We start from the raw sequence: 115,343 nt of genomic DNA, 5'->3' as shown, positions 1-115,343 counted from the left end.
AACCTTATTGACGTAGCCGAAAATGTAGCGGAATTTTGGAAACAAAATAAAACTTTCAATAAGAGTGTTGAGATTCGTGAGGGGAAACCTGAGTTTGTTTTTTATGAAGGTCCGCCTTCAGCAAACGGTATGCCCGGGATTCACCACGTTATGGCCAGAGCATTAAAGGATATTTTCTGTCGTTATCAGACTCAGAACGGGAAACAGGTTTTCCGTAAAGCGGGTTGGGATACACACGGACTTCCTGTGGAGCTGGGCGTAGAAAAAGAATTAGGAATCACTAAAGAAGATATTGGCAATAAAATTTCTATTGAAGATTACAACAAAGCTTGTCGTGAGGCGGTAATGCGTTATACGGATGTTTGGAACAACCTTACCGAGAAAATCGGGTATTGGGTAGACCTTGAAGATCCTTACATCACCTACAAGTCAAAATATATGGAGACGGTTTGGTGGCTGTTGAAACAATTGTACGATAAAGGATTATTGTACAAAGGTTACACAATTCAGCCTTACTCTCCGAAAGCAGGAACCGGACTTTCTTCACACGAAGTAAACCAGCCGGGAGCTTACCGCGATGTTTCGGACACAACGGTTGTTGCGCAATTCAAGACATTGCCGGAAACATTGCCTTCGTTCTTACAAGGTTTTGGAGACGTACATTTCTTAGCCTGGACAACAACTCCCTGGACGTTGCCTTCTAACACCGCTTTAACTGTAGGACCAAAAATCGATTATGTTTTAGTAAAAACTTTCAATCAGTATACTTTTGAACCAATCAATATTGTTTTGGCTAAAGCTTTGGTTGGAAAACAGTTTGCAAAAAAATTCAGTGAAGGGACAGACGAAGATTTTGTCAATTACAATTCAGAAAGCAAAATCATTCCTTTTAAAATTCTGGCAGAATTCAAAGGTGCTGATTTGGTTGGAATTAAATATGAGCAGTTATTAGATTATGCCACACCTTACCAAAATCCGGAAAACGCTTTCAGAGTAATTTCAGGAGATTTTGTTACCACAGAAGATGGAACAGGTATCGTTCACACCGCGCCGACTTTTGGTGCTGATGATGCGAAAGTGGCTAAAGAAGCTACCCCTGAAGTTCCGCCAATGTTGGTTTTAAATGAAAATGGAAACCCGGTTCCTTTGGTAGATTTACAAGGTAGATTTTTATCTGTAGTAAAAGATGAAGTCTATGGTTTTGCTAACGAATATGTAAAAGCGGAATATCTGAATGACGAAGAAAAAAGCACAGAATTCAACATTCAGAAAGAACAATTAAAATCAATCATCGCAGATTTGAAAAATTACCTTTCTGTTGACGAAAGAATTGCTTTAAAATTAAGAAAAGAGAACAAAGCTTTCAAAGTTGAAAAATACGTTCACAGTTACCCACACAGCTGGAGAACTGATGAGCCGCTTTTATATTATCCATTGGATTCCTGGTTTGTGAAAATGACCGCTGTAAAAGACAGATTGGTAGACTTAAACAAAGAAATCAACTGGAAGCCAAAGTCTACCGGAGAAGGACGTTTTGGCAACTGGCTTGAAAATGTAAACGACTGGAACCTTTCCCGTTCAAGATATTGGGGAATCCCGTTGCCAATCTGGAGAACTGAAGATTTGAAAGAAGAAATCATCATCGGTTCTGTAGAAGAACTGTACAACGAGATCGAAAAATCTATCGAAGCAGGATTCATGACAGAAAACCCGTTCAAAGGTTTTGAGATCGGAAATATGTCTGAAGAAAATTACTCTTTGGTTGATTTACATAAAAACATCGTTGACAAAGTAATTTTGGTCTCAGCTTCAGGAAGAGCAATGAATCGTGAGAGCGACCTGATCGACGTTTGGTTTGATTCAGGTTCGATGCCTTATGCGCAGCTGCATTACCCTTTTGAGAATAAAGAATTAATTGATAATCATAAAGCATTCCCTGCAGATTTCATTGCGGAAGGTGTTGACCAGACCCGTGGTTGGTTCTACACGCTTCATGCGATCGGAACGACAGTTTTTGATTCAGTTGCTTATAAAAATGTAATGAGCAACGGGCTTGTTTTGGATGCTTTTGGTCAGAAAATGTCAAAACGTTTAGGAAATACTGTTGATCCTTTTTACACAGTCAACAAATATGGTCCTGATGCAACCCGTTGGTACATGATTTCTAATGCCAATCCCTGGGAAAATTTAAAATTCTCATGGGTAAAACCAGACCAGGAAAAAGGAGAAGACTTTGCTGAATATTCTCCGGGAATTGAGGAAACTCAAAGAAAATTCTTCGGAACACTTTACAACACCTATTCATTCTTTGCATTATATGCGAATGTTGACGGATTCAATTATTCTGAAAAAGATATTGAAAACCGCCCGGAAATCGACAGATGGATTCTTTCTGAATTAAATTTATTAATTAAAGAAGTAAAAGCATTCTACGAAGATTATGAACCGACAAGAGTGGCAAGAGCCATCAACACTTTTGTGAATGACAACTTAAGTAACTGGTACGTAAGATTGTGCAGAAGACGTTTCTGGAAAGGAGATTACTCAGACGACAAGATCTCTGCTTACCAGACTTTATATACCTGTCTGGAAACTGTTGCCAAATTATCTGCGCCAATCGCTCCGTTCTTTATGGATCAGTTGTATCAGGATTTAAATAAAGTAACAGGAAAAGAAAGCAGTGAATCTATTCACCTGACAGATTTCCCTGTTGCGGACGAAAGTTTGATCGATCAGGATCTGATAGAAAAAACGCACTTGGCGCAAACCATAACAAGTTTAGTATTATCAATCAGACGTGCAGAAAGTTTAAAAGTAAGACAACCTCTTCAAAGGGTATTAATTCCTGTTTTGGATAAGAAAACGGAAGAACAAATCTCGGCAGTTGCAGAGTTAATAAAACAAGAAGTAAATGTTAAAGAATTACAGTTAATAAATGCCGAAGAAGCATCACATTTAATTGTAAAACAGATAAAACCTAACTTTAAAACTCTAGGTTCAAGGCTTGGAAAAGACATGAAAACAGTTGGAGGAGAGATTTCAAATCTTACAGCAGAACAAATTTCAGGTTTAGAAAAAGAAGGAAAAATTGATGTTCAGGGTTACGAAATTACCCTTGCTGATGTTGAAATTTCAACAAAAGATATTCCGGGATGGACGGTAACTTCCGACGGAAAAACAACTGTGGCATTAGATTTGACGTTAACAGACGAATTAAAATCTGAAGGGATCGCAAGAGAATTCATCAACAGAGTTCAGAACTTGAGAAAGGATAAGGATTTCGATTTGACGGACAGAATCAACATTTTCCTGGAAGAAAATTCTCCTTTCCTGAATGATATTAAGAAAAATGAAGAATATATTTCATCGGAGGTCTTGTCAAATAAAATAGAAATTGTATCTTCACTTTCAAATTTTAACGAAATCGAGATAGATGAGGTTAAATTTAAGATAAATGTTGAAAAAAATTAACATATAGTTATTGTTTTTTAAATTCCATTTCATAATTTTATTAAAAAAGAGAAAAGAACATGTCAGACGAAAGAGTAAGATATAATGATACTGATTTACAAGAATTTAAAGCTATCATTAAAGAAAAAATAGAAAAGGCGGAAAGAGATTTACAGCTGATCAGAGAAAGCTTCATCAACGACCAGAATAATGGGACCGATGATACTTCTCCTACATTCAAAGCTTTTGAAGAAGGAGCAGAGACTCTAAGTAAGGAGCAGAACTCCATTCTGGCCGGCCGTCAGGAGAAATTCGTGCGTGATCTTAAAAATGCTTTGATCAGAATCGAAAATAAAACCTACGGCGTATGCAGAGTGACAGGAAAGCTGATCCCTAAGGAAAGACTTTTAGCCGTTCCTCATGCTACACTAAGCATTGAAGCGAAAAATATGCAGAAATAAGCCGTTAAAGGTTTATAAAAATACTATTGGGTTTATATCGTATTCACGGATACTTTATAAACCTAATTTTTAATGCCTACCCATGAGCGGAGTATTGATTTTACTAATTATTATTGCTGCAGTTCTACTGTTTTTCAACAGGGCCCGGATAAGAGACAGATTCTTTCCTGACCGGCAGAAGAACTACACCATTGATGATCAGTTTAATTCTGATAAAAGGGAAAGAGAAAAAGAAATCGACAGACTTTTGAGTAAGATGGGCAAAAACGGGATCAATGATCTGTCTGCAAAAGACAGGAAAAGACTCGATGAGCTGTCCAAAATGTAAATTTAAAAACAGAAGAAAAAATGGAATCTATCATAGTACATCCTAAAAACCCTATGGAACTGAGTGCACTGAAAAGTGTTTTAAAGGAAATGAACATTAAATTTGAAAGAGCTCAAACCAAGAACACATTCCATACAGAAAAAGTGGCCAAGAAAATTTTCGATAAGAAAAACCCGGAGAAACCGTCTAAACCAAAAGGATTGTAATGAAAAAGATCTTAGCTATAACATTTCTGGTATTGTTAATTGATCAGGCTTCAAAAATTTACATTAAAACCCATTTCAATCTGGACGACAGTGTTAATGTTCTTCCTGGCTTCAAGCTTACTTTTGTGGAGAATCCGGGGATGGCTTACGGGCTTCACTTCGGAGGAATCATCGGAAAATATTTCCTGGTGATCCTGAGACTTTTCCTGATTGGCGGAATGGTTTATATGTTCAGGAAATGGCTGAAACAGGGAGCTTCCAATTATCTTCTGATCCCAATGGCTATTATTTTTGCCGGTGCTATCGGAAATATCATTGACGGAATGTTTTACGGACTTATCTTCGACAGCGGAACGGTTTATGACCCGAGCATCGACCGATGGATCGGATACGGGGGAATTTCAAAATTTGTTCCTTTCGGGCAGGGCTATTCTTCTTTTATGAAAGGCTGTGTGGTGGATATGCTTCATTTTCCTCTGGTAGACTGGTATGTTCCTGACAATGTCCCTTTGATCGGCGGTAAACACCTTGAATTCTTCAAGTATATTTTCAATGTGGCCGATTCTGCCATAACGGTAGGTGCCGCTTTACTGTTAATATTCAGAAAAAAAGCTTTCCCTAACGGACTCGAATTCTAAGAACCAGTATTCCGGATGAAAAAAGCAATCAAAAATATTTTTAAAATTTTCCTTCTGCTTCTTGCAGCGGGAATTATTTTTATAGCCTGGGCCAATTACAGCATCAGAAAAGAAAGCAGCCCGTTCGTTTCTTACAAGATCTCCGATGTTCCTGAAACTAAAGTGGCCCTGCTGCTGGGAACCGGAAAAACATTAAGCAACGGAATGCCGAATGCCTATTTCTACAACAGGATACAGGCTGCCATAGACCTGTATAAAAGCGGAAAGATAAAGTACATCATCGTAAGCGGAGACAACAGCACAAAAGATTATAATGAGCCGGAAGACATGCAGCTTACCCTGATGCAGTACGGCATTCCGAAGGACAGAATTGTAATGGACCATGCCGGGTTCAGAACACTGGACTCGGTGATCAGGGCTAAGGATATTTTCGGACAGAATAAGCTGGTGATCATCTCTCAGAAGTTCCACAATGAAAGGGCCGTCTTTCTTGCAAGGAAAAACGGAATGGAAGCATTTGGGTATAATGCGAATGATGTCAATAAATATGCGGGGTTAAAAACGAATCTCAGAGAGTACCTGGCAAAAGCAAAAGTGTACTGGGACCTGCTTTTCGGGGTGCAGCCGAAGTTCGGAGGAGAAAAGATTGAAATAAAATAATTGTATTACTTTAAAGTCATAAATTAGGCTATGCTAAAAATCTATTATACATTCCTCACATTCATTCTCTTATTTCTGCTTTCGTGCAAGAAAGAAGTTGTAAAAACTGATGAATACAATGACCAGCTGCTGGGAATTCCCCAGGCACAGATAGATTCTATCCGGAAGGCTGAAGATCAGAAGCAGATATTGCTGACCAGGGTTTCTTACGACATTGATTCTGCTGATACCATTGATTTAATGCTTCCTTTGAACAATTATGTGAAGGAATATTCATTTTCCAGTTCCAATGTCAACCTCACAGATCCTGAAAAGGCTGAAGCCGGCGATGAAACTCTAATCCATCAAGGAATCAGCATCAAAAATGATTTTTCGGACGGTGATTCCGGTGAGCTTCTTTTTGTAGGAAAATCTGATAATCCGGACCTATTTCCGGTTGCAGACATCAAAAAATACAATGAACCGGAAAAGATTATTTCCGAGGATAAAAACTCTCTACTGTATATAGATTCATTCGGCCGTAAAAAACTGTACTTCCGCCAATATGATCCTGCGGGCAAAACCTATTATCTGTATACCGCAGAGATTCCCAAATATAATGATGAGAAACTTCAGTATGCTTCGCTGTTTTCAATTTATAAGAAAGCAAAAAACATCCTTTCATTTGATAAGGAAATTCAGGCTGAAAATTTAACCTGGGAAAAGATAAAGCCCGGTGTTTCTGAAGCGGAATTAAGAAATTATAAGCTTTATTATACTTCTCTTGAAAAAGAACTTAAATATTTTCTGAAAAATAACGACAGCGTATATATCAAAAAGGATAATTTTGACCTTTATCTTTACCGTGATAATACGCATAGCCAAAGTGCACTGGATCAGACCGCCCTTATCGCTAACTCTAATTTCTCAGGAACCTTTGACGGAATTCCTTTTGAGAACCGCCTGAGATCCGGATATTTTATGGACAAATACAGCACGGATGATGAGTTTACATTCGTCAGACGGCTCAGCAGTAACAGCATCCTCGTAAGCGCAAAAGACGATAGCGGCTATGTAAAAGATACTACCGGATATTTCATCATCAGTTCCATAAAAACCCCAAAAGGGCAGTTTTACCTCATCAGCGGAACCAACAAAGAGGGTAATAATATGACTGCTTTAATGAATGATTACTTCAGTAAACATTTAAAAATCTAATTATGAAGCCATTATCTCTTATTATATTATCCTCCCTTTTTATTTTTTCCTGCAATCCTGTGGGTGAAAAAATAACGGAAGAAGCTCCCGTAGATATGCAGCTGGTTAACACCATTGATGGTCTTGAGCTGAAAAAAGGCGACATTATCGTGGTCTGGAGCAAGCTGGATGCCTCTTTTGTAAAGAACGGAGTGCTTCCATCCTTTGATTTCATCTACAACCTCAGTATGAATGGGAATACAGTAGAGAATTCTTCTGTCCCAATGTTCGCTGATAAAAAGCACATCATCAATTCTACCTACACAAAACAAAAGGAAGAAGAAGATGAAAAAGAGATTCCTGAACAACAGACCTCTGAATATAACAGCGATTCTGACAGTACAAAAGTGGAAGAAAAGAAGGAAGTAAACGCTTCATGGGAATTTGAAAAAAAAGTAACGGAAATTCCGATCAAAAAAGACGGCAAATACACCCTCGACTATAAAGTAAAAGCTAATGATGCTGACGGTAACAGCATGTTTAATAAAGCATCCATCATCCTCAGAAAGAAATAGTTCTTATTTTTTGGTATTCAAAGCCTGATAAGCGATATAGTAAACTCCATGAAAGACAATAACGGTAAGCACAAGCGCAATGGAGAAGGTGTGTTTAAGAAGATTTAAAACATATTCCTTAAAAACAAACTCCTGAGTATAGACTCCGTTGTAAAAAGGATAAACTTTGATCACTGTAACCACAACTCCCAGGACAACTGGGAAAAGCCACGTAAATTTCTTGATATAGGCCACCAACCAAAAAGCAGCGATGTAAATTACACAGAGTATAATATCGTCCATTTTCTTTTCCATAAGTCCGTTTCTGAACTGAAATATGACCAGAAGGGAAATAATGGCTAAATGTATTTTTTTGGCTTTCTCTATATTGGAAGGTGACAGAAATTTAATTTTATCATCAAACCTGATCATTAAAAGTGAAATAATATTGATCACCGGGAGCCATACCGAAGCACCGACTGCTCCGTAATATTTTTGCTTCAACATGCTTCTCTCCTTGACCAGCTGGCCTGTAAATCTTGTGCAGATCACGAAAAACACGACCTGAACGATCATATTCATCCAGCCCGAAAGGGTAAGGTCTTTTCCGAAAAAGTCCAGTTCCAGGGAGAATGCACTTTCCAGAAGACCTCCGAATGAAAACATGATGCAACTGATCACAATAAGCACAGTAGGACCAAAGTACCGGTTAGCCGTTTGCAGTGCGTCTTTTGAAAATGTATAAAAGCTTTCACGATTGGCCAGACAGGCTGTCAAAAATAAAAACGCTCCCAAATAAGCTACACTTTTTATACTGGAAAGGGTATAATAGATAAAATTAACAATAAATTCTGTAGACTTCGAATCATAGGAAGCTGATCCGATAAGCTTTTCTATCAGGCCGAGATCTGTATTATACAGAACAAAAATCCCCAGGTTCAGCAGGAACAGTTTAAGTAACGGCCGCTTGATATTGATTTCCTCTTCCACCAAATATCTTTTCGACACCACAAAAACGGTGGTAAACTGTATGATCAGGTAAGTGTATTTTCTCAGCGTAGCAGAATTGATGATTTCTTCAAACGGGATGTAATAATCCACCATATTCCGGATCCCTTTCATGAAAAAGAACAGAAGGATCATAAAAGGAAGGATGATCAGCACAGATTTCCAGCGTCTGTTGATCAGAAAATACCAGAGGAAAAACAGGCTGCTTAAGGTATAGGAAAGGTAATCCAAAACTTTGGACAGCGCATTATTCTTTTCGGGATAAAAATAATTGCCTGCAAAATCTAATACAATGAAGATCAGTAATAAGATCCATAAACTTTTAAGTGCATTAAACAGCTTTGGAGACAAAAAATTGCTATTTCCCATATGAAAGAGGTGTTTGTACAAATATAATTTAAAAACTGTTACTAAGCACCTTAAATTAAGCCTCATTAAAAAGGATTTGCCAGCCATCCCAATCTTTCTTATTTTTGTTCTTTATTTTAAACTTAATAATTTAAACAAATGTCAAGAATTCTTACCGGCATTCAAGCCACCGGCACTCCCCATCTTGGAAATCTCCTTGGGGCGATTATTCCTGCTATTGAACTTTCAAAGCAGGAAGGAAACGAATCATTTTTATTTATTGCGAATCTCCATTCTCTTACCCAGATCAAAGATGCGCAGGTTTTAAAACAGAATACCTACGAGATTGCTGCGGCTTGGCTTGCTTGTGGGCTGGATACGGAAAAAACATATTTTTACAGACAGAGCGACATCCCTGAAACCTGTGAACTTTCTTGGCATTTATCATGTTTTTTTCCTTATCAGAGATTAACCCTTGCCCATTCTTTTAAGGATAAGGCAGACAGACTTCAGGACGTTAACGCCGGACTGTTCACCTACCCTATTCTGATGGCTGCGGATATTTTACTGTGTAATGCAGAGATCGTTCCTGTGGGAAAAGACCAGCTTCAGCACCTGGAAATTGCCCGTGATGTAGCATCAAGATTCAATAGCCAGATGGGAGAAGTTTTTGTACTGCCTCAGGCTGAGCTTCAGGAAAACACAAAATATGTTCCGGGAACGGATGGCCAAAAGATGTCAAAATCCAGAGGAAACATCATCAACATCTTCCTTCCTGAAAAAGAACTGAAAAAACAGGTAATGAGCGTGGAAACCGATTCCAAATCTCTGGAAGAACCGAAAGATCCTGAAACAGATAAGGTTTTTGCGATTTATAAACTGATTGCTACTCCTGAACAGACAGAGGAATTAAGAGATAAATATCTGGCCGGGAACTTCGGTTACGGACATGCTAAACTGGAGCTGCTCAATCTGATTTTAACACGTTTTGCGAAAGAAAGAGAAATGTTCGCCTACTATATGAATAACCTGGACGAACTGGAAGCAAAACTTCAGGAAGGAGCTATAAAAACGAGAGTTATTGCTACGGAAACCATTAAAAGAGCCAGAGCAAGCTTAGGAGTTTAATTTCTCCTTTTCAAATAATAAGAAAGCCTTTCAGTTTTGAAAGGCTTTTGTTATTGATCATTTTCTATCTCATCACGGGTGTGTTCTGAAACACTTTTATTTTTTTCCTTTCTGATTAGTTTCGCTGGATTTTACAGTTATTTCCACCGGTTCACTGTAATTCTTAGGGGCATCATAAAACGGGAACAATACATTTTCGTCCGCAAAGCTACCATCCACATCTGTATAATGGGGAGATACTGCCAAAACCATATTCCACATTCCATCTACCCCAATATATTGCTGCAGATTTTCATAGCCTTCATGTTCCTCAAGAGCCGCCTGTACAAAATTGATAATATAATATCTTTCCGATGATTTTATTTTTTTAATGTCATCAATATCAACAATTATCAGAATTTTATCCCCATTAATCCTGGAAAAGTATTTAATATCTTTCTTTTTCAGCTCGTTTTCAAGTATATCATCCATATAATTTTTGATATAAAAAGATGTACTGTCAGTGGCCATCGTAGGATTTTCCGTCGCCTTTTTCATATCAGCTTTAAGGTAGGCCTCTCTTTTGTCTTTAGGTTTTTCAGGTTCATCTTTAGATTTAAACCAGCCTATAATTAAGAGCCCTATAAAACACACGATGCCAATAAGAATAATAAAACAGCCACAGCCGTGCCACACCGGCCTGGAGTTTGGATGTGCATTCTGCTGCAATTCAAAACTATGTTCCATTTCATCTGTAAACTGATGATAAGAAAACCTACCCTTACAATGATTACACACCGCAATATTATCCTTTGATGTAGGAAAAACCGGAATAAAAAAGAAATGGAAATATCTGGCTATTGTTCCTGCTACCATTGTGTCATTCTGATGACAGGCGGGGCATGTACAGCCTTGCAGCGGATATTGGTTTTTTAAAGTGGACTTTCCTGTCCCGAAGAGAAATAGCATCACATTTGGTTTTTCCAAAAATAACTTATTTATCAATATTTTACAGAAAAATTAATTTAATTATTTTTTTTATGTTCTGATGATCTTTATTTAAAGATTATTTTTAGAAAGAATAAAGCAATGCAATCCATTTTGGAACTCATAGACAATATTCCATCCGGGATATTGCTTTGTTATAGTCCTGATGATAGAAAGCCCTAAACCGGTAGAGCTGTGGTCTGAACCCTGTTTGTAAAAACGGTTAAAGATCTGCGTCTTATCTAATGGAATACTGTTACCGCTGTTCTGAAAGATCAGCCTGTTATCTTCTATGATGATATTGACAATTCCTTCCTGATTATTATACTTAACTGCATTTTTAAGCAGATTGGAAAGCAGAATATCTGCCAGATCAGGATTAAAATCTGCACCAAAGAATTCTTTTTCAATAACGCTTACACGGACTTTTTTAAATTCAATGAAGTCTTCATAGCTCTTAACAAGTTCAGAAATCATTTCATTAAAATCAACTTTCGTGGTTTTATTATACTGGCTGTTCTCTATTTTTGAAAGCATCAGTAACGATTTATTCAGCCCCGCCATTCTTCTGAGATCTGATTTTAATTCTGAAACAAAATTCAGGTTTTTCTTATCGAGGCCCTCATTCTGGATCACCAGGTCAATCTTATTGATCATAATGGCCAGCGGCGTCTGAAGTTCATGGGATGCATTTTCAATAAACTGCTTCTGCTGGCGGAAAACAAGCTCGTTACGCTCTATCATTTCCTCTATTTCTACGTTAAGCTCTTCAAATTCTTTGATGGAATAATTCTGAGGCTCCCGTGATAAAGAAGCTCCGAACTGGTATTTTTTAAGTTGATCCAAAATGGTATAAAAAGGACGCATCGCCTTATTCAACATATACCCGTTGACCGCCAAAATACTGATTACAAGCAGAATATACAGTACAATCAGAGCCGTGGTAAGGTCATACACCAGTTCATCCTGTTCTACAGTAGATGTCCGTATTTCAAGCCTCCGGCGTTTTCCGAACTGATCTATAAAATCCGTCTCAAGCACGCGGTAAGGCTGATCTTTGTCATCGTACTCCATATAAAACATCTTATTATAGAGCCGGTTCTTGTCTTTGTACTCAGATTCTGAAACAGGCTTGATCTTGAATTCATTAAAGCCGAAATCTTTACTGTCCAAAAGCTTAGGGTCGTGATACACCGCCTTAATGATCTGTATCTTCCTGTCTTTCAGCCCATCGTCTACATTATCATACACTTCATCCAGAATATAGGCATAAAAGAGAGCGGCCCAGACTGCAATGATGAGCAGCAGGATCACGATCATGTATTTTATAGTGTAGTATTTTAACGAAACTTTCATTCAGACCAATTTATAACCTATCCCGTAAACGGCCCGGAAATCGGCTTCTGCATTGAGGGTTTTCAGTTTTTTACGGAGATTTTTAATTTGTGAGTAGATAAAATCCAGGCTGTCGGCCTGATCTATATAATCTCCCCAGATCGCTTCGGCTAAAGTTGTTTTCTGCAGTGTTTTTTCAGGATGGATAACGAAATAATATAAGAGATCATATTCCTTACGGTTAAGAATCAGATCTTCATCTCCTACTTTAACCGTTCTGTTTTCCGGATCAATACTGATGTTTTTATAGATGATTTTATTTTCTCCGTCCTGATTCTTTCTTCTGATCACAGAACGTATTCTCGCCATAAGCTCTGCAAGATGGAAAGGCTTGGCCAGATAATCATCCGCTCCTATTTCCAGCCCGGCGACTTTATCATCCACGGAATCCTTTGCCGATAAAATGATCACAGGATCTTTTTTATGAAGCTTCTTGATTTCTCTCAGCAGTTCAAGACCGTTTCCGTCCGGAAGCATTATATCCAGAAGAATACAGTCATATTCATACGAAATGATCTTTTCCAGCCCTGCATTGTAGGTAAGTGCAAACTCTACAATAAAGTGTTCCGCTTCCAGAAAAGTCTGTACAGTGTCTTTCAGTTCCGGCTCATCTTCTACGATTAATATCTTCATCCTGCAATATTAGCTTATCAAATATATGAAATTATGGAGTGAATTGAGAGTGGAAGCCGAGGGATGAAAGCTTTAAGTTATTTCCGGACAATTCACTTCTTGCTCCCATATTTACAGTTTTGAACCAAATATCCTTCCAATGATATTGTGACTTAAAAACTTTCATCCTCCGGCTTCCTTTGCTATATTTTTGAATTAATCATCAATTTTTTTGAAGTTTCCCTTTCCGTCAAATTCAAGATCCAGTCCGTTGGAAAGTTCGGCTTTATAAGACCATCTCTTCTTTTCTATTTTAACGATATAGGTATTGGGAAAGTTTTTGGCCGCATAATTTCTGATTGATACCGGAATAAATCCGTAAGGCAGCTTCTGGTGTTTTCCGTCTATTTCTTTCCAGTTTCCGCTGCTGTCGAATTCCACCTTCATACCATTGGCCAGATATACCTGGTATTCATCAACACCATAGATTTCCCTGTCCTCAATAGCCGATCCTACAGCAATGCCTTTAAAATGGGATACAAGGAAATTCTTAGCTGTTTTAGGTAATTGATTTGGGTTTATTGCTTTGTCCTGTGCAAAAATAAATCCGCCTGCCAATAAGAAAATTAAAACGAATGCTCCTGTGATTTTTCTAAAATTTTTCATAATGTTAAATTTTTCTGTTCTTTATTATGGAGCAAAGTTCAGAATCAATTTAGGAAAGAATTAGGAAAAAAAATAAAATGAAAATAATCGAACCATTAAAAGCCTGTTTAAATTCTATTCAATAAAAATTTTGATACAGAAATAATTACTAAAGAAAATATTTCTCTCGCAGATTGAGCAAATCGGGCAGATTTATAATAATTATGCAAAGGGATCTGCTTGATCTGCTAAATCTGCGAGATTTTAAAAATTTAAATGGCCTAAGAAAATTAAGAAGACTGCTATATGGATGCAGCGCTTAAAAGTCATTTGATTTTATCTTAATTAAACTTAAAACTTTTAATTATCTTAATGGTTTAAAAAGTCCGGTTTTCCGCTGCCGGAAGCTGTATTTTATAAATATTCTTTGATCTGCAGAAGATGCGTAATGCTTTTTAAACCTTCTTCCTGTTTATTTTCTTTATAAACATCAAAGAAGATTACATCAATTCCATAATTTTGAGAGCCTACAACATCTGCAATCCAGTCGTCTCCTATCAGGATACTTTCTTCCCTATTGGCTCCCGCAAGGCCCAAAGAATATTCAAAGATCTTTGGATTGGGCTTTCTCACGCCCACAGAATCAGCACTGGTAATGGTATTGAAATATTTATCTATTCCCGAGAGTATACACTTTCTCTCCGTCACTTCCTTGAAACCGTTGGAAATAACGTGTATTGTGTAATGTCTGGATTTAAGGTATTCCAGAATGTATTCTGCTCCTTCTACCAGCTCATTATGGTTAAGGATCTTGTCGAGAAAATGTTCCTCAAAATATTGTGAAAGCTTTTCATCATCAACCCCGAAATGCATGAACGTATCATAGAACCTGTGCTTTCTCAGGTATTCCTTCCCGATAATGCCGTCTCTGATTTTCTCCCAAAGGCTTTCATTGATGTCGTGATAGACAGAATGGAAGCTTTCAAAATCAATATTATAATGTAAGGTGATTTCCTGCTTTTCAAAAAGTTCTTTAATGGTAAGGTAGGCGTTCTTACGGTGGTCCCAGAGCGTATTGTCCAGGTCAAAAAAAATGTGCTGAATTTTCATACAGCACAAAATTAATAATTTTAATTTTTAGAGATCGGGAAATTCTTGTTTTTGGCATATACCACTTCAAGACTTTTTGAGTAATTCAGCAAAAAATCAATTGTTTGTTTCTTAGGTTTCAAAGTTTTCACTTTTAAAGAATCATTTTTATTCATAGGCGAAAGTATGTTTTCCTTTAAACGTGAATTTTCCCAAATTATTATCAACGTGTCAATACAATGTTGTTTTCGTCCATGATTTTTCTCAGGTTGATGAGTGCATAGCGCACTCTACCCAACGTGGTATTGATACTCATATTGGTGTGATCTGCAATTTCCTTGAAACTCAGACCGTCAAAAAACCTTAATTTAATGACTTCCTGCTGATTCTGCGGCAGAAACTGAAGCATTCTCAACAGATCTTCCTGGATCTGAAGTGTTACAAGCTGATCTTCAATATTTTCTGAAGGCTCTTTGATCAGATCAAAAATGGAATACTCGTCTGTTTCAAAAGTAGTTTCCGAAACTTTAACGTTTTTCGCTTTCAGTCTGAAATGGTCAATGATAAGGTTGTGTGCGATTCTTTTTGCCCAAAGAATAAATTTACCTTCTTCGTTATACCGTCCTTCTTTCAACATCAGGATGATTTTCATAAATGTATCCTGAAAAACATCATTAGCCAGATCCTCATCATTAATTTTGTAAAAAATGAATGTAAACAGTTCTCTCTGATGACGATGAATAAGGGCTGATAGGGCGTCTTCGTCTCCTTTCTGGTAAAGGGAAATTAGTAGGCTGTCCGTTTTTGATTTCATAATTCTTCTCAATAATAAAAAATTTGCAGAGCAGCAATTCTCCAGATATTTTATCTGGCCCTAGCTGTAAATACAAAACAGTTCTTAAGAGTAAAGTAAAATCAATAGGCGGTACAATTATTATATGGTGTAAATATAATAATTTTTTAATAACTGTTAACCTATTATTAAATTTTTACGGGAAAATTTAAAAAAAATCACTTAAACATATCATGAATAAAGACAGTGGGAACATTTAGTGTTAAATTAACATTCAGACCTTTCATCTCTTTTCCGTTCAAACGGGCATCTCCTATCGGGAAAGCATATCCTCCCGTAAGGTCTAAAATCCCGAAAAGAGTAACGCCTATTTTCGGGGCAACATACTTATTGGTTCCTTCCGCACCTATCAAAAGATAATAGGAGTGGTAGAAATCTACATTTTTATCAAAATTAAGAAGCACATCTGCCTGCAGTTTCGGCATGATTGCAAATTTAGAACCTGCGGAACCCATCAGAGCAGATCCACCCAGCCGGTATATCACATCATCATTCTTAAGAAAGAGCAGCTTGCCTCCCAATTCCCCAAAGCTTTGATTCTGGTAGGTATATCCCACGCTGACCATTTTGTGCATGGTATACTGCGCCTTTGCCATTATGCTCAGGAAAAATATAAAAAGTACGGCAGCTGCTGATCTGAAATTCATCATCTCTAAATTATTTAAGGTGTAAAATTAAAAAAAACTGCCTTATCTGAAGATAAAGCAGCCTGTTTATTATTTCTGAAAAAAATTAAATACCAAAAGCGGCTTTAATTTCCTCTACTTTGTCAAGTTTTTCCCAGGTAAAGAATTCAAGACCTGTAAGGGTCAATTCATTTTTCTGCCCTTTATTGAATGTTTTGTCAGCGGTATAATGCTCTTTCCCCATATGCCCGTAAGAAGCCGTTTCCTGGTATATAGGATTTCTTAATTTCAGGTTTTGCTCAATAGCGTAAGGTCTTAAATCAAAGATAGAAGAAACTTTTTTAGCAATATCTCCATCGTGAAGATCTACTTTTGCAGTTCCGTAAGTATTGATGTATAAACCACAAGGCTCAGCAACACCTATCGCATAAGAAACCTGCACCAGAATCTCATCAGCCACACCTGCAGCCACTAAGTTTTTAGCAATGTGTCTTGTAGCGTAAGCAGCACTTCTGTCTACTTTTGAAGGGTCTTTTCCAGAGAAAGCACCACCACCGTGAGCTCCTTTTCCTCCGTATGTATCTACAATGATCTTTCTTCCCGTAAGACCTGTGTCTCCGTGAGGACCTCCGATTACAAACTTCCCTGTAGGGTTGATGTGATATTTGATCTGATCGTTGAATAACGCTTTGATTTCCTCAGTCTGCTGAGCTACCACTCTTGGAACGAGGATACTTTTGATATCTTCACGGATCTTGTTCAGCATTTCTTCTTCTGTTCCGAAGTCATCATGCTGTGTAGAAACCACGATAGAATCAATTCTTACCGGCTTATGGTCGTCAGAATACTCAATCGTTACCTGGCTTTTTGCGTCGGGACGCAGATAAGCGATTTCGCTTCCTTCTCTTCTCAATACAGAAAGTTCTTTAAGAATAGTGTGGGCAAGATCCAGGGCAAGAGGCATATAATTAGCCGTTTCGTTGGTTGCATAACCGAACATCATCCCCTGATCACCGGCACCCTGTGCATTGGCTTTAGCTTCAAAAGACTCGTCGATTACTGCTCTGTCAACTCCCTGATTGATATCCGGAGACTGTTCGTGGATCGCTGAAATCACTCCACACGAATCTCCATTGAACATATATTCTCCTTTAGTGTATCCTATTCCGTTAATAACATCTCTAGCAATAGTCTGAACATCAAGATACGCATCGGACTTCACTTCTCCGGCCAGTACCACCTGTCCTGTCGTTACAAGGGTTTCACATGCAACCTTGGAGTTTTTATCGTATGCTAAAAAGTGGTCGATTAATGCATCGGAGATCTGATCGGCAATTTTATCCGGATGTCCTTCTGAAACTGATTCAGATGTAAATAGATAAGACATATTCTTCTATGTTTTTTTAGATTAAAAAATATTTGAAGAAAAATAAGAATAAATTGCCTAGAAAAGAATACTGTTTTAGCATATTTTTAGAGAGGTTGCAATCAGGTCAAATTTTTCCTCGTTTATAAACGTCCGCAAATTTAAGTACTATTTTTTTAATACTAAAGGATTTTGTTTATTAATTATAAATTTCTTAAAATTAATGATTTATATCACTTCGCGGCCTTCTTAGTTCATTGCGGTTTGATGCTTACAAATTCCTTCGGATTGATGTGATAGTTAAGCTTAAGCTCCAGAGAATTTTTGATAAACAGTGACAATTCATCAATGATTTTCTGCTTAAAAGTAGGCTTATAATAAATAATGCTGATTTCTCTGTAAGGGAAAGGCTTTTTGAATCTGAAGACATTTTCTTTCTGCTCATCTGAAAGCTGGCTCAATGCCAATTCCGGCAGAATACTGATCCCTCCTACTTTATCCACCATATGAACCAAAGTCTGAATATTGGATGCCAGGAAATCTAAATTCTTAGGCTTCAAAGTATTTTCTTTTAAGTGGCAGATATTCTCAAACTGGTTTCTCAAACAGTTTCCTTCCTCCAGAAGCCATACTTTTTCCACATTCAGCTCTTCAGGAATGATGTAAGAATTTTTCTTATTGGCCTCCGTATTGGAACTGTAAATCATCAGCTCTTCATTGAAAAGGAAGTCCTGATAAAATTCATCGGCAGTATCGTATGGTGTAGAAATGATTCCTGCATCCAGCTCTCCGGCTTTTAAAGCCTTAATGATGTTATCTGTGGTCATTTCCTTTACATTCATCTGTATTTTCGGATTTTCTTCCAAAAACTTAAAGATTTCTGTAGGCAGAATGAAAGAAGAAACGGTAGGAATGATTCCTAAGTTGATTGTTCCTCCCAAAATATTGTTCAGAAGATTGGCTTTATTTTTCAGCTCATTGACAGATTCTATAATTACCTTCGCCTGATCAATGATTTGGAGACCTACATCCGTAGTACGGATAGGGTGAGTTGTTCTGTCGAATACCTTCACATCCAGTTCATCCTCAAATTTTTGTATCATCGCACTTAACGTAGGCTGCGTAATAAAGCATGCCTGAGCCGCCTTACCAAAATGTTTGTACTTATCTACAGCGATAAGATATTCCAATTGCTGAATATTCATCTGATTAATATTATCTATTACAAAGATAAAATGTTTTTGCTATTTGTAATCAAAAATTCAAGTAAATTTGATATTTCATACGTCTGCATAAGACGTTCACAAGCGAAATCAACCATACAAATCATAACTATATGGATTCTAAAAAATTAACGCTAAGCAATGGCGCACCTTATTTTGAACATCAGGACTCACAAACTGTAGGGCCGAGAGGTCCTGTTCTCCTGCAGGATTTTGTTCTTCAGGAAAACCTTGCACACTTTGTCAGGGAAAGAATCCCTGAGAGAATTGTTCATGCCAAAGGAAGCGGGGCTTACGGAACATTTACCGTAACACACGACATCAGCCAGTATACAAAAGCCAAATTATTTTCAAAAGTCGGAAACTCATGCAGAATGTTTGCCCGGTTTTCTACTGTAGGCGGAGAAAAAGGCAGTGCAGATACGGCAAGGGACCCTAGAGGTTTTGCTTTAAAATTTTATACGGAAGACGGAAACTGGGATCTTGTAGGAAACAATACACCTGTATTTTTCATTAAGGATGCCAAAAAATTCCCGGACTTTATCCATACCCAGAAAAGAGTCCCGAAAACCAATTTAAAAAGCGCCACGATGATGTGGGATTTCTGGAGCCATAATCCTGAATCACTTCACCAGGTCCTTATTTTAATGTCTGACAGGGGAACACCTTACGGGTACAGACACATGCACGGATTCGGATCTCATACTTTCGCGATGATCAATGATCAGAATGAAAGAGTATGGGTAAAATTCCATTTCAAAACAAAACAGGGAATCAAAAACTTCACCGATGGAGAAGCGGTGAAGATGGCCGGAGAAAACCCGGATTTTGCACAGGAAGACCTCTGCAATGCCATTGAAAACGGAGACTTTCCGAAATGGACCATGTATATCCAGGTGATGACGGAAGAACAGGCCAAAGACTTCAGATGGAATCCCTTTGATGTGACCAAAGTGTGGTTTCACGATGATTTCCCTATGATCGAAGTTGGCGAAATGGAGCTGAATGAAGTTCCGGCTAATTATTTTGCCCATGTAGAGCAATCTACATTTTCTCCAAGCAGCCTTGTTAACGGGATAAGTTTTTCTCCGGACAAAATGCTTCAGGGAAGACTCTTCTCCTATCCTGACGCTCACAGATACAGGGTTGGAGTCAACGCTCATCAGCTGGAGGTAAACCGGTGCCCTTTCGCAGTCAATAACTATCAGAGAGACGGTTTTATGGCAGATTCAAGCGAATATCAGGACAAACCTAATTATTATCCTAACAGCTTTGATGAAACCAAACCGGATCCTGCGTATAAAAATTACGAATATGAGCTGGACAGTGCGCACGTTGCCAATTACAACAGGAACGAAAATGATGATGATCATTATACCCAGCCGGGGTTGCTGTATACCAAATCCATGACTGCCGAAGACAGGGAGCATCTAATCAGCAATATAGTAGGAAGCATGAGAGGAATTACCGGGCCGAAAAGAGATGAGATTATCAACCGTCAGTTATGTCACTTTTTCAGGACTAATATTGAACTTGGCATGAAAGTGGCTTCCCAGCTTAATATCAATATTGATGCAAATATGATGAATCACTCAAAATAGTATTTTGAAGGATTCGTTAATTAAAAGGAAAAAAAACTAATATTTTTTCCTTTTTTTTGTAAAAAATTCATAATTTGCAAAAAATAATATTTTATAGTGGAAAAATGAGTTACGAAAATATATTATTAGAAAAGGAAAACAAATTAGCTGTTGTTACTATAAACAGACCTCAAAGCTTAAACGCTTTAAATGCAAAGACGATTCAGGAAATAAGCTCAGCGATGGATGAACTTAACGCCGATGAATCCTGTAGGGTAATTATCATTACAGGAAGTGGCGAAAAATCATTCGTAGCGGGAGCTGATATAAAAGAATTCAGTGATTTTGGACAGGAAAAAGCCGAAGAGCTGGCCAGAAACGGACATAACACCCTGTTCAACAAAATTGAAAATACATCTAAACCCGTTATTGCAGCCGTTAACGGCTTCGCATTGGGAGGAGGTTTAGAGCTTGCCATGGCGTGCCACATCAGATATGCATCAGAGAATGCCAGACTGGGGCTTCCGGAAGTGACGCTGGGATTAATTCCGGGTTACGGGGGAACTCAAAGGCTTCCTAAGCTTGTAGGAAAAGGCATCGCCAATGAAATGATCTTCTCAGCCAAAATGATTCCAGCCCTGAAAGCAAAGGAAATCGGACTGGTTAATGAAGTATACCCTATTGAAGAATTATTAACCAAAACAAAAGAACTGGCAAACACTATAGCCAATAACTCACCAATGGCTATATCAAAGGCAATACAAGCCGTAAATTTGTCTGATACGGAGAAAGGTTTTGAATCTGAAATCAAGTATTTCGGGGAACTTTTTGAAATGAATGACAAGAAAGAAGGGGTGGCCGCTTTTTTAGAAAAAAGAAAGCCTAACTTCTAAGATTTTTACTCCAAATTATAAATTATTTCGAAAAAAAACTAATGCTGCTGTATGAATAAGTTTGATAAAGCTTATCTAAAAATGGCCCAAGAGTGGGCAAATTTATCCTACTGTAAGAGAAAACAGGTAGGGGCTCTTATCGTAAAAGATAGGATGATTATTTCAGATGGTTACAACGGAACTCCTTCGGGGTTTGAAAACTGCTGTGAAGATGAAGAGGGGAAAACACACTGGTATGTACTTCATGCGGAAGCCAATGCGATATTAAAGCTGGCAGCTTCTTCTCAGTCTGCAAAAGGGGCAACGTTATATTTAACACTGTCGCCATGCAAGGAATGCAGTAAGCTGATCCTGCAGGCTGGAATTACAAGACTTGTGTATATCAATGAGTATTCAGACGATGACGGGATAACGTTCCTGAGAAACCATAATATTGAAATAGAAAAAATTTCTGACTATGAACTAAAAAAATAAGCACAAATGACCTGGAATGAAAAAATCAAAGATTTTGAAATATTTCTTCGCTTCGAAAGAAATTTTTCAGAAAACACTCTTGATGCCTATATCAGAGACATCAAGAAATTAAAAGACTATGCCGAAGTGGATCTGGAAAACATCGGTCCGGACTCTATCGGTTACGAAAACTTACAGGAGTATATCTTCAATCTTTCCAAACAAAAATTCAGTGAAAGATCTCAGGCAAGATGGATCTCTTCTATAAAAGCTTTCTTCAAGTTTCTACTTGAGGACGAGTTCAGAGAAGATAATCCTGCTTCATTGCTTGAGGGGCCCAAATTGGGATTGTACCTGCCTGACACCTTAAGCCTGCCTGACATCAACAAGATCATCGCTGCTATCGAGGGAAATTCTGACCTTGGAAAAAGAAACCATTGCATCATTGAAGTCCTTTACGGATGCGGTTTACGCGTCTCGGAACTTATTGAACTTAAAATTTCGAACATCAACTTCAAAGAACAGTATATTAAGGTAAACGGAAAGGGTAACAAAATACGCTTCGTTCCTTTAGCTGATTATACTGCTGAACTTCTGGAAACGTATATTAAAGGAGTGCGTTCTAAAAGCAAGGTTAATAAGAAGTATGAGGATACACTGTTTCTTAACAGCCGCGGGACCTCTATGTCCAGAGTGATCGTATTTCTGATCATTAAAGAACTTACAGATAAAGCGGGAGTAAGCAAAAAAATATCTCCCCATACTTTCAGACATTCTTTTGCAACACACCTTTTACAGAATGGAGCAGACCTCCGTTATATCCAGGAAATGCTTGGACATTCCAGCATTACCACCACAGAGATCTATACTCATCTGAAGACAGAGGAACTCCGGGATGTCATTTTGAATTATCACCCGAGAAATATTAATATTGCTCAATGAAACTATTGAAATACTGCCCAAGCTGCGGCAAAGAAACCCTGCATTGGGACGGCGAAAAAAAATGGAGCTGTCCTGAATGCGGATTCAATCTCTACAATAACATTGCCGCCGCAGTAGCCGTTGTTATCCGGTGTGGCGATGAAATCTATCTTACCAGAAGAAACCGTGATCCTAAAAAGGGAAAACTCGATCTGGCCGGAGGTTTCGTAGATCCGAAGGAAAGTGCCGAGGAAACGTGTAAAAGAGAGCTTTTTGAAGAGCTTCAGCTTGATGTGGATATTTCAAAGCTAAGGTATCTGGCCAGTCTTCCCAACATCTATCAGTACAAAGAAATTGATTATAATACAATTGATCTCTTTTATGAATATGATGTTCAGGAAAAATTTGAAGTGAATCTTGAGCTTTCTGAAATATCAGAGGCCATCTGGATTCCTTTGCATACACTGGATCTTGAGGATCTTGCTTTTGAATCTCAACAGAGGTTCTTTAAGGAATATCTGAAGAATAACCAGTAGCTAAGGCTATATTATAAAAATTTACTCCCGCAGGTTTATAATCTGCGGGAGTTATTTTATCCGGAATCAGTAAGATTTTGATTTCAGCATTTCTTCAAAATAATGAACCAGTAATGCTCTTTCTGCATCTGTGAGGTTGGCTTTTTTGTGATAAACAATGTAGCCAGGCATAGGCATTGCTTTGCTTTGAACGGTCTGGATAGATTTGCTGAGCATGCTTTCTTTCAGCTCCTTGTTATAATTGCCCCAGACAGAAAAATTGAGATGTTCCCTGCCTTCATTAACATGGCTTTTAATAGACCAGGAAACAGGTGCGATTTGGGCATATTTTGGGTATACAGTCTCATTGGAATGGCAGTCGTAACAGGCCCCTTTTATCAGGTTTCCAATCTTTTCAGGGGTCTTTTTCGCATCAACGAAGTTAACTGCCGGATTAACGGGCTGGTTTACTTTATCAACTGGAATAAACTGGATGAGGGCAAAAACCACCAACGCCCAAAACAATATTTTTTTTACCGTTTTCATACCTTATTTCACTGGTGTCAGTACAGCATTCCCGGAGTCTGACCTTACTTCCTTGTTCATTTCCTTCTGCACGGCTTCTTTTGGAATTTCTTCCGCAGGAAGATCTACAGGTTTGGGTATATTTCCTTTAGGATTACTCAGTGTTCTGGTGTCTTTCAGGTCCCAGTCTTCCTTGGTTTCCCATAACGGCCGGACAATAGCTTTTTTGTAGAAGATATAGGAATCTTCGGCAAAGGTTTCTTTTTCAAAATCGGCTTCGTCCCAGAATTTATTGCCATTGTTGTCCACCAGCATCCTTACAATATATTCATTGGGCTTCAGAATATCAAATTTCACATTGTTCCCTTTGGTATACATTGAATAAATGACGTTATCCGAAGCATCCAAAAGCTGGATCCAGTAATTGGTTTCCGGCGCATTCTGAATTGTAAACGCCAGGCTTCCGAACTGATCTACTTTTTCCACCTCAAAATCAAAACGCTTTGACTGTACATTTTTGGCGTAATAGGATGATACTGTTTCTTTTGGAACAGTAAGCTGGTATTTTTTGCCATTCACAAAATCTGAGTGAATCAGGATCTGGTAAGGATCTGTTTCGGAAATTTTTGCAGTGAATTCCTGGGTTGTTAAGCTGTCACTTTTCAGAACCCATTTTTCAGGGCTGATTTTATCAATGATATAGCCGGATCTTATCTTAAAATCAGAATTCGGGGCCAATAAAGGACCACCATTATCATTTTCAAGATCCATTGCATTCTTCTTATTATATTTATAGAATACGGAAACGGTATCCTGCTTACTTCCGTTATCGTAGCTGAATTTAAGGTTGTCGGTAACCGTCTGCCCCACATCACTTTTCACGGGATCAAACCAGATCTTTACAGTATCTGATTTCGGACGGTGGGTTACTTTAATGTCCTGAAGTTTTTCGTTTATTGAAGCTACTTTCACATTCTCCGGGTTTCCTTCAAATGTCATGATAGCTCCGCCCGGGCTTTCTTTCATTTCAAGATACTTCAAAGGCTTTTTGGAAGGATATATTTTTAAATTCAATCCTGAAACAGACTTTTCAACGTCTACAGGATCTTTTTGAAATCCAATTTTCTCTTTTCCGGGATCATAGACAGAATTGGCGTTTTCATCCTCAAAGGCGATGATTTTATATTTTCCAGGGGTAAGATAATTCAGCTCATAATATCCATCTTCATCCACTTTTGTGATGTAATAGGGTTTCTGCTTATAATTGATGGTATCTTTCACCTGATAAAGCCCTACAACAAGCTTGTTTTCTCCTTCTTTCTTTTTAATGGCTACCGCATCCGATATTTCACCACTGATGTAAAGATCATCCAGCTTATCTCCTGTAGAAAATGCAAAATTGAAATAACGAAGAATATTGGACTCATTGTTATCAGCAATTGAATTCCCAAAATTGAAGTTGTAGGTAGTATTGGCCTGAAGGGTATCTTCCCACTGGATCATCACGAACTTGTTGGCGATATTGGAAGGAAGAATCCGCTTTATATTTTTAATAGGCGGGGAAATGATCAGGTTTTTATTAATATCCTTTAGGGTAATATATTCGTCAAAATCCAGCCTGAGCTCGTGGATGTCTCTTTTTACATTAACTCTTGTGGTGTCAATATTTGAGCTTAAAAACTTTGGAGCCAGGGTATCTTTCGGACCTCCTACAGGAGAGCCTACTCTTGCACATGAATGTACAAGAAAACAGATAACGAATAATAGAAGAAGTCTTTTCATATATGTTTAAGCAAAATTAAACATTATTCTCCAAAAACTTCATGTCCGGCATTCAAAGTATCTTTATTGTCATTCATTACGCTGTGCAGTTTATCTTTCTGAGCCGGAAAATCCTCAAACAATCCTGATAAGGCAAGCGCTGTATACACTTTATTTGAATATCTGTTTCCAATCGCTACAATGGTCACTTTCGACTTCAGCAGATGGGCAAATACGGAATTGGTCCCGTGCCACCAGCCATTGTGATAGGTAAGCTTCTCCCCATTGTCGAAGATCTTCATCCTGAAACCAAGGCCGTAATTATTCATTCCTGCTTTTTCGTTACTGTATGGCGTGAAAACCATCTGCATCAGATCAGGCTTTAAAAAATCTTTTGAAAACAAGGCTTTGGAGAAGTTATAAAGGTCTCGTGGTGTGGTGTATACATTTTTGTCACCATAAATAAGATCAAGCCTGTCCAGAGGATACAGCCTGTTTCCTCCATAATAAAAGGACTGTGCGGCGGTAGGAATATCTTTCTCTTGGAAAATATAGGTATGCTCCATTTTCAAAGGTTTAAACACCATTTCATTCATAGCCTGCGGAAACGGGGTTTTTGTAATCTTCTCGATCAGTAAAGCCAGCATGGCAAAGTTGGTATTGCAATACATAAAACCGGTATCCGTATCTCTTGCCAGATCGGGTTTATATTTGATGATCATATTCAGAACATCCTGATTGGTAATGAAAGATTTTGAAAGTTCTGCCGGAGCCGGCTGTATTTTGGCAATAAAATATTCGTATTTCGGAAGACCGCTCCTCTGGTCCAGCAAAGTCTGTACGGTTACGTTAGGATAAGGAAATCCCGGAAAATACTGGGTAAGATGGTCGGTAAGTTTAATTTTTCCTGCTTCCACCAATTTCAACATGGCCATCGCCGTCAGCGTCTTTGAAACGGAAGCTACATGCAGCGGTGTATTTTTATCGATCGGCATCTGGTTTCCTTCTCTGCCGAAACCTCTGTAGTTTTCGAACAGGATTTCATTTCCTTTTGCTACGAGAATTCCCCCGCTCAGATCTCCTCCTTCCCAGATTTTTTTATAATACTGGTCAATATATCCTGTGAGTATCTCTTTATCTCCAAGCTGACTGTCTTCTTTGGTAAAAACAGTCCCCAGATCTACATTGCCATAGTTCGGAAGGTTGGTCGTACTATCATCTGAAGCCTGTTTGGAATCAGAATTTTTTTTACAGGAAATAAGGGATAAAAAAACAGCTACAATAAGTAAAAAATTACGCGTCGTCATGAGTATCAAAAATGAGGAGCAATTTAATAAAACTCAAAATAAATTCTCAATCCGGAGCGTACATTATGAATTATTTAACATAAAAAATGAAATTTGCGAAAGGAAAAAAGTAAAAGCAATAAATACTTTTGTCTTTTTGCGGTATATTTCCCTAGCAGCAGGAAGCTGTTATTTTATCTACGATTACCTGTGCAAGCTTCTCTTTGCTCTGATGTGTCCATCCGGCTATGTGCGGGGTTACAATTACCTTTTCGGATTCAAGAAGGTATTTAAGGTCCTCGTTTTCTGTTTCCAGTTTTTCAAATGATGCCTTTTCATATTCAAGGACGTCAAGACAGGCGCCTTTTACTTTTCCTGATTTCAAAGCCTCAACTAAATATTTAGTTTCTATATTTTTTCCTCTTGCCGTATTGACGAAATAGAAGTCTTTTTTCATTTCTGAAATAAACTTTTCATTGACAAGATAATGGGTTTCAGAAGTCAGCGGAATGTGTAGACTCAGGATATCCGCAGTCTGCTTTAATTCGTCTAAACTCACCTGCGTGGCGTATTCATCGGAAAGTCCGGGAAGGATATCATGAAAAATAACTTTACAGCCAAATCCTGAAAACCTTTTAGCTGTAGCTTTCCCCATATTGCCATATCCTATAAGCCCTACGGTTTTTCCGAGAAGCTCATCACCCCTGTTTTCTTCCCGAAGCCAGATTCCTTTTTTGACTTCTTGGGAAGCAATGAAAAGACGGTTCATAAGAATTAACAGCATTCCCACAACGTGTTCTGCTACCGAATCTCTGTTGCCTTCCGGAGAATTAATGAGTTGAATGCCCAGTTTTTCAGCAACAGGAATGTCAATATTCTCCATTCCGGCTCCTACTCTTGCAATGAATTTCAGGTTTATTCCTTTTTCCAGAAAGTTTTTATCCAGAGGAATTCTGCTTCTGATGATAACGCCGTCATAGTTTTCAATTTTATGGCAAACCTCATCATAGGAAGATGTAAAATCCTCTTCCAGCACAAAGTTTTTAGCTAAAAGCTGTTCTGTGATAAGAGGATGGTTTTTATCTAAAAGGAGAATTTTCATTTTTTTTTAAACACTAATGATTTAAACACTACATTGGTTTTTGCTTCTCTACCAATAGTTGATGCTTACTCAGTTCATAGAACATACATTCTTCATAAGCACTTTCCAGAAGTCCGGGACCTAAAGTTTTATGAACAAGATATCCTGCTTCATAAACCACTTTTGATATATCATTTTCTGAAATACCTGATGCTGTCATTTTTTTTCATTTTCCCTGTACCAATCATTTGTGAAGATTTGTGCAGACATTTGTGTTATTTGTGTTTATCGTTTTGCAAAGGCGCTAACGCTTAGCAAGAATCATTCGTTATTTCTTATCTTTCTTTGATTCTTTTGTTTCTTCAGGTTCCTGGAATAGTTTTTTAAGCTCTACAGATTCCAGAGGCTTCATTCTTCCGGAAAGGATCAGTGACAGCTCTTTTCTTCTGAAAGCAGCAGCATGTCTCTGTTTTTCCAATTCTGTTTCCGGGATCATATCCGGGATAGGAATAGGACGGTTGAATTCATCTACTGCAACGAAAGTATAAATTCCTTCATTGGTATGAATTTTTTTCTGATTGATAGGATCGTCCAGCCAAACATCCACATAAACCTCCATTGAAGTAGAGAAAGCTCTTGAAACCTTGGATTCCAGAACCACTACCCCGCCTTCAGGGATAGGATGGTTGAAAGAAACGTGGTTTACAGACGCTGTTACAACTCTTCTTTCGCAGTGCCTGGCTGCAGAAATGGAAGCACAACGGTCCATTTTTGCCAGAAGCTCACCCCCGAAAAGGTTTCTTAAAGAGTTGGTTTCATTCGGAAGAACAATATTGGTCATGATAGTCAGAGATTCTGACGCTTTTTTTACTTTTGCCATTGAGTCTTAGTGTTGTTTTGAGCTGCCGGGGCTGGTTTGACATCCTTGCCGGCAGGTTTTGATAATGAATCTTTTTTCAGGGAATCTGAAACAGCTGCTTCCGGAGTGTGCATCATAACTTTTATGGTGTCTTTTACAATTCTGTGTGTAGAGGTCTGTACGGAAACTTTGTCGAAAGATTTTTTTCCAAAAAGGAGCTCCTGCTGGGTAAATGCCAGATACAGAATTCCCAAAACAGGAACAGCAAGCAGGAAGATCCAAAGAATAGATTTTTTGAACTGATAGTCTTTTTCTCTGTTTTCTGAAACACTGATCTTTTCTCCATTATTGATATCTGAAAGCCTGATCTCTTCGAGTCCATAGAAATCCGGGTGTCCCGATTCTATCCTTTGCCCTTTAAAATGGGTCTTATCGTCTTCAATATGGATGGCACCGAGATTCTGAATTTCCAGGAACTGATCGGCCTGAAGCTTTTTCTTCCAAAAATCAGTCTGTATCTTCAAATCACTTTTGGAAGCGTCTAAAGACATCTGTTTTTCTCCGGCAATAAAAGCTGCCAGTTCATCAGACTGTATTTCATAATCCACAGCAAAAGCAATTTCGCTTGCAGGCGGAAGGATACTTCCGTTCTCGGAATTAATAATTGCTTTGGAGTTTTTAAGCGAAAATACACCGAAGCCCGGAACCGTCACAGTTCCAAATTGTTTCAGATATTCTAAAATGTAAGCTGAAATATTCATTTGGCAGCAAATTTATAATTTTTTCGTGACTTTCTGAAGAGATTTATCGGATATAAAGAAAGACTGCCGAAACAGTCTCTCTGATAAATATATATAAAAAAATGGTGTATTAAAACCTGACTGGCACGTTATCGCCGCTATTATTGAATTTTCCAGCTGATCCCGAACATAAAATTAGTTCCTGCCTGAGAAAAATAGTATGGATCCCCATCGTAGACCGCTCCGTTGTTTACATACTTTTTATTAAAGAGGTTATTCACCAGTAATTTTAAAGCGATATCATTATGGGCTATGGTAAACTGGTACTGTGCATTGAAATCTGTCAGGAAATAATCTTTCAGCTGAAGGTTTTTGTCTCCTGTATTATTCAGATACTGTTTTCCGACATACTGGTTCGTTAAAGCAAACAGGAAGCTCCTGGAAGGATTGAATTTCAGGCCAAGATTGGCAATGACATTTGGAGAGACTGAGATCTCAGTCTCACCCAAATTCTGAAGAGTTCCATTATTTTTGATCTTGAAATCAAGATTCCGGTTCTGGCTCAGGCTTACATTTCCAGTCACTTCCCACTGTTTTGAAAGTTTAGCCAGCGCACCAATCTCAATTCCTCTTCTGTAGCTCTTCCCTGAATTGGTCCTGATAAATGCCCCTACATTATTCAGCTGTCCGTTTAGTACTAACTGATTGACATAATACATGTAATATAAATTGGCGGTGATGGATAAGATCCCGAACTGTTTTTCAATACCTGCTTCAAAATCGTGAAGTTTTTCAGCCTTTACTTCATTATCACTCATCAGGTCATCCCTGTTCGGCTCACGGTGGGCATGCGCATAGGAAAGGAAAACTTTCCCGTTTCCGATTTTATAATTCACCCCGGCTTTTGGATTGAAGAAAAGCCAGTTTTTATCAAGATTTCCGCCTTCCCCGTCTCCGACAGTCAGGATCCTGGTATCATAGTCAATATTTCTGAGCTGAAGATCTCCGAAGAATTCAAAGTGATCTCCCGTTCTCCATAAAGCTTTTGCAAAACCTGCCAGTTCGGTTTTTACAGAACGGTTTCTGTAATATTCAAGCTCATTGATCTGAGGGAAATAAACTCCTGTAATATTGCCAAAGTGTCTTCCATAATACTGGTTCGCCACCACTCCGAAGTTAAGATCTACATGATCCAGCTTTCCGTAAAGCGTGGAAACTGCACCATAAAAATCATTATCCAGCCATTTTTTTCTGATAAAATCCGTTATTTCCACCGGAATCCCGTTTACTATCGGTACAGGCAAATTGTAATTGGAATAATGTGTGGCATCCCCATCCGTTTCATCAACTCTTTTATAATTCTCGTAATATCCTTTTCCTTTGGTATAATGAAGCGTCGTTTCCAGACTCCAGTTATCATTGAATTTCTGTTCCCATAAAAGCTGATAATGGTTCTGTCTGTAGTTATCCGTCTCATTATCATAGAACTTTTCTTCCCCGGTGAACAGATCCGTGTACTGTCCAGAATAATTGAATTTCGGGTTCGTTTCCCAGGTTGGCCGGTCAATTCCATTCCAGGCCTGGTAGGTTTTTTCTTTTCCTCCAAAAGCCATCAGACGAAGCCTTGTCTTCCCTTCTTCAAATAACGCGGTGAAATTGTAAGAATCCAGTTTTGAAGAAGCCCTGTCAATATATCCGTCGGAATGAATACGCGTATATCTTCCCATCACCGAAAGCCTGTTTTTCCAGAATTTTCCGGAACCTGCTTCCGCTGAATATTTATAGGTGCTAAACGAACCGTAACTATCATCGGTCTTAAAATACATTTTCTCATCCGGCTCTTTGGAGATCACATTAATGCTTGCCCCAAACGCAGAAACCCCATTATTTGAAGTCCCCACTCCTCTCTGGATCACGATCTGCGAGGCCGAGCTTGTAAGATCCGGAACATTGACGAAAAATGTCCCCTGACTTTCAGAATCGTTATACGGAACGCCGTTCATCATCACGTTGATGCCTCTCCCTTCTACTCCACGAATCCGGAATCCTGTATACCCGACCCCGTTTCCGGCATCAGAAGTAGAGATGATAGAAGTTTGATTTTTCAGGAGAATCGGAAGGTCCTGGCCCAGATTTCTGCTGTCTATATCTTTCTGTACGTTGATGATCTCCTTAGCAACGGGAAGTCTTTTGGTAAAACTGACAGCCTCAATTTCCCTGATCTTCACGGAATCTTTATTTTGCGCCTGGATAAAGGCTGCAGAGCCCACAGTAAGCCCTAAAAAAATTAATCCTTTCATTCTATAAATTTTAAAATTTAATGAATAAAAGGGGTGGATTATAATGAGTCATTAGTAATCGGTAATAAGTAATATTTTGAGAATTGCTCATTACCTATTGCTCATTTTAATTTCCCTAAACAGCATTATCTGTTCCAGGTTCATTGGGTATAATCTCAGCCTGTTAAAGCACCCCTTTATTTCAGTCGCGAAATTACAAAAAAAATATGAGATACAGGATGTTTGAGATTCCGTGTAGATAGAGATGTAGGATTTTGAATATGATAAGAATAAAGGCTAATTAGTAAGTCTTATTTCTGGCATCAATATAATAATAATTTTTGCCGTCTTTTGTCACTTCAAACATCTTACCCAGCTTCCAGCTGAAATTCCTTTTTATATTGGAGTATTCAAAAGGAATAATCACTTTATTATTCACATCAATTACACCAAACATATCATTGTGGGAAGCTACAATCATTGGATCTGCGGTATCATCACCTTCCATGATATAAAGGTATTCATATTGAGGGTAAATCTGGTACTGTCTGTAATCTGCTGCATTCACGAATTTAGCCTTTTCGATAACCCCGTAAAAACCATTTAAAACGTATGCCTGATAAAGTTGCTGCTTATAATCTTCAAACTTACATTTTCCAAGATCCGAATCCTTGAACTGGTAGACTCTTTTTCCTGCTTTATTCACCCGGTAAGAGATCATATCTTTTTCTACAGTAGCATATTCTTTAGTTCCGAATTGTCTTATTTTTGGGTTGGGAGAATTCAAAAGATTGCAATCTTCATAAAAAAAGACAGCAATATGATATTCAGGCTTGATAATAAATTTTCCTTTCTGATTAACGTAACCGAATTTCCCATCCTCCTTTTTCGGGATCAGGACCGGAAGATCCTGGTTGATGATCACAAGATCCGGGTTCGGCTTAACCTCTGCAGGCACCTTCTTTACTGTAGCTTTCGGTGCATTTTTAATCGGGAATTTCTTCACAGATTTCGCCTGTGAAAAAACGAAAAACGAAATAAATACGCACAAAAATTTCAGGATATTTTTCATATTCACCATTTGCCTGCAAAACTACGGCCAAAAATAGAAATTATCAAATTCATATTTATAAAGAATCTAAATAATTTCACTCCGATAAAATAGTAAAAATTCGTAATTTTGGGAACATTTTTTAAATTGTTTGATAAGTTTGAAACGTTTTGAGATATGATTTTTGACTGAGACGGTCAAAAAAAATAGCAAACGTCACCCAAAGAGTTTTGCAGCAAGACAGATCAAAGGTAAGCTGCTTACACTTCACAAAGTCCTCTATACTCTTTTGGGACAGAATATTATCTCACGTTTTAAAAAAGCGTAGATTATACAGACATAGTCTACCTTTAACATCGAAAGACTTCTATTATGAATATTTATAAGGATTACATCAAAGAGATTGAAGAAAGGAAAAACCAGGGGCTTCATCCAAAGCCGATTGACAGTGCTGAATTATTAAGCGAAATTATTGCACAAATTAAAGATTCAGGTAATGCAGACCGATCAGATTCTCTTAGATTTTTCATCTACAACACCTTGCCGGGAACAACAAGTGCAGCAAGTGCTAAAGCTAAGTTTTTAAAAGAGATCATCCTGGGCGAATCCATAGTAGAAGAAATATCACCGGCATTGGCCTTTGAGCTGTTATCTCACATGAAGGGAGGTCCTTCCATTGAAGTATTGCTTGATCTGGCTCTGGGTGATGACATTTCTATTGCCAGGGAAGCCGCAAACGTTCTTAAAACACAGGTTTTCCTTTACGACGCAGATACCAACCGTCTGAAGGAGGCATTCAACAGCGGTAATGAAATCGCAAAAGAAATCATTGAAAGCTATGCAAAAGCTGAATTCTTTACCCAACTTCCGGAAATAGCCGAAGAAATAAAAGTAGTGACATTTATCGCCGGCGAAGGTGATATCTCAACAGATTTACTTTCTCCCGGGAATCAGGCTCACTCCAGATCAGACCGTGAACTTCATGGTAAATGCATGATCACTCCTCAGGCACAGGAAGAAATAAAAGCTTTACAGGCACAACATCCTGATGCAAGTGTAATGCTGATCGCTGAAAAAGGTACGATGGGTGTAGGTTCATCAAGAATGTCCGGGGTAAATAACGTTGCTTTATGGACCGGTAAACAGGCAAGCCCATACATTCCATTCGTAAATATTGCACCAATCGTTGGAGGAACAAACGGTATTTCTCCAATTTTCCTTACTACAGTTGATGTAACAGGAGGTATCGGTATCGACCTTCAGAACTGGGTGAAAAAAGTAGACGAAAACGGAAATCCTGTTCGTAACGAGAATGGTGACATCGTTTTAGAAGAAGCTTATTCTGTAGCTACAGGAACGGTTTTAACGATCAATACTAAAGAAAAGAAATTATATAACGGAGATAAAGAATTGAAAGATATTTCAAAATCATTTACTCCTCAAAAATTAGAATTCATCAAAGCTGGTGGCTCTTATGCCATCGTATTTGGTAAAAAATTACAAACATTTGCTGCAAAACTTTTAGGAATTGAAACTCCCCTTGTTTTTGCTCCTTCCAAAGAAATTTCTATCGAAGGACAAGGCCTTACTGCAGTTGAAAAAATCTTCAACAGAAATGCCGTTGGTGTTACTGAAGGTAAATTATTACACGCCGGTTCTGACGTTCGTGTAGAAGTAAACATTGTTGGATCTCAGGATACGACAGGTTTGATGACGGCTCAGGAATTGGAATCTATGGCTGCGACTGTAATTTCACCGATCGTTGACGGTGCTTATCAGTCCGGATGTCACACTGCTTCTGTTTGGGATAAAAAAGCCAAGGCTAATATTCCAAAACTAATGAAATTCATGAACGAATTCGGCTTGATCACAGCCCGTGACCCGAAAGGTGAATACCACGCCATGACTGACGTAATTCACAAAGTTCTTAACGATATAACGATAGACGAGTGGGCGATCATCATTGGTGGTGACTCTCACACAAGAATGTCTAAAGGAGTTGCTTTCGGAGCAGACTCAGGAACTGTAGCACTGGCATTGGCTACGGGTGAAGCATCTATGCCAATCCCTGAATCTGTGAAGGTAACATTCAAAGGAGACATGAAAGAACACATGGATTTCCGTGATGTGGTTCATGCAACACAAGCTCAGATGCTGAAGCAGTTTGGCGGAGAAAACGTATTCCAGGGAAGAATCATTGAGGTTCATATCGGAACACTTCCTGCTGACCAGGCGTTTACATTTACAGACTGGACTGCAGAAATGAAAGCAAAAGCCTCGATCAATATTTCTGAGGACGAAACCCTGATTGAATCACTGGAAATTGCAAAAGGCAGAATCCAGATCATGATCGATAAAGGCATGGATAATCATAACCAGGTTCTTCAAGGATTGATAGATAAAGCAAATAAGAGAATTGAAGAGATCAGATCAGGTGAGAAACCTGCTTTAACTCCGGATGCGAATGCTAAATATTACGCTGAAGTTGTTGTTGACCTTGATATCATCGTAGAACCAATGATTGCAGATCCGGATGTAAACAATGATGATGTTTCTAAGCGATACACTCATGATACCATCAGAGCACTTTCTTTTTACGGAGGTGAGAAAAAGGTAGATCTTGGTTTTGTAGGATCATGTATGGTTCACAAGGGCGATCTTAAAATTGTTTCTCAAATGCTTAGAAATATCGAAAAACGACAAGGTAAGGTTGAATTTAATGCTCCTCTTGTAGTAGCAGCTCCAACGTACAATATCATTGATGAATTAAAAGCAGAAGGAGACTGGGAATTCCTGGAAAAATATTCTGGCTTCGAATTTGATGATAATGCTCCTAAAGGCGAAGCACGTGTTGAATACAAAAATATGATGTACCTTGAGCGTCCGGGATGTAACCTTTGTATGGGTAATCAGGAAAAGGCTGCTAAAGGAGACACAGTATTGGCAACTTCTACCCGCCTTTTCCAGGGAAGAGTGGTTGAAGATTCTGAACGTAAAAAAGGAGAATCTTTATTGGCTTCAACTCCGGTTGTTGTCCTTTCTGCCATCATTGGAAGAATTCCGAATATCGATGAATATAAAGCTGCAGTTGAAGGTATTGACCTGACAAAATTCGCTCCGCCAATTAAGGAGCTGGTTCAGGTTGGCCATTAATACCCAGTTATTATCGATAAATATAAATGTATAAACATTAATTTAACAGATATGACCTTTGATATTGATATGATTAAAAAGGTGTACGATCGTTACCCGGAAAGGATTGCTGCGGCAAGACAAATTGTGGGAAAACCTCTTACCCTTTCAGAAAAAATTCTTTATACCCACTTATGGGAAGGGAATGCGACGCAGGCACATGAGAGAGGAAACTCTTACGTAGATTTCGCCCCGGATAGAGTTGCCATGCAGGATGCAACTGCGCAGATGGCGCTTTTACAATTTATGCAGGCAGGAAAAGCCAAAGTGGCTGTTCCTTCAACAGCTCATGCCGATCACCTGATCCAGGCAAGAGTAGGTGCTGAATCAGATTTACAGGAAGGAATCAACAAAAACTCTGAGGTTTTCAACTTTCTGAGTTCTGTTTGTGATAAATATGGCATTGGTTTCTGGAAACCGGGAGCCGGGATCATTCACCAGGTTGTACTGGAGAATTATGCCTTCCCCGGAGGAATGATGATAGGAACAGACTCTCACACGGTAAATGCAGGAGGTTTAGGAATGGTGGCTATCGGTGTGGGTGGTGCTGATGCAGTAGATGTAATGGCAGGAATGGCATGGGAACTTAAAATGCCTAAACTTATCGGGGTAAAATTAACCGGTAAAATGAGCGGATGGACGTCTGCAAAAGACGTTATCCTGAAAGTAGCAGGAATCCTTACCGTAAAAGGCGGAACAGGATGCATCGTAGAATATTTCGGAGAAGGAGCAGAATCCCTTTCAGCAACAGGTAAAGGAACCATCTGTAACATGGGTGCTGAAATCGGAGCAACGACTTCAACTTTCGGATATGATGATTCTATGAGAAGATATCTGGCAGCAACAGGAAGACAGGATGTAGTAGATGCGGCCGACAAAATTGCAGAACACTTAACCGGTGATGCTGAAGTATATGCCAATCCGGAACAGTATTTCGATCAACTGATCGAAATCAACCTTTCTGAGCTTACGCCACACTTAAACGGACCTTTTACTCCGGACTTAGCTACACCTGTAGCCGAATTCAGAGCTAAAGCGGAAGCCAACGGATGGCCAATAGAAGTGGAATGGGCTCTTATCGGGTCTTGTACCAACTCTTCTTATGAAGACTTGTCAAGAGCGGCTTCCATCGTAGAAGATGCGGTAGCAAAAGGAGTTAAGCCAAAAGCAATCTTAGGGATCAACCCGGGTTCTGAGCAGGTGAAATTCACGGCAGAAAGAGACGGATTCTTAGATTCTTTCAGAAAATTTGAAAACGCAAGAATCTTTACCAACGCCTGTGGACCTTGTATCGGACAATGGGACAGAGAAGGGGCAGAAAAAGGAGAGAAAAACTCTATCATCCACTCTTTCAACAGAAACTTTGCCAAAAGAGCGGACGGTAACCCGAACACGCATGCATTCGTAGCATCTCCGGAAATGGTAGCTGCAGTAGCAATTTCAGGAAGATTGGACTTTAACCCGATTACAGATACTTTAACTGCCGAAAACGGTGAGCAGGTAAAACTGGATGAGCCTAAAGGTTCCGAATTACCGGCAAGAGGATTCGCAGTTGATGATAACGGATACCAGGCTCCATCTGAAGACGGATCTGCTGTTCAGGTAAATGTAAGCCCTACTTCGGACAGGCTTCAGTTATTGGAAGAGTTCCCGGCTTGGGACGGTAAAAACATTGAAGGAGCTAAAGTATTGATCAAAGCTTTCGGAAAATGTACTACCGACCACATTTCTATGGCGGGACCATGGTTGAAATACAGAGGTCACCTTGATAATATTTCAAACAATATGCTGATTGGAGCTGTCAATGCTTACAATATGGAAACCAACCGCGTTAAAAATGAATTAACGGGTGAATATGGTGAAGTTCCAGCTGTACAGAGAGCTTATAAGGCTGCAGGTGTTCCTACCATTGTTGTGGGAGATCAAAACTACGGTGAAGGATCTTCAAGAGAGCATGCAGCAATGGAGCCGAGACACCTTGGCGTAAAAGCCGTATTGGTAAAATCATTCGCGAGAATCCACGAAACCAATCTTAAAAAACAAGGAATGCTGGGAATCACTTTCGCTAATGAGGCTGATTATGACAAAATCCGGGAAGATGACACGGTTAACTTCGCAGATCTTGACCAATTCGCTCCAGGAAAGCAGTTGACTTTAGAATTCGTTCATGCTGACGGAACTAAAGATATCATTATGGCGAACCATACTTACAACGATCAGCAGATCGATTGGTTTAAGGCAGGTTCTGCCCTTAACCTGATTAAAAGACAGGAAAATTAATTGTTAGATTAATTTAATCATAGAAAGGCGGCTTCCAAGGAAGCCGCCTTTTATTTTATCTTATTCAGAAGACTGCTGCGGTAGCTTTCCCCAATCGGGATTTCCTGTTCTGAGAGTAAAACAATTCTTTTGATCCCTATATTTTTGGCTTTGTCCAGATTAACGATAAAGGATTTATGGACACGGACAAATCTTTCAGAAAGCTGATTTTCCAGGGATTTAAGCGTATCCAGGACAATATATTCCTCGTTCGCGGTTCTGATATTCACATAATCTTTGATACTTTCTATATAAAGAATATCGCCGAAGTTGATACGATGCTGCTGCCCGGATGATTTCACGAAAAAATAGGATTCCCCGCCATTTTCCGAAAAGGAAAAACGTTCCCGGGCCTTCACTGCGCTCTTATAAAACCGGTCAAAAGAAACGGGTTTCAGAAGATAATCTATAATATTGTGTTCGTATCCTTCCAGTGCATACTCGGAATAAGCTGTTGTCAGAATATATTTCTTCTTTTCACCGACGATCTTCATAAAATTAATTCCCGAGAGTTCAGGCATCTGGATATCCAGAAAAATCAGATCTGCCTCATGATTTTGAATATACTCCAGTGCCAGAATAGGATTTTCAGCTGAAAAAACCAGTTCTAAAAAAGGAATCTTACGGACATAATTTTCCAGCAGTGATATCGCCAGGGGTTCGTCGTCAACAATGATGCATTTAATCGTTCTCATAAGGGAAAATTATCCTCAAATCTACAATAAATTCAGATTCAAGGTCTTTTATATAAAGTTCATGTTTTTTAGGATACAAAATTTCCAGTCTCTTTTTCACATTCTCGATGCCGATTCCGGAAGCGGAATCCTTCATCTTGTGATTTTTAAAATTATGAAGATAAAAATGAAGAACCTTATTGTCATCCGACACTTTCAATACAAAACCTTTATCCCGGAAGTCGCCGTGTTTAAAAGCATTTTCTACAAATGGAACCAGCAGCATGGGTGAAATATTAATTTTAGGATGATTGATGTTTTTTTCAATAACCAACAGCTCCGGATTCTTGATTCTGAGTTTTTCAAGGCCAATCAGGCTTTCAATATACCCTATTTCCTTATCCAGGCTGATCACATCTTTTTCCAGATCCTTGGTACTGTATCTCAGCAGCTCGCTTAGTTTTTCAATGGCCGGAAGCGCCGCATCCGAATTCTGGTAGACCAGAGAATAGATATTATTTAAAGAATTAAAGATAAAATGGGGGTTAATCTGGGTTTTCAAGGCCTGAAGCTGGGCATACTTTCTTTCTTCGATCAGTACCGATTTTTCTTCTTCAACTTTCAGGTAATATTTAAAGAACCACAGGTTGGTACTCACGAAAACCGTTAAGCTCGAATAATAGATGTTGTCATAAAAATAGTACAGGAAAGTTGTTCCTTCCGCATAATTCCTAAAACCGGTCAGCGCAGGAAGCAATACTTCTTCTATCGAATATCTGAAAACCACGAATATAAATACTCCTACAAAGAAACCGATGATCATCAGGTAGAACCTATTAGGATTGAAAAAACGGGGTGCCACAAAAAAATAATTGACGTAAAAGCCCAGGAAATTAGCCAGGAAGATCGTGACATCTAAAATATCAAGACCACCTTTACTATAGATCATTCTTACAATGAGACCATTAAAAATGATCAGCAGCCAATAAAAAATATGCAGGAAGAGAACTTGTTTATGCTTCATGCCCAAATTTAAGGCTACAGAACATCAGATTCCTAAACATTTCCGACGAAACCCGTTTTTTTTCCGATGAAAATCTTTTGAACGGATTAATTCATTGTAAAATCTAAATGCCATTTCATAAAAACAAGTTTGAAGATACCTTTGGACCAAGATTTTAAACTATGAAACTGAAATATATTTTTATCGGCAGCTTATTATCAGCAGCGTTATCAGCACAAACTCAAAAAGACAGCATCCAGCATGTGGAGCAGATCAATATTCTGGTAAAGAAAAAACTTCTTGAAAGAAAAGCAGACCGTCTTATTTTTAATGTAGAAGCTTCGGTAGCTTCACAAGGTATGGACGCCACGGAAACCCTTGCCAATGTTCCTATGCTGAAAGTAGATGAAAATATGGGTGCTATTTCCATTACCGGAAAAAGTACGGTGAGCGTAATGATCAACGGCAGAATGCTGAATCTTTCAGGTAATGCCCTATTAAATTATCTGAAATCCATCCGTTCAGAAAATATTTCAAAAATAGAAGTGATCACTACACCACCGTCTAAATATGAAGCACAGGGAAACAGCGGTATCATCAATATTATTCTGAAGAAAAATCCGAATTTAGGTTTCAGCGGAAATATCAACTCCAGCCTGATCCAGCGGACGTATTCCGGAATCAGCTCAAGCGGTTCGCTTAATTATCAGACCGAAAAATTCAGCAGCAGCCTGAAACTGGCGTATTATGATTCAGCCAAGCGCACGGATGAAAACTATACCATCATCGGAGCTTCCCAAAACTACAGCAATTCGATAAGAAGAGATATGTGGAAAGAACTGACTCCAACTCTTAATCTTTCCTATAAAATCAGTAAAAACGCTGAAATTGGATTGGAATACATTTATGCCAATCAAAAATCCGGGATGAATATCGTCAATACAACAAAAAATATTGCTTCAGATCTTAAGGAAGAAAATCTTTTAACCAACACCTTTCACCGTGAAAAACTTCCTACGCATACTTTAAGCGCCTACTATGACCTGAAACTGGATACATTGGGAAAAAAACTGAGCATCGCAGCAAATTTCTATAAGAATAATTCTGATACCGAGGTTAATTTTTCGACGCTGAAATCTTCAGACAACTCTGTTCAGGACGTGAAAACCACTTCTTTAATTTCACCGCAGATCTTTTCCGTCCAGGCGGATCTGGAACTTCCATTCTCTTTCGGAACCATTGAAACCGGAATGAAATTCAATCAGTTTAAAAACAGTTCCGATATACAATATTTCAATCTGACTGCGGGGCAGTATGTTCCGGATCTTTTAAGAGCCAATATATTCCGGTACCAGGAAGAAAATTACGCAGGATACGTCAGTTTCGCCAAAACATTCGGGGAACACTGGGAAACCAAAGCAGGTATACGTTATGAAAACACCCACGCGCAAAGCTCTACCCCATCTTCCAATTCAGAAAATAAATATAATTACGGACAATGGTTTCCATCCGCTTATGTTTCATATAAGGAAGATAAGAATGTGTTCAGTTTATCCTATTCCAGAAGGATCAACCGCCCGAGCATGAGCAACCTCAATCCGTTCCGCTGGTATGAAAATCCGTATTCCTATTCTTCGGGGAATCCTTTATTAACACCGGCTTATATAAACAACCTGGAGCTAGGATATACGTTCAACAATAAATTCTCTGCCAGTGTTTATTATCTCAGAATGAAAAATGCATTCGGACAGATCTCTTATATTGATGGGCTTTCACAGACCAGCACATATCTTAATTATTACAACAATAATTCCTGGGGATTCAATGTCTCTTATACGGACACTTTTTTTAAATTCTGGGAAGCCAGCATCTCAGCGAATGCGTCCCTTCAGAATTCAACCGTATTTAATGTTGATGCCGAAACACAGAAAGGAAGTTCGTTCAGCTACTCTGTCAACAATACTTTTAGTTTAAATAAAAGCAAGACACTGGCCCTGTTCGTGAATTTCAGCCACAGCCTGCCTTACAGAAATGTGAATTCTTATTTCTATGCCTATCCGGAACTGACTTCAGGGTTAAAGCTTTCTCTTATGGAAAAGAAGCTTCAGATCAATGCAACGGTTATGAATATTTTTGCTCAGAGATACCGTGGCGACATGTATTTCACCGATAACGTACAGCATATGAATAACTACTGGGACGGCAGAAGTTTCCGTTTAAGCCTGAATTATACTTTTGGAAGCAGCAAAAAGAAAATCAGCAAGAAAAACATCAATTTCGAGGAAAAAGAAAGAGCGGAATAATCCGGTTGTAACAAAACTTATTTTTCTGCGTCTAACTGAGTAGTAGTAAAAAAGTATTATGAGAAAAACTATACTTACGTTATCTCTGTTAGGTTCTATTTTTACCTATTCACAGGAGAAGACCAGTAACAGTTCAGAGAAGGAAAAGCAGATTGAAGGCGTAGTTATCACCAAAACTAAAAAAGCCGTTGAACAGAAAGCAGACCGTACTATTTTTGATTTTTCTGAACAGCCACAGCTTAATAACGGGAATGTTCTGGAAGGAGTTAAAAAACTTCCGGGCCTTGTTTCTACGGATATCGCCGGAATGATGTACCAGGGCAAAATGCTTGAAGTATACCTTAACGGAAGACCTTTAAACATTACCACCAACGAACTGAATTCTTTCCTTGAAGGAATGCCCGCCAATTCTGTTGACAGAATCGAGGTAATCACTCAGCCGGGCGCAGAATTTCCCGCCACTTCAGGAGGTGCGATCATGAATATCATTACGAATAAGAATGCCAATAAATATTTAACAGCAACTTATTCGGGAAATTATTCTTTCACGAATTATGATCAATACAGAAGCAGAACTACCAACTCATTAAACTTAAATGCCAGAAATAAATATTTCGGATGGCAGCTGAATATAGGCCAAAACTATCGTGAAAGCATGCTGAATGGTCAGCAGGACGAATTATTATCTACCAATACAGACAGGATTGGACGTGGGTATTTTGCTAAATCGGGACTGACTTTTGATCTTGGGCAGGACAGATTATTGGCCAACTACGATATTTACCATAACAATAATGACAATTACACATGGAGTGACGGTCATGGAGATTTACCTTTTGAAAAAAATACGGAAGACTTACGAGAGGCTTTTTATAACTCTTCAGATGTTGCCCATACCAATAATTTGAGACAGGAAGCCGTTCTGACTTATCAAAAACGTTTTGCTGATAAATCTCAAAAGCTGGATTTTCAATTTGGATACACCAGATCAGACAGTAAATTTGCTCAGGACAACTTTTCCCAGAATGGTTATTTTGTATTTGACCCCACAAAAAAAATAAGCAGTAACGGGCAAAAAGATGTTTTAAATAACAAGTCTGTAATGAATGTCGCCAACTTCAAAATAGATTATTCCCAACCGATCAAACTTCTGGACGGCGGAAAAGTAAGTTTTGGAGGATTGTATGAAAAGCAGGATTACGATACCGAAAGTTTTGGAATCACAAACCTTGATTACCAAAGGCAGACTGCTTCGACTTATCTGGAATTTCAGGCTAAACTGAAGAAATTTGATTTCACTTTGGGCGCGCGGGCTGAAAATTATGATATTTCCGGTATTACACGGTTTTTTGATAAAAAAGGAGATCTGACTGAGGCTAACCTAATCCCTTTTAATAAGTTTAAATTATTTCCAAATGCAAGTGTGCAGTACAGCGTGATGAATCAGGTATATGTTGCTGCCAATTATAACAAAAAAATCAGCTTACCAAGTATTTCCGCTTTGAACCCTAATAACGTAACATTCTCGGGTCCAAGCACAGAAGTAACCGGAAACCCTAATCTACAGCCTACCATTTTCGACAATTATGAGATAAAAGTCTCTGCTTTTGATTATGCATTTATCGGCTACAGTGTAAGCTCGGCCAATAACCAGGTGGCTCAGATTATAAGAAAAGACGGAAGAAAGCTATTTAATGAACAGGTGAATATTTCAAACATGAAAATTCACAACTTTAATATCGGGCTTCCTATTCCGTTTATGATTTTCAGCAAGCCAATGAGCGAGATCATGAAGTTCAATTTCAATCCTGATAAAATCAACTTCATGTATTTGTACGCAGGGTATCAAAAACATGAAATTGACAATCTGAACAATAAAGGATTCTGGATTTTTAATATCATGACGCAATTGATATTACCAAAAGACATTAAATTAACCGCCAATTACAGTTATTTAACTCCAAAAGCAGGGTATTTCTATTTTACGGCAGAAAAACCTTTCAACAATTCATTCGATCTTACTTTGACGAAAAAATTCATGGATAATCGTTTGACTGTTTCTGTTTTTGCGAATGACATTTTCAACGGACAGGTGATGCAGGTAAGATCTAATCCGCCTGAAGGACAGGCTGTAATGATCAAAAGCAAATATGACACAAGAAACTTCGGAATTTCTCTAAACTACAAAATTCCGACAAGAAATAAACTGGCGAAGGAAGATCCAAATATCCTGAACCAGACTAAAAAAGAGGAGACGGGCGTAATGCAAACTCCTTAGTAATTTATCTGTATAAAATGAGGCCGTAAAGAAATTTTACGGCCTCATTTATTTAAAAAACAATATCATTTAAAAATCTATGGTCTGGAACCTCCAGTTCAGGGCATCAATGATGGTAAACTGATCAGTATGTACAGGAAGTCCGGTGATCATCTTTAAAACCTGCATCGCCATCATGCTTCCTGCAATGCCCGGCAGTGCACCCAGAACTCCGAGACTGTCGCAGTCGGGGACATCTTCATCAAAGGGTGGCTCAGGAAAGAGATCCCTGAGATTTTTACCGCCTTTATAATTGAAAACCGCAACCTGTCCTGAAAAGCCCAAAATGCTTCCGTAGACTAAAGGCTTGTTCAGTTTCACACAGGTGTCGTTGATGAGATATCTGGATGTAAAATTATCCGAGCCGTCCACAATGATATCATACTGTGAAAGGATTTTTTCTGCGTTCGATCCATCAACTTTAATTTCAATTCCAATAAATTTTACCTGATGATTAAGATTTTTCACAAACTCTTCTGCACTTTTGACCTTTGAAGCTCCGACCGTATTTTCGGTGTGAATGGTCTGGCGGTTCAGGTTGTGAAGTTCTACCTCATCAAAATCTGCCACGCCCAAAGTTCCGGTTCCGGCTGCTGCAAGGTACTGAATAACGGGACTTCCCAAACCTCCTGCCCCAACGACAAGCACTTTGGACAACATGATTTTTTTTTGTCCTTCCAAGCCTATTTCTTCTATAAATATCTGCCGGCTGTACCGTGCAAAAATATCTTTACTTTTCATGCATAATTGTTTTGAACCATTAAGATTTAAGGTGAGCTGAACTTTAAGATGTAAAAATCTATTTGATTTTTCTTAATTAAACTTAATTACTTCAATGCTCTTAATGGTTTAAAATTCTTTAAAATCCGCTGTATGCAGAATCCCAATCTTTCATAACCGGATCGTAGCCTGCTTTTCTGATGCTGTTTTTCACTTCTTCCATGCTGCGTTCGTCACTGGTTTCAAACTGTTCCAGGGATTCAACGTCTACAGCATAGCCACCCGGATTTGTTTTTGAAGCGGCACTCATTGCTGTAGCCCCGAGTGATATGATATTGTCCCTGAATCTTTCGCTTTCCCTGGTGGATATTGAGATTTCCAGATCTTCATTCCATATTCTGTAGGCGCAGATCAATTGGAGCAGGTGTTTATCTTCCATGATGAAATTGGGTTCAATGATGCCTTCTGCCGGCCTGAGCCTCGGAAACGAAACGGAAAAACGGCTTTTCCAATACTTTTTCTGAAGATAATCAATGTGGAGAGCATTAAAGAAACTGTCTACCCGCCAGTCTTCAAGCCCGAGCAATACACCGAGCCCCATTTTATGGATGCCTGCCCTTCCTATTCTGTCGGGGGTGTCCAGACGGAAATGGAAGTTTGATTTTTTTCCTTTGGGATGATACTCTTTATAAACCTCCTGATGATAGGTTTCCTGATAAACCAAAACGGAATGAACACCTTCGTGATGCAGCTGCAGGTATTCTTCTTCGGATAAGGGCTGTACTTCAATCGAGATATTAGCAAAATGAGGTTTCAGCAGGCGGACTGCATTCAGAAAATAAGAGATTCCCACTGCTTTATTGGCTTCACCACTCACCAAAAGTATATGACTGACTCCCATAGATTTCAGAACGGAGGCTTCTACCATCAGTTCCGTATCGGAAAGGGTTTTCCTCCTTACGTTATTATCATGACTGAAACCACAGTAGGTGCAGATATTCTGGCATTCATTGCTGAGGTACATGGGTGCATACAGCTGGATTGTTTTCCCGAAACGTTTCTGGGTAAGCTGGCGGGTCATTTTTGCCATTAGCTCCAATTCTTCAGCCGCAGCGGGAGAAAGCAGGTTCAGAAAGTCATCCGGGGTTTTATGCTTCTTCTGAAGGCTGTTCAGAACGTCGGAACGGGTAATTTTTTCAAGCCTGATTTTTACCTCATCCCAATGATAGCGTTCAAAAACATCTTTAAAGCTGTTCATTATTTTCTGCTTTATGATTCAAATAAAAAAGAGGTTAAGGGGCTTGATGCCTCGGCATGATCAGTGACTGTACCCAAACCTGATTCAAAGGCTCTTCTTCCGGAAATAACGCCTTCTTTAAAGGCCAAAGCCATATTGACGGGGTTTCTTGCCACAGCAATTGCGGTATTGACAAGAACGGCATCCGCTCCCATTTCCATTGCTTTTGCGGCATCAGAAGGTGCCCCGATTCCGGCATCTACAACCACCGGAACATTGCTCTGGCTGATGATGATCTCAAGAAAATCTACTGTTCTCAGCCCTTTATTCGTCCCAATAGGAGCACCCAAAGGCATTACTACCGCTGTTCCGGCGTCTTCCAGACGTTTGCACAGAACAGGATCTGCATGAATGTACGGCATTACGATAAAACCAAGCTTAGCAAGCTCTTCCGTGGCATACAGGGTTTCAATGGGATCAGGGAGGAGATATTTCGGGTCCGGATGGATCTCTAATTTCACCCAGTTGGTTTCCAGAGCTTCTCTTGCCAGCTGGGCTGCCAGTACGGCTTCTTTTGCCGTTCTGGCTCCTGAGGTATTGGGCAGAAGATGAACATTGGTTTCTTTTAATGAATCCAGCAATCCGTCTTCTGCGGCCCCGGAATCTATTCTTTTCAGTGCCATGGTGACCATGTCTGTACCTGAAGCGATTACAGATGCTGCCATTTCATGCAGATTTCCGAATTTTCCGGTTCCAAGAAACAGCCTTGAATTAAATATTCTGTCTGCTATTATTAATTTCTGATTATTCATATCATTGCTTTTTTAAATTCACTGATAATGGACGGACGGCTGGTGATCTGTCCTGACACTGCAACTCCATATATTCCGATCTGCTGCAATAGTCCTATATCCTCCAGCATAACGCCTCCGATCGCAAAAATCTTCGGAATGGTGGTTGATTTTTCTTTTAAATTATTGATGATGTTCCGGTAGCCTGCAAATCCTAAAACCGGGCTGAGTTTTTCTTTAGTGGCTGTAAATCTCAAAGGACCAAGACCAATATAATCACATTGCTCATCTATTCTTTTGATCACATCCGACAAGGTATTGGCCGTACCTCCAATCATTTTATTATTGCCTAAAATCTCTCTGGCACTATCAATTGACAGGTCATCCAAGCCGAGATGAACGCCATCAGAATCAATTTCTTTTGCGATCTGAACATGATCGTTGATGATACAAACCGCCTGATACTCTGAGCAGAGTTTTTTTGAAACTACACAGAGTTCATTTAATTCTTTCTGGGAAGCATTTTTCCAGCGAACCTGAACCCATTGTATACCATTGTCCAAGGCAGTACGGATATTCTGTTCCTGTTCCTGCCTCGTCTGTCCCTGTGATATGTATTGTAATTTTTCCATTATTAAACCTGAATGATGTATAATTTCGCTTTTTCTGTTTATATCTGAGACAAAAGGTATTTTTGCCGGCATTTTTTAAATGCAATTAACGGCTGATCATTCTCCCAAACAGCTCCCAGAAGTGCGGCTCCGTCTGCTCCGTTTTCAAATACCCTGTTGATATTGTTTTCATTAATTCCTCCCAGAGCAATCAATTTTACGTCCGGATTGTTTCTCTGTTTCATTTCCTCCATTACAGTTGACTCTTCACCATACCCTTTTTTGGAAATACTCGGAAAAACAGGACTTATAAATGTATATTCCCATTCTTTTCCCAATGCATTATAGGTTTCAATAGTATGAACGGACGTTGAAAGAACACCTTGTTCTGCATGAGATTTATAGATTCCGGTATTCCGGTCGTCTTCCCTGAAATGAAACCTGAAAATATCATGATCCTTCCCTAAATCATAATATCCGTGCAATACCAGTTGAGGATAAAAATTCTCATCAATACGGGACAGGAAAAGGGCTATCTCTTCCCGGTTTAACATAGGTTTTCTTATGTGAAGCAGATCCAGCCCTTCCTGAAACATCTGATTGATAATCTCCGTCTCATTACGAACTATTGTTTCAGGGGTGACAACAAGGATCATATATAAATTTCTTTTCCTTTTTCAATAAATTCCTGCGATTTATCCAACATCCCTTTTTCCGCAGAATCGCGGATCTCCTGGGTAATTTTCATGGAACAGAATTTTGGTCCGCACATGGAACAGAAATGCGCTATTTTAGCACCTTCTGCCGGCAGGGTTTCGTCATGGTAAGCTCTTGCTGTATCGGGATCTAATGAAAGGTTGAACTGATCTTCCCATCTGAATTCAAATCTGGCTTTGCTTAATGCATTGTCTCTGTATTGGGCACCCGGATGACCTTTTGCCAAATCTGCAGCATGGGCAGCTAATTTGTAAGTAATCACTCCAACTTTTACATCTTCTTTGTTTGGAAGACCCAAATGTTCTTTCGGGGTTACATAACACAGCATCGCACATCCGAACCAGCCGATCATAGCCGCTCCGATTCCTGAAGTAATATGGTCGTAGCCCGGTGCAATATCTGTAGTCAAAGGTCCTAAAGTATAAAACGGAGCTTCGTGGCATTCTTCCAGTTGCTTATCCATATTTTCTTTGATCATATGCATCGGTACATGGCCTGGCCCTTCGACCATCACCTGTACGTTGTGCTTCCATGCTATTTTAGTCAGCTCGCCTAAAGTTTCAAGTTCTGCAAACTGGGCATCATCATTGGCATCTGCAATAGACCCCGGACGAAGCCCGTCTCCCAGTGAGAAGGCCACATCGTATTTCTTCATGATCTCGCAGATCTCTTCAAAGTGGGTGTATAAAAAGTTTTCTTTATGGTGATAAAGACACCATTTTGCCATGATGGAACCTCCTCTTGAAACAATTCCTGTTACTCTTTTAGCGGTAAGATGAATGTATCTTAATAAAACTCCGGCATGTATAGTAAAGTAAGATACTCCCTGCTCTGCCTGCTCGATTAAAGTATCCTTAAAAACTTCCCAGGTAAGGTCTTCAGGAACTCCTTTTACTTTTTCCAGAGCCTGATAAATGGGAACCGTACCAATAGGAACCGGGCTGTTTCTGATGATCCACTCTCTTGTTTCATGGATGTTTTTACCTGTGGAAAGATCCATGATGGTATCTGCTCCCCAACGGCAAGCCCAGACTGCCTTTTCCACTTCTTCTTCAATGCTCGAAGAAACGGCACTGTTTCCTATATTGGCATTGATTTTAACCAGGAAATTACGCCCGATAATCATTGGTTCACTTTCCGGGTGATTGATATTATTCGGGATGATTGCTCTTCCTGCGGCAATTTCATCTCTTACAAACTCCGGGCTGATCTTACCTTTAGGAGTATTGGCCCCGAAGCTGTTTCCGGGATGCTGAAATGCCATTTCTTTCGGCACTGTTTCCAGCTGCCCGATCCGTTGATTTTCCCTGATCGCCACATATTCCATTTCAGGAGTAATGATTCCCTGTTTTGCATAATAAAGCTGGGTAAGTTCAAATCCTTCTTTGGCTACCTTAGGTTTGTGATCGTACGCGAAACGCAGCTCATTAAGACGTGGATCTGCAAGGCGGGCCTTTCCATATTCTGAAGTGATCCCGTTCAGGATATCCACATCTTTCCTGTCCAGTATCCACTGTTCCCTGATTCTTGGGAGCCCTTTCATGATATCAATGGATGCATTTTCGTCCGTATAAGGTCCCGAGGTATCATAAATAGTGACTGGAGGATTATCTTCCATAGTCCCGTTGCTAAGCTTTGTGGGGCTAAGGTAAATTTCACGCATTGCTACGCTGACAGGATGTATTTTTCCTTCAACATAAATTTTCCTGGCGTTCGGAAATGGCGAACAGGTGATTGAATGAGCCATAAGTTTGTGTATTATTAAATGAGAGTTATCCGCCCTGAGTGGCAGTAATGATTAACACTGAGTCTTTGTCTTTAAGGATTGTTTCTGCCCAAGCGGACAGCGGAATAATACGGTTATTGAGAGCTACGGCTATCCCTTTTTTCTTTCCGGGTATTTCCATAGCCATCAGCGCTTCCAGATTGTCGGGAAGTACTTCAAATGTTTTCGTTGTGTGGTTGATTGTAAGTTCCATTCCTAATTATTTAAAATATACTTTAGGAATGGCTGTTATTGTACAATAGAAATGTACAGCAAAAGTCATTTACTTTTCCCTACGCTGGTATAATCCAGATCAGGTTCAAAGGGTAAAGTCTCAGTCCGTATATCTACAGACACCCCTAAAGTTGTGACGAAGGTAGGTATTTTTTCAGAAGAGACAAAATTGATTTGTTTAAAATGAAAAGGCCATCTCAATATTGAAATGGCCTCATATTATTTTTAAAAGCTTCTGTATTTAAATTTCTGACCGAAAAATAAAGATTGAATCAAGTCATTTTACTCTTCACAAGCTCTCCAGATCGCATCATTCTGCGGTACGGTTGCTACAATTTCTATTTTTTCTTTGGTGACCGGATGAATGAACTCCAGTTTTCTTGCATGAAGATTAATTCCGCCGTCAGGATTCGAACGTGGTGCTCCATATTTCAGATCTCCTTTGATCGGAACTCCGGTTTTCCACAACTGGGCACGGATCTGGTGGTGTCTTCCGGTTTCCAGATCAATTTCAAGAAGTATGTAATTATCTAATGTCTTAATAACATGATAGGTCAAAATTGCTTCTTTTGCCCCTTCAGTTTCTTTTGGAAAGACAATCGCTTTATTGTTCTTTTCATTCTTTTTTAAGTAATGAACAAGCCTCTGGCTCTGCGGGATCATTTCTTTTCCCACAACTGCCCAATAGGTTTTTTTGACCTCCCTGTTTTTTACCATCTGGGTAAGACGGGAAAGTGCTTTGGAAGTTTTGGCATAAATGACCAGACCCGATGTTGGGCGGTCTATACGGTGGACCAGGCCGAGAAAGACATTTCCCGGCTTATTATCCCTTTTTTTTATAAAATTTTTAATGGACTCCAGTAAAGATTCATCACCGGTTTTATCGCCCTGAACAAGCTGTCCTACTTTTTTGTTAACGACCAAAAGATGGTTGTCTTCATATACAATCTGCTCTTCCATACATTACGAACGCCCTGGTCTGTTGGTAAAAGAAAGAATAATTCCTCCAAGAAGACCTATTGTTTTAAGCATTGAAAGTTTAGAGTCTGCCGGCATAAATGCTCCGATTACACAAATCGCCGCTGCTGCATACATCCCATACATAAAGTTTTTATTGGTAAGTGTAGGTGCCTGAACGAAGAAACTAGCTCCTATCAATACATAAAAAACTTTTCTGGACAGAAGCTCGTTGATCTCCGGAGAGAATAAGTTAAACCATCCTACCGCCATGCATATAATTGCTGCGATTGATAAGATTCCCTGAAGAGATTGTTGTTGGTTCATCATCAATTAGTAGCTTTCATTTTCATTAGGAAACTCAACACTTTTCACATCTTTCACGTACTGGGCAACTGCTCCGGTAATTTCCGTGTACAGATCAAGGTATCTTCTTAAAAACTTCGGGCTGAAACCTTTGTTCATTCCAACCATGTCGTGGTATACAAGAACCTGTCCGTCACAGTCTGCTCCGGCTCCAATTCCGATGGTCGGAATCGTAATACTTTCTGATACTTTTTTGGCTAAATCGGCAGGAATTTTTTCTAAAACGATTGAGAAACATCCCAATTCTTCTAAAAGCTGTGCATCACTGATCAGTTTTTCAGCTTCCGCCTCTTCTTTAGCTCTTACTTTATAGGTTCCGAATTTGTAGATAGACTGTGGCGTCAATCCCAGATGTCCCATTACAGGAATTCCGGCATTGATGATTTTTTTAATAGATTTTGATATTTCTTTTCCACCTTCTATTTTTACGGCATGAGCCCCTCCTTCCTTCATCATTCTTACTGCAGACTCCAATGCTTTTTCGGGATTACTCTGGTAGGTTCCGAATGGAAGATCGGCTACCACAAGAGCTCTGTCAACTCCACGAACAACACTTTGCGCATGATAAATCATCTGATCCAGGGTGATCGGCAAGGTCGTTTCAAAACCAGCCATCACGTTGGCTGCCGAATCTCCTATCAAAATAGCATCCACACCTCCGGCATCCACCATTTTTGCAGTGGTAAAATCGTAGGCAGTCAGCATTGTTATTTTTTCCTTGTCGAATTTCATTTTCCGCAAGGTTTCAGTCGTAACTTTTTTAATTTCAGAGTGAACAGACATAATGTATCTATTTTTTAAAAGTTAAAAAGTCGGCTTTCGCCGACTTAAGTTTTTGTATGATTGTTATAAAACTACGTGACCTAGTTTCATCAGTTTGTCGTGGTTCAGAATTTTGATGTTTCTTCCGTCTACTTCTATGAGACTGTCCTGTTTGAATTCAGAAATCAAACGGATGGCGCTTTCTGTGGCAGTCCCGATAATGTTGGCAATTTCTTCTCTGGTGAGCGAAATTTTAATGAACCCTTCAGGATCTACTCCTAATTTCTGCTCCAGAAGAATCAGGATTTCTGCAAGTCTCTCTCTTACCGTTTTCTGTGCAAGGAAGGTAATGGTATTGGATGATTCTCCCAGTTCGTAAGAAATTTTCTGAAGCATTGCAAAGGAAAGCTTCGGATCTACCTCCAGAAGATACATAAAAACATCTGCCGGAAGAAAAATACACTCAATGTCTGTCATAGCCTCAGCTTTTGCCTGGAAATTTTCCCCGCAAAGTAATGAACGATAGCCGATAATATCCCCCTCTTTGATAAATCTTAAGATCTGGTCTTTTCCAAAAGCTCCGGACTTGGAAAGCTTGGCAGCCCCTTTTTCTAAAACGTATACTCCTTTTGGTGTTTCCCCGTCCTCGAAAATGGTATCATGCTTCTGAAAACTTAATTTTTTCTTGCTGTTTATATATTTTTCAAAATCAATGCTAGAAAGTCTTTCCTTAAATGATTTATCATTAAAAACTCTGGCGAACCTCTCTTCAATTACAATCTGTTGTTCCTGCGACATTTTATATGACATTTATCACAAAAATAGAACTTTTTAACTCGATAAACAAAAAAATTTGTTATAATTTTGTAGTTCAATATTTTATGGTGGTGAACGAGAACTGTTTTCATTGTGGTCAAGGTATAGAAAAGGAGCGAATTTTATTTGATGAAAAGACTTTCTGCTGCAACGGGTGCAAGTCCGTCTACGAAATTCTGAATCTCAATGATTTAACTAATTTCTACGAACTCAATAAAAGGGCTGGTATCCGTCCCAATGATGAGAACTCTACCCAGTTCGATTATCTTGACACTCCGGAGATCTTCGAAAAAGTGACTGACTTCTCAGAAGGAAGCACCAGTCTTGTCACTTTTAAAATTCCTGTAATTCACTGTTCTTCATGTATCTGGCTATTGGAAAGCCTTCACACCCTGAATGAGCACATCAATTATTCGCAGGTCAATTTTACCAGAAAGACCTTACAGATTTCATTCAATCATAACGATCTAAAATTAAGCGAACTAGCTAATTTCTTAACCAATCTTGGCTACAAGCCCGTTATTAGCCTCGAAACTGCCGATAAAAATGTAGATCACCTCGACAAATCTCTCCTTATAAAATTTGCGATTGCAGGTTTTGCATTCGGAAACGGAATGTTCCTTGCTTTTCCTGAATATGTAGGCGGCGAGGATTATTGGATGGAGCATTACAAAGGACTTTTCAGAACACTGATGTTCCTTTTGGCCTGTCCGGTTGTATTTTATTCCGCTTCGGATTATTATAAATCTGCCTGGTATGGATTAAAAAACAGGATCGTCAATATTGATGTCCCGATTGTTCTTGGGATTTTCGTTCTTTTCGGACGAAGTATCTATGAGGTTGTTACTAATTATGGACCGGGATATTTTGACACCCTATGCGGACTGCTGTTCTTTATGCTTATGGGGAAAATTTTCCAGAAAAGAACTTACAGCGCGCTGTCATACGACAGAGATTACAAATCATTCTACCCTATTGCCGTTACCAAAGTAGATTTTGAAGGAAAGCAGGACAACATTCTTCTTTCTGAAATCAAAGTGGGAGACAGGATTCTGGTAAGAAACCAGGAGATCATTCCGGTAGACGCTATTCTCATTAATGGGGAAGGAAATATAGACAACAGTTTTATCACCGGAGAAAGTGAAAGCATCAGCAAACAGCCCGGGGATAAGATATTTGCAGGAGGAAAGCAGATTGGTTCTTCCCTGGAGCTGGAAGTAATCAAAGATGTTGACCAGAGTTATCTGACACAGCTTTGGAATAAGGAAGCTTTCAAAAAGCATGAAACAGGACTTGATACGTTAACCAATAACGTCAGCAAATATTTCACATTCATCATTTTAGGCATCGCAGTGATCTCCGGAATTTACTGGTCTTTCATTGATCTGAACACTATGTTTCAGGTTGTTTCAGCCATTCTTATCATTGCATGTCCCTGTGCGCTGGCGTTATCTGCCCCGTTTACTTTCGGGCACATCATGAGAATCTTAGGGCGTAATAAGTTTTACGTAAAAGATACCTTGACGATTGAAAAGATTGCAAAACTTGACACTCTTGTTTTTGATAAGACAGGAACCATTACCCACAGAAAAAAATCAAACATCAGATATGACGGCTCTGAAATCAATGAATTTGACAGCCTGAATATCAAAACTTTATTAAAGAATTCCAACCACCCGCTTTCTAAATCTCTGTATGAATTTATCGAGGTAAATGACGACTATTTCACTGTTGAAAATTTCAAGGAAATCTCCGGAAAAGGATATGAAGCCAGCGTAAGAGGAAGTGTTTATAAAATAGGTTCTGCCCGTTACAATAATCAGGAACCTAAAAATCTTGAAACCGCCGTCTACATAAGTAAAAATGGTGAATTCTTAGGCAAATTTATTTTTAAGAATGAATACCGTCCGAAATTAAAAGAACTGTTTACCAAGCTTACCAGCTACAAAATATTCATCCTGAGCGGCGATAACTCTTCTGAAGAAAACCAGCTTAAACAACTGATCCCGAACCACCAGGGAATGGCGTTCAACCAGAGCCCGGAAGATAAGCTCAACTACATCAAAAATCTTCAGGATCAGAATATGAAAGTAGCTATGCTGGGAGATGGACTGAATGATGCAGGAGCCCTTAAACAGAGTAATGTAGGAATCGCTATTGCCGATGACACCAACAGCTTCACTCCTTCCTCCGATGTCATCATGAATGGGGATAAAGTAGTTATGCTAGACAAGTACCTGAATGTGTGCAAAGGATCAATTACTATTGTAAAAATGACATTCATAATCAGTTTTCTCTACAATATTGTTGGTTTAAGTTACGCAGTTACAGGACATATGCATCCGCTTTTTGCAGCAATCATCATGCCAATCAGTTCCATTACAGTGGTTACATTCACTACTCTTTCCACCTGGATTTTGGGTCGGAAATATTTCAAAAAACAGGCTTAGAAGCCCTTATTTAGACTGATTTTAAATTAGCTGAAATCCGCATTTCGTGATGAATGTCATTATTTTTCACTAAATTTGAACCCCGAAAATAGGTTAATTTTGTTGTCCAATGGATATTCTATATTTAATGATCCTCTGCAGTGTTTCTTTGGCTGCGATTTTCTTGGTCGTATTTATAGTGTATGCCCGAAAAGGACAGTTTGAAGACGATGAATCTCCGGCTGTCAGAATCCTTTTTGATAGTGGAGAAATCAAGGAAAAGGAAGAAGGCAACAAAGATAAAGACGAGAAAAAAATAGGAGAGAATAATAAAATTGAAGAAAAAAGTGAATAGTTGATATGGAAACACAAAAGTTTAGTTATGACAACAGTATTGTCCGTGCGTTCCTTTATGCGACCTTGGTTTTCGGTCTTATAGGATTTACGTTCGGGCTTACGGCGGCATTAATGCTTTTTTACCCTGAATTACCGGAATTTATATTCGGTACTGATGACACGACCATCAAGAGTCTTGCATCAGGCAATATTCAAGGGTTAATAAACACCCATGGTGCATTTGGTTTTGGTAGAATCAGAATGCTTCATACCAATACCGTAATCTGGGCATTTGTATGTAATATCGTTTATACCGGTATTTATTACTCATTACAGAGATTATTAAAAACAAGAATGTACAGTGATACATTATCCTGGTTACATTTCTGGACTTGGCAGTTTATGATCGTTGCTACATTCATTACGTTCTTTATGGGGATCAATACTTCAAAAGAATATGCTGAACACGAGTGGCCGATCGACATATTGATTGCGTTCTCATGGATCATTTTCGGGGCCAACATGTTCCTGACGATTGCAAAAAGAAGAGTGAGACACCTTTATGTAGCCATCTGGTTCTATATCGGTACCTGGATTGCCGTAGCAATGCTTCACATCTTCAACAACCTTGAGGTTCCTTTATCTTTCGCAGGCTGGAAATCTTATTCGGCATATGCGGGGGTAAAAGACGCTATTGTACAGTGGTGGTACGGCCACAATGCGGTTGCATTCGTACTGACGACTCCGGTTCTTGGTTTGATGTATTACTTCCTTCCGAAGGCAGCAGACAGACCGGTTTTCTCTTATAAACTGTCTATTATTCACTTCTGGTCATTAATTTTCGTGTATATCTGGGCTGGTCCTCACCACCTTCAGTATACAGCTCTTCCTGCATGGGCGCAGGCTGTGGGAACTGGTTTCTCTATCATGCTTATCGCACCGTCTTGGGGAGGAATGCTAAACGGACTTCTTACGCTGAGAGGAGCCTGGGATAAAGTAAGGGAAAACCCTATCCTTAAGTTCTTCGTAGTAGCAGTTACATGTTACGGTATGGCAACATTTGAAGGTCCGCTTTTAGCCACTAAAAATATCAACAAAATTGGTCACTTTACAGACTGGGTTATCGGTCACGTACATTTAGGAGCTCTTGGATGGAATGGTTTCATGGCATTCGGAGTTATCTACTACCTGGTACCCATTATGTGGAGAACAAAAATTTGGTCTGTAAAATTAGCTAACTGGCATTTCTGGTTAGGGACATTAGGAATTATTTTCTATGCAGTACCCATGTATATTTCAGGATTTACACAAGGTTTGATGTGGAAACAGTTCAATCCGGACGGTACTTTGATGTACAAAAACTGGCTGGATACGGTAACTGCTATCATCCCTTATTTCAAGATGAGATTCGTGGGAGGTCTATTCTATATTTCAGGAGCTATCCTGATGATCGTTAACGTAATTGCTACGGTAAGAAAAGGTTCATTCCAGAAAGAAGTTCCTGCAGAAGCACCTGCTTTGGCTAACATCGGAAACAAACGTAAAGAAGGTGAAGGTACTCACTTATGGCTTGAAAGAATGCCGGTATTATTAGGTATTTTATCTTTTATCACTATTTCCATCGGTAGTTCGGTTGAAATTATCCCTACCCTGTCTTTAAAGAAAAGTGTACCGACAATATCAGCAGTAAAACCTTATTCACCGCTTGAACTGGAAGGTAGAGACCTTTATATCCGTGAAGGATGTAATGCCTGCCACTCCCAGATGATCAGACCGTTCAGGGATGAGATCACAAGATTCAACGGTAAGAACGGACAGTATTCCAAAGCGGGAGAATTTATATACGACAGACCATTCCTATGGGGCTCTAAGAGAACAGGACCGGATTTACATAGAGAAGGAGGTAAAAACCCAAGTTCATGGCATTACAAGCACATGTACAACCCAAGATCTACCTCTGCAGGTTCTATCATGCCTCGTTACCCTTGGTTAATTGCCACCAACCTGGACAGATCCAAGATGGTAGACAAAATGAGACTGATGAAGAATGTATTTGACGTTCCTTATACGAAAGCTGAAATAGATTCTGCCAACAAATGGGCAGACAACCAGGCAACGAAAATCGTAAAAGATATCTTCTCTGAAGCCAATGACCTTAAGGTAGCGTATGCTAAGAGACCTCAGGGAGAACTGGAGAAAAAAGAAATTGTAGCTCTTATCTCTTATCTTCAGAGATTGGGTACAGATATCAAGACCACAGAAATAAAAACAGCAAGTACTAACTAAACATTAAAAGGTTCACATGATTCCTCAGAACTTTAAAGATATATTATCCAATACAGAAAACGCTGGTCTCTACCAGACGCTGGCTCTGATTTTCTTTATGCTGTTCTTCGTAGCTCTGGTAATCTATGTTTTTAGCAGACCTAAAAAATATTACAGAGAGGAAGAAGAAGCTCCACTTGGGGATGATGAGGATGACGATTTTAATTTAAAAAATTAAACTATTTATTATGAAACAAAGAACACCTGTTGTTGTAAACATCTTAATAATAACTGGACTTCTAATAGTTTTTTATTATTTGTTTGTACAGAGCTATTCGTTCCTAGCTTCACCTTACTTCTGGGGAACTGTAGTGATCAGTGCTATTTTGGCATACATCCACAGTGCAATTGGAGATTTGATTGAAAACAATAAATTCAAAAAATTATCTCCGGAAGAAAAAGCAGCTTATTTAACAGAAAAGAAAGTACCATTCCTGAGAAGAATGTACGATGCTGCATTCAAAAAGCAATCTGAAACGGAAGAAAAGGATATCCTTATTGACCACGGTTTCGATGGAATTATGGAATTAGACAATCAGCTTCCAAAATGGTGGGTAGGATTATTCTATTTTGGGACTGCTTTTTGTATTGTATACATTGCAGCTTACTCTTTCACAGACTTCGCACACCCGTTGAGCGAATATGAGCAGGAATATAAGGAGCAGATGGCCAGTATTGCAGAATACGAAAAGAATCAGCCTCCTGTAACTATAGAAACGGCGAAATACTCTGCAGATAATATCGCAGAAGGAAAAGAGCTATTCAAAACCAACTGTTCATCTTGTCACAAGGAAGACGGAAGCGGTGGTATAGGTCCGAACCTTACCGATAACTTCTGGATCAACCAGCCTGAGAAAACTTTATTTAAAAATGTTTTCCACATGGACTGGAATGGTTCTCCTACTAACCCTGCGATGAGAGCCTTCGGTAAAAACGGAGAGGTTTCAGGTGCAGAGATTGAAAAGATTGCAGCTTATGTATATCACATCAACCAGGAACAACCACCGGTGACGCAGGCTCAGGGAGGGGCAGCCCCTCAGGGAACCGAAGCGCATTGGGAAAAAGAATAATTTAAAAAATTAGAAAACATATGAAAAAAACATAATTTGTTATTAGATTAAAATAGTAACGAATTATGTTTTTTCTTTTTTAAATATACTACAATATGTCAGACATAGAAGAAACAGAAGTACGAGGCGGACAGGGACAGGTTCTGGATCCTGAGACTTACAGAGATTCTATCGGGACAATGGAGCAATCCGGGAAAAGAAAATGGGTATTCCCGAGAAAACCAAAAGGGAAATACACCAATTATAGAAACATTGTAAGCTATGGTTTATTAATTATTTATTTTACGGTGCCATTCCTCAAGATTAATGGCAACCCATTCTTTTTATTTAATGTTATTGATAGGGAGTTTTACATTTTCGGACAGCCTTTCTATCCACAGGACTTTTTTATCCTTACTTTAGGTGCTATCGCATCCTTAATATTCATTATCATTTTTACGATTGCGTTCGGAAGAATTTTCTGCGGGTGGATATGCCCTCAGACAATTTTTATGGAATCTATCTTCCGTAAAATTGAATATCTTATTGAGGGTGACCGAAACAGGCAGATGAAGCTGGACAGACAGGAGTGGAACACTGAAAAGATCTGGAAACGAAGCTTGAAATGGACGGTTTATGTTATCATTTCCCTGATTATCACCCACTTTATGCTGATGTATATTGTCGGTTATCAGGAAATATTAAGAATCATATCAGAAGGGCCATTTGCTCACCCTACCAATTTCATAGTAATGGTGCTGTTCTCGGCTGCCTTTTACTTTGTATTTGCATGGTTCAGAGAGCAGGTTTGTACTTTGGTTTGCCCTTATGGACGACTTCAGGGTGTTTTGATTGATAAAGATACCATTAACGTTTTCTATGATTTTAAAAGAGGAGAAAACAGATCCAAATGGAGAAAAGGGGAAGACCGTAAGGCTGCAGGAAAAGGCGACTGTATCGATTGCCATCAGTGCGTGGTTGTTTGTCCTACAGGAATTGACATCAGGGACGGGCAGCAACTGGAATGCGTTAACTGTACCGCCTGTATTGATGCCTGTGATGAAGTAATGGAAAAAGTAGGCCTTCCGAAAGGACTGGTGAGATATGCTTCTGAAAATGAGATTGAAAATCAGACTCAATTTAAATTTACGGGGAGAATGAAAGGTTTTGCCGTGGTTCTTGTTCTGTTGGTTGGATTCCTAGGGTTCCTTCTTTACAGCAGGGGTGAAATGGAAGCAAAATTCATCAAACCGGCAGGAAGTACATTTTTTGTAAGAGACGGTAAGATCACCAACACGTACAATTACACATTCCTTAATAAAACCAACGATAAAAAGATCGTTACAATAAAAGTGATTGAGCCTGCTCACGGTGAGATTATCTACAGTGCATCCAGCAAGATCCAGGTAGACCGGGATAAAATTTCGAAAGGAACAATCAATATCAGCTTCCCTGAAAATGATATGAAACTTTCAAAACAGAATATCACCATCGGCGTATATGATATGAAAGGTAAGCTTATAGATTCTTATCAGACGTATTTTGAAGGGCCATTCAAATTGCAATTTTAATTAAGAAATCTCTATAATTCAAAAAATTATGGAGGTACGAAACAGATAAAAAATCCGGAAGAAATGAAAAACTTTAGTTGGGGACACGGTGTTGTAATTGCATTATTTGCATTCATTGTTTTTATATTATCCATGCTGTTTCTTTTCCCGAACGGGCAGAAGAATTCCGAAATGGTAACCGATAATTATTATGAAGAGGAGCTTAAATACCAGGATGTAATTGATGCTAAAAAAAGAGCTGACGATCTGAAAGAAAAGCCGGTCTACAGCCAGGAAAAAAACGGAATTAAGATTGCTTTTCCAAAAGAATACAACAATACCAATACTACGGTAAAATTTGTTTTAAACAGAACCGACGACCAGAATTTAGATATAAAAAAATCTGTACAGCTTGATGCCGCTCAGTCTATTTTCATACCGGGACAGGTATTAAAAGTAGGAAATTACACTTTGAGACTGATGTGGACGAAAGATAAAACAGACTATAGAATGGATTATGATGTGATATGGAAATAGGACTTATTTTATCGGCAATTGCATTGGGATTTGCTTCCGGCTTTCACTGTATCGGAATGTGCGGACCTATTGCTTTATCGATGGGATTGACTAAAAAGCAGGCCACCAACTTTTATCTTCAGAATCTCACCTATCAGTTCGGCAGGATTTTCACTTACTCTTTGTTAGGAGCCATTCTGGGAATTGTAGGAGAAGGCTTTGAAATGGCGGGTTTTCAGCAGTATCTTACGATCATTGCGGGAATCCTTCTGATTATTATGGCTTTGTTTTCGTTTGGCGGAAAAGATTTTGCCTCTAAGATTCCTTTTCTTTCTAAATTCCTGTTTTCAGTAAAATCAAATTTAGGAAGGCTTCTTCAGAAAGCAGATTACCGTTCCAGATTTACAACGGGACTTCTTAACGGCTTCCTTCCTTGCGGAATGGTTTATATGGCTCTTACAGCCAGCCTGGCAGCCGGAGGAATATGGCAGGGAGCTTCATATATGGCTTTATTCGGGCTTGGGACACTTCCATTCATGTTTGCCGTAGTTCTGGCCGGAAACCTGATGAATCAGGCTTTCAGAATTAAAATTTTAAAAGCGGTTCCTGTTATTATGATTATTTTAGGAGGATTATTTATCCTGAGAGGCCTTGAACTGGGAATTCCTTATATCTCACCGAGAGCCGAAGCCATGACAGTTTCTAAAGACCATAATGGCAGCTGCCACATTGAAGGACACGATCACAGTTCATCCAACTGTCATTAAAAAAATTAATTACAATCATTAAAAAAATAAAAACCGGATGAAGTTTCATCCGGTTTTTAGTTGGTATCTGTTTTGTAATAGATAATAAAACAGTAAAAATTTTACCAATGAGTAAACAGATGAAATTTTTATGGGCCGTTGTTCTCTTTATGGTTCTTCAGTCCTGCTCTATCAATACAGAAACTACCTATTATAAGGACTCAGCAACCAGCATGAAGTCTAATATCCTTATGGACAAAAGTGTAATGGGAATGATGAGCATGATGGGACCGGATTCAAAGAAACTGAATGATCTGGACAAGCTGCCTACTGACTGGACGAGTCTTTACAATGTTCAGAAGCATGGAAAAGTAACCCTGAATGAAGATTCCGCAAAGGTGCTGAAAAAAGTCTACATGAAAGTGGATAAAGACAAAAACGAGATAGTTGGTCTTTCCCTTAAATATGATAAGCTCATGCCCTCGGAAATCACCCAGCTTTTGGCCAGCGACAAACGCCTGAAAAAGATCCCTTTACAGGATGTTGCGGTATGGAATGGCAAATCACTGACCATTAATACTGACAAATTCAATTCTGACGGAATTATTAAAATGCTGGAAGAAAAGGAACCGGAAGAAAAAACAGTTCCTAAAACCAAAAATGATTCTGTAGAAGCATACGGAAAGCAAATGGCCTCCGGAATGGCGGGAATGCTTAGAATGTTCAATCTTACCTTTACCAATACCCTGAAGTTCCAGAAACCGATCAAAAGTATTGAAGGAAAACATGATTTTGTAAAGCAGATTGATGACAAAACTATTGAGATTACCATAAGATCCAACGATCTTGTGGACGGCAAAAATCTTGTCAATAAAGATAAAAAAGTGGTTATCACAACAGAATAATTTCCGTTTTTTAACTATAAATGCATAAAGAAATCCCCTTTCAAAGCCGAAAGGGGATTATTTATATATTAGAAATATTCTTCTAGTTGATCAGATCGAATCTCGCATATTCTGCAATTTTCTCAGGAATTCTGATTCCTTCTTCTGTCTGGTTGTTCTCAAGCAATGCTGCCATAATTCTTGGAAGAGCCATTGCAGAACCGTTCAGGGTATGAACTAACTGAGATTTACCTTCAGATTTAAAACGGCATTTCAGACGGTTAGCCTGGAAGGTTTCAAAATTGGATACAGAACTTACTTCCAGCCACATTTCCTGCGCAGCACTCCATACTTCAAAATCATAGGTCATCGCTGCTGCAAAACCAGTGTCTCCACCGCAAAGTCTCAACACTCTGAATGGAAGTTCAAGGTCTGTAAGAATTTCTTTAATGTGCTCTACCATTTCTTCTAAAGCGGCATAAGAGTTTTCAGGTTTTTCAAGTCTTACGATTTCTACTTTTTCGAACTGGTGAAGACGGTTCAGACCTCTTACGTGAGCTCCGTAGCTTCCTGCTTCTCTTCTGTAGCACTGAGAGAACGCCGTATTTTTGATCGGAAGATCTCTTTCTTCCAACAGAACATCTCGGTAAAGGTTGGTTACAGGAACTTCTGCCGTAGGAATCAGATACAAATCATCAATACCGATATGGTACATCTGTCCTTCTTTATCCGGAAGTTGCCCAGTTCCATATCCTGAAGCTTCATTCACAACGTGAGGAGGATTGACCTCCATATACCCTTTTTCAACATTTTTATCTAAGAAATACTGAACCAAAGCTCTCTGAAGCCTTGCTCCTTTACCCAGATAAACAGGGAAACCGGCACCGGCAATCTTCACTCCCAATTCAAAATCGATCAGGTTATATTTTTTGGCAAGCTCCCAGTGAGGAATAGCACCTTCACCAAGCCCTTCCACATCGTGAGACTGAAAAATATTCTCGTTGTCTTCTGCAGATGCTCCGCTTTTCACTAATTCAAACGGGACATTTGGAATCTGGTATAAAATATCCAGTAAAGCCTTTTCCGTTACATCTAATTGGGACTGTAGTTCTTTACTCGACTCTTTAAATTGCGCTGTTTTAGATTTTGCAGACTCCGCTTCTTCTTTTTTTCCTTCCTTCATCAAAAGTCCAATTTCTTTGGATATTTTGTTGATTTCAGCAAGTTGGGAATCTAATTCAAACTGAATTCTTTTTCTTTCGTCGTCGGTAGCGACAGCATCGTCTACCAACCCAAGATTCTTGAATTGTCTTTTCTGAAGACCTTCTAAAACGCGTTCTTTATTGTCGCGCAAAAAATTGACTTGTAACATTTTATTTAGATGTTAAATATTAGATGTTAAACTTAAATACTAAGCTAACAGTTTTGCAAATTTAAATTATTTTATGATAGTAACGGTATTTATAGCATCGGGTGCATCCGCAGCCTTGGTAAATACGATCTGATTGTTGTAACGGACCTCAGAAACCTGGAATACCGACGGTGTCCAGCGATACTTGATCTCCATAGAATCAACAGTCGTTACCACCACATTATTCACTGTTCTGCTCAACGCAAAAGCGAGTTTGGAATGATAAGTTCTGTTATCAGGGCTTAGCGAGTCCATTGTTCTCCTTTTTGCACCTCTTAAATATTCAAAGTAGTAGATGGAATCTGTCGTCATTTTCAGAGGTACGGATACGGGAGCAACATCCGCGACACCAAAAGCATCATTCACGGCATAGGAAGAATAGGATCCGTTCTTTTTTGCATTCAGAAGGTCCTGTCCGGCACTGTTTTTTACATAGATATTCAGGATCTGATCAATTCTCTGTAAAGATTCATCATCGCTTCCGCATGAAACCGTTAAAAACAGGATAGCTATAAGTTTAAATATTAAAATATGATTCAGCTTGAATTTCATCTTCCGTTAATTTTCAATAATCTTTTTTATGCAAATGTATAATTATATATTTGTTCTCGTAATATTTTACCATGTTTTTAAACAAACTCAAAAGATTAAACGGCAGCCACATCACCACCATCTTTAAGGGAAACTTTATTTCCAAGTTCGTTTTGGTGATCGGAGGACTTTTGCTGGCAAAATATTACGGTTCTTCCGAGTATGGCATTTTCAGTATCTACTTAAGTATTATGAGCATATTTACCGTGGTATTGAGCCTTGCACAGGAACATATGATCATGCTTGAGGCTAATGAGCAGGATGTGAATAATAATTTCAGTGCTGCGGGTATAGTCTCGGCAGCAGTGATGCTCTTAGCTTTCCTGCTGGTATTTATTCCTTTCGATATTCCTAAAAACATTTTATTTCTTGGAATATGTACAGGATTCATCTACTTATTTACGAATAACGCGAAGTTTCTTCTGGCAAAAAAGAAACTTTTCAAGCTGGTATCCGTACTGACGATCGTAGATTCTGTAGTAAGCTTTGTGTTTCAGGTCATATTTGTATTTATTAAGATTGAAAACGGACTTGTTATAGGCAGTCTCATTGGGTATATTGCCGCTTTTTTTGCCGCTCTTTATTGCTCAAGGAAATATTTTGTAATACCTGATGTGAAGCGCTATATTGCCAACGCGAAGAAAAGGCCTGAGCTTTTTAAATATTCTTATCCTTCTACGCTGATCAATGCCCTAGGAAACAATATTATGCCAATCCTTATATCGCTTTATTTTGCAGATTCCCTGCTGGGAGAATATTCTTTAGCGGTAAAAATAATGTCTGTTCCCCTTCTTCTGATTTCATCTTCCATTGCTACAGTTTACTATCCGAAAGCTGCAGAAATCAATAACAAAGGTAAAAGCAAAAATGAGCTGTTTGCCTATACCAAGAAGATGAGCCTGATGAATTTTTATATCATTTTTGCCCTGTATGTCATTATTAATGTGATTGGTATCCCTATTCTGCAACTGTTCTTCAATAAAAACTGGGAACACCTCGGACTGTTCATTTTCCTGATGTCTTTCGGATATCTTACCCGAAGTCTTATCAATCCTATTTCAGATATTTTAACGATTTTAAAGCGGAACAATGTTGCCCTGGTTTTTAATATTTATCTTTTCCTGGCCAATATAGCGGCCATTTTTATCGGAAAGGAAATGGGAATCAGTTATCTGGTGGGGATTTTTTCGGGATTTTTGTTTATCGGCTATGGATTTTTGTATTTTTACATCATGTTTATTTTGAAGAAAAATGAATCCGATTAAAAAATTTATTGAATACCAGATCTTCCATAGAATTAATAATTTTTTCTATCCGGAGTATTACCGGCAGAAGTATGATTATCTGCTTCCTCATGTGCTTTTTTTCTACTATCTGGTTCCGCAGAAAATACTGAGGATCAATGGAAAAGTTCCATGGCCTGTACATTTTACTTCGGAAATCAGAAGCTATCAGAAAATTAAAAAGGGAATTTTATGTGATCCGGGTGATAATCCCAATATTTATATCCAGGCCAACAATGGTATTATTATCGGAAATAACGTAGGTTTCGGAGCGGGAACTTCCCTGATATCTGCCAACCACAATCATAATGACCACAGTGTTCATGATGAGTGCGGGCCTATCATTATCGGAAATAACGTTTTCGTAGGCACTAATTCTGTAATCCTTCCGGGGGTAAAAATAGGTGATAATGTAGTGATCGGAGCAGGTTCTATTGTGGTTAAAGACATTCCTTCCAACTCAATTGCAGTGGGAAATCCCTGTAAGGTCATCAAACAAAAAGAACCTTACATTGAAGACTTTACAAAGACTGTTTTCAACCGAAAACTGCCTGAAGGCCTCAATCTAAAGTTCTGATCGACTGTTTTTTATCTGCTTAAGCTATGCCTGCCGCCCAGCTTTTTTCCAATGGCAGCAAAAAGTGGCTTAAAAAGTCCAGATATGTATTTTTAGAAAAATCAAATATCTGGATATCTTTTGGAAGTTCACCGCTTCTCAGCTGAGATTTAAAATCCTGAAGTTTCAATGTTTTTACCTGTCCGTTCTGTACAAAGCTGGCCTTCATCCTGTCGAAAAGTCCAAGCTGGTATTCTTCATCGATCTCGCGCATAATCTTTCCTAAGGCATCAATACTGCATCCTGAAGCCATTTCTTTCTCCTCATCCACACATACCACGATAAATTGATTTTTTTCAATTTTAAATGATGAAGAAAGCGGTTTTCCGTGTGCCGCCCAGGTCGCCAGGAAGTCGAAAAGCTTTTCGGTAATGGCTTTGGCCTCTTTGGTTTCAAAAGGTCTGGACGCCGGGTATATAATGACTCTGTAATCGTTTGTTTCTACTATACTAGATTCTTCAATTTTCATATCCTGTCGGTTTTAAAGTATAAAATTAAGAAATATTCCTGAGTTTGTAACAAAAGAAAAACCCAAGCCCGAGCCTGAGTTTTTACTTATTTTGATGTAGCTTTTACAGATCCTCAGCTTCTGCAAGAAGTTCTACAATATCTTTTACGGCTACTTCTCCGTTTTTGTTAAAATGCTTCACACCGTCCGTCATCATCGTATTACAGAAAGGACATCCTGTAGCAATAATTTTAGGCTCGAAAGACAATGCTTCTTCCGTTCTTTCGATATTGATGTCTTTATTTCCTTTTTCAGGCTCCTTGAACATCTGTGCACCTCCTGCTCCACAACACAGGCCGTTGGTTTTACAACGCTTCATTTCTACAAGTTCGGCATCCAGTTTCTCAAGAAGAATTCTTGGAGCTTCATATTCGTTGTTTGCTCTTCCAAGGTAGCAAGGATCATGGAAAGTAATCTTTTTTCCTTTAAAAGCTCCTCCTTCTATCTTCAGCCTTCCTTCTTCCATTAATGTTTTAAGGAACTGGGTATGGTGAACCACTTCATAATGTCCTCCCAGGCTTGGATATTCATTTTTCAGGGTATTAAAACAGTGAGGGCAGGCCGTCACGATCTTTTTCACTTCATAGGCATTCAGAACCTCGATATTGGTCAGTGCCATCATCTGAAATACGAATTCATTTCCTGCTCTTTTTGCGGGATCTCCGGTGCAACTTTCTTCCTGCCCCAGAACTGCAAATTCAACTCCTATTTTGTTTAATATCTTGCAAAATGCTTTCGTGATTTTTTTGGCGCGGTCGTCAAAACTTCCGGCACATCCCACCCAAAATAATACTTCAGGTGATTTTCCTTCGGCAGCATATTCTGCCATTGTTTTTATATTGAAATCCATTTAATTGTAAAATGTATTTTGTATTAATGTAAAATGTATTTTAAAATTTTCAAGCTAAAATACTTTTGTACATTGCTTGAACATTTTAATACAATAGATATTAATCTTTTGCCCAGTTCAAACGGTCTGCCTGGTTATATTGCCAAGGGGCAGCATTGTTTTCTACATTCGTCATCATCAGATTCAGTTCCTGAGGGGCAGCGGACTGTTCCATCACAAGGAATCTTCTCATTTCGAAAATAATGGAAAGCGGATCCAGCAATACCGGACAGGCTTCTGTACAGGCGTTACATGTTGTACAGGCCCAAAGTTCTTCTTTTGTGATATAGTCATTCAAAAGCTTCTTGCCGTCGTCTTCGAATTTGCCGTTTTTATCAATATTTCTACCAACTTCTTCCAGCCTGTCTCTTGTTTTCATAAGGATCAGTCTCGGAGAAAGCTTTTTGCCGGTGATATTGGCAGGACATACGGAGGTACACCTTCCACATTCTGTACATGAGTATGCATTAAGCAATTGTACCTGGTTAAGATCAAATATATCTTCTGCGCCAAATTTAGAGGGAACATCTGCAGCTTCTCCTTCGGCCGGTGCGGCATAAGGATCTGCATTAGGATCCATCATCAGCTTAATTTCTTTGGTAACTGAATCTAAATTATTAAACTTTCCATACAAATCTAAATTGGCATACCAAGTACTTGGAAACGCTAAAATGATATGTAAATGTTTAGAGTAATAAAGGTAATTCATGAAGAACAGAATTCCTACAAAGTGAAACCACCAGGCAGTTTTTTCTATAATATGTAAAGTGGATTCGCCAAAAACAGAAAACCATCCAAATAAAATTCCGCTGATTGGGAAACTTCCGGGAATAGGGTGAGCATCATAAACACCCTGCAACTGATGATCTGCGGCATTCATAGAAAAAAACGCAACCATCAGAGCAAATTCTATAATCAAAATCCAATTGGCATCATTCTTTGGCCATCCGAAGAGCTCTTTCATGGTCAGTCTTTTAACTCCATAAAAGTTTCTTCTGATGAAAAATACCACTACTCCAATTACCACCAGCAATGCAAGAATTTCTAACGTCGCCGTGAAGAAATTATAGAAGCCGTGTCCAAAAATGGAAGCGAGAAACCTGTGAGTACCAAAGATTCCGTCGACAATAATTTCTATCAGTTCAATATTGATAATAACAAAACCTACATATACAAAAATGTGGAGAATACCAGCCACAGGACGTTTTACCATTTTGCTCTGGCCCATCGCCACTCTTGCCATGGTTTCCCAGCGCTCGGCTTTCCTGTCGCTTCTGTTGATTTCTCTTCCTAATTTGATATTTCTGTAGATCTTCTGCAGACTTTTTGCAAACAGCCCAAACCCCGCAACTAATAAGATCAGAAAAATAATGTTATCGATGTACTGCATAAGGTGATTAGTCTTTATTGTTCTTCCCGAAAACAGAGAAATTGATGTATCTCTTAGGGTTTGCTTTCATGTCTTCAATCAATGAATTCAGGTTTGTAGAGGCCGTATTCAGATTATTGTAAAGCTGCTCATCTTTCATTAGCTTTCCTAAGCTTCCCTGTCCGTTGTCAACGCCGGAAATAACCTGATTAAGTTTTCCTACGGTAGCATCTAAATTAGCAATTGTCGCATTTAATCTTTTAGTATCAATACTTTCTGCGAGATTTCCGTATTTATCCAAAGTTACTTTTCCGCTCTGCATGGTAATACTAGCATCATCAAGTACCTTCTGAAGTTTAGGGTCATTGTGTCCCACAAGGGAATTTACACTTCCTGCTGTAGTCTGTAAAGCACTTACCGTCTTATTAAGATTCGAAAGCAAAGCTTTGATTTCAGCTCTGTTCTGCCCGTCAACCAATAGATTGGCATTAGCCATTAGAGAGTCTACGCGATGTAATACTGTTTGAAGTTGATCTTTCACCGGACCTACCTGAGAAGAAAGACTTCCCAAAGTTCCTAATTTGAAAGTACCCTGCAGGGTGTCACCGTCGTTTGCAGTCTGGCCACCATACATAAGGTTTACCCTCATTTCTTTTCCTGACATAAGGCCAGGTTCAAAGATTTCAAGGGTTGAATTTTTGGAAAACACGAAATTGTCATCCACCGTAATTTTTACAACAAAACTGATCTTTCCATCCTTTGCCGTTCTGGGAATGATCTTATCGACCTGCCCTACTTTGAGACCATTGATGGAAACTGCGGATGACTGCGCAAGTCCCTCCACATTATCATATTTTGCGTAAAATATATTATCGGTAGTAAAAAGACTTCTGCCTTTCATGAATTGAAACAACACTACAAAGCCTACAATAGCTAAAAGTGCAATCACACCAGCTTTTAATTCTTTACTGAACTTCACTTGCTAAATTTTTTCTAATAAGCAAATATAGCACATTTTAAATTAATCTTTTTCTTTATTGTTCTGCGTTAAATACAAAAAAGCGGCAGAAAATACTGCCGCTTTTATATCTGTAAAAATTAATTTCTTACTGTTGCTGATTTCCCAGCTTATTCCAGATCTCGATTCTGTAATCCTCGATATCTGCATTGTCCTGAAGACTCTTCATCCAGGCCTGCCCGAACATCCCTCCATTTCTCTGGGTAATGGATTCTGTAAACTGCTTAAGGTCACCCGGCTGCTTGTTTACGGTTTCTGATTTTTTGATCAGTACATAAACTCCCGTTCCACCTTCTACAGGGTTAGAAAGTTTACCTTTCGCAATACCGAAAGCAGCACCCGCAACTTTAGGTTCCATAGAACCGGCTACTGAAGGACTAAGCATATTGACCTGAGCTGACTGTTTGGTAGAAGCAAACATTTTAGCAATCTGATCCAATCCTGAAGCTTTTGCAGCAGCAATCTTATCAGAGATCTGTTTGGCCGCCAGTTTATTTTTAACAATCACTTCAATCTGGTCTCTTACAGATTCAGGATCTGCAAGACCTGCTTCCTGTTTTCCGTTAAGGTAAGCTACGATTTTATCTCCCGTACCTTCTACAGTAAAGAATTCTGTATCTCCTTTTTCTCTTTTCTTATCGAACGCCCAAGCTAAGATTTCTCCGTCTTTATCCGTACCAAGTCCCTGAAGCTGTCCGTCAAATCTTTTAGCCTGTTTAGGATTGGAGAACTGATAGTTCCCTTTCTTGGCAATATTCACGAAATCGTTGAAAGATTTCCCCTGAATCTGCTGGATAAATCTTCTTGCTTTTTTATCGGATTCTGCTTCTGTAGCATCCGAAGGCTTAATTTCTTTTGCTAAATGGGCCACTTTGTATCCCATAGTTCCAGCTTTTTTATCTTCTACATTGATGATATGATATCCAAATTGTGTTTCAGCTAAACCTGTGGAACCTTTGGCATTGTTTGCCAGGAAATTTAAATATCCCGGAGCAAACTGACTCTGAGGAGTTGTCCAGCCCACACTACCGTTTCTTTCAACAGCACCAGGTTCGTCGGATAATTTCAGACCTTCTGCAAATTTTGCAGGATTTCCTTTTATTTCAGCCATTAAACTGTCTGCTATTTTCTTAGCTGCTTCTTTTGTTCTTGTAGCAGTAGATCTTTCAGCGCCTTTATATGCAATTAAGATATGCTTGGAAAGTGTGGAATCCGAAGCTTTTTTATCAATCAGCTTAGAAACAACATAGAAATTCTGTTCTTTATAAGGACCGAATACCTGACCCACTGCCGCTGTTTCCAATTTACCCTGTAAACCTTGCGGCACCTGATTTGCCGGTACATATTGATTGTTGAACGGTACATCAGAATTAGCCATTACGAACATAGAATCGTTCTTCGTATTCTGGAAGTTCTCTGTTCCTCCGCTTGCATCCGTACCTCCTGAGAAAAGCTTAGTAATCTCCTTCTGAGCCGCTGCATCATCTGCCGGGCTAGGTTTAGAAGGAAAATATACAATACCTATATTTCTGCTTGGTTCAGCTTTAAACATTACAGGATGTTCCTTAATGTAATTAGCAAGATCCGCTGTAGTCACATTGATCTTTGTTTTCTGAAGGTATGCCGCGTAATCGATCTTTACAAAATCGATGTCAGCCAGCTGGTCTCTCTGCTTCATAAGCTCTTCAGCTTCTTTCTTACCAGTAGTGATCCCTGCTGAAATATTACTAAACACCTGTCTGGCCATCAGTCTGTATTCAACTGTTTTTCTGGTTTTCAGCCATTGGTTGTACCCTTCCGGATTGGTGTTCTTTAATGTTTCAATTTCTTTTTTAAGCTCTTGAGTTTTAAAATTACCTTTCTCATCAAAGAACTGCTGTTGTTGGGCAAACATCTGATCATACTGGATCTGGTTCCAGAAATAGTCATCAGTCATTTCAAATCCCAATTTCTCAAACTGCTGCTTGATAAGTTTAGATTGTACAAGTAACTGCCAAGCCTGCTCTTCAAGTCCCGCTTTTGGGCGGCCCTGTTGTTCAGCCTGCTGCTGCAGTACGAAAAGCTGATCATTGAACTCTTCGCGGGTGATTTTCTCACCGTTTACTTTTCCTAAAACATCAGGATTTTTCCCAAAAACCTTGTCGATGCTGTCGGGGTTTACCAAAAACGCTAAAAGCGCCAATGCGATCACTCCCATCAAAAGCCAAGGCTTACTCCTAATCTGTCCTAAAATTGCCATTTTATATATTATAGTTTTTTATCAGTTTGCGAAAATACACATTTTTAAGAAATTAGAGAAGCAGAAGTCCCTTAATTTAATTTTTAAAGTGAAAGATTATTAAAAAAAGGAAATTTTGACCATATTTTTCAGCAAAAAACAAATGGCACAGGTATTGTGCCATTTAGAGAACTATAATACGCTGCACGTTTTCAGCGCATATTGTAAAATATCATTTTAACGATTTAAAACGAAGATGACAATTTGTCATTTGATTAATTATGACAGAATTTGAAGATATTAGTTTAGAGGAAATGATCAGCGATGGATTTGACATTGTAGCTGAAGAGATCAATCTTTCAGACTTTTCGGAGACAGATAAAGATTCCGAACAGAAAATATTCCCTATACTTCCCGTAAGAAATATGGTTATGTTTCCGAATGTTGTAATTCCTATTACTGCAGGAAGAAAAACATCGATACAGCTTCTTGAAGAGGCACAGATAAATGGTGAGCTCATTGGAATCGTAAGCCAGAAAAATTCAGATCTGGAACAGCCTGGTGAGAAAGACATGTACCAGACAGGTACTCTTGCCAAGATCATTAAGATCATCAAACTTCCCGAGGGAAATATAACGGCTATTACCAAAGGCTTCCACAGATTCAAAATAAAAAAGATTGTAGAAAGCCAGCCTTATTTCAAGGCCGAAATCACCAAATTAAAAGATTCAAGGCCGAAAAATAAGGAAGAATATGAGGCTTTACTTGAAAACATCAAAGACCTGGCCTTAAAGATCATTGAGCTGGATCCTAATATCCCGAATGCAGCCAATTTTGCAATTAAGAACATCAATAACAATGATGATCTGCTTAATTTCATCTGTACAAACGCAAGTTTTCCTTCTATCGAAAAGCAAAAACTGCTTGAAGAGAAAAGCCTTATGGAGAGGGCAAACAAATGCTATGAGATGATGCATGAGGATTTCAGAAAGCTGGAATTAAGGAACCAGATCCATCAGAAAACGTCAAAGGATCTTGACAAGCAGCAGAGAGAATATTTTCTGAACCAGCAGATCAGAACCATTCAGGACGAACTGGGAGGCGGCCCGGAAAGTGATGTGGAAGACCTCATCCATAAGGCAAGCAGCAAAAAATGGAACCAGGAAGTGGAAGAGCATTTCCAGAAAGAGATCAACAGGTTGCAGCGTCAGAATCCTAATGCTCCGGATTATAATGTACAGAGAAATTATCTTGATTTCTTTACAGATCTTCCTTGGGAAACCTACACAAAGGATGTTTTTGATATTGCTAAGGCTGAGAAGATCTTAGATAAGGCCCATTTCGGACTTGAAGATATTAAGAAAAGGATTTTGGAGCACATGGCTGTTTTGAAATTAAAAAATAACATGAAATCCCCTATTTTATTGCTTGTAGGGCCTCCGGGAGTCGGGAAAACCTCTTTAGGAAAATCGGTGGCTGATGCTTTGGGAAGAAAGTATGTAAGGTTATCTCTGGGCGGTCTTCATGATGAAAGCGAAATCCGAGGACACAGAAAAACATATATTGGAGCAATGGCGGGAAGAATCCTGCAGTCTATCAAAAAATCGGGCACTTCCAATCCGGTGATCGTACTTGATGAAATTGACAAGATTGCACAAGGCCTTCATGGCGACCCAAGCTCGGCTCTTCTGGAAGTTCTTGATCCTGAACAGAATAAATCTTTCTATGATAATTTCCTGGAAATGGGTTACGATTTGTCTAAAGTGATGTTTATTGCCACAGCAAATTCACTTTCTACGATACAGACACCGCTTTTAGACAGAACGGAGATTATTCAGATCGCAGGATATACGATGGAGGAAAAGACCGAGATCGCAAAAAGACATCTGATCAAAAAACAACAGGATGAAAACGGTCTGGATGCTAAATCATTCAAACTAGGGAATGCTGAACTTAAACATATCATTGAGGCACATACCTCGGAAAGCGGTGTAAGAAGCCTGGAAAAAAGAATTGCCTCCATTGCAAGATGGGTTGCTCTTCAGACTGCCTTGATGAAAGAATATGATCCGAAAATCACCATTGAAAAAATAGACGAGATCCTGGGCGTTCCAAGACCGAAAAGCTTATCTGAGATCACGGGAGTACCCGGTGTGGTGACAGGCCTTGCGTGGACAAGTGTAGGCGGAGACATTTTATACATTGAAAGTATTTTAAGCAACGGAAAGGGAAGCCTTACCATGACCGGGAACTTAGGTACCGTGATGAAGGAATCTGCAACTATCGCCCTGGAATATATCAAGGCCAGACATGATGAACTCGGAATACCGCAGGAAGATCTGGACAAGAAAAACATCCACGTCCACGTTCCTGAAGGGGCAACACCAAAGGATGGACCATCTGCCGGTATTGCAATGCTGACTTCAATGGTTTCTTCATTCAAAAACAGGAAAGTAAAACCTCACCTTGCCATGACGGGAGAAATAACGTTAAGAGGAAAAGTGCTTCCTGTAGGCGGAATCAAAGAAAAGCTTCTGGCCGCAACAAGAGCAGGAATAAAAGAAGTTATTCTCTGTGATGCCAACAGAAAGGATGTGGAGGAAATCAAAAAAGATTATCTGAAAAACCTGACGGTACATTATGTGAACAGAATGGAAGAGGTAATTGATTTTGCGATCGAGAAATAATTAAAAACATATCAACTCTCAATAAGGAAACGCGTCTCAGGTTATCTGGGATGCGTTTTTTATTCACCGAATTTTAAAGTATTAAGGAAATAAGAAAAAACATATGATTTTTTTACATTTCCGCTAATAACATACCACACTTCCCTGTTCATCTGCCTTCTTCATCAAAAGAATTATGTTAATTAAACCAAAACACATCTTTAATTAGGCGGGTTTTCTTATTTTTATGCAACTGATTGAAAAATTATGAATTTTCTTAGACTCCCTTTTCTTGTTAAACTCACACTTGTAGTCATTTCCATCATTGGTCTGGGTTACCTGCTGGCACTCGGACAGAGCATTTTAGCACCTTTCTTCCTGGCTTTTTTAATGGCTATGCTCTTTCTTCCTGCTGCCACTTTCATGGAGAGAAGATTAAGGTTTCCGAGATCTATATCAACAATGACTTCAGTTTTCATTATGCTGGCTATTTTATGCGGACTCATTTATTTTTTCGGATCACAGCTCTCTGATTTCAGTAAGGATCTTCCGCACCTCAGGGATCAGATGACCAGTGTTTTCGGGAATCTGCAGCACTGGATCTCAAAAACATTCAATGTAAAAATAGATGAGCAGCTTGATTATATTAATCAGGGATTAAATAAACTGCTGTCTTCTTCCGGAGTGATTCTTGGTTTTACTTTCGGAATATTTTCAAGCGGTTTCGGCTTTATTGTATTTTTCACTTTGTTTTTCATCTTTATTTTAAATTACAGAAGAATTCTCAATAATTTTATTGTGACCGTTTTTAACGAAAAACATAAAGCAAGCGTACAGGAAGTGGTTACCGAGATCAGGGTAATGACGAAGAAATATATCTTCGGGCTCTGTCTGCAGGTTTTAATCGTTTCAATTCTCTGCTCGGTTCTTCTTACCATTTTAGGGGTAAAATATGCAATACTTCTGGCTGTTTTGACAGGTTTACTTAATGTTATTCCTTATCTTGGAATCTGCATTTCTCTTTTAATATCATGTTTCATTGCATTTGCTACCGGCACACCTTCCACCTGTGTCTATGTAGCTATCGGATATATTGTTGTACATATCATTGACGGAAATATTGTACTGCCATTCGTTGTAGGCTCAAAGGTAAAGATCAACGCTTTATTTTCTTTTATCGGAATTATTTTGGGGGAGCATCTCTGGGGAATTGCAGGAATGTTCCTGTGTATTCCGGCTATTGCTATCATTAAAATTATCTTTGAAAGAGTGGAAGGCTTAAAACCCTGGAGCAAACTGCTCGGTGAGGAGGAAAAGCCCAATAAAAAGAAAAAGAGCTACAAAATCTCTAAGAATATCACCCTTAAGGAAATGGACTAATTGCCATTACTCATAAAAAAAAGACTGCCTCGATGGAGACAGTCTTATACTTTAATTTTATAATGCGCAGTATGGGCTCATTCCGTTCGGACAGGATTGGTCACATGGAATGTACGACTGGCTGTCAGGACAATATCCCAGATTTCCGGGAGGGGTTCCTCCTCCACCTCCGCCTAAACAAGGATCTCCGGGTGGAATTTTGCATGGACAGCCTTCCGGTCCTATATCACAGATAGGCGGCTTTCCACCTCCATTAATTTTCTTTAAATTTTCGCGATCTAATTTTTGAAGATTTTTCAACATAATACGATTGTTTAGTTTTGATTTGCAGAACAAATATATTAAATGAAATCAGAAATTATTCCAAACACAGGGATAAATTTACAACATTAACAAATTTTAATAAAAATAGATTCACGAATGCCATTTTTGTTTTAAATTTGATGTAAAATCGTCAATCATGAAAATCGTAAAATTTATTTTTGCCCTTCTTTTCGGGCTTATGTTTATCAATGCCGGATTAAACAAATTCTTCAATTATATGCCAATGGAAAAGACAACGCCTGAGCAAATGAAACTTTTTACAGCATTTGGAGAAATTCACTGGCTGATGCCTCTGGTGGGAATTGTAGAAGTTGTTGGCGGGTTATTATTTATTTTCCCAAAAACAAGAGCATTAGGAGCCGTTGTTATTTTACCCGTAATGGTAGGAATCGTGACTCACGTTTTCACAATGGACAAATCCATCATGGGAATGTCCGTCGCAGGAGTTCTGTTCCTGATTAATCTTTGGATGATTATTGATAACAAGGAGAAATATAAGGCTTTGATTAGCTAGGAAGTTATTAATGAATGGTGAATAGTCAATTAGCTTTGCTGTCAATTTATATCCTGCAATACTCACTAATGGCTATTCACCATTCACATTGAGAAATTTATACAAATGCACTGAATCCCGTAATTGATCGTCCTACAATCAATGAATTGATCTCTTTCGTTCCTTCGTAGGAATAAATAGCTTCAGCATCTGCCACAAATCTTGCGACATCATATTCAAGGAGAATACCGTTTCCTCCCATCACTTCTCTCGCCCTGGAAACAATATCCCTGGTCCTCATGGTACAGAAAACTTTGGCTAATGAAGCATGCTCGTCTTTTAAAATCCCTTCGTCCTGCATCTCGGACAGGCGGAATACCATCGTCTGCATCGCTGTAAGATTGGAAAGCATTTCCACCAGATGTCCCTGAATCATCTGGAATGAAGCAATAGGTTTCCCGAACTGTTCCCTGGTTCTTGTATACTGCAAAGCACTTTCGTAGGCCCCTCTCGCACAGCCTGTAGCCATCCATGCCACTCCAGCTCTCGTCATACGCAGAACTTTTCCGGTATCTTTGAATGAATTGGCATGCTGCAGTCGGTTTTCTTCTGTCACGAGACAGTCCTTTAAAGTAATCAATCCGTTTTGAACAATTCTCAGCGCCATTTTCCCTTTGATTTTTTCAACGGAATAGCCCGGATTATCTTTTTCTACAATAAAACCTTTTACTTCTCCGCTATCCAGATCTCTTGCCCAGATAATGATCAGATCAGCAAACGTTGCATTTCCGATCCACTTTTTCTGGCCATTAAGAACCCAGCCTTCCGGAGTTTGTGTGCATGTTACTGTAAGACCACCGGCTGCTCCCGACCCTATTTCAGGTTCCGTAAGACCGAAAGCCCCTATTTTTTCAAATTTCTGCATCTGGGGAAGCCATTTCTGTTTCTGCTCTTCTGATCCGCAGATATAGATAGATCCCATAGCCAGTCCTGACTGAACTCCGAAGAATGTAGCGATAGAGGCATCAATTCTTGCCATTTCCATAGCAATGACACCTTCCATCAGAAATGGCATTCCCGGGCAGCCGTATCCTTCATAGGTTACACCACAGATATCCAGTTTCTGGAATTTCGGGATCAGCTCAAAAGGGAATTCGTCTCTGAGCCAGTAGTGGTTTACCAAAGGTTTCACTTCTTTTTCCATGAACGCTCTTACTTTAAGCTGAATTTCCCGCTGCTCAGGGGTAAGCGTATGGTAGATATCGTAAAAATCACCATCAATGGGAGGAAGCTCCCGTTTTTTCTTATCAGGATCAAGCATTTTCATCATTCCGTTCAGCTGTTTATCATCCAGTTTGGAGAAATTCTGCATCAGCTTCGGCAGATCAACTTTCTGGGAAATGGTACTGAGCTGATCAAAATCTATGGATCTGAATAATTCTATAGCGTTTCTGATTTTGGAAAAAGTATTTGACATAGTAATGTTTTGTGGGATTGATTTGTAAAAGTTAAGCAAAAACTGCTCCGAAAACAAGCTGTCTCACCTCTGTTTATTTTACAAACTACTCATTTACAGGAATTTAAAACAGAAATATTTTTTACAATTTTTTTACTGTGGATTTTCAAATATTACAAAGGATTCTGAAGGAACTTTGACCTAATAAAACCCACAAAAATCAACGCTATGAAAACAACTTACATTAAATTATCATTATCCGCAATCCTTTTATCAGGTATTTATTCATGTAAAAAAGGAGAAGCTACGGCGGTGTCTACCGAGCGTGCAGACTATACTGTGGCAGATTCTACAGCCACATCAGACAGTGTTTCATCCGTAGCGACCATGACTGTAAAAGATAAACAGTTCATCAAAACAGCAGATGTGAATATGGAAGTGAAAGATGTATATGAAGCAACGGTTTCCATTGAAAAAACAGTTCAGGATCTTGGAGGATTTGTTACCCGCAGTAACCTTCAGAGTAATGTAATTTCTGAGGATACCTATAATACTTCCAGCGATGATGCCATGCTGATTAAAAAATACCAGACGGAAAACACCATGCAGGTACGTGTACCTACGGAAAAATTAGGGGAACTGCTTGTAAAAATTAATGATAAAAAACTATTCCTCAATTCCAGAATGATCAATGCGGAAGATGTAACCTCCGGCATCAAGTATGCAGAAATGGAAGGCAAAAGAATAAAAAAAACAGGTGAAAACATAGAAAAACTGAAAACAAATAAAGACAAAGTAACGCTGGACAACGATAATATGGTGGAAGGAAATCTACAGCAGTTGGCCAATATGGATACTACAGACAATGTCAAATACAGCACAATAGACATCTACATTAAAGAGCCTAAACTCCGTATCGCCGAAATCGCAGTGACCAATACCCGTAATATTGATAATAAATACAAGTTCAATTTTATATATGATGCTAAAAATGCTTTTGTAGAAGGGTTTTACCTGATTCAGAAGATCGCAGTGGGACTTATTACAGTATGGCCTCTAGTATTAATCTTAGGCATTGTTATTTACGTTTTAAGAAAAAGAAAACTGACAAGGCCAGAACATAGAAAAATTTCAGAATAGAAAAAAAATTCCTAACCAACTGGTTATCATCATAATTTTAGATTTTACAGACCTCCTCTTTCAGGAGGTTTTTATTTTTTTAAAAAAAAACTGTAACGATCATAATACAGCCCTTACCTACTGTTTAAAGAGTGAATAATTAAAAACTTAATCATATGAAAAATTTAGTGAAATTTGGGTTTGCCGCATTATTATCCGCAGCCTTCATCACAGCAAAAGCTCAGAACAGCAATATGGAAAACAGCACACTTTGGGAAGTTTCAGGGAATGGACTTACGGAATCTTCTTACCTCGCCGGAACCTTTCATGCCATGTGCAGCCAGGATTTTGAGATTAAACCGAAAGTAATGAAAGCCCTTGAAAAATCCGATCAATTTGTAATGGAAATCAATTATACGGATCCGGCTGAAATGACAGCGATGCAGAAAATGTATCAGACTGATAAAAAACTGTCAGACCAGCTTACTCCCGAAGAGGCAAAAGAACTGGATAAAGTCCTCGCTGACTATGGAACAGATTTAAAGAAGATGGATCATTCCAGTTCACAGGGATTGTATGCGCTTGTTTCATTAAAAGCCCTACCATGTCCGCAAACTGAAATAAAATTATATGAAATAGAACTTCTTAAAAATGCCCTCAAAAGTAAGAAGAAAGTCTATGGCCTTGAAAAAGTAGAAGACCAGATGGCCTCCATTAATAAGGCTTATGATCTGAAAGCAGTAATCGGACAGTTAAAAATTGGAAAAGAATACGAAGTTCTGCTTAAAGAAATGATTGCCGCCTTTAAAAAAGAAGATGTACAGTCTGTCTACACATCCTTCAGAAATGATAAAATAATGAATGCCCAGCAGGAAAAAGCCATGCTGACAGACAGAAATAGGAACTGGGCAGAAAAAATGCCGGAAATAATGAAAAAAGAAAGTTCTTTCTTTGCAGTAGGAAGCGCTCATCTTATGGGTGAAAACGGAATTGTCAAACTTTTAAGATCCAAAGGATATACTGTAAAGCCGGTATCAAGTCTATAACATATAACCAAACCGTGAAATCATCGTGAGCAGTCAAACTGAAGCCGCTTTTTTAAAGCTCGTCAACCAGCACAAAGGCATTTTATACAAAGCCTCCCGGATCTATGCAGATTCTGTAGAAGACCGGGAAGACCTGCAACAGGAAATTCTTATTCAGCTGTGGAAATCTTACCAGAACTTCAAAGGCAACAGTGAATTCTCTACATGGATGTACCGTGTCGCCATTAATACCGCGATCACTTATTTAAAAAAAGAAAAAAAACGGACGAGCAATCACACAGATGTACCCCATCATTTTGAAGTCCAGAACGAAGATTACAATCCTGCGAAAGAAAAACAGCTTGAAGTTTTCTACAGTGCGGTTCAGGAACTTAAAGCCCTGGAAAAAGCCGTCATATTCTATTTCATGGAAGGCATGTCCCATAAAGAAATCGGGGATAATCTGGGGCTCAGCGAAGGCAATGCCCGTGTAAAACTCAACAGAACCAAAGAAAAACTACAGCAAATCATAAAAAAATCAGGCTATGAATTTTGATCAATTAAAAGAACAGTGGAATAATGAAGACGGCAACAGCGTCAACATTCCCAAAACCATAGAAAAGTTAAAGAAAAGCAAGCATCCTGTCGAAAATATCCAGAAAAGCATGAGAGCAGAGTTTCCCATGCAGATCATTGCCATCATTCTTATCGCATTCTTTCCGCAACAGCTTGACTTTCCTCCGTCACAACATGTTATTTATTACACTTCCTATGCTATTCTTGTCGTAATATCTTCTTATTATCTTTTCGGATTTTATAAATTTTATAAGCAGACAGAGCTGTATACCGGAAATACCAAAAACAGCCTCTGGAAAATATACCATGAGCTGAAGCTGAACATGGAGAGATATCAGTCTTTCGGATTTCTTATGCTCCCCCACTTTATGGTCTCATTAGGACTGGAATTCTATAATATATTTGAGGAAAAAGGAAAGTCTCTAGGAAATATGTCAGGTTCTTATCAACAGTCTTTAATCCTGATTGTTTTATTAGGAACCATATTCATTGTAACAAGCATTGTCTTATGGACAAAATATATCTACGGAAGAAATGCCAAACGTCTCGAAAACATCCTGAACGAAATGGACGAATAACTTTCTGATCCATCTTTTACAAAATAATAACCATGAAACCTCAGACCTTGTTCTGAGGTTTCCTTTTAAAAAATTGTTATTTATCCTGTTCAAATTTATCTGAGGTTTTATTTTTCCTTAAATTTGCACATCAGAAATAAAATGATATGGATTTTAAACATTTCATCCTGCCTTTTGTTTTCTGAATCTATATAATTTCTAAAATATGCTATCAAAAATAAATCCTATACAAACCACCAGCTGGAAGGCTCTTGACGAACACTTTGCAGGCAACGACTTTGATCTGAGAAGTCTTTTCCAGTACAATCCTGACCGTTTTAAAGAATTTTCTTTGCAGAAAGACAACTTCCTGTTTGATTATTCTAAAAACCTGATCGATTCAAGAACCAAGGAACTTTTACTTCAACTGGCGGATGAATGTCAGCTTAAAGATGCTGTTTCCAAAATGTTTTCCGGTGACAAAATCAACGAAACAGAAGGAAGAGCAGTTCTGCATACAGCTTTAAGGGATTTTTCAGATAAAGAGATCATCGTAGACGGTGAAAATATCAAACCACAGATCAGGAGAGTTCTTGACCACATGAAAGCTTTCTCTGAAAAAATCATTTCTGGGGAGCACAAAGGTTTCAGCGGGAAAGAAATTACCGATGTGGTGAATATCGGAATCGGAGGCTCAGATCTTGGTCCTGTAATGGTTTGTTCGGCTTTAAAGCATTTTAAAACAAGATTAAACGTTCATTTCGTTTCAAACGTTGATGGCAATCACATTGCAGAAACCGTTAAAAAACTGAATCCTGAAACCACATTGTTCATCATTGCTTCCAAGACTTTTACCACTCAGGAAACAATGACCAATGCCAATTCTGCAAAAGACTGGTTCCTGAAAGCAGGAAAAGAAGAAGATGTCGCCAAACATTTTGTAGCTTTATCTACTAACGTTGAAGCAGTTAAAGCATTCGGAATTGCAGAAGAAAATATTTTTGAGTTCTGGGACTGGGTTGGCGGAAGATATTCTCTTTGGAGCGCTATCGGCCTGAGCATTGTTCTGGCAGTAGGCTATGACAATTTTGAACAGCTTCTAAAAGGAGCCAATGATACGGATCAGCATTTCCAGACTGCAGATTTTTCAGAAAACGTTCCGGTTTTAATGGGACTTTTAGGCATCTGGTACCGTAATTTTTATGCTGCCACCACTTATGCAATACTTCCTTATTCCCAATACCTGGACAGATTTGCGGCTTATCTTCAGCAGGGAGATATGGAAAGTAACGGGAAATGCGTAGACAGAAACGGAGAATTCGTAGAATACGAAACAGGGCCTATCATCTGGGGGGAGCCGGGAACCAACGGACAGCATGCTTTTTACCAGTTAATCCACCAGGGAACTGAACTTATCCCGGCAGATTTTATCGCTTATGTGAAAAGCAGCAATGCAGTTTCTGATCATCAGCCGAAACTTTTAGCCAACTTTTTCGCGCAGACTGAAGCACTGGCCTTCGGGAAATCTGAAGAGGAAGTAGAACAGGAATTAAGAAAAGAAGGAAAATCCGATGAAGAAACTGACAGGTTATTAAACTATAAGGTCTTCCACGGAAACACACCTACCAACTCTATACTATTCAATGAATTAACTCCTTTTTCGTTGGGACAGTTAATTGCCATGTATGAACACAAGATCTTTGTGCAGGGCGTAATCTGGAATATTTTCAGTTTCGACCAGTTCGGAGTGGAATTAGGAAAAGTTCTCGCCAACAAGATCCTTCCTGAGCTTGAAAGCAATGAGGCAATCAGTTCTCATGACAGCTCTACGAACGGACTGATCAATTATTATAAAGGAAATAAATAGCAGATGTCTGCATTACGGTCATATTATTATAAACTTCCTCCCGGCCTCAGGCTTCTGGGAAGAAAGATCTATTATTTCCCGATAGATCTCTATGAAGGGCTTACCGGAAAAAGATCTAAAAATGAACCTAAGAAAGGAGATATTTATGTAGGCGGCAGCGACTTTATACCTCACGGAATCCGCCAGGTAAATGCGCTCAAAAAATATATCGGGTTACAAAACACAGATCACGTTCTGGATGTGGGATGCGGTATCGGAAGAACCGCAGTAGCCCTTACAGAGGTTATCGACAAAGGAACTTACGACGGTTTTGATGCCGTAGAAAAAGGAATAAACTGGTGCAATAAGCATATCGGTAAAAAACATCCGAATTTTAAATTCAAGTTTACACCGATTTATAATGACCTGTATAATACTTTCAGCCAAAAAGCGGAGAGTTTTACATTTCCATATGATGATGCGCGGTTTGACAAAGCATTCCTGTTCTCGGTTTTCACTCATATGCAGATTCCTGAGATCAGGAGATATCTTAACGAAATTAGCAGAGTGCTGAAGAACGACGGACAGTGTCTGGCCACATTCTTTCTGTATGACGAGACTAAAAAAGAATTCGGCACAATGCCGTTCCCACATCAGTATGAAGGCTACAGGCTTATGGATGATAAGGTGACTGCAGCCAATATTGCAGTAAGCATTCCTTTGCTGAATGAAATGGCAGCGGAAGCAGGATTAAAAGTAACCACGATAAAAGGAGGATTCTGGAGGACTGATGTAGAAAAGGAAGGCGCCGATGAATTCCAGGATATTGTTGTATTCAATAAAATCTAAATAAAAGTAAAAAAAGTAAAAATGGCAGAAATTCTTGACGGACTTAAAGTATCCAAAGAAATAAAGGCAGAGATCAAGGTTGAAGTGGAAAAGATCCTTGAAAGCAAGAAGAGAGCACCACACCTGGTAGCCATTCTTGTAGGAAACAACGGAGCAAGCAAGGCGTATGTAAACAGTAAAGTAAAAGACTGTGAGGAAGTAGGATTCCGCTCTACGCTTGTAAAATTCCCAAGCACAGTTTCTGAATCTGAATTATTGGAAAAGATCGACGAACTGAATAAATCCAAGGCAGTGGACGGTTTCATTGTACAGCTTCCTTTACCGGACCAGATCGATCAGGAAAAGATCATTCTGGCGATTGACCCAAGGAAAGACGTAGATGGTTTCCATCCTGAAAATTTCGGAAAAATGGCTTTGGAAATGGATACTTTCCTTCCCGCTACTCCTTTCGGGATTCTTACTTTACTGGAAAGATATAATATTGAAACTAAAGGAAAAGACTGTGTAATTATCGGAAGAAGCAAAATCGTGGGAAGACCTATGAGCATCCTGATGGGAAGAAAAGATTTCCCCGGTAACTCTACCGTTACATTAACGCACTCTTACACAAAAGATATCGAAGAATATACAAAAAAAGCAGACATTGTTATTACCGCATTGGGTGATCCTCATTTCTTAAAAGGAGATATGATCAAGGATGGTGCAGTAATCGTGGATGTAGGTATTACAAGAGTGGATGATGACTCTCCAAAAGGATACTACCTTGCAGGTGATGTAGATTTTGACAGCTGCGCAGCCAAAGCAAGCTGGATCACACCGGTACCGGGAGGCGTAGGCCCTATGACCAGAGCCATGCTGATGAAAAACACCATCATCGCTTATAAAACTTCGGTCTATAACGACTAATTTTAAAATGAACAAAGAAGAAGATATTTTATTAAAAGAAGGTAAAATGCTCCCCGTAATGGAGCATTTTTACACTTTACAGGGAGAAGGAGCACATACCGGAAAAGCGTCCTATTTCATCAGGCTGGGAGGCTGCGACGTCGGGTGCCACTGGTGTGACGTAAAAGAAAGCTGGGATCCTAATCTCCATCCGTTAATGAATGCAGAAGAAATTGCAGAAACTGCTGCAAAACACTGTAAAACAATTGTTTTAACCGGTGGTGAACCGTTGATGTGGAATTTAGATATCTTAACATCCAAATTAAAAGAGCTGGGATGCACCATCCATATTGAAACCTCAGGAGCTTATCCCATGAGCGGGCAAATCGACTGGATCACCCTTTCGCCAAAGAAAACAGGACTTCCGAAAGAAGAGATCTATGAAAAAGCAAGTGAACTTAAAGTGATCATCTTCAATCAGCACGATTTTACGTTTGCCCAGGAACAGGCAGCAAAAGTTTCTGAAAACTGCAAACTATACATGCAGAGCGAATGGAGCAAGCGTGATGAAATGTATCCAAAGATCACCGATTTTATTTTGGCCCATCCGGAATGGCAGGCTTCGGTGCAGACCCACAAATACCTGAATATACCGTAAAAAATACGTACATTAGCCCTACGTATCCGTTATAAATACCGATAGATGCAGAGAATTCGATACTCTAGATACCTGAAATCGATCATTATCTTGCTTGACCTCCTGGTTATTGCATCTATTTTTATATTCTTTTTTATAACCAGGAATGAAAGTTTAAAATATCATCAGGAAACCTGGTACCAGAATATTTTTTCGCTGATATTACTGTTTTTGTTCTGGATGCTTCTAAGCGGCAGGACAAAAATTTATAATATTCAGAGGAATCTTACGTATACTTTGTTTTTGGAGCGCCTCCTTATCCATTTTCTTTTTTTTATACTCGGCGTCCTTCTTATTGGAAAAGTGAGCAAAAATGTATTTTTCAATTCAGATATTTACTGGCTTTCGTTCTATCTTTTTTGCTTTATCTTTCTTGCCAAATCGGTTATTTATTTTACTATAAAATACTTCCGTTCACTCGGGATCAATTACAGAAATGTAATGTTTCTGGGAGAAACGGGCTCTACGGAGATCTTAAAGAACATATTTAAAGACAGAAAAGATTACGGATATAAAATATTCGAATACGAAAGTTCCGATATAAGTACGGAGAATCTGGTTGGCTTTTGGAAGAAGAATGGCATCCATACCCTGTTCCTATCTACAGAGAACCATTTCAATGAAAGCCTGGAAGCTGAAATTTTCAAGCTGGCGGAAGACAATAAAGTTCACGTATCGCTCATTCCGAGTATTACACAAAGTGATTTTTTCCTGTATGATCTTGGATATATTCAGACACAACCAATTCTCAGTCAGGCAAAATATCCTTTGGATTATTATTCTAATTTCCTGGTCAAAAGGATTTTTGACATCGCTTTTTCTCTTGTTATACTGGTTTTACTATGCTCCTGGTTATTTCCTGTCGTTGCCCTTTTAATAAAAGTAACGTCTAAGGGACCGGTTTTTTTTATTCAAAAAAGGTATGGCTTTCACGAAGAGGTATTTTCCTGTCTGAAATTCAGAACCATGATCGTCAATGATGAATCTGCAACAAAAACTACGGAAGAAAATGATGCCCGGATCACAAAAATCGGGAAATTTCTTAGAAAAACCAGCCTTGATGAGCTTCCACAGTTTATCAATGTCCTGAAAGGGGAAATGTCCATTGTAGGACCCCGTCCGCATATGCTTTCCGTAGACAATTATTATAAGCCTAAGATAGGAAGATACAGTTTAAGAAGCATGGTATCTCCAGGCATAACGGGTCTTGCCCAGGTAAGCGGCCTGCGCGGAGACTATGGAGATGTAGAAGTGGAAATGAAAAAAAGGATTCTTGCAGATACTTTCTATGTAAGAAACTGGAGCTTTGTTCTGGATCTGGTTATTATTTTAAAAACCGTTTTTTTAGTTATCGGAGGTGATAAAAATGCAAAATAAACCAAACAAAAGGTTAAGATTAAAATTGAGGAATCATATTTGCTTCTAAGGTTAAATAAACCAGAGGTCTCCAACAGAGGCTTAACCTTAATTAAATAAAAAAAGTCTAATTTAGCAGCATGTTAAAAAAGTTTTTTACAGCAATAGGAGAATACATTATCCTTCTGGGTAAATCCTTGCAGAAACCCCAGAAAATGAGGGTTTTTTGGAAGCTGTTCATGAGAGAAATCAATGATCTCGGTGTCAATTCTTTTGGCCTTGTGATCTTCACTTCTATATTTGTGGGAGCGGTAGTGGCTATCCAGATGTACAATAACTTTGACTCTTCCTCTTTTCCTATTCCACCGTCTTTCGTGGGATATGCAACAAAAGCGGTTTTGGTACTGGAATTTTCGCCTACCATCATCAGCCTTATCCTCGCAGGTAAAGTAGGATCCTATATTGCATCCAGTATAGGAACCATGAGGGTTTCTGAACAGATCGACGCACTGGATATCATGGGGGTAAACTCTCCTAACTTCCTTATTTTGCCTAAAATTTTCGCCTGCGTTATTTTCAATCCCATCCTTATTGCCATCAGTATCGTGTTCGGTATTGGCGGTGGGCATCTGGCAGGTATGCTGACCGGAAACTGGACAGAAAATGATTATATAGTGGGTATCCAGATGTATATGCCGAATTTATTCGTGTATTATGCATTTGTAAAAACCACCGTATTTGCTTTTATTATTGCTACAGTTCCTTCCTATTTCGGGTATAATGTAAAAGGAGGATCCCTGGAAGTGGGTAGAGCCAGTACACAGGCTGTAGTATGGACTATGGTATTTATTATCATTTCCGAATTAATTTTAACCCAATTAATATTAAGCTGATGATTGAGGTAAAAGATCTTAAGAAGAGTTTTGACAATGTTGAAGTACTTAAGGGAATTTCAACATCATTTGACAAAGGAAAAGTAAACCTGATCATCGGGCAGAGCGGCTCCGGAAAGACTGTTTTCCTGAAAAGCTTACTAAATGTTTACCAGCCTTCATCAGGAGAGATCCTTTTTGACGGCCGGGATATCAATACCATGACGAGAGATGAGAAACAGCATCTGCGGTCAGAAATAGGAACGGTATTTCAGGGCGGTGCACTTTTTGATTCCCTGACGGTGGAAGAGAACATTATGTTCCCGCTGGACATGTTTACCAACCTTACTTTCAGAGAAAAAAAGAAAAGGGTATTTGAAGTAATAGGCAGGGTACATCTTGATAAGGCAGGAAGAAAATTCCCGTCTGAAATTTCCGGGGGAATGCAGAAACGGGTGGCCATTGCAAGGGCTATTGTGAACAATCCAAAGTATCTTTTCTGTGATGAACCGAATTCCGGTCTGGATCCTTATACTTCCAATATCATTGATGATCTTCTGCTTGAAATCACTAAAGAATATAATACAACCACCATCATCAATACGCACGATATGAATTCTGTGATGACCATTGGTGAGAAAATTGTATACCTGAGACTGGGGATCAAAGAATGGGAAGGAAACAAAGATATCCTCATCACGGCAGGCAATAAAAATCTTATTGACTTCGTTTACTCTTCAGAACTCTTTAAAGAACTGAGAGAATATTTACTTGAAAATAATAAAACGATTGAAAATACAATCTCTAAAATAGATGATAATGAAAAAGATACTTAGTATAGCATTAATCGGGTTTTCAATGTTCGCTTCCGCACAGATTTCACTGGCAGGAAAGGCTAACTTAATATTCCCGACAGGCTCTCCTTCATGGAAAAACATCAAAGGAACGGTAAATGAAGCCATAGAAGGAACAGGTAAAAATAATGCAGGCTTCAATGTGGGACTTTCTTTAAAAATAGGGCTTCCTGCTGCACTGTATGTAATGCCGGAATTGTATTACACCCATTTCAAAAATGAATTCACTACGGAGAATACTACTTTTGATGTAAAAAGCAACCGTATCGATATGCCTGTTCTTGTAGGGTATAATCTTTTAGGAAATATGCTTGGGGTTTTTGTGGGACCGGTAGCCAGCTATAATTTAAGCAAGGATAATACCTACAATGATTTCAAAGAAAATGTTAAAAACAATTTCACAGTAGGATACCAGTTGGGGGCACAGCTTGAAATTAAAAAGCTGATCATCAACGCAAGATATGAAGGCGCATTCAGTAAAGATGAGAGAAATTTCATCAATAAGGTTTCAGGATCAGAAATCAGATACGACAACAGACCGAACCTATTCTTAGTGGGCGTTGGTTATAAGTTTAAATAATCTGAAATAACAACTATATACAGCCTCTTAAGCACTAAAATTAAGAGGTTTTTATTAAAAATATTCTTGTTTTAAAATAAAAAATATAAATAAATTCACTTTTGCGAGATTTTTATTGTTGCATCAAAATAATAATTATATTTGATCTTCAATTAAAATAAAAAACAATGAAAAAAACTATCTTACTTATACTATTATTCTCCGGAATAACTTTAGGCTTCGCAAAACCCGGAGTAATAAAAACTGTTAAGGAAGGGGGATGTGTCTTAAAGCCTGTTTACAAAAAAGTATATTTTAGTGATGGAATGGGAAGTGAAGATTACGAATTAGTACAGGTGGGATGGCAGAGAGTATGTTAAGAAAAAAGAGAGTTCTACTCTCTTTTATACTTTTACTGAGTTTCAGTACCATAATATTCTCTCAGGAATTTACATACGAGAGAACTAATATTCGTATGGATTCATCAAAGGTGATTTATCATGAAGTTTTAAATGTATCTAAAGATTTTTCTGTATACACAAAGCTTGGAGCCAAAGATACTCTCAATAGCAGGAAACAGGAAAATGTAACAGAGGCCTATAGCCCTTTACACCAAGGAGAGGAAAAATTGTACAAGGATTTTAAAACTGGAAAACTCTATATAGATTTTTCTAAAGAAAAAACAGTGATTCAGGATAGCTTAAATATAATCCCCTGGAAATTAGAAAATGAGTACAAAGATATTCTTGGATTTAAAGCTCAAAAAGCAACTGCTGAATTCAGAAAAAATCTCTGGACAGTATGGTTCACTAAAGATCTTCCTTATTTTGATGGCCCATGGAAGCTTAATTCCCTACCGGGATTAATTTTAGAGGCTCAAAGTATGGAAGGACATATGATCTACAAAGTCATTAAAATATCTAATAAAGATGCTTCAGCTATTGAAAAGGAAAAAAAAGAATTAAGGGGAATATTAGATGCTAAAAAAATTGTATCAGCACAAGAAAATTCTTTGCTGGAAAAAAAGAAAAGAAGTGAAATAGTTGCCTATTTAAGGATCAGGCAGGACCAAGTACAACAGAGTGTTCCCGCTGACCAAAAAAACGAGAAAGCAGCCGGGATGCAAATGTTCAATAAGAAAATGGAAGAAGAGAAAAAGATAAAGAGCAAAACAAAAAAATTAGTAATTGAAAGTTTTGAATAGGTATTTTTTCTTATTTCTAATACTATTTTCCGGAAAACTTGTTTCTCAAACTATTAAAGGTAAAATAATAGAAGCAGGTACAAATAATTTTGTACCTGCTTCTATTATTTTCAAAAGCACTGACAATAACAATTCAGAGTTCATTATTTCCAAAGACGGCAGTTATTCTAAAGTTCTCAAAAATAACTATGACGAACTTGTAATAGAAATAAACGCTCTTAATTATGCTCCTCAAATATTTACTATTAACAATCCTGTTAAAAATAAAATTTATACTGTTGATTTTCAATTAAAAAAAGAACAGGCGAAAGAAATTAAAGAAGTTATCGTTCCATCTAAGAAAAAAAGTTTTGAAGTCAAAAAAGATACTATAAGCTACAATGTTAGTTCTTATCGAGATGGTACAGAGAGAAAAATAGAAGAGATCATAAAAAAATTACCTGGTGTAGAACTTAACCCAAATACCGGAGAAATAAAGTACAAAGGCAAATCTATTGAGACTGTGCAAATTGACGGCGATGATCTTTTTGGCTCTAATTATTCTATTGGCACCAAAAACATCAATGTCAATATCGTAGATCAGATTCAGGCAATAGAAAATTATTCTGCAAATCCGTTATTAAAAGGTATAGAAAACGGAGATAAGGTAGCACTCAATATTAAATTAAAAAAAGGGAAGATAGATTTATCCGGAGATATTAATTATGAAAGTGGTTTTGCTGAAGATAAAACCCAAATGCATAATATAAATGCAAATATAATACAGATATCTAATAAGTATAAATCATTCGGAACATTCGGTTATAATAATATAGGTATTAATAATACTTCGTTTGATTATTTTTCATTCAGGCCCAATGTAGAACAGGTAAAGGAAAACATGTTTCTTGCAAAAAAAGCAATCCCAGAGACTATCTTTACTGATTTTTTTAACGATGGAAGAGCAAATATTAATAATACTGTCTTCAATAATTATAATAATATTTTTAAAGTTTCTAAAAAATTACAGATCAAGCTAAATCTTTATCAGCTTTCCGACAAGCTGAATTTTACACAGTCACTAAGAACTGAAAACTTTATCAACGGAAATAATTTTACCACAAAGGATTTTTATGAGATCAAAAAAAGGCCAAGCCTTTATAGAGGAGATATAGAATTAAAAATAAATACTTCAAAATCTTCGCTCTTGCAGTACAATATTAAATATTATAAAGAAAATATAACAACAGATTCTGATATCACCCTAAATGAAGAAAACAAATATAAAACCTCTTTATCATCAAGATCTTCTATTTTTAAACAGAATTTATTATATACTTATAAGATTTCCGATAATAAGGCGTTGCAAACAGAGCTCTATCAATCTTTTAATGAGATCCCACAAAATTTCATATCGGTACCTGACATAAAGCTTAATCAAAATTTAAGCTTTTCTACCCAGTTTAGCAAGTTCATAAAATCAATTATCGGTGGAAGGATTATCCTATTGGGAAACAGATCGAAAAGTAACGACAAATATGCTTTTGCTATTGGTGGGGAGATCACTAAGGCTCCGTTAGAATCTTATATTATAACAAACGAAGAATTAAAAGACTTTACAAACAATATTGACTATAATAAGGGTTCGTTATATACATCAGGAAGCTATCATTTGTATGTCGGAAATTTTAAATTTTCGCCTTCTTATAATCTCTCACTGATAACACAGAGACTAAATTCAGAAAATAAGAAAAACAGCTTTGTAATAGAACCCGAGTTAATGTTTTCTTACAAATTAAATGATATTTCCAAATTAATATCAACTACAAATTATAAACAGCAGACTTTTTCAGAAGAAAATTTTTTCACAGAACCTATATTTATTAATAACAGGACTTCAATAAACAATATCCCATCAATTGAAATACAGAAAATTTTTTCCACGCAGGCTTTTTATAGCCTTCTTAATCTCTACAAACAGTTTCAGCTGAACTTTGGAGTCATATACAGCCTTAATAAGGGTAATTATTTCTCAAAGATTAATATAACAGAACTAAATACTGACTATACATATTTTTATCTGCCACAAAACAATGAAAACCTGTCTTTCAGTCTTATGGCGGATAAATATATTCCTTTTTTAAAGAGTAAATTAAAATTAAAGTCCTACTATTCGATTTTTAAGTATAAAAATATAGTAAATGATATTCAATTAAAAGATAATGTGAGCACTAGTGCCAATGTCGAATTTTCGCTTAAAACAGCTTTTAATTTGAAGATAAATTTTGAAAATATTTTGTCATATGATTATCTGTCTACAAAAAAAGAAGAAGATGCAAGAAACAACAATGTAAGCATAAGAAATACTTTTATAATAATATATAAACCTGCATCAGAGTGGCTTCTTATGTCATATCTTGACTATATCAATCCGAATATCCACAATAGTAAAAAGAATCTCTTTCTGGATATTATGCTGAATAAACACATTAACACGAATTTAAGCGTAGAAGTAAATGCTAAAAACATACTGAACAGCAGATCTATCGCACGTGTACTTACTTCTGATTATAATATAGAATACCTTAATACTAATCTTATACCCAGATATTTTTCTTTTGGTATTAACTATAAATTTTAAATTTGAGGGGTTTGATTTTGGCGGAGCTCCGCTTCACGTCTGGCAATATCTGCCGCCTGTTTTTCCAGTTCTTCTTTTTCTTTCTGCAGCTGCTTGAATTCCTTTTTTTTCTCTTCAGCCTTTATTGCGCTTCCTTTGCTTACATATCCTACCATTCCGCCAATAATAAGGCCGATTCCTACTCCGGCCATTACGCCCATCATGTGTGAGATGGTAATTCCTCCTACGGTAAAATCGGTAGTCAGATAAAAAAGCAGTGCCGAAACAGCAAGCAGTATAAATCCGGTAATTGATAAACTTTTCATAAATATTGTGTTTAGTGGTTTACATTGAAAAAAGCCTTACCCAATTTAGTGAAAAATTCAATAAGGCTCTATACAAGATTAAATTCTGAGTAATTATATTTTCCCTCCGGCAGCTTTATAATATTCCAAAGCTTTTGGAAGGTTTTTATTGATATCTGAGATCCTTGTTTCAGGATTCGGGTGGGTAGATAAAAATTCTGGCTGTCTCGCACCGGATGACGCGCTCTCCATTCTATTCCAGAAAGGAATTGCTTCTCTTGGATCATATCCTGCCATAGACATAAGATACAGCCCCATCTGATCGGCTTCTGATTCCTGATTTCTGCCATATTTCAGCAAAGCAACCTGCGACCCGATAGGATATACTTTTTCAAAGATCCCCGCCCATTGTGAATTGGAAATTGTTCCTCCAAGAATAGAACCTCCGTACTGTGCAACCATAGCCTGAGAAATTCTCTCATTTCCATGTCCTGCCAAAGCGTGAGAAACTTCGTGTCCCATAACTACTGCAAGTCCATTATCATTTTTCGTAACGGGAAGAATTCCTGTATAAACGGCAACTTTTCCTCCTGGCATACACCAGGCATTCAGCTCATTGCTCTGTATAAGATTAAATTCCCAGCTGTAATTCGTAAGATCAGCGGATCTTCCTATGCTCTGATAATATCTTTCTGCTGCGCTTTTTATTCTGCTTCCTACACTCACTACTCTTTTTGCATCTGCAGTTCCTTTGATAATCTTGGATTTGGATAATGTTGTTTTATATTCCTGAGCAGACATTGTTAATATTTCCGAATTATTCGCGATCTGTAATGAAGACCTCCCCGTAATCGGATTGGTAGTACATGCTACAGCTGATAAAGCAACTGCCCCTATTCCTAATAGATGTGTAAATTTCATAGTTGTTTGAGTGTTAATAATTCAACATTTACAATTTTTATTCCAAAATGATTCAGAAGGGATATATTTGCATACATTTTGCTATTTAAATTTAACAATTATTGTGGTTATGAAAAAGTATATTTCACTTATATTTATTTTTGGATTCGTTTTTTTCTTTCAAAGCTGTTCCTCACAGGCTTCAGCAGTAGATTCCAAAACAGTTGATGCACTTGTAGATTCACAGGAATTTACTTTTCATGCACAAAGGGCCAATCCCACCAACTATGATGTTATCAATGTTATGAATTCAATACCCAATTCTACATCAATGAGGATTTTGGAACTTAACGGAGACTACACCATTACAATCAATAAAAACAATTTGGAGGTTGTGCTTCCCTATTTCGGGAGGGTATTCAATCCTACTTTCGGAAATACGGATAAAAACAGCTACAGATTTTCTTCAAAAGATTTTACGGTCAGCAAGTCCCAGAATAAGAAAGGAAACTGGACTTTAAAGATTAAGCCCAACGATACAAGCAATGTTGATGAAATTAATATAGAAATCTTTAAAAGCGGTAAAGCCTTTGTTTCTATGAGAAGTAACGACAGGCAGCCGATTACTTATGACGGTTATATTTCAAAAAATGAAGAAACACCGAAAGAAAAAGAGAAACTTTAGTCTTTAGTTAAAAATTTTTCAACAAAAAGCTTTGCTTCAGTGCTGGGATTGGAAACCATTTCTGAAGCATTTTTTTTGTGCTGTATGTAAGCGGTTTCTACGGAATCGCTTCTTTTCATCATAGCCAGAATATATTCCTGAACCCAGTATTCAAAGCGTTTTTCTGCCTGCCGGGTACGGATCTCATTAAAACTTCCCGTTTTATTTTTCAGGTCTATGAATTCATCAATAGTACTGTAAACCTCATCCAGCCCTTTATTGTAAAACGCAGAACCTAGCAATACAGGGATTTTCCAGCCTTTTTCTTTGGGAGGAATAAAATCCAGTGCCCGTTTTAATTCCAGCCTTGTATTTTTTGCTTTCTGCAGATTGTCCTGATCCACTTTGTTGATAAAAATAAGATCTACCATTTCCATGATACCCCTTTTGATACCCTGCAGTTCATCTCCGCCACCGATGATTTTCAGGAATAGAAATACATCGGTAATATCGGCCACCAGAACTTCAGACTGCCCTACTCCTACGGTTTCTATCAAAATATAATCATATCCTGCCGCTTCGCAGATCATCATCGTCTCAAAGGTGGTATTGGCCACTCCGCCAAGAAATCCTGAGCTTGGGGAAGGGCGGATAAAGGCATTTTCTTCTTTGGCGAGTTCTTCCATCCTGGTTTTATCTCCCAAAATGCTTCCTTTGTTGATGGACGAACTGGGATCAATGGCCAGAACCGCCACTTTTTTACCGTTAGCAATGGCAAGTCTGCCGAAATTTTCAATGAATGTGGATTTTCCTGCACCGGGAACTCCGGTAATTCCTATTCTTATGGAATTTCCCGTGAAAGGCATTATTTCCTTCAGAAGCTCTTCTGCCTGGGTTCTGTGCTCTGCTTTTTTACTTTCAACTAATGTAATAGCTTTTGCGATCAGGCGTTTATTTCCTGACCGTATTCCTTCGATTAGTTCTTCTGTAGAAAATTTCATTGATTCAAAAATATAAAAATAACCGTCAAACTCCCATACAAACGGGCATTAATTTTATTTCTTCTAAATTAAAACTAGAGGCCGTCTCATCAACGGGGCATGGAAATTCCTACATTTGTTACGAATCAAATTTAATAAACATGAAAAAAATATCCGCTGCTGCATTATTGACCTGCATTTTACTGGCTTCCTGTACACCAAAGGCCTCTACAGCCGGACCTGCGGGACCTTCCGTTTCTACTGCGGAACAAATAGCACAGGGAAAAGCAATCTTTGAAAATTCCTGCGGAAGATGCCATAAACTTCCGGATCCTGCAGCACACACTTCTGTACAGTGGGTAGGCATCATGAATTCAATGGCTCCCAAAGCGAAACTGACAGATGTTCAGCATCAGTGGGTATACGACTATATTGTTTCCGTGAAAAAATAATCATCAAATCAAAATCTGGATATGAAAAAAGTAATCTTAAGTATGGCTGCAGGAGCAGCGTTAATGGTATCGTGCGGGCCTAAAAGCACCGCTGTAACCGGGCCCAAGTACACTGCATCTGAACAGCTGGTTCAGGGTAAGACTATTTTTGAAAACTCATGCTCTAAATGCCATAAGCTCCCGGATCCGGCTAAGCATGATGATCAGGGATGGATCAAAACTTTAAGCAGAATGGCTCCTAAAGCTAAATTAAGCGATGATCAGCACCAGATGGTATACGATTTTCTGATTTCTGCGAATAAGAAGTAGGGTTTCTATGTTGGAGGGTTTTTAGAGTTGGAGGGTTTGAATGTAATAGGGTTTAATATTCATCATTTATAATTCTCTTTCTCTTCTTCTTCCAAAGTTATTGCTCACTTTAATGTTATTCCCAATCCGGGCTTTCCGGATAGGGTTATTTTGCCGTTTTCCACAAAGTTTCCGGAGGCATAATCATTGGAAATAAGATTCGCTCCGTCCAGATCAGCAAAGTCGGTAAGCCCTGCCAATACGCAGCCGGCTGAGATCCCGACGGTAGATTCCGTCATGCATCCGATCATAATTTTATAGCCCAGTTTTTTTGCTTTTCTGATCATTTCCAATGCCGGAGTGAGTCCTCCGCATTTCATCAGTTTTATATTGACGCTTTTATAGTAAGGAATTAATTCGTCGAGGGAATCACTATCCTGGCAATCCTCATCTGCCATCCAATTGGCAAAACCTTCTTTCTTTAAAACCTTATATTGGTCAATGGACCGTGGCTGTTCCAGATATGAGAACTTTTGAACTTCCCTGTTTTCCTGAAGCCAAAGGCAGTCCTGATCTGTAAAGCTGGCATTGGAATCTAATGCGATATTGCGGTTCAATCTCAACAGCTTTTCAATATTGTGTTTATGGAGTCCTTTGCATTTTACTTTGAATCTGTTCCAACTGCTGTTTTCTATTTTCCGGATCTGATCTTCAATATCTGAGACGGAAATGGTTATTGAGCTTTCTGCCAGGTTCGTGGAAGGAATATGATTCAATTCTGTAAAACTTTTGTTTTCAAGCTTTCCGAACAGATCCCAATAGGCACAATCCAGTGCAGACATCAAAAACGGATGCAGATCCAGCCGTGAAAGAAAACGGAAAAAATCTTCCGGATGACTGATGGCTTGTTTTTCAAGTAACGGCTGGATCTCTTTTAACCTGATGATAAAATGCGCCAGATCAATCTGATAATAATCTATGGCGACACATTCGCCATATCCTTTAGAGTTTGAATAAGATAATTCTACCAGCAACGCTTCCCTTCTGTCATAATTTCCATAGGCTATCGAGAAAGTTTCTTTTAGCTGAAGTGTTTTAAGTTGAAAATGCAGTTCCATCCCGTAAAACTACAAAAAAGGACCTTAAAAAGATCCTTTTGCATTGATTCAACTGTAATTTAAACCTTTTTATTTTCGGCAAAAAGTAGATTTACTTTTTCACTTTTTTCTTTTTTGATTTCGCCATTTTGCTTTTAATAAATTTTGCCCTGCTTCTCACAAAATCAATCATAGCCTGATTATAACTGTATTTTTCAGCTTCTTTCAGGGGCTCCAATGCTTTTTTGTATTCCAATCTGATCTCAAACAGCTGCGATTTCTGTATCAATATCCTTGCTTTATCTATTCCTTTGATTTTTAAAGCATAATTAATCAGTTTTTCAGCTTCATCCAGATCCTCATTATCCAAAAGGCATTTGATATAATGCAGCGGAGTGTTGAGATTAGCTACATTATACTGCATGGCTTCTTCGAAGTACATTTTTGCTTTTTCATAATCTGTAAGCATTTCGCTGTATATTCTTCCCATCAGGCACAGGCTGTCGGCGTCTTCAGGATCATAGGAGAGAGCATAATTCAAGGCTTCCAGGCAGTCGGGAAGACTGTATGGATAATTATCCAGTGCTTCAAAATAATATTTACTTTTAGTTAAGGTCATTTCTATTGTTTTTTAGTTCTTTTTTCAGGATATTCCGCTGTTTTTTAAATGATTTATCCTGATGGTTCTTTTTAAAATCTGTCCCTGAAAATGTCCGGACCGGATTTCCTCTCTGTACCTGCAGATGATTGTTCCATGTGTCCTGCATTCTTTTTTCCAGCTGTCTGATATAGAGTCCGGTCACTTTTTCTTTCAGCCTCGTGATGGCAAGCTTTTTATTCTCCAGCTGTGACCGGGAATCCTGTGCAAATACACTTTCGCCTGTTGGCAGGTGAGTCGCACGGACAGCCGTATTTACTTTGTTCACATTCTGACCGCCGTTTCCCTGGCTTCTTGTGGTCTGGAACTGAATATCTTTTTCACTGAAATTGATTTTTTCCAGTCCTTCCAGCTCAAAAACACCGATAAACCAGTTACTCCTTTTGTGAAGTTTCCTGAACGTACTTTTCCCGGTCCAGCATATGCTTCCTAACCATGTTTTTAAAAATATATTCAGTTCTTTTGCTTTTAGCAGTATGGTTACGGATTTAAGGGTCAGGTTTTCATCACCATTTTCACGGTGGATGATTTCGTATTATATTTTATTATTCTTGATTTCCTCAAGAAGGACCTTCAATACTTTAGCGATAACCCACTGGCATTCTAAAGGTCCTCTTCCTGAGGTTATCTGTATGAGTTTTTCCATTTTTGTAAAATTTTTAAAACCGCTTCTCTGTTCTTTGCTTCTTTGATAAAGGCCGGAAGTCTTTCTACCATACGCATTCTGTATGGCAGTGTTCTTAATTCTGATGAAATATAAGCCTCCATCTCCAAAAGGTATTCTCTGTTTTTTGCCCAAAATAAATTTCCCTTGCAGTCATCCTGAAAATAAAGTGGGCAGCCAAAAACATCATCCTGCTTCAGTCCCTGTGCTTTCTGAGAGTAATTGCTAAAATACTTTTCATATCTTGGTTTTATATCAAACCGGGCATCACATTCTCCACACTGAACCGAAATCTTCGGAAGTTTTTCTTTTACACATCTTTCAACGCGGATAGAATGTGCACAAACAGGACAATGAAGCTTGACAATTGCTTTATAAACGACCATTTCATATCCTGTTTTTCTCAAATTACAGTGTCTGCATTCCAGAACGGCTTCTTTATAATTATTTTCATTTTTAACAACTGCATCCTTTCCACATTCCGGACAGACAACCAGGCAATCAGTATAGTAAGAAGAATATTGTTGTTTGTATCTTTTTTCCATTTTAATTTACGTTAGGGATTTCACTTAATTTTGGATGACCGACAGGGTCAATTCCTTTCTGCAGTAAATCTTTGGCAGCCATTACAGCCCAGCATTTATCGCTGGAATGAATGTTTGTGTAAAAAGTCAGTAATACATCAGGTCTGACAACCCTAAAGCCGTTGACTTCAATAGTTTCCAGGTCATTTCTTTCAAAGAAATCTATCGTAATTCTGTGAGATTTTCCGTTTTCGAGTTCGGTTGTTTTCTCATACCTGCGGAAGTTTTCTTTACTCTGCAGATGATCATACCGCGTCCATACTTTCTGAAAACCTTCCTGCTGAAGAATCATAACTGCTTCAGCTGCGTTTTCTTTCTTTACAAAAACATCAATATCCTTGTGGTCATGGGCATGCTTGTATTCTGTATGTCCTGTTTCTGACATAAAATGCCACGCCCATCCACCTGATATGATGACTTTATCCTTTAATTTATTTAAAATTTCAAGTCCATGCAGGATTCTAAATTCCGGCCAGACTTCTCCGTATCTTTTTATGTTATGAGGCGCTCCCATTTTTTATTTTTTTGTTGTTTATAAAACCTTATAGGTTTTTGAAACCTATAAGGCTGGAAGTTGCGGGTTTATTGAAAGTAGATTCTTTCAGATATAAACCAGCAACTTAATTATTTATCCATTCTCACAATCCGGGGCTGAAATGTTCCGAGAATGTCTACCAATTCGCTCTGTGCATTCATTACTTCGTGAATATCTTTATAGGCCATCGGGGCTTCTTCCGTGTTACCGCCTATCAAAGTGACTTTCTTCAGCTTCAGTTCTTTTTTGATATCATTCTGAGTGAAAAGACTTCTGCATTCTCCTCTTGAATGGGCTCTTCCCGCTCCATGCGAAGCTGACTTCAATGCGTCGGGATTTCCTTTTCCGCGGACGATAAAACCTTTTGCCGTCATGGATCCCGGAATCATTCCCAGTTCATTTTCGTTGGCAGGAGTGGCTCCTTTTCTGTGGACAATCACTTCTTTTCCGTTGTGAACTTCTTTCCATGCGAAGTTGTGATGGTTCTCAATTCTTGCTTTTACTCTTCCGCCGACAGCTTTTACAAGCCTTCTGTGAATATCATCGTGACAGGCGGAAGCATAATCTCCGGCAAGATTCATCGCGGTCCAGTATTCAAGACCGAGATGGGTATTCAGATCCAGCCAGGCAAACTGCTGTGCTTCTTTTGGCAGCGGACACTGATCTGCCGCTACTCTTGAGTAGTATTGTGCAATCTCAGCACCCAAACCCCTGGAGCCACTGTGTGATAAAATCCCCAGGTATTTTCCTTTCGGAAGACCAACCTGGTCATCTTCTTCCGTGATTTCCACTTCTCCGAATTCCACAAAGTGATTTCCGCCGCCGGAAGACCCCATCTGTTTGATGGCTTTTCCCTTTAATCTCCTCAAAATGGGGATCATGCCGAAAGTATCTCTCTCAAAGATTTCATGATCTATATGAGATTTATGTGTTTCGTACATCCCGAATTTGGTATGTTCGGCAAGAGCTTTTTCATATTTATCTCTTGCTCCGTCAAGATATGAAACGGGTATATCCAAAATACTGAGGCTCATTCTGCAGCCGATATCCATTCCTACACCGTAAGGAATTACTGCGTTTTCTACAGCCAGAACGCCTCCAATCGGAAGTCCGTAACCGCTGTGGGCATCGGGCATTAAGGCACCCTGTATTGAAACAGGTAGCTTCAAAGCCGTATACAGCTGGTTTTTTGCTTCTTCAGAGATATTGTTTCCAAAAATCTGAAAGGAAGCGCGCTGATTATTGAGCATTCGTTTTTCTGTTTTTCTGGAAGAAAGCAGTGATTCTGCGATCTGCCCGAAAGTGAGGTCTTTTTCAAAGTTCTCCGGATTGAGGAGGATGTCTTTTAAAATAGATTTTACATGATGAATGTTCTTCGTTGCAAAATTTCTTTTCATGACTTCCAGGGCCACGTTGACGCTTTGATTATTTGGATAGCCGAGTTTTAATATATCTTTTCCTTTTAGTTTTAAATTTCCCATTGTTTTTGTTTTAAATCATACAGGACCTTACAAGTCCTCAAAATAGTCTGCAATCTCTGTTGCAGATATGATGCAGGCAGCATATTTCCTGCTTTTGATAAGATCGGTTTCATATTCCCTTTTCCAGGCATTTGATTTACCATAGATTTTCTTTTGGATTATTCCCGCCACTTTATGTTGGCTGACATATGATTCTATCTCAGCATATTCTTTTTCAAGTTCGGCATCTACAGGTTTGTAGTGCGTGATCATATAAGGTCTTATCCGTAGCGTAAATCTCCAGGGTTCAATGAATTCGTAGTACGTTTCATTCCTTTTTCTGAATGGATTGTATTCTTCTTTTTTAAGAAAATACTGCCTTTCTCTGGAGGTCATTCCAAATTTTGGGTCTGTCCATGCATAGAAGGAAATCCGGTTGAGCTTCTGTGCTTTTTCCACATATATCCTTCGTCCGAACTTTTTTTTCTTTTTCAGAAACAGCCGGCTTTCGGAATACATACAGGTGTTGATCTTCTTCAGAATTCCTTCAAAGAAATCTGCATCTTGAGATCTTTTCACTTCATAATTCAGTACGAAGAATCTTACAAATCCCCTCTGATAGGGATTTTCCAGTGGAATCCACGGAATATTCTTTCTGATGTTCCAAAGTTCTTTACTACGTTTATACTTTTTTCTTATCTGCTTTTCTACATCTTTTATCCCTGTTCTTTTTCTGCTTCTTGCGCTTCTAAGGCGGTGAAACAGAAGGTTATTATTTTCCATTAATGATAAGCACAAAGATGCCGGATACAAGATCCTGGACTTTGAATCTGTATACACCTTTTCTTATTCAACTAAAATAATAGTTGATTGATTTACGATAATGAACAGCATGAACAGGACCGTATAAGATCTTTTCATCTGTTCTTAATGACACTAAAAAATTTCGGGGAAACTGGAGTTTACATATTGCGCAATAAAAAAACCGAAATCTTTACGACTTCGGGTTTTGATATTTCGTTGTACTATTATTCTAAGAGTATACCAAACCACGAAGCCATACCACCATAAGGGGTACTCCAGCTGAAGAATTCTGATTCGTTTTGAACATTGCTTCGTTGTTTTTTAATGGGTTAAACTTGATTTTCAGGTGCAAATATATTAATTTTTCTGAATATTCAAATTTTTTTAATAGAAAAAGCCCGGATAATTTTATATCCGGGATTTGTTTTTTTGTTTGAGATTAATCTTTTGAGCCTAAACTATCCATTTCATCATCCATTCCTTTGGCTTCATTGGAGTGGTACACTCTTTCTGATCCAAGAAAATAAATATTGTGTCTTGCTTTGGCTATAATCCCGTTATATTCCTGCTCCGTCATACCTTCCGGAATATTTTCCCGGGTTTCCGATGGTCTTCGGTATACTTCAAGAGCCCCGTTTTCATTCAAAACGGCTTTTGCATCTTTAGCCCGCTCAAGATCATTGGCATACACGATAACGGTGCTTCTTCCTATACTATATTTACGATAGGCATCCAACATCTCTGCATCGTGGGCAAACACGTAATTAAAAAATCCTTTGGTCTGCTCGTCTTCCTGATAATGATCAACCGACAATCCGCTTTCTACTCTAGACTTTGAAATGATGATATCTGCTTCGTCAAAGCCTTTTTCTTTTAAATTCTTTTTAATTTCCTCTGTATCTACAGTCACCGGAAATACTGAAACTACTGTATAAGCCATAATGAAATTTTTCACTTAAACTATACAAAAGCTGTGCAAGTTATCCTTTCTAAAATGTTAATTTAAAAATTTTTCTAAAATTTCAACTGCACATTTCGGAAGATTGGTTCCGGGACCGAAAATAAAATCTGCCCCGTTCGCATACAGGAATTCGTAGTCCTGCTGTGGAATAACACCTCCCACCACGATGGTAATATCATCTGCCCCCAGTTTTTTAAGCTCTTCCACAACCTGCGGAACGAGTGTTTTATGACCGGCAGCAAGAGAAGATACCCCGAGGATGTGGATATCATTTTCTACGGCCTGTTTAGCTACTTCTTCGGGAGTCTGGAACAATGGTGCCACATCGACATCAAATCCCATATCGGCAAATGCAGTAGCTACTACTTTAGCGCCCCTGTCGTGTCCGTCCTGGCCCATTTTGGCAACCATAAGTCTTGGGCGGCGGCCTTCTTCTTCTTCAAATTTCTGGGTCAGATGAAGGGCTTTTTCAAAATATTCGTTTTTCCCGGCGTTCATAGCGTATACTCCAGAGATTGTTCTGATATTGGCTTTATATCTTCCGAAAGTTTCTTCCATGGCGTCACTCATTTCGCCAAGGGTAACTCTTCTTCTTGCTGCTTCTATACACAATGCCAGAAGATTTCCTTTTCCTGTCTTTGCGCTTTCACGGATATCGTTCAGGATTTCTGTAACGGCTTCAGGGTTTCTTTCTGCTTTTATTTTTTCAAGTCTTTCGATCTGCTTCCTGCGGACTTCTGTATTATCGATATCCAGGATCTCTATTCCATCCTGTTTTAAGGCTGTTCTGAATGAATTTACGCCAATGATGAATTCTTCACCACTGTCTATTTTAGCCTGCTTTTTAGCAGCTGCTTCTTCAATCCTCATTTTGGGAATTCCGGCTTCAATGGCTTTTGTCATTCCGCCTTCCTGCTCTACCTCACCTATATATTTCATTGCTTCTTCGATCATCTGCTGGGTAAGGCTTTCCACAAGGTTGCTTCCACCCATAGGATCTACAACATCACAGATCCCGCTTTCCTGTTGAAGGATAATCTGGGTGTTTCTTGCGATTTTTGCTGAATAATCTGTCGGGAGTGCAATAGCTTCATCCAGTGCATTGGTATGCAGAGACTGAGTTCCACCCAAGGCGGAGGAAAGGGCTTCAATGGCTGTTCTTGTAATATTATTGAAGGGTTCCTGCTCTGTAAGAGACCATCCTGAAGTCTGGGAGTGGGTTCTTAATGCTAACGATTTTGGATTCTGCGGATTGAACTGCTTTAAAAGAGTGGCCCAGATGTATCTTGCGGCTCGCATTTTTGCAATTTCCATGAAGTGGTTCATTCCGATTGCCCAGAAGAATGAAAGTCTGGGAGCAAAATCATCGACATTCATTCCGGCTTTGATCCCTGTTCTTACATATTCGAGACCGTCTGCAAGTGTATAAGCCATTTCCAGTACCGGAGTGGCACCGGCTTCCTGCATGTGGTATCCTGAGATGGAAATAGAGTTGAATTTCGGAATATTCTGCGCAGTATATTCAAAGATATCTGCAATGATCTTCATGGAAGGAGCCGGCGGATAAATATAGGTATTCCTCACCATAAATTCTTTCAGAATATCATTCTGAATGGTTCCTGAAAGAAGCTCCTGCTTCACGCCCTGCTCTTCAGCAGCCACAATATAGAAGGACAAAACAGGAAGTACGGCTCCGTTCATCGTCATAGATACTGAGATCTGGTCTAAAGGGATTTCATTAAAGAGAATTTTCATATCTTCAACAGAGTCGATGGCTACGCCCGCTTTACCCACGTCTCCTACAACTCTTGTGTGATCGGAATCATATCCTCTGTGTGTGGCAAGGTCAAAGGCTACGGATAATCCTTTTTGTCCTGCTGCCAGGTTTCTTCTGTAAAATGCATTGGATTCTTCTGCGGTAGAAAAGCCTGCGTATTGTCTTACAGTCCATGGTTTTTGTACATACATGGTGGAATACGGTCCTCTGAGATAGGGTGCAATTCCTGGAGAAGTCTGCGTTAAAGATTCATTTTTAACATCTTTCCGGGTGTAAGATGATTTTAACTCTAATCCGTCTTTTTCAAAGTTATAGATCTCTCTTTCCTGAGGCTCCATACTAAAATCCGGTTTTTTCACAGAAATTGTCTTTCGCATTCCAATAATTTTTGTCTGCGTAAAGTTAATTTTTTTGAACGAAACATGAAACTTATGTTAACAGACAGTTTTTCTGAATTTTAAGCTAAAAAAAGACCGGACAAATGCCCGGTCTCAGTTTATTGATATACTTACTTATTATTTTTTGATAAGTTTAGTATTGTATGTGTTTTTGTCATCCTTAAGAGTGATCACATACATTCCTTTGATCAATGATGCAACATTAATTCTGTTGTTACCATCAGTCTGACCTTGTTGAACTAATCTTCCGTCTGCACTGAAAATGCTGTAATCAGCTTTTCCTTTCAGGTTTTTAACTTCCACGAAAGTATCTGCCGGGTTTGGATAGATAGAAATTTCAGATGTTTTCGGACCATTTACATCATTTACTGCCAATCCGCTTGTGATTTTTACAGAGAAATCTTTAAATGAACCCTGCGAAATAACACCTCCACCATTTACAGGAACAGACGGGCTTCCACATGGCCCAGTAGCCTTATTAAAGAAACTGTTTGCCACTCTCATTCTTAAAAGTTTATTACCTGAATATGCAGTAGCAGGAACGGTAAATGTAAGTGTTCCCGTATATTGACCATTACTAGGTGGAATTGTACTTACAGAACCTACTTTCTCGGAAGCTTCAAAAACACCATTTCTATTATAATCTATCCACACTTCCATATTGTCATTATAAGTGGCCGTTGCGTTACCTACATTAAAATAAGACAATGTGTATTGTGTTCCTTTGGTTAAATTAATCAATTTACTTGCATCTTCGGTAAAATCCTTATAAGTACTGAAAATAGTCTGATAAGTCAATTCTGAATAAGCTAAATTGGATAGATTCATTTGAGCAAGACCGCTGTTATAGCTAAAGCTGGCAAAACTGTTTCCTCCGGTTGTCATTAAACAGTAATCTACTCCTGTTTTCAATCCTTTTGTCTTGAAAGTATAATTATTTGAGAATGTTCCCGGCACAGTATTTACAACAGCAGCAACCTGTACTTCATAATTCGTTTCATCTTCAAGAGTATTCAGGAGCACAGAGTTTGTAGTACTGGTTGCATTTGACCAGTTTGTTGCACCTGCTTTTCTATAATTAATTGAATAGGTAGCACCAGGAACACTATTCCAAGCTACTCTAGCTGTAGTTTTGAAAATCTCTGCATCTAAAGCTGCCACGCCAGTAGGTGCTGCCGTAGTAGAAGTAGGAGCTGTTCCTATATTTACCTGTGGAGATACTGCATAGAATACATTTCCAATTGCAGAAATTTTAAGTTTAACTGCTCCAGTTAAGCTAGCCGGCATTTGCGCAGTATAGCTTCCTGTATTTGGAGTAGAAGCAACCAATTCTGTCCATGTTGCTCCGTTTACAAGATCTGTAGTATATTCAATTTTTACATTGGCAACATTGTAAGGTGCTGTATTGGTATTGGCAACATCCCATGATATTGTATTAGATGCGTTATTATACAATACAGTAGAAGCGGTAAGGCCTGCAAACTTAAACGGTCCGTCATTTCCAACAGTAACTGTTGTTTCAGAAGAAGAAAGCATAGGTCTTGTTGCATTTTCATCTCTTACAGTAACAGCATATTTAAGTGTTCTAGGAATATAAGATACTGTTTCCCATTTAGTTTTATCTGTTAATTTTCCAGCCATAACAATAGGCAGGCTTGGGAAATATCTTCTTCCGCTTGTTGTTCCAAAATAGGATCTTGTTATAGCTCCCTGTGCATTGTATCCCCATCCGCTGTCTCCAGAAATTGAGTTGTAAGAATCAACACTGTCATACTGTTCCCATGCATATTTAACAGGATCGGTATCTGTAGCCGATGCCTCTAAATAGTAAGCAGTTCCTTTAGGAATATTATAAACACCCAGAGAAGAAATTACAGGGGCAGTATTGGTTGTAATAGTTTCTGAAGTCCCACAAGTGGTTTTACCATCCAGGCTATTTAATATCTGATTAATAGAAGAATAATGGAAATAAGCATCAGTAAAATCCTGTACATTATCTCCGGTAATCCCGGCATATCCCATAATAGTTGTACCACCACCCGGTTCTATATTCACTCCTGATCCTTCTGAAACATGAGAGAACGTATGGTTAGCCCCCAACTGGTGACCCATCTCATGCGCCACATAATCAATGTCAAAAAGATCTCCTGTCGGGTTGGTATTCTGAGTAAATGCAGAGCCTTTCGCTAAAGAAGTTGTCGTTGCAGGGTTTACACATGTTGATGCAATAGAACCTGCATTACCGTTTCCTCCCGCAGCATTGAATACGTGTCCCATGTCGTAATTTGCATTACCTACCTGAGATGTTAAAGTCTGCTGAAGATTTAGGTTTAAGTTTCCTGTATATGGATCTGATGCAGGATTTGTGAATATGATAGCCGGAAGATCCTGAATGATTGCTTTAATACCGAATTCTTTTTCAAAAATACCGTTTACACGAGTCATGGTCGCATTCATTTGGATTACTGTATTCACAATTCCACCTGAAGGGTCAAATTTCTTTGTGTACTCTCCCGTAGTTGAAAGTGCCAGCCTGTAGGTTCTGTATTTTGTAATAGCAGGCCTGTTGGTAATTCCTACATTAGAAAGATTTTTTTTCCCGTTAGCTTCCAGTAATTTGATATCTTTAATATCTTTTTCTTCTGTAGAACATTCAAATCCATTATCACTTGCTGTTCTTTTTGTTTTGTAGAATACACCGTAAGTCTGCTTATCTGTAGTGATAGGCTCAATGAACTGGAATACACCGTCTTTGATGATCATAGACTGCATCTCTGTTGGAGCAGTACTGAATCTAACATATTTAGAAGGATCATCAACCCCTACACCTACATATGAACCTAATTGGTATCTGTCTGCCATAGATTGCTCTACAACCGGATCGCTGAATACTGCAAACTTTTCAACTTTTCCTTCTGCAGTAGGAAGGGAAACGATAACCGCTTTTGCCCCTTTACCTGTTTCTACAGCGTCTTTTAAAAGATTTCTAAGTGATGCAAGATCCACTTTGTAAGAGTACTGCACTTCAACTTCTTTTCTGATCTCAGACGTTTTTTGTGAGGCAGGTACCCATCTCTGTGCATTAAAGCTGGCAACGCCGGCCGTCAATGCACAAGCTAGTAAAATTCTTTTTTTCATAATGATCTATAAGATAGAATTAATAGATTTTAAATATCCAAAGCAAAAATAACAATTTATCACATAACAAAATCAAAAATAATAGCTAATTTTAATCAAACCGCTATTATTTTTACCATTAATGAAGTGTTTGCTTATTCCCATTTCATAGGAAATAATACGAATTTCTATTTTTTTAATCTTGGCAAATTGGATTTTTGACACAGCAGCTTTATAAACCACTCTAAATACAAACTGAATATCAGATCTTTATAATACAACTTATACAGCTACCTCTAAAATGATCTTGTTAAGCATAAAATACCATAACCGATCCGGAAAGATAACAGAAAAGCAGATTGAAGAAATGCAAAGCAAATAAAGGAAATCAGCTGGTAAAAAAACCTAAAAACATAATAGTTTCGGCCGCTCAAAGAGCGGCCGAAACAAATTATTTACATTAATATTATTTCAATTTCGTTATTCCCATTTCATACAGGGCAAAAGAAATAAGGTCTGCATTTTCGCTGATCACCTGATCGGTTGCCCTTCCGGCTCCGTGGCCTGCATTTTTCTCAATTCTTAATAAAATCGGATTTTTACAGCTCTGCTTGTCCTGGAGTTCTGCCCCGAATTTGAAAGAGTGCGCTGGAACTACCCTGTCATCATGGTCACTTGTAATGATCATTGTGGAAGGGTAACATGTTCCTTTTTTCACATTATGCACCGGGGAGTAGGACTTAAGATATTCAAACATTTCTTTGCTGTCTTCCGCAGTTCCATAGTCGTACGACCAGCCTGCTCCTGCCGTGAATTTGTTGTATCTCAGCATATCCAGAACTCCTACGCCAGGGAAAGCTACCTTTGCAAGATCAGGACGCATGGTCATTGTTGCTCCAACAAGCAGCCCTCCGTTCGATCTTCCGGATAATGCCATGTATTCTTTTGAGGTATAGCCTTTACTCTGAAGATATTCTCCTGCTGCAATGAAGTCTTCAAAAACATTTTTCTTCTGAGTTTTTGTGCCGGCATCGTGCCATTTTTTGCCATATTCACCACCACCGCGAATATTCGGCACTGCATAAATTCCTCCGTTTTCCATCCAGATGGCATTCACTACGGAGAATGAAGGCTGAAGGCTGATATTGAAACCTCCATAAGAATACAGGATCGTCGGATTTTTACCGTCAAGTTTTGTCCCTTTTTTATAATTGATCATCATGGGAACTTTGGTCCCGTCTTTTGAAGTATAAAATACCTGTTCAGAAATATAATCTTCCGGATTAAACTTCACTTTCGGTTTCTGATAAATTTCTGATTTCCCTGAATCTGCATTAAATTTATAAGTAGTTCCCGGTGTAATATAGTTGCTGAAAGAGAAATAAAGTTCTTTTTCCTCTTCTTTACCGCTGAAACCACCTACGTTCCCTTTTCCTGGAAGTGCAATTTCTCTTAACAGCTTTCCTGTTCTGTCAAATTGTTTTATCTGATCAATTGCATCAATCATATAGGTGGCAAAGAAATAACCGCCTCCTGTAGATATTCCCAAAACATTTTCTGTCTGTGGGATAACGTCTTTCCAGTTTTCAGGTGAAGGATTGGCAATGCTGGTTTTTACAAGACGCATATTCGGGGCATCTTTATCGGTAAAGATAAAAAGATCATCTCCCTGAGTATCTACAATGCTGGCATTCACATCAAATCCTTTATTGATCTGTACAAAATCACCGCCTTTCTTTAAGTCTTTGATATACAATTCGTTTCCGTTTGTTGCATTGGCAGCAGAAATAATCAGATATCTCTGGTCTTCGGAAACGCCTGCTCCAAGATATCTTCTGGGTGTTTTATCGCCACCGAAGATTAGTTTATCTTCAGACTGTTTTGTTCCTAATATATGAAAATACACTTTATGCTTATCCGTCATTCCGGAAAGCACTGTTCCTTCTTTCGGTTTGTCATAGCTTGAGTAGTAGAAGCCCTCATCACCCTGCCAGGAAATTCCGCTGAATTTTACATCAACCAACGTTTCGTCGATCTGTTTTTTGGTGATCGCATCGATGACAATGATCTTATTCCAGTCACTTCCGCCTTCAGAAATGGAATAGGCCGCAAGGTTCCCTTTTTTGTTGAATGACAGATTGGAAAGCGAGGTAGTTCCTTTTTCTGAAAATTTATTAGGGTCCAAAAATATTTCCGTTACCTTGGTCTTATTATCTGTTCTGTATAAGATGGACTGCGCCTGAAGACCATTATTTTTATAATAGTAGGTATAATCTCCTTCTTTGAAAGGTGCTGAAATTTTTTCATAATTCCAGATCTCCGTTAACTGATCCTTGATCTTATTTCTGAAGGGGATTTTTGAAAGATAATTCTGGCTGTAGGCTACTTCATCATCTACCCACTTCTTTGTAGCGTCAGAATCGTTTTCAAGATCTCTGAAAGGGTCTGCAACAGCATTACCGAAATAAGTATCTGTCTGACTTCCTTTTACTGCTTTGGGATAATTCATTTTTTGAGAATAAAAAGTTGCTGAAAACAGGACTCCAGCAGTTAATAACATAGGCTTAAAATTCATAATCAAGGGTTTTCTCAAAAATACGCAAAGTATATGAAATACAAAAAGCCCTGAAACCAGAGCTTTTATTACTATTTTTCAAAGACCGTTATTTAGATCCGAAGCTTTCAAAATAAAAATCCGTCAATCCTGAGACAATTTCATCAGGACTTCCGTTCCAATAGTATGTTTTTCCGCCTTCGTTAAGCTGGTAGAGGCTGAACTTTTGTTCCGTTTCCACCGTTTTATCTGCATTTTTAAAATCCTGTACGCTTTGAACCAGATATTTCTTAAGATCTTCAGGCTTAACATTTTTGATATCTCCCGACGGAATATCAGAAAATTTTGCAGGAACTTTGAAACTTACCGAATAATTAACCTCAGCAATTTTCTGATCTTCTATATGTTCATTCTGGACAATTTTTACGTCTTTCACGGAAAGCTTTCCGTTTTTAAAATTCTCCATCATGGCTGTGAAATACTCTTCAGCCTCCTTTCTGCAGGCATCTGCCGTGGGTTTGGAAAAAGCGGATAAAAAGTTGTCTGTGCTTTCTTTCATCATGTCCCTGGAAACGGTTTTAAAATCTATCTCATATGCATTCTCTCCTTCTACAGTAGGTTTTAAATAATCATTCAGTTTAGAAAGCATGGCTGCATCGTTTTTAACAAAGGTGCCAAAGTACATTTCAAATACTTCCGAAGGTTTTTTCACTTCTGTCTGAGCCAGAAGATTTTGACTTAATAATGCCAGCATCATGAATATAACGATCTTAAAATTCTTCATAATTATATTTTGTTTGGTTTTCTACTCCCTTAAACCGATGATTCAAAGCAAAAAAAAGCTCCTGAAATTCAAGAGCCTAATTTATAATTTATTTTTTTTAATAATTTTCTTCTTCTCCCTTCATCTTTTCTGCATTTTCCGCCATGATGACAGCGTCTATCATTTCAGAAATATCTCCATTCATATAGGCATCCAGATTGTACATGGATTTATTGACTCTATGGTCCGTTACCCTTCCCTGAGGATAATTGTAGGTTTTGATCTTGGCAGAACGGTCCCCTGTAGAAACCATTGATTTACGTTGTGCCGCAATATCTCCCTGAACTTTCTGTAATTCTATATCGTATAGCTTGGTTCTTAGCATTTCCATTGCCAGTTCACGGTTAGCCAGCTGAGAACGGGCCTGCTGACAAACAACCACCATACCTGAAGGTTTGTGCGTCAGCTGAACTTTAGTTTCAACCTTGTTTACGTTCTGACCTCCGGCTCCGCCTGAACGGGATGTCTGCATTTCGATATCTGCAGGATTCAGCTCAAAATCCACTTCTTCGGCTTCCGGCAGTACGGCAACCGTGATCGCAGAGGTATGAACTCTTCCCTGGGATTCTGTTTCAGGAACACGCTGTACACGGTGAACCCCGGATTCGAATTTCATGATTCCGTAAACGCCTTCACCTTCCACCTTCATGATCAGTTCTTTGTAACCTTTCGCTGCTTCATTAGAATCCGTCACTTCATGCTTCCATCCTTTTGTTTTGAAGTACATGCTGTACATTCTGTAGATATCTTCTACAAAAATAGCAGCCTCATCACCTCCTGTTCCGGCACGTAATTCTACAATGATGTTTTTGTCGTCGGCCGGATCTTTAGGAATCAGCAGAACTTTTAAATCTTCTTCCAGGCCGGGAATTTTAGCCTGGGCTTCCATTTTTTCTTCTTTGGCAAGGTCCACAAGGTCTCTGTCCGATCCGTCGGCGATGATTTCATCAGATTCTTCAATCGCATCCAGAGCGCCTTTATACTGGTCGTAAACTTTTACAATCTTTCCTAAATCACTGTATTCTTTATTCAGAGAAGAATATTTTTTTTGATCTGAAATGATATCAGGCTGTATAATAAGGTCGGCAACCTCATTATATCGTTGTTTAATAGCTTCTAGTTTTGGAATTAATGATTTAGACATTATGCAATTTTTGAGAGTGCAAAGATAAGAATTTATTAATTCAAATTAAAATTCCTTTACCGTGTCCTATCCACTTAATTTTTTGAAGCATTAAGGTTTAAAAGGTTTTCTGAATCACCGGAAATATTTTTATTTAAGGATTTGATTATTGTGAAGGTTTTTTTAAAAATTTCCTGTCAATTACATATAAGATCAGTCCAACAGCTACAATTCCAAGTCCTATAATGCTTTCTTTAGGATTATGAATGAGTGTAAAATAGAGGATATACATACTGAACAGCAGAAAAACTGCGGGAAAAATATAAAACATATTGGATTTGAATATTTTCCGACGGTCTTTTTTAAGAAAGAAAACGGTTGAAATGGAAAGGCTGGCAAATAGCTGAAGAATGAAAGCAGTATACACAAAGATCTCTTTAAAGCTTCCCGTTAAAATGATCACTGAAGCAATTACAGCATGTGCAAAGATGGCTCTTACCGGAATTCCTTTTTTGTTGTTGACAGAAAGTGACCTCCACAAATGGTTTTCCTTCGCAAAAGCCTGTGTAAGCCTTGAACCTACCCATAAATAGCCACTGATAGTAGCAATCAGCTGTAAAGCAATAAAAACATTGACGATTTTTCCAAAACCGGTTCCCAACATATGGCCCGCAGCTTCCCCCA

At 38.6% G+C, this 115,343-nt stretch carries 108 protein-coding genes, 1 pseudogene and 1 riboswitch (2 of these 110 running past the window's edge); of the genes and pseudogenes, 50 read left to right on the top strand and 59 right to left on the bottom strand.

The features are described from left to right. The 8 genes from ileS to IX38_RS03190 all read left to right on the top strand — a co-directional run. On the top strand, nucleotides 1–3,471 hold the 3' portion of the coding sequence (ileS, locus tag IX38_RS03225; protein WP_034701466.1) for an isoleucine--tRNA ligase. The gene continues 30 nt to the left of window position 1, outside the view; only the last 3,471 of its 3,501 coding nucleotides appear in the window; its start codon lies off the left edge, out of view; it ends in the stop codon at nucleotides 3,469–3,471. A 59-nt stretch (nucleotides 3,472–3,530) separates the two neighbouring features. After that, the gene (locus IX38_RS03220; protein WP_034701463.1) at nucleotides 3,531–3,911 is read left to right on the top strand and encodes a TraR/DksA family transcriptional regulator; all 381 of its coding nucleotides are present in this window, start codon (nucleotides 3,531–3,533) and stop codon (nucleotides 3,909–3,911) included. An 82-nt stretch (nucleotides 3,912–3,993) separates the two neighbouring features. Then, entirely contained in the window at nucleotides 3,994–4,239 is a 246-nt protein-coding gene (locus IX38_RS03215; protein WP_034701462.1) for a DUF6576 domain-containing protein, read from the top strand. A gap of 20 nt (nucleotides 4,240–4,259) precedes the next feature. Continuing rightward, entirely contained in the window at nucleotides 4,260–4,445 is a 186-nt protein-coding gene (locus IX38_RS03210) for a DUF2683 family protein (RefSeq protein ID WP_034701460.1), read from the top strand. Next, nucleotides 4,445–5,083 (top strand): lipoprotein signal peptidase, encoded by a 639-nt coding sequence (locus IX38_RS03205; protein WP_034701459.1) that lies wholly within the window; start codon nucleotides 4,445–4,447, stop codon nucleotides 5,081–5,083. The genes IX38_RS03210 and IX38_RS03205 overlap by 1 nt, the downstream gene beginning before the upstream one ends. A gap of 15 nt (nucleotides 5,084–5,098) precedes the next feature. After that, nucleotides 5,099–5,743 (top strand): SanA/YdcF family protein, encoded by a 645-nt coding sequence (locus IX38_RS03200; protein ID WP_034701456.1) that lies wholly within the window; start codon nucleotides 5,099–5,101, stop codon nucleotides 5,741–5,743. A gap of 30 nt (nucleotides 5,744–5,773) precedes the next feature. Continuing rightward, nucleotides 5,774–6,940 carry a hypothetical protein gene (locus IX38_RS03195; RefSeq protein WP_034701454.1) on the top strand — a complete coding sequence of 389 codons (1,167 nt, stop codon included), beginning with the start codon at nucleotides 5,774–5,776 and terminating at the stop codon, nucleotides 6,938–6,940. Between the two features lie 2 nt (nucleotides 6,941–6,942). Further along, the gene (locus IX38_RS03190) at nucleotides 6,943–7,494 is read left to right on the top strand and encodes a hypothetical protein (RefSeq protein WP_034701452.1); all 552 of its coding nucleotides are present in this window, start codon (nucleotides 6,943–6,945) and stop codon (nucleotides 7,492–7,494) included. Between the two features lie 3 nt (nucleotides 7,495–7,497). Here IX38_RS03190 and IX38_RS03185 read toward each other — a convergent pair whose 3' ends face one another. Then, a complete protein-coding gene (locus IX38_RS03185) occupies nucleotides 7,498–8,850 on the bottom strand; it encodes a hypothetical protein (RefSeq protein ID WP_034701450.1) in 1,353 nt (450 codons plus the stop codon). A 138-nt stretch (nucleotides 8,851–8,988) separates the two neighbouring features. On the opposite strand from IX38_RS03185, the gene trpS reads away from it, so the two are divergent. Further along, nucleotides 8,989–9,957, top strand: coding sequence for a tryptophan--tRNA ligase (gene trpS, locus IX38_RS03180; protein ID WP_034701446.1), 969 nt, complete (start codon nucleotides 8,989–8,991; stop codon nucleotides 9,955–9,957). A 96-nt stretch (nucleotides 9,958–10,053) separates the two neighbouring features. Here trpS and IX38_RS03175 read toward each other — a convergent pair whose 3' ends face one another. The 10 genes from IX38_RS03175 to IX38_RS03135 all read right to left on the bottom strand — a co-directional run bounded on the left by IX38_RS03175 (nucleotide 10,054) and on the right by IX38_RS03135 (nucleotide 18,714). Next, on the bottom strand, nucleotides 10,054–10,923 hold the full coding sequence (locus IX38_RS03175; RefSeq protein ID WP_131368633.1) for a zinc-ribbon domain-containing protein: 870 nt from the start codon (nucleotides 10,921–10,923) through the stop codon (nucleotides 10,054–10,056). Nucleotides 10,924–10,995: 72 nt separating this feature from the next. Next, a complete protein-coding gene (locus IX38_RS03170) occupies nucleotides 10,996–12,279 on the bottom strand; it encodes a sensor histidine kinase (protein WP_034701441.1) in 1,284 nt (427 codons plus the stop codon). After that, a complete protein-coding gene (locus IX38_RS03165) occupies nucleotides 12,280–12,951 on the bottom strand; it encodes a response regulator transcription factor (protein WP_034701439.1) in 672 nt (223 codons plus the stop codon). Between the two features lie 195 nt (nucleotides 12,952–13,146). Next, nucleotides 13,147–13,596, bottom strand: coding sequence for a PepSY-like domain-containing protein (locus IX38_RS03160; protein ID WP_034701438.1), 450 nt, complete (start codon nucleotides 13,594–13,596; stop codon nucleotides 13,147–13,149). 393 nt (nucleotides 13,597–13,989) lie between these two features. Next, complete coding sequence (locus IX38_RS03155) at nucleotides 13,990–14,685, bottom strand: YjjG family noncanonical pyrimidine nucleotidase (RefSeq protein ID WP_034701435.1); 696 nt, start codon at nucleotides 14,683–14,685, stop codon at nucleotides 13,990–13,992. A gap of 20 nt (nucleotides 14,686–14,705) precedes the next feature. Beyond that, on the bottom strand, nucleotides 14,706–14,840 hold the full coding sequence (locus tag IX38_RS23325) for a hypothetical protein (RefSeq protein ID WP_262483431.1): 135 nt from the start codon (nucleotides 14,838–14,840) through the stop codon (nucleotides 14,706–14,708). Between the two features lie 47 nt (nucleotides 14,841–14,887). Continuing rightward, the gene (locus tag IX38_RS03150) at nucleotides 14,888–15,478 is read right to left on the bottom strand and encodes an RNA polymerase sigma factor (RefSeq protein ID WP_034701433.1); all 591 of its coding nucleotides are present in this window, start codon (nucleotides 15,476–15,478) and stop codon (nucleotides 14,888–14,890) included. A 197-nt stretch (nucleotides 15,479–15,675) separates the two neighbouring features. Beyond that, nucleotides 15,676–16,167 carry a hypothetical protein gene (locus IX38_RS03145; protein WP_034701432.1) on the bottom strand — a complete coding sequence of 164 codons (492 nt, stop codon included), beginning with the start codon at nucleotides 16,165–16,167 and terminating at the stop codon, nucleotides 15,676–15,678. Nucleotides 16,168–16,249: 82 nt separating this feature from the next. Beyond that, on the bottom strand, nucleotides 16,250–17,530 hold the full coding sequence (gene metK, locus IX38_RS03140) for a methionine adenosyltransferase (protein ID WP_034701429.1): 1,281 nt from the start codon (nucleotides 17,528–17,530) through the stop codon (nucleotides 16,250–16,252). 233 nt (nucleotides 17,531–17,763) lie between these two features. Further along, a complete protein-coding gene (locus IX38_RS03135; RefSeq protein ID WP_034701428.1) occupies nucleotides 17,764–18,714 on the bottom strand; it encodes a LysR substrate-binding domain-containing protein in 951 nt (316 codons plus the stop codon). A 131-nt stretch (nucleotides 18,715–18,845) separates the two neighbouring features. Here IX38_RS03135 and IX38_RS03130 point away from each other — a divergent pair, with 131 nt between their 5' ends. The 5 genes from IX38_RS03130 to IX38_RS03110 all read left to right on the top strand — a co-directional run bounded on the left by IX38_RS03130 (nucleotide 18,846) and on the right by IX38_RS03110 (nucleotide 23,115). Continuing rightward, entirely contained in the window at nucleotides 18,846–20,333 is a 1,488-nt protein-coding gene (locus IX38_RS03130) for a catalase (protein WP_034701427.1), read from the top strand. Between the two features lie 104 nt (nucleotides 20,334–20,437). Further along, nucleotides 20,438–21,205 (top strand): enoyl-CoA hydratase/isomerase family protein, encoded by a 768-nt coding sequence (locus IX38_RS03125; protein ID WP_034701426.1) that lies wholly within the window; start codon nucleotides 20,438–20,440, stop codon nucleotides 21,203–21,205. A 51-nt stretch (nucleotides 21,206–21,256) separates the two neighbouring features. Continuing rightward, nucleotides 21,257–21,679, top strand: a complete 423-nt coding sequence (locus IX38_RS03120; RefSeq protein ID WP_034701424.1) for a deoxycytidylate deaminase — start codon at nucleotides 21,257–21,259, stop codon at nucleotides 21,677–21,679. A 6-nt stretch (nucleotides 21,680–21,685) separates the two neighbouring features. Beyond that, on the top strand, nucleotides 21,686–22,600 hold the full coding sequence (xerD, locus tag IX38_RS03115; protein WP_034701421.1) for a site-specific tyrosine recombinase XerD: 915 nt from the start codon (nucleotides 21,686–21,688) through the stop codon (nucleotides 22,598–22,600). Next, entirely contained in the window at nucleotides 22,597–23,115 is a 519-nt protein-coding gene (locus IX38_RS03110) for an NUDIX hydrolase (RefSeq protein ID WP_034701418.1), read from the top strand. Before xerD ends, IX38_RS03110 begins: the two co-directional genes overlap by 4 nt. Before the next feature lie 66 nt (nucleotides 23,116–23,181). Here the strand turns inward: IX38_RS03110 and IX38_RS03105 are convergent, their stop codons facing one another. The 9 genes from IX38_RS03105 to IX38_RS03065 all read right to left on the bottom strand — a co-directional run bounded on the left by IX38_RS03105 (nucleotide 23,182) and on the right by IX38_RS03065 (nucleotide 32,697). Next, a complete protein-coding gene (locus IX38_RS03105; protein WP_034701415.1) occupies nucleotides 23,182–23,640 on the bottom strand; it encodes a heme-binding domain-containing protein in 459 nt (152 codons plus the stop codon). 3 nt (nucleotides 23,641–23,643) lie between these two features. Continuing rightward, nucleotides 23,644–25,401: an Ig-like domain-containing protein gene (locus IX38_RS03100; protein WP_034701413.1), complete on the bottom strand. Its 1,758-nt coding sequence runs from the start codon at nucleotides 25,399–25,401 to the stop codon at nucleotides 23,644–23,646. A 23-nt stretch (nucleotides 25,402–25,424) separates the two neighbouring features. Next, entirely contained in the window at nucleotides 25,425–26,687 is a 1,263-nt protein-coding gene (locus IX38_RS03095) for a serine hydrolase domain-containing protein (RefSeq protein ID WP_034701411.1), read from the bottom strand. Nucleotides 26,688–26,838: 151 nt separating this feature from the next. Continuing rightward, complete coding sequence (locus IX38_RS03090) at nucleotides 26,839–27,768, bottom strand: 2-hydroxyacid dehydrogenase (protein ID WP_034701409.1); 930 nt, start codon at nucleotides 27,766–27,768, stop codon at nucleotides 26,839–26,841. 28 nt (nucleotides 27,769–27,796) lie between these two features. Then, nucleotides 27,797–27,967 carry a GxxExxY protein gene (locus IX38_RS22275; protein ID WP_228377900.1) on the bottom strand — a complete coding sequence of 57 codons (171 nt, stop codon included), beginning with the start codon at nucleotides 27,965–27,967 and terminating at the stop codon, nucleotides 27,797–27,799. A gap of 108 nt (nucleotides 27,968–28,075) precedes the next feature. Then, nucleotides 28,076–28,627 (bottom strand): acyl-CoA thioesterase, encoded by a 552-nt coding sequence (locus IX38_RS03080; protein WP_034701407.1) that lies wholly within the window; start codon nucleotides 28,625–28,627, stop codon nucleotides 28,076–28,078. Then, nucleotides 28,615–29,367 (bottom strand): HU domain-containing protein, encoded by a 753-nt coding sequence (locus IX38_RS03075; RefSeq protein WP_034701405.1) that lies wholly within the window; start codon nucleotides 29,365–29,367, stop codon nucleotides 28,615–28,617. The genes IX38_RS03080 and IX38_RS03075 overlap by 13 nt, the downstream gene beginning before the upstream one ends. A 140-nt stretch (nucleotides 29,368–29,507) precedes the next feature. Continuing rightward, nucleotides 29,508–31,646 (bottom strand): TonB-dependent receptor, encoded by a 2,139-nt coding sequence (locus IX38_RS03070; RefSeq protein ID WP_034701404.1) that lies wholly within the window; start codon nucleotides 31,644–31,646, stop codon nucleotides 29,508–29,510. 280 nt (nucleotides 31,647–31,926) lie between these two features. After that, a complete protein-coding gene (locus IX38_RS03065) occupies nucleotides 31,927–32,697 on the bottom strand; it encodes a WG repeat-containing protein (protein ID WP_034701403.1) in 771 nt (256 codons plus the stop codon). A 351-nt stretch (nucleotides 32,698–33,048) separates the two neighbouring features. Between IX38_RS03065 and IX38_RS03060 the strand changes: the two genes are divergently transcribed. Both IX38_RS03060 and IX38_RS03055 read left to right on the top strand, forming a co-directional pair. Further along, entirely contained in the window at nucleotides 33,049–35,829 is a 2,781-nt protein-coding gene (locus IX38_RS03060) for a bifunctional aconitate hydratase 2/2-methylisocitrate dehydratase (RefSeq protein WP_034701400.1), read from the top strand. Nucleotides 35,830–35,880: 51 nt separating this feature from the next. Continuing rightward, complete coding sequence (locus tag IX38_RS03055) at nucleotides 35,881–38,148, top strand: aconitate hydratase (RefSeq protein ID WP_034701398.1); 2,268 nt, start codon at nucleotides 35,881–35,883, stop codon at nucleotides 38,146–38,148. A gap of 50 nt (nucleotides 38,149–38,198) precedes the next feature. On the opposite strand, the gene IX38_RS03050 is transcribed toward IX38_RS03055, so the two are convergent. After that, nucleotides 38,199–38,882 (bottom strand): LytR/AlgR family response regulator transcription factor, encoded by a 684-nt coding sequence (locus tag IX38_RS03050; protein ID WP_034701395.1) that lies wholly within the window; start codon nucleotides 38,880–38,882, stop codon nucleotides 38,199–38,201. Then, the gene (locus IX38_RS03045; protein WP_034701394.1) at nucleotides 38,869–39,885 is read right to left on the bottom strand and encodes a sensor histidine kinase; all 1,017 of its coding nucleotides are present in this window, start codon (nucleotides 39,883–39,885) and stop codon (nucleotides 38,869–38,871) included. The genes IX38_RS03050 and IX38_RS03045 overlap by 14 nt, the downstream gene beginning before the upstream one ends. Before the next feature lie 161 nt (nucleotides 39,886–40,046). Between IX38_RS03045 and IX38_RS03040 the strand changes: the two genes are divergently transcribed. Together IX38_RS03040 and IX38_RS03035 are read left to right on the top strand one after the other, a co-directional pair. Then, entirely contained in the window at nucleotides 40,047–42,167 is a 2,121-nt protein-coding gene (locus IX38_RS03040; RefSeq protein ID WP_034701392.1) for an outer membrane beta-barrel family protein, read from the top strand. A gap of 58 nt (nucleotides 42,168–42,225) precedes the next feature. Further along, a complete protein-coding gene (locus IX38_RS03035) occupies nucleotides 42,226–44,445 on the top strand; it encodes an outer membrane beta-barrel family protein (protein WP_034701391.1) in 2,220 nt (739 codons plus the stop codon). Nucleotides 44,446–44,514: 69 nt separating this feature from the next. Here the strand turns inward: IX38_RS03035 and IX38_RS03030 are convergent, their stop codons facing one another. From IX38_RS03030 to IX38_RS02980, 11 genes are all read right to left on the bottom strand, one after another. Continuing rightward, entirely contained in the window at nucleotides 44,515–45,225 is a 711-nt protein-coding gene (locus IX38_RS03030) for a HesA/MoeB/ThiF family protein (RefSeq protein ID WP_034701390.1), read from the bottom strand. A 118-nt stretch (nucleotides 45,226–45,343) separates the two neighbouring features. Further along, nucleotides 45,344–46,462, bottom strand: a complete 1,119-nt coding sequence (gene thiH, locus IX38_RS03025) for a 2-iminoacetate synthase ThiH (RefSeq protein WP_034701389.1) — start codon at nucleotides 46,460–46,462, stop codon at nucleotides 45,344–45,346. Between the two features lie 11 nt (nucleotides 46,463–46,473). Continuing rightward, on the bottom strand, nucleotides 46,474–47,253 hold the full coding sequence (locus tag IX38_RS03020) for a thiazole synthase (protein WP_034701388.1): 780 nt from the start codon (nucleotides 47,251–47,253) through the stop codon (nucleotides 46,474–46,476). Continuing rightward, on the bottom strand, nucleotides 47,250–47,864 hold the full coding sequence (locus IX38_RS03015) for a thiamine phosphate synthase (RefSeq protein ID WP_084680178.1): 615 nt from the start codon (nucleotides 47,862–47,864) through the stop codon (nucleotides 47,250–47,252). Before IX38_RS03015 ends, IX38_RS03020 begins: the two co-directional genes overlap by 4 nt. Nucleotides 47,865–47,902: 38 nt before the next feature. Further along, nucleotides 47,903–48,499 (bottom strand): thiamine phosphate synthase, encoded by a 597-nt coding sequence (locus tag IX38_RS03010; protein WP_034701386.1) that lies wholly within the window; start codon nucleotides 48,497–48,499, stop codon nucleotides 47,903–47,905. Then, nucleotides 48,496–50,307 carry a phosphomethylpyrimidine synthase ThiC gene (thiC, locus tag IX38_RS03005; RefSeq protein ID WP_034701385.1) on the bottom strand — a complete coding sequence of 604 codons (1,812 nt, stop codon included), beginning with the start codon at nucleotides 50,305–50,307 and terminating at the stop codon, nucleotides 48,496–48,498. Before thiC ends, IX38_RS03010 begins: the two co-directional genes overlap by 4 nt. 25 nt (nucleotides 50,308–50,332) lie before the next feature. After that, nucleotides 50,333–50,539 (bottom strand): sulfur carrier protein ThiS, encoded by a 207-nt coding sequence (thiS, locus tag IX38_RS03000; RefSeq protein WP_034701383.1) that lies wholly within the window; start codon nucleotides 50,537–50,539, stop codon nucleotides 50,333–50,335. A 59-nt stretch (nucleotides 50,540–50,598) separates the two neighbouring features. Beyond that, a riboswitch (TPP riboswitch) is annotated at nucleotides 50,599–50,696 on the bottom strand. A 145-nt stretch (nucleotides 50,697–50,841) separates the two neighbouring features. Further along, nucleotides 50,842–51,519: an RluA family pseudouridine synthase gene (locus IX38_RS02995; RefSeq protein ID WP_034701381.1), complete on the bottom strand. Its 678-nt coding sequence runs from the start codon at nucleotides 51,517–51,519 to the stop codon at nucleotides 50,842–50,844. Between the two features lie 3 nt (nucleotides 51,520–51,522). Continuing rightward, entirely contained in the window at nucleotides 51,523–51,846 is a 324-nt protein-coding gene (locus tag IX38_RS02990; protein ID WP_034701378.1) for a hypothetical protein, read from the bottom strand. 3 nt (nucleotides 51,847–51,849) lie between these two features. After that, nucleotides 51,850–52,665 (bottom strand): 3-methyl-2-oxobutanoate hydroxymethyltransferase, encoded by an 816-nt coding sequence (panB, locus tag IX38_RS02985; protein WP_034701375.1) that lies wholly within the window; start codon nucleotides 52,663–52,665, stop codon nucleotides 51,850–51,852. 63 nt (nucleotides 52,666–52,728) lie between these two features. After that, nucleotides 52,729–53,442: a Crp/Fnr family transcriptional regulator gene (locus IX38_RS02980; protein WP_034701373.1), complete on the bottom strand. Its 714-nt coding sequence runs from the start codon at nucleotides 53,440–53,442 to the stop codon at nucleotides 52,729–52,731. An 89-nt stretch (nucleotides 53,443–53,531) separates the two neighbouring features. Between IX38_RS02980 and IX38_RS02975 the strand changes: the two genes are divergently transcribed. The 9 genes from IX38_RS02975 (at nucleotide 53,532) to IX38_RS02935 (ending at nucleotide 63,316) form a co-directional block, all read left to right on the top strand. Next, nucleotides 53,532–55,910 carry a heavy metal translocating P-type ATPase gene (locus IX38_RS02975; protein WP_034701738.1) on the top strand — a complete coding sequence of 793 codons (2,379 nt, stop codon included), beginning with the start codon at nucleotides 53,532–53,534 and terminating at the stop codon, nucleotides 55,908–55,910. A gap of 109 nt (nucleotides 55,911–56,019) precedes the next feature. Then, a complete protein-coding gene (gene ccoS / locus IX38_RS02970) occupies nucleotides 56,020–56,244 on the top strand; it encodes a cbb3-type cytochrome oxidase assembly protein CcoS (protein ID WP_034701371.1) in 225 nt (74 codons plus the stop codon). Nucleotides 56,245–56,249: 5 nt separating this feature from the next. Continuing rightward, nucleotides 56,250–58,511: a cytochrome-c oxidase, cbb3-type subunit I gene (gene ccoN / locus IX38_RS02965; protein ID WP_034701370.1), complete on the top strand. Its 2,262-nt coding sequence runs from the start codon at nucleotides 56,250–56,252 to the stop codon at nucleotides 58,509–58,511. Between the two features lie 16 nt (nucleotides 58,512–58,527). Continuing rightward, nucleotides 58,528–58,728, top strand: a complete 201-nt coding sequence (locus IX38_RS02960) for a cbb3-type cytochrome oxidase subunit 3 (protein ID WP_034701368.1) — start codon at nucleotides 58,528–58,530, stop codon at nucleotides 58,726–58,728. Between the two features lie 10 nt (nucleotides 58,729–58,738). After that, nucleotides 58,739–59,620 (top strand): cbb3-type cytochrome c oxidase N-terminal domain-containing protein, encoded by an 882-nt coding sequence (locus IX38_RS02955; protein ID WP_034701367.1) that lies wholly within the window; start codon nucleotides 58,739–58,741, stop codon nucleotides 59,618–59,620. A gap of 95 nt (nucleotides 59,621–59,715) precedes the next feature. Further along, entirely contained in the window at nucleotides 59,716–61,170 is a 1,455-nt protein-coding gene (ccoG, locus tag IX38_RS02950) for a cytochrome c oxidase accessory protein CcoG (protein ID WP_034701365.1), read from the top strand. A gap of 63 nt (nucleotides 61,171–61,233) precedes the next feature. Further along, entirely contained in the window at nucleotides 61,234–61,686 is a 453-nt protein-coding gene (locus IX38_RS02945; protein ID WP_034701364.1) for a FixH family protein, read from the top strand. Further along, nucleotides 61,677–62,432, top strand: a complete 756-nt coding sequence (locus tag IX38_RS02940; protein WP_034701362.1) for a sulfite exporter TauE/SafE family protein — start codon at nucleotides 61,677–61,679, stop codon at nucleotides 62,430–62,432. Before IX38_RS02945 ends, IX38_RS02940 begins: the two co-directional genes overlap by 10 nt. Nucleotides 62,433–62,539: 107 nt before the next feature. Further along, the gene (locus IX38_RS02935) at nucleotides 62,540–63,316 is read left to right on the top strand and encodes a hypothetical protein (protein WP_034701360.1); all 777 of its coding nucleotides are present in this window, start codon (nucleotides 62,540–62,542) and stop codon (nucleotides 63,314–63,316) included. 82 nt (nucleotides 63,317–63,398) lie between these two features. On the opposite strand, the gene serS is transcribed toward IX38_RS02935, so the two are convergent. Further along, the gene (gene serS / locus IX38_RS02930) at nucleotides 63,399–64,667 is read right to left on the bottom strand and encodes a serine--tRNA ligase (protein WP_034701357.1); all 1,269 of its coding nucleotides are present in this window, start codon (nucleotides 64,665–64,667) and stop codon (nucleotides 63,399–63,401) included. Nucleotides 64,668–64,733: 66 nt separating this feature from the next. Beyond that, on the bottom strand, nucleotides 64,734–65,258 hold the full coding sequence (locus IX38_RS02925) for a hypothetical protein (RefSeq protein WP_034701355.1): 525 nt from the start codon (nucleotides 65,256–65,258) through the stop codon (nucleotides 64,734–64,736). Nucleotides 65,259–65,329: 71 nt separating this feature from the next. On the opposite strand from IX38_RS02925, the gene IX38_RS02920 reads away from it, so the two are divergent. Then, nucleotides 65,330–66,562, top strand: coding sequence for an oligosaccharide flippase family protein (locus IX38_RS02920; RefSeq protein ID WP_034701354.1), 1,233 nt, complete (start codon nucleotides 65,330–65,332; stop codon nucleotides 66,560–66,562). Then, complete coding sequence (locus tag IX38_RS02915) at nucleotides 66,549–67,157, top strand: acyltransferase (RefSeq protein WP_051884419.1); 609 nt, start codon at nucleotides 66,549–66,551, stop codon at nucleotides 67,155–67,157. Before IX38_RS02920 ends, IX38_RS02915 begins: the two co-directional genes overlap by 14 nt. A 19-nt stretch (nucleotides 67,158–67,176) precedes the next feature. Here the strand turns inward: IX38_RS02915 and IX38_RS02910 are convergent, their stop codons facing one another. The 5 genes from IX38_RS02910 to IX38_RS02890 all read right to left on the bottom strand — a co-directional run bounded on the left by IX38_RS02910 (nucleotide 67,177) and on the right by IX38_RS02890 (nucleotide 73,219). Further along, nucleotides 67,177–67,665 (bottom strand): hypothetical protein, encoded by a 489-nt coding sequence (locus IX38_RS02910; protein WP_034701351.1) that lies wholly within the window; start codon nucleotides 67,663–67,665, stop codon nucleotides 67,177–67,179. Nucleotides 67,666–67,768: 103 nt separating this feature from the next. Next, entirely contained in the window at nucleotides 67,769–68,554 is a 786-nt protein-coding gene (locus IX38_RS02905; RefSeq protein ID WP_034701350.1) for a (Fe-S)-binding protein, read from the bottom strand. A gap of 100 nt (nucleotides 68,555–68,654) precedes the next feature. Beyond that, complete coding sequence (locus IX38_RS02900) at nucleotides 68,655–69,983, bottom strand: 4Fe-4S dicluster domain-containing protein (protein WP_034701348.1); 1,329 nt, start codon at nucleotides 69,981–69,983, stop codon at nucleotides 68,655–68,657. Nucleotides 69,984–69,990: 7 nt separating this feature from the next. Beyond that, nucleotides 69,991–70,941: an MlaD family protein gene (locus IX38_RS02895; protein ID WP_034701346.1), complete on the bottom strand. Its 951-nt coding sequence runs from the start codon at nucleotides 70,939–70,941 to the stop codon at nucleotides 69,991–69,993. A 127-nt stretch (nucleotides 70,942–71,068) separates the two neighbouring features. After that, nucleotides 71,069–73,219 (bottom strand): peptidylprolyl isomerase, encoded by a 2,151-nt coding sequence (locus IX38_RS02890; RefSeq protein WP_034701344.1) that lies wholly within the window; start codon nucleotides 73,217–73,219, stop codon nucleotides 71,069–71,071. A 260-nt stretch (nucleotides 73,220–73,479) separates the two neighbouring features. On the opposite strand from IX38_RS02890, the gene lon reads away from it, so the two are divergent. Together lon and IX38_RS02880 are read left to right on the top strand one after the other, a co-directional pair. Beyond that, nucleotides 73,480–75,885 (top strand): endopeptidase La, encoded by a 2,406-nt coding sequence (gene lon, locus IX38_RS02885; RefSeq protein ID WP_034701342.1) that lies wholly within the window; start codon nucleotides 73,480–73,482, stop codon nucleotides 75,883–75,885. 246 nt (nucleotides 75,886–76,131) lie between these two features. Then, nucleotides 76,132–77,244, top strand: a complete 1,113-nt coding sequence (locus tag IX38_RS02880; protein ID WP_034701340.1) for an AI-2E family transporter — start codon at nucleotides 76,132–76,134, stop codon at nucleotides 77,242–77,244. Between the two features lie 57 nt (nucleotides 77,245–77,301). Here IX38_RS02880 and IX38_RS02875 read toward each other — a convergent pair whose 3' ends face one another. Then, the gene (locus tag IX38_RS02875) at nucleotides 77,302–77,547 is read right to left on the bottom strand and encodes a bacteriocin-like protein (RefSeq protein WP_034701338.1); all 246 of its coding nucleotides are present in this window, start codon (nucleotides 77,545–77,547) and stop codon (nucleotides 77,302–77,304) included. Between the two features lie 157 nt (nucleotides 77,548–77,704). Between IX38_RS02875 and IX38_RS02870 the strand changes: the two genes are divergently transcribed. Continuing rightward, complete coding sequence (locus tag IX38_RS02870; protein WP_034701335.1) at nucleotides 77,705–78,082, top strand: DoxX family protein; 378 nt, start codon at nucleotides 77,705–77,707, stop codon at nucleotides 78,080–78,082. Nucleotides 78,083–78,179: 97 nt separating this feature from the next. Here IX38_RS02870 and IX38_RS02865 read toward each other — a convergent pair whose 3' ends face one another. Beyond that, nucleotides 78,180–79,538, bottom strand: a complete 1,359-nt coding sequence (locus IX38_RS02865; RefSeq protein ID WP_034701332.1) for an acyl-CoA dehydrogenase family protein — start codon at nucleotides 79,536–79,538, stop codon at nucleotides 78,180–78,182. A 207-nt stretch (nucleotides 79,539–79,745) separates the two neighbouring features. On the opposite strand from IX38_RS02865, the gene IX38_RS02860 reads away from it, so the two are divergent. The 15 genes from IX38_RS02860 (at nucleotide 79,746) to IX38_RS02790 (ending at nucleotide 94,536) form a co-directional block, all read left to right on the top strand. After that, a complete protein-coding gene (locus IX38_RS02860) occupies nucleotides 79,746–80,657 on the top strand; it encodes a DUF4349 domain-containing protein (protein ID WP_034701330.1) in 912 nt (303 codons plus the stop codon). Between the two features lie 155 nt (nucleotides 80,658–80,812). Continuing rightward, complete coding sequence (locus tag IX38_RS02855; RefSeq protein WP_034701329.1) at nucleotides 80,813–81,682, top strand: TraB/GumN family protein; 870 nt, start codon at nucleotides 80,813–80,815, stop codon at nucleotides 81,680–81,682. Nucleotides 81,683–81,782: 100 nt separating this feature from the next. After that, a complete protein-coding gene (locus IX38_RS02850) occupies nucleotides 81,783–82,217 on the top strand; it encodes an RNA polymerase sigma factor (RefSeq protein ID WP_394331175.1) in 435 nt (144 codons plus the stop codon). After that, the gene (locus tag IX38_RS21840) at nucleotides 82,207–82,815 is read left to right on the top strand and encodes a hypothetical protein (protein WP_051884418.1); all 609 of its coding nucleotides are present in this window, start codon (nucleotides 82,207–82,209) and stop codon (nucleotides 82,813–82,815) included. Before IX38_RS02850 ends, IX38_RS21840 begins: the two co-directional genes overlap by 11 nt. Nucleotides 82,816–83,020: 205 nt before the next feature. After that, on the top strand, nucleotides 83,021–84,661 hold the full coding sequence (gene pgi / locus IX38_RS02840) for a glucose-6-phosphate isomerase (RefSeq protein ID WP_034701325.1): 1,641 nt from the start codon (nucleotides 83,021–83,023) through the stop codon (nucleotides 84,659–84,661). Nucleotides 84,662–84,664: 3 nt separating this feature from the next. Then, entirely contained in the window at nucleotides 84,665–85,489 is an 825-nt protein-coding gene (locus IX38_RS02835) for a class I SAM-dependent methyltransferase (protein ID WP_034701323.1), read from the top strand. Between the two features lie 21 nt (nucleotides 85,490–85,510). Further along, nucleotides 85,511–86,395 carry a bifunctional 5,10-methylenetetrahydrofolate dehydrogenase/5,10-methenyltetrahydrofolate cyclohydrolase gene (locus IX38_RS02830; RefSeq protein ID WP_034701320.1) on the top strand — a complete coding sequence of 295 codons (885 nt, stop codon included), beginning with the start codon at nucleotides 85,511–85,513 and terminating at the stop codon, nucleotides 86,393–86,395. A 7-nt stretch (nucleotides 86,396–86,402) separates the two neighbouring features. Next, nucleotides 86,403–87,032: a 7-carboxy-7-deazaguanine synthase QueE gene (locus IX38_RS02825; RefSeq protein ID WP_034701318.1), complete on the top strand. Its 630-nt coding sequence runs from the start codon at nucleotides 86,403–86,405 to the stop codon at nucleotides 87,030–87,032. Nucleotides 87,033–87,077: 45 nt separating this feature from the next. Continuing rightward, the gene (locus IX38_RS02820; RefSeq protein ID WP_034701316.1) at nucleotides 87,078–88,448 is read left to right on the top strand and encodes an exopolysaccharide biosynthesis polyprenyl glycosylphosphotransferase; all 1,371 of its coding nucleotides are present in this window, start codon (nucleotides 87,078–87,080) and stop codon (nucleotides 88,446–88,448) included. Between the two features lie 119 nt (nucleotides 88,449–88,567). Further along, nucleotides 88,568–89,320 carry an MlaE family ABC transporter permease gene (locus IX38_RS02815; protein ID WP_034701314.1) on the top strand — a complete coding sequence of 251 codons (753 nt, stop codon included), beginning with the start codon at nucleotides 88,568–88,570 and terminating at the stop codon, nucleotides 89,318–89,320. Then, on the top strand, nucleotides 89,320–90,135 hold the full coding sequence (locus tag IX38_RS02810) for an ABC transporter ATP-binding protein (protein WP_034701313.1): 816 nt from the start codon (nucleotides 89,320–89,322) through the stop codon (nucleotides 90,133–90,135). The genes IX38_RS02815 and IX38_RS02810 overlap by 1 nt, the downstream gene beginning before the upstream one ends. Beyond that, a complete protein-coding gene (locus tag IX38_RS02805; RefSeq protein WP_034701311.1) occupies nucleotides 90,119–90,733 on the top strand; it encodes an outer membrane beta-barrel protein in 615 nt (204 codons plus the stop codon). Before IX38_RS02810 ends, IX38_RS02805 begins: the two co-directional genes overlap by 17 nt. Before the next feature lie 167 nt (nucleotides 90,734–90,900). Further along, the gene (locus IX38_RS02800; RefSeq protein ID WP_034701309.1) at nucleotides 90,901–91,092 is read left to right on the top strand and encodes a hypothetical protein; all 192 of its coding nucleotides are present in this window, start codon (nucleotides 90,901–90,903) and stop codon (nucleotides 91,090–91,092) included. Then, entirely contained in the window at nucleotides 91,074–91,916 is an 843-nt protein-coding gene (locus IX38_RS21835; RefSeq protein WP_084680165.1) for a GLPGLI family protein, read from the top strand. The genes IX38_RS02800 and IX38_RS21835 overlap by 19 nt, the downstream gene beginning before the upstream one ends. Continuing rightward, nucleotides 91,900–94,536: a hypothetical protein gene (locus tag IX38_RS02790; protein ID WP_034701306.1), complete on the top strand. Its 2,637-nt coding sequence runs from the start codon at nucleotides 91,900–91,902 to the stop codon at nucleotides 94,534–94,536. The genes IX38_RS21835 and IX38_RS02790 overlap by 17 nt, the downstream gene beginning before the upstream one ends. Here the strand turns inward: IX38_RS02790 and IX38_RS02785 are convergent. After that, nucleotides 94,533–94,841, bottom strand: coding sequence for a hypothetical protein (locus IX38_RS02785; RefSeq protein ID WP_034701305.1), 309 nt, complete (start codon nucleotides 94,839–94,841; stop codon nucleotides 94,533–94,535). The genes IX38_RS02790 and IX38_RS02785 overlap by 4 nt on opposite strands. A 93-nt stretch (nucleotides 94,842–94,934) precedes the next feature. After that, nucleotides 94,935–95,741, bottom strand: a complete 807-nt coding sequence (locus IX38_RS02780; protein WP_034701303.1) for a M48 family metallopeptidase — start codon at nucleotides 95,739–95,741, stop codon at nucleotides 94,935–94,937. Nucleotides 95,742–95,850: 109 nt separating this feature from the next. Between IX38_RS02780 and IX38_RS02775 the strand changes: the two genes are divergently transcribed. Beyond that, nucleotides 95,851–96,405 (top strand): DUF4251 domain-containing protein, encoded by a 555-nt coding sequence (locus IX38_RS02775; RefSeq protein WP_034701301.1) that lies wholly within the window; start codon nucleotides 95,851–95,853, stop codon nucleotides 96,403–96,405. On the opposite strand, the gene meaB is transcribed toward IX38_RS02775, so the two are convergent. Then, the gene (meaB, locus tag IX38_RS02770) at nucleotides 96,402–97,385 is read right to left on the bottom strand and encodes a methylmalonyl Co-A mutase-associated GTPase MeaB (protein WP_034701300.1); all 984 of its coding nucleotides are present in this window, start codon (nucleotides 97,383–97,385) and stop codon (nucleotides 96,402–96,404) included. The two genes, IX38_RS02775 and meaB, sit on opposite strands and share 4 nt — an antisense overlap. A 140-nt stretch (nucleotides 97,386–97,525) precedes the next feature. Between meaB and IX38_RS02765 the strand changes: the two genes are divergently transcribed. Both IX38_RS02765 and IX38_RS02760 read left to right on the top strand, forming a co-directional pair. Further along, entirely contained in the window at nucleotides 97,526–97,816 is a 291-nt protein-coding gene (locus tag IX38_RS02765; protein WP_034701298.1) for a c-type cytochrome, read from the top strand. A 21-nt stretch (nucleotides 97,817–97,837) separates the two neighbouring features. After that, on the top strand, nucleotides 97,838–98,125 hold the full coding sequence (locus tag IX38_RS02760; protein WP_034701295.1) for a cytochrome c: 288 nt from the start codon (nucleotides 97,838–97,840) through the stop codon (nucleotides 98,123–98,125). A gap of 104 nt (nucleotides 98,126–98,229) precedes the next feature. Here the strand turns inward: IX38_RS02760 and IX38_RS02755 are convergent, their stop codons facing one another. From IX38_RS02755 to IX38_RS02690, 14 genes and pseudogenes are all read right to left on the bottom strand, one after another. Continuing rightward, complete coding sequence (locus IX38_RS02755) at nucleotides 98,230–99,222, bottom strand: enolase C-terminal domain-like protein (protein WP_034701294.1); 993 nt, start codon at nucleotides 99,220–99,222, stop codon at nucleotides 98,230–98,232. A gap of 91 nt (nucleotides 99,223–99,313) precedes the next feature. After that, nucleotides 99,314–99,820 carry a tetratricopeptide repeat protein gene (locus IX38_RS02750; RefSeq protein WP_034701291.1) on the bottom strand — a complete coding sequence of 169 codons (507 nt, stop codon included), beginning with the start codon at nucleotides 99,818–99,820 and terminating at the stop codon, nucleotides 99,314–99,316. Continuing rightward, nucleotides 99,807–100,505 (bottom strand): annotated as a pseudogene (prfH, locus tag IX38_RS02745) (peptide chain release factor H). Before prfH ends, IX38_RS02750 begins: the two are co-directional and overlap by 14 nt. Continuing rightward, nucleotides 100,484–101,068 carry a hypothetical protein gene (locus IX38_RS02740; RefSeq protein WP_034701289.1) on the bottom strand — a complete coding sequence of 195 codons (585 nt, stop codon included), beginning with the start codon at nucleotides 101,066–101,068 and terminating at the stop codon, nucleotides 100,484–100,486. Before IX38_RS02740 ends, prfH begins: the two are co-directional and overlap by 22 nt. A 1-nt stretch (nucleotide 101,069) precedes the next feature. Continuing rightward, entirely contained in the window at nucleotides 101,070–101,621 is a 552-nt protein-coding gene (locus IX38_RS02735; protein ID WP_034701287.1) for a nucleotidyltransferase family protein, read from the bottom strand. 110 nt (nucleotides 101,622–101,731) lie between these two features. Then, the gene (locus IX38_RS02730; RefSeq protein WP_034701286.1) at nucleotides 101,732–103,123 is read right to left on the bottom strand and encodes an RtcB family protein; all 1,392 of its coding nucleotides are present in this window, start codon (nucleotides 103,121–103,123) and stop codon (nucleotides 101,732–101,734) included. Nucleotides 103,124–103,150: 27 nt separating this feature from the next. Beyond that, a complete protein-coding gene (locus tag IX38_RS02725; RefSeq protein ID WP_034701285.1) occupies nucleotides 103,151–103,885 on the bottom strand; it encodes a hypothetical protein in 735 nt (244 codons plus the stop codon). A 460-nt stretch (nucleotides 103,886–104,345) separates the two neighbouring features. Then, nucleotides 104,346–104,846 carry a hypothetical protein gene (locus IX38_RS02720; protein ID WP_034701284.1) on the bottom strand — a complete coding sequence of 167 codons (501 nt, stop codon included), beginning with the start codon at nucleotides 104,844–104,846 and terminating at the stop codon, nucleotides 104,346–104,348. Between the two features lie 57 nt (nucleotides 104,847–104,903). After that, nucleotides 104,904–107,021, bottom strand: a complete 2,118-nt coding sequence (gene scpA, locus IX38_RS02715) for a methylmalonyl-CoA mutase (RefSeq protein WP_034701283.1) — start codon at nucleotides 107,019–107,021, stop codon at nucleotides 104,904–104,906. 138 nt (nucleotides 107,022–107,159) lie between these two features. After that, nucleotides 107,160–110,180: a reprolysin-like metallopeptidase gene (locus tag IX38_RS02710; RefSeq protein ID WP_034701282.1), complete on the bottom strand. Its 3,021-nt coding sequence runs from the start codon at nucleotides 110,178–110,180 to the stop codon at nucleotides 107,160–107,162. A gap of 445 nt (nucleotides 110,181–110,625) precedes the next feature. Next, on the bottom strand, nucleotides 110,626–112,668 hold the full coding sequence (locus tag IX38_RS02705; protein WP_394331173.1) for a prolyl oligopeptidase family serine peptidase: 2,043 nt from the start codon (nucleotides 112,666–112,668) through the stop codon (nucleotides 110,626–110,628). Nucleotides 112,669–112,822: 154 nt separating this feature from the next. Next, nucleotides 112,823–113,497, bottom strand: coding sequence for a hypothetical protein (locus tag IX38_RS02700; protein WP_034701280.1), 675 nt, complete (start codon nucleotides 113,495–113,497; stop codon nucleotides 112,823–112,825). A 97-nt stretch (nucleotides 113,498–113,594) separates the two neighbouring features. Further along, a complete protein-coding gene (gene prfA / locus IX38_RS02695) occupies nucleotides 113,595–114,680 on the bottom strand; it encodes a peptide chain release factor 1 (protein ID WP_034701279.1) in 1,086 nt (361 codons plus the stop codon). 145 nt (nucleotides 114,681–114,825) lie between these two features. Further along, nucleotides 114,826–115,343 carry the end of an APC family permease gene (locus tag IX38_RS02690; protein ID WP_034701727.1) on the bottom strand. The gene runs 784 nt beyond the window's last position, so 518 of the gene's 1,302 nt are visible here — the last part of the coding sequence; its start codon lies off the right edge, out of view; the stop codon is at nucleotides 114,826–114,828.

Source organism: Chryseobacterium luteum (assembly GCF_000737785.1).
Lineage (GTDB): Bacteria > Bacteroidota > Bacteroidia > Flavobacteriales > Weeksellaceae > Chryseobacterium > Chryseobacterium luteum.
This window is presented reverse-complemented; position numbering and strand designations above follow the sequence as displayed.

What these genes read in the sequence shown, in the direction of transcription:
- IX38_RS02980 (WP_034701373.1), bottom strand. Translation starts at nt 53,442, where the DNA reads ATGTCGCAGGAACAACAGATTGTAATTGAAGAGAGGTTCGCCAGAGTT.
- lon (WP_034701342.1), top strand. Translation starts at nt 73,480, where the DNA reads ATGACAGAATTTGAAGATATTAGTTTAGAGGAAATGATCAGCGATGGA.
- IX38_RS02810 (WP_034701313.1), top strand. Translation starts at nt 89,320, where the DNA reads ATGATTGAGGTAAAAGATCTTAAGAAGAGTTTTGACAATGTTGAAGTA.
- ccoS (WP_034701371.1), top strand. Translation starts at nt 56,020, where the DNA reads ATGGATATTCTATATTTAATGATCCTCTGCAGTGTTTCTTTGGCTGCG.
- IX38_RS02780 (WP_034701303.1), bottom strand. Translation starts at nt 95,741, where the DNA reads ATGAAATTTACACATCTATTAGGAATAGGGGCAGTTGCTTTATCAGCT.
- IX38_RS02860 (WP_034701330.1), top strand. Translation starts at nt 79,746, where the DNA reads ATGAAAACAACTTACATTAAATTATCATTATCCGCAATCCTTTTATCA.
- IX38_RS23325 (WP_262483431.1), bottom strand. Translation starts at nt 14,840, where the DNA reads ATGAATAAAAATGATTCTTTAAAAGTGAAAACTTTGAAACCTAAGAAA.
- IX38_RS02765 (WP_034701298.1), top strand. Translation starts at nt 97,526, where the DNA reads ATGAAAAAAATATCCGCTGCTGCATTATTGACCTGCATTTTACTGGCT.
- IX38_RS02755 (WP_034701294.1), bottom strand. Translation starts at nt 99,222, where the DNA reads ATGGAACTGCATTTTCAACTTAAAACACTTCAGCTAAAAGAAACTTTC.
- IX38_RS03045 (WP_034701394.1), bottom strand. Translation starts at nt 39,885, where the DNA reads ATGAAGCATAAACAAGTTCTCTTCCTGCATATTTTTTATTGGCTGCTG.
- IX38_RS03055 (WP_034701398.1), top strand. Translation starts at nt 35,881, where the DNA reads ATGACCTTTGATATTGATATGATTAAAAAGGTGTACGATCGTTACCCG.
- IX38_RS03125 (WP_034701426.1), top strand. Translation starts at nt 20,438, where the DNA reads ATGAGTTACGAAAATATATTATTAGAAAAGGAAAACAAATTAGCTGTT.
- serS (WP_034701357.1), bottom strand. Translation starts at nt 64,667, where the DNA reads ATGTTACAAGTCAATTTTTTGCGCGACAATAAAGAACGCGTTTTAGAA.
- IX38_RS03215 (WP_034701462.1), top strand. Translation starts at nt 3,994, where the DNA reads ATGAGCGGAGTATTGATTTTACTAATTATTATTGCTGCAGTTCTACTG.
- IX38_RS03105 (WP_034701415.1), bottom strand. Translation starts at nt 23,640, where the DNA reads ATGAAAACGGTAAAAAAAATATTGTTTTGGGCGTTGGTGGTTTTTGCC.
- IX38_RS02785 (WP_034701305.1), bottom strand. Translation starts at nt 94,841, where the DNA reads ATGAAAAGTTTATCAATTACCGGATTTATACTGCTTGCTGTTTCGGCA.
- IX38_RS21840 (WP_051884418.1), top strand. Translation starts at nt 82,207, where the DNA reads ATGAATTTTGATCAATTAAAAGAACAGTGGAATAATGAAGACGGCAAC.
- IX38_RS03150 (WP_034701433.1), bottom strand. Translation starts at nt 15,478, where the DNA reads ATGAAATCAAAAACGGACAGCCTACTAATTTCCCTTTACCAGAAAGGA.
- IX38_RS02995 (WP_034701381.1), bottom strand. Translation starts at nt 51,519, where the DNA reads ATGGAAGAGCAGATTGTATATGAAGACAACCATCTTTTGGTCGTTAAC.
- IX38_RS03205 (WP_034701459.1), top strand. Translation starts at nt 4,445, where the DNA reads ATGAAAAAGATCTTAGCTATAACATTTCTGGTATTGTTAATTGATCAG.
- metK (WP_034701429.1), bottom strand. Translation starts at nt 17,530, where the DNA reads ATGTCTTATCTATTTACATCTGAATCAGTTTCAGAAGGACATCCGGAT.
- IX38_RS03080 (WP_034701407.1), bottom strand. Translation starts at nt 28,627, where the DNA reads ATGGCAAAAGTAAAAAAAGCGTCAGAATCTCTGACTATCATGACCAAT.
- IX38_RS03120 (WP_034701424.1), top strand. Translation starts at nt 21,257, where the DNA reads ATGAATAAGTTTGATAAAGCTTATCTAAAAATGGCCCAAGAGTGGGCA.
- IX38_RS02775 (WP_034701301.1), top strand. Translation starts at nt 95,851, where the DNA reads ATGAAAAAGTATATTTCACTTATATTTATTTTTGGATTCGTTTTTTTC.
- IX38_RS02760 (WP_034701295.1), top strand. Translation starts at nt 97,838, where the DNA reads ATGAAAAAAGTAATCTTAAGTATGGCTGCAGGAGCAGCGTTAATGGTA.
- IX38_RS02940 (WP_034701362.1), top strand. Translation starts at nt 61,677, where the DNA reads ATGGAAATAGGACTTATTTTATCGGCAATTGCATTGGGATTTGCTTCC.
- IX38_RS02705 (WP_394331173.1), bottom strand. Translation starts at nt 112,668, where the DNA reads ATGAATTATCCCAAAGCAGTAAAAGGAAGTCAGACAGATACTTATTTC.
- xerD (WP_034701421.1), top strand. Translation starts at nt 21,686, where the DNA reads ATGACCTGGAATGAAAAAATCAAAGATTTTGAAATATTTCTTCGCTTC.
- IX38_RS03220 (WP_034701463.1), top strand. Translation starts at nt 3,531, where the DNA reads ATGTCAGACGAAAGAGTAAGATATAATGATACTGATTTACAAGAATTT.
- IX38_RS02710 (WP_034701282.1), bottom strand. Translation starts at nt 110,180, where the DNA reads ATGAAAAAAAGAATTTTACTAGCTTGTGCATTGACGGCCGGCGTTGCC.
- IX38_RS02870 (WP_034701335.1), top strand. Translation starts at nt 77,705, where the DNA reads ATGAAAATCGTAAAATTTATTTTTGCCCTTCTTTTCGGGCTTATGTTT.
- thiS (WP_034701383.1), bottom strand. Translation starts at nt 50,539, where the DNA reads ATGGAACTTACAATCAACCACACAACGAAAACATTTGAAGTACTTCCC.
- IX38_RS03200 (WP_034701456.1), top strand. Translation starts at nt 5,099, where the DNA reads ATGAAAAAAGCAATCAAAAATATTTTTAAAATTTTCCTTCTGCTTCTT.
- IX38_RS02915 (WP_051884419.1), top strand. Translation starts at nt 66,549, where the DNA reads ATGAATCCGATTAAAAAATTTATTGAATACCAGATCTTCCATAGAATT.
- IX38_RS21835 (WP_084680165.1), top strand. Translation starts at nt 91,074, where the DNA reads ATGGCAGAGAGTATGTTAAGAAAAAAGAGAGTTCTACTCTCTTTTATA.
- IX38_RS03010 (WP_034701386.1), bottom strand. Translation starts at nt 48,499, where the DNA reads ATGATCCTTGTTGTCACCCCTGAAACAATAGTTCGTAATGAGACGGAG.
- IX38_RS02945 (WP_034701364.1), top strand. Translation starts at nt 61,234, where the DNA reads ATGAAAAACTTTAGTTGGGGACACGGTGTTGTAATTGCATTATTTGCA.
- IX38_RS02855 (WP_034701329.1), top strand. Translation starts at nt 80,813, where the DNA reads ATGAAAAATTTAGTGAAATTTGGGTTTGCCGCATTATTATCCGCAGCC.
- IX38_RS22275 (WP_228377900.1), bottom strand. Translation starts at nt 27,967, where the DNA reads ATGACAGCATCAGGTATTTCAGAAAATGATATATCAAAAGTGGTTTAT.
- IX38_RS02720 (WP_034701284.1), bottom strand. Translation starts at nt 104,846, where the DNA reads ATGGCTTATACAGTAGTTTCAGTATTTCCGGTGACTGTAGATACAGAG.
- IX38_RS03015 (WP_084680178.1), bottom strand. Translation starts at nt 47,864, where the DNA reads ATGGAAAAATTACAATACATATCACAGGGACAGACGAGGCAGGAACAG.
- IX38_RS02865 (WP_034701332.1), bottom strand. Translation starts at nt 79,538, where the DNA reads ATGTCAAATACTTTTTCCAAAATCAGAAACGCTATAGAATTATTCAGA.
- thiC (WP_034701385.1), bottom strand. Translation starts at nt 50,307, where the DNA reads ATGGCTCATTCAATCACCTGTTCGCCATTTCCGAACGCCAGGAAAATT.
- meaB (WP_034701300.1), bottom strand. Translation starts at nt 97,385, where the DNA reads ATGAAATTTTCTACAGAAGAACTAATCGAAGGAATACGGTCAGGAAAT.
- IX38_RS02820 (WP_034701316.1), top strand. Translation starts at nt 87,078, where the DNA reads ATGCAGAGAATTCGATACTCTAGATACCTGAAATCGATCATTATCTTG.
- IX38_RS02880 (WP_034701340.1), top strand. Translation starts at nt 76,132, where the DNA reads ATGAATTTTCTTAGACTCCCTTTTCTTGTTAAACTCACACTTGTAGTC.
- IX38_RS02700 (WP_034701280.1), bottom strand. Translation starts at nt 113,497, where the DNA reads ATGAAGAATTTTAAGATCGTTATATTCATGATGCTGGCATTATTAAGT.
- IX38_RS02910 (WP_034701351.1), bottom strand. Translation starts at nt 67,665, where the DNA reads ATGAAAATTGAAGAATCTAGTATAGTAGAAACAAACGATTACAGAGTC.
- IX38_RS02800 (WP_034701309.1), top strand. Translation starts at nt 90,901, where the DNA reads ATGAAAAAAACTATCTTACTTATACTATTATTCTCCGGAATAACTTTA.
- IX38_RS03130 (WP_034701427.1), top strand. Translation starts at nt 18,846, where the DNA reads ATGGATTCTAAAAAATTAACGCTAAGCAATGGCGCACCTTATTTTGAA.
- IX38_RS03050 (WP_034701395.1), bottom strand. Translation starts at nt 38,882, where the DNA reads ATGAGAACGATTAAATGCATCATTGTTGACGACGAACCCCTGGCGATA.
- IX38_RS03020 (WP_034701388.1), bottom strand. Translation starts at nt 47,253, where the DNA reads ATGAATAATCAGAAATTAATAATAGCAGACAGAATATTTAATTCAAGG.
- IX38_RS02830 (WP_034701320.1), top strand. Translation starts at nt 85,511, where the DNA reads ATGGCAGAAATTCTTGACGGACTTAAAGTATCCAAAGAAATAAAGGCA.
- IX38_RS02890 (WP_034701344.1), bottom strand. Translation starts at nt 73,219, where the DNA reads ATGGCAATTTTAGGACAGATTAGGAGTAAGCCTTGGCTTTTGATGGGA.
- IX38_RS03100 (WP_034701413.1), bottom strand. Translation starts at nt 25,401, where the DNA reads ATGAAAAGACTTCTTCTATTATTCGTTATCTGTTTTCTTGTACATTCA.
- IX38_RS03040 (WP_034701392.1), top strand. Translation starts at nt 40,047, where the DNA reads ATGAAACTGAAATATATTTTTATCGGCAGCTTATTATCAGCAGCGTTA.
- IX38_RS03060 (WP_034701400.1), top strand. Translation starts at nt 33,049, where the DNA reads ATGAATATTTATAAGGATTACATCAAAGAGATTGAAGAAAGGAAAAAC.
- IX38_RS03165 (WP_034701439.1), bottom strand. Translation starts at nt 12,951, where the DNA reads ATGAAGATATTAATCGTAGAAGATGAGCCGGAACTGAAAGACACTGTA.
- IX38_RS03195 (WP_034701454.1), top strand. Translation starts at nt 5,774, where the DNA reads ATGCTAAAAATCTATTATACATTCCTCACATTCATTCTCTTATTTCTG.
- IX38_RS03035 (WP_034701391.1), top strand. Translation starts at nt 42,226, where the DNA reads ATGAGAAAAACTATACTTACGTTATCTCTGTTAGGTTCTATTTTTACC.
- IX38_RS02725 (WP_034701285.1), bottom strand. Translation starts at nt 103,885, where the DNA reads ATGGAAAATAATAACCTTCTGTTTCACCGCCTTAGAAGCGCAAGAAGC.
- IX38_RS03090 (WP_034701409.1), bottom strand. Translation starts at nt 27,768, where the DNA reads ATGAAAATTCTCCTTTTAGATAAAAACCATCCTCTTATCACAGAACAG.
- IX38_RS03075 (WP_034701405.1), bottom strand. Translation starts at nt 29,367, where the DNA reads ATGAATATTTCAGCTTACATTTTAGAATATCTGAAACAATTTGGAACT.
- IX38_RS02960 (WP_034701368.1), top strand. Translation starts at nt 58,528, where the DNA reads ATGATTCCTCAGAACTTTAAAGATATATTATCCAATACAGAAAACGCT.
- IX38_RS02955 (WP_034701367.1), top strand. Translation starts at nt 58,739, where the DNA reads ATGAAACAAAGAACACCTGTTGTTGTAAACATCTTAATAATAACTGGA.
- IX38_RS03135 (WP_034701428.1), bottom strand. Translation starts at nt 18,714, where the DNA reads ATGAATATTCAGCAATTGGAATATCTTATCGCTGTAGATAAGTACAAA.
- IX38_RS02925 (WP_034701355.1), bottom strand. Translation starts at nt 65,258, where the DNA reads ATGAAATTCAAGCTGAATCATATTTTAATATTTAAACTTATAGCTATC.
- IX38_RS02900 (WP_034701348.1), bottom strand. Translation starts at nt 69,983, where the DNA reads ATGCAGTACATCGATAACATTATTTTTCTGATCTTATTAGTTGCGGGG.
- IX38_RS02905 (WP_034701350.1), bottom strand. Translation starts at nt 68,554, where the DNA reads ATGGATTTCAATATAAAAACAATGGCAGAATATGCTGCCGAAGGAAAA.
- IX38_RS03185 (WP_034701450.1), bottom strand. Translation starts at nt 8,850, where the DNA reads ATGGGAAATAGCAATTTTTTGTCTCCAAAGCTGTTTAATGCACTTAAA.
- IX38_RS03170 (WP_034701441.1), bottom strand. Translation starts at nt 12,279, where the DNA reads ATGAAAGTTTCGTTAAAATACTACACTATAAAATACATGATCGTGATC.
- IX38_RS03160 (WP_034701438.1), bottom strand. Translation starts at nt 13,596, where the DNA reads ATGAAAAATTTTAGAAAAATCACAGGAGCATTCGTTTTAATTTTCTTA.
- IX38_RS03030 (WP_034701390.1), bottom strand. Translation starts at nt 45,225, where the DNA reads ATGAAAAGTAAAGATATTTTTGCACGGTACAGCCGGCAGATATTTATA.
- prfA (WP_034701279.1), bottom strand. Translation starts at nt 114,680, where the DNA reads ATGTCTAAATCATTAATTCCAAAACTAGAAGCTATTAAACAACGATAT.
- panB (WP_034701375.1), bottom strand. Translation starts at nt 52,665, where the DNA reads ATGTCTGTTCACTCTGAAATTAAAAAAGTTACGACTGAAACCTTGCGG.
- IX38_RS03070 (WP_034701404.1), bottom strand. Translation starts at nt 31,646, where the DNA reads ATGAAAGGATTAATTTTTTTAGGGCTTACTGTGGGCTCTGCAGCCTTT.
- pgi (WP_034701325.1), top strand. Translation starts at nt 83,021, where the DNA reads ATGCTATCAAAAATAAATCCTATACAAACCACCAGCTGGAAGGCTCTT.
- IX38_RS03110 (WP_034701418.1), top strand. Translation starts at nt 22,597, where the DNA reads ATGAAACTATTGAAATACTGCCCAAGCTGCGGCAAAGAAACCCTGCAT.
- IX38_RS03210 (WP_034701460.1), top strand. Translation starts at nt 4,260, where the DNA reads ATGGAATCTATCATAGTACATCCTAAAAACCCTATGGAACTGAGTGCA.
- IX38_RS02825 (WP_034701318.1), top strand. Translation starts at nt 86,403, where the DNA reads ATGAACAAAGAAGAAGATATTTTATTAAAAGAAGGTAAAATGCTCCCC.
- thiH (WP_034701389.1), bottom strand. Translation starts at nt 46,462, where the DNA reads ATGAACAGCTTTAAAGATGTTTTTGAACGCTATCATTGGGATGAGGTA.
- ccoG (WP_034701365.1), top strand. Translation starts at nt 59,716, where the DNA reads ATGTCAGACATAGAAGAAACAGAAGTACGAGGCGGACAGGGACAGGTT.
- IX38_RS02805 (WP_034701311.1), top strand. Translation starts at nt 90,119, where the DNA reads ATGAAAAAGATACTTAGTATAGCATTAATCGGGTTTTCAATGTTCGCT.
- IX38_RS03145 (WP_034701432.1), bottom strand. Translation starts at nt 16,167, where the DNA reads ATGATGAATTTCAGATCAGCAGCTGCCGTACTTTTTATATTTTTCCTG.
- IX38_RS02735 (WP_034701287.1), bottom strand. Translation starts at nt 101,621, where the DNA reads ATGGGAGCGCCTCATAACATAAAAAGATACGGAGAAGTCTGGCCGGAA.
- IX38_RS02835 (WP_034701323.1), top strand. Translation starts at nt 84,665, where the DNA reads ATGTCTGCATTACGGTCATATTATTATAAACTTCCTCCCGGCCTCAGG.
- trpS (WP_034701446.1), top strand. Translation starts at nt 8,989, where the DNA reads ATGTCAAGAATTCTTACCGGCATTCAAGCCACCGGCACTCCCCATCTT.
- IX38_RS02815 (WP_034701314.1), top strand. Translation starts at nt 88,568, where the DNA reads ATGTTAAAAAAGTTTTTTACAGCAATAGGAGAATACATTATCCTTCTG.
- IX38_RS02740 (WP_034701289.1), bottom strand. Translation starts at nt 101,068, where the DNA reads ATGGAAAAAAGATACAAACAACAATATTCTTCTTACTATACTGATTGC.
- IX38_RS02935 (WP_034701360.1), top strand. Translation starts at nt 62,540, where the DNA reads ATGAGTAAACAGATGAAATTTTTATGGGCCGTTGTTCTCTTTATGGTT.
- IX38_RS03190 (WP_034701452.1), top strand. Translation starts at nt 6,943, where the DNA reads ATGAAGCCATTATCTCTTATTATATTATCCTCCCTTTTTATTTTTTCC.
- IX38_RS02750 (WP_034701291.1), bottom strand. Translation starts at nt 99,820, where the DNA reads ATGACCTTAACTAAAAGTAAATATTATTTTGAAGCACTGGATAATTAT.
- scpA (WP_034701283.1), bottom strand. Translation starts at nt 107,021, where the DNA reads ATGCGAAAGACAATTTCTGTGAAAAAACCGGATTTTAGTATGGAGCCT.
- IX38_RS03155 (WP_034701435.1), bottom strand. Translation starts at nt 14,685, where the DNA reads ATGAAAATTCAGCACATTTTTTTTGACCTGGACAATACGCTCTGGGAC.
- IX38_RS03095 (WP_034701411.1), bottom strand. Translation starts at nt 26,687, where the DNA reads ATGACGACGCGTAATTTTTTACTTATTGTAGCTGTTTTTTTATCCCTT.
- IX38_RS02920 (WP_034701354.1), top strand. Translation starts at nt 65,330, where the DNA reads ATGTTTTTAAACAAACTCAAAAGATTAAACGGCAGCCACATCACCACC.
- IX38_RS03065 (WP_034701403.1), bottom strand. Translation starts at nt 32,697, where the DNA reads ATGAAAAATATCCTGAAATTTTTGTGCGTATTTATTTCGTTTTTCGTT.
- IX38_RS02990 (WP_034701378.1), bottom strand. Translation starts at nt 51,846, where the DNA reads ATGATGAACCAACAACAATCTCTTCAGGGAATCTTATCAATCGCAGCA.
- ccoN (WP_034701370.1), top strand. Translation starts at nt 56,250, where the DNA reads ATGGAAACACAAAAGTTTAGTTATGACAACAGTATTGTCCGTGCGTTC.
- IX38_RS02730 (WP_034701286.1), bottom strand. Translation starts at nt 103,123, where the DNA reads ATGGGAAATTTAAAACTAAAAGGAAAAGATATATTAAAACTCGGCTAT.
- IX38_RS02875 (WP_034701338.1), bottom strand. Translation starts at nt 77,547, where the DNA reads ATGTTGAAAAATCTTCAAAAATTAGATCGCGAAAATTTAAAGAAAATT.